Origin of the sequence: Niveispirillum sp. SYP-B3756, assembly GCF_009495745.1 — a bacterium.
Lineage (GTDB): Bacteria > Pseudomonadota > Alphaproteobacteria > Azospirillales > Azospirillaceae > Niveispirillum.
This window is the reverse complement of record NZ_WIDQ01000004.1, coordinates 1-114767: the sequence shown is the minus strand read 5'-3', so window position 1 is coordinate 114767 and position 114767 is coordinate 1. Positions and strand designations below refer to the sequence as shown.

Sequence of the window (114767 nt, the reverse complement as noted above, 5' to 3'; positions counted from 1 at the left end):
TCCTTTTCCGCTGTCATGGTGCCGATCTGCGTTTCCATCTCCGCCACTTCCTGCTCAGCCCGCAGGTTGACGGGGCCGATACGTTCCCGCTCATCCAGCAATTTCGACAGGCGCTGTTCCAGGGCCGCCGGGTCGGGCCGCTCGTCATCAGCGTCGAAATCAATGCCGGTGGCGGCGGCGATCCGGTCCGGTTCGCAATCCAGCTTCTCGGCGATACGTTCCGCCAAGGCCTGCATATGCTGCAGGGCCTGGGAAACGGCAGCTTCGGCATGAGCGCGGGCTTCCCGCGCATCGGCCAGGGCCGTTTCCGCCTTGGTGCGGGCCTGTTCGGCATCGGCCAGTTCCGCCTCGCCCGCCTGCAAGGCGGCCAGCGCCTCGGCCCGGTGGCGCTCGGCGGTCTGGATTTGGGCTGCCAGCAGGCGGCGTTCCTCCTGGATGGCCAGGGGGCGTTCGGCCAGGGTTTCCAACTCCTCCCGCCCCTCAGCGGCGCGCTGTTCCAACTCGGCCAGCCGGCTGGCCGCGCCTTCCACGCGCGCGGCCCAGCCCTGCTCTTCCTGTTGCAGCAGTGACAGGCGGCGGCGGCGCTGTTCAGCTTCGCGCAGCAACTGGTCGGCGCGGGCCTGCCGGTTGGCGAGTGCCGCGCGCAGTTCCGCTTGCCGGGCGCGGGATTGGGCAATGGCGTTGCGGGCAATGGCCGCATCGGGCAGTGCATCCAGTGCCGCCTGCGCCTCCGCCTCCGCCGTCGCGGCCTCTGCCCGGTCGGTTTGCAGCGCCGTCAGGCTGCCCAGCAGGGCGTCCAGCTTGGCCGCGGCGGCATCGGCTTCCGCCTTGCGGCGGGTCAAACCGTCGCGCGCCTGCTCCACCGCGCGGAAGCCGCCGCGCACGGCCTCGCGCGCCTGCCGGTCACGTTGGGTCGCCTGATCCTGGGCTTGCCGCGCCTCCCCTTCCCGACGGGCGGCCTGTTCGCGCGCATTGGCATGGGCCTCACGCGCCGTGGCCAGCACCTCTTCTGCCGCATCCAGCTCCATTTCCAGTTCAGCCAAGCGGTTACGCTGGGTCAGGCGGATGGCGGCGGCGGTGGGGGCGCCGGGCTTGCGGGTCAAGCCATCCCAGCGCCAGGCCCCGCCGTCGCGGGTGACGATCATCTGACCGGGCAGCAGAAGGGTCGACAAGCGGACAGCCTGGGCGGCATCCTTCGCCACGCCAATCTGTGGCAGGCAGCGGCCCAGCGCCGCCGGTGCCTTCACATAGTGGGTCAACGCCGCCAGCCCGTCCGGCAGTGCCGTCCCTTCCGGCAAGGGGGGCAGATCACGCCAATAGACATTGGCGGCGGCGTCCAGTGGGGCGGTCAGATCATCACCCAACGCTGCCGCCAGCGCCTGTTCATAGCCACCGATCACCGTCACCGCATCGATCAGCGGCGGGAACAGGTCGGCCTCGTCCAATCCCAGCAGGGCGCGCAGGCCATCGCATTCCGCCTTGATGCGGGTGAAGCGGGATTCCGCCTGGGTCAGCGCCTCCCGGCTGCTTGCCTGGGCCCCGGCGGCCTCTGCCCGCACCCGCTCCAGGGCGCGGTCGGCCTCACCCTTGGCGGATTCGGCATTTTCCGCCTCCTCCCGCGCCAGTTCCAGCCGCTCCTCGGCCAGGGCCAACGCTTCCTCGGCAGCGGCCAGTTCCAGCCCACCATCCAGCCCGTGGCGCAATTGCTCGGCCTGGGCCTGCTGGTCGGCCAGCCGGCGGTCCAGCGTGGCCAGCCGCGCCTGTTGGTCCCGCAGGCGACTCAGTTGGGTGTTACGGGCCGTTTCTTCGGCACCGGCCTGTTCCAGCAGGGCCGCCAGGGCCAGATCGGCCTGTTCCACCGCATCGCGGGCGGTCAACAGGGCCTCCTGCGCCTCCTCCTGATCCAGCAGCTCTTCCGCCTGGGCATCCAGCAATTGCTGGCGTTCTTCGCGCAGGCGCAGCAGGGCATTGTCGGCATCGGTGGCGAGTGCGCGTTCGCGCGACAGGTCAGACGCGATTTGCGCCAGCCGGCGCTGGGTGGCAGATCGGGCCTCCGCAACGCGCGCCTCTTCCGCCGCCAGTTGTTCGCGCGCCAGCACCAGCCGTTGCAGGGCCGCCGCCGCGTCGGCCTCCGCCTGGCGTTTGGGCGGCAGGGTGGCGGCGATGGCGGCCCGGCTTTCAGCCAGGGTCGTGCCCGCCAGCATGGCCTGTCGCACCGCCTCATCCGCGCGGGCATGGCCGCTGCGGGCGCGGGTCAGCGCCCCTTCGGCATCCTGCCAGCGTATATGCAGCAGGCGCGCCTCCGTCTGGCGGATATTTTCTTGCACATTGCGATAGCGGGCAGCCTGTTTGGCCTGTTTGCGCAGGGTTTGCAGTTGGGCATCCAGCGTGCCCAGCACATCATCCAGCCGGGTCAGGTTGGTTTCCGCCGCGCGCAGGCGCAATTCCGCCTCGTGCCGCCTTGCGTGCAGGCCGCTGATGCCGGCGGCTTCTTCCAGCAATTGCCGACGGTCCGCCGGCTTGGCATTGATCAGCGCGCCCACCCGGCCCTGGCTGACCAGGGCCGGGCTGTTGGCACCCGAGGCATTGTCGGCAAACAGGATCTGCACATCGCGGGCGCGCACCAGCTTGCCATTGATGCGGTAATCCGACCCCGACCCGCGTTCCAGCCGACGGGTGATTTCCAGCTCGTCAAACTCGTTGAAGGGCGGTGGCGCGGTGCGGCCATCATTGCCCAGCACCATGGTCACTTCGGCGATATTGCGCGCCGGCCGCATGGTCGTGCCGCCGAAAATGACGTCATCCATATCCTCCCCGCGCATCCGCTTGGCCGAGGTCTCCCCCATGGCCCAGCGCAGCGCTTCCAGCAGGTTGGATTTGCCGCAGCCATTGGGGCCGACCACGCCGGTCATGCCCGGCTCGATCAGCAGTTCGGTCTGGTCAACGAAGGATTTGAAGCCGGTAAGGCGAAGCTTGGTGAACTGCACGGGTGTCGGATTCGCAAAAACGGGAAGGGATGGAACGCAAACGGGGGTGGTGCCAGCGGGCACCACCCCCGTCAATCTATCTCATACCAAGAGCCATGATTCATGGCTCTTGGTATTTGCCAATTCCCTCAAGTGCCGGGCGGCGGCATCCGTCGCCTTGGCTCACGCGGGCACGAGCCCGCGGGCCAGCAGTCGCTGGCCTCCAAGGGGCATGAAACATGCCCCTTGGTATCAAAGCCGTACTGAAGGCGTTTGAGGAACTGTTAAGAAGCCTTGCGCTTGGCACCGGCCTTCTGCACCGCCTCCGTCAACTCATCCAGCTTGGCGCCCATGACGACGTAATTGTCATCGACAATGAAGGTGGGGGTGGAGTTGATCTGCTTTTCCTGGCTGGCGGTGTACTGGCTCTTGATCAGGAAATCTTCCAGTTGCTTGTTGCTGGTGCAGGCATCGAACTGTTCCTGGCTCATCCCCGACAGCCGGGCGATCTGGGACAGGTGCTTCAGATAATCCTGGTTCAGCCAGCTATGCTGCGACTTCATGATCGCCGTCTTCAGCGCCAGCCCTTTGGCCCCGCCGGCGCAGCGCATCAGCATATGGGCGCGCAGGCCCGGCGCATTCATCGGGAAATCACGGAACACCAGCTTCACCTCGCCGGGATCGATGAATTCCTTCTTGAAGGTGGGCAGCATGTTGATTTCAAAATCGGCGCAGTGGGAACAGGCCAGCGAGGCATATTCCACCACCGTCACCTTGGCCTTGGGATCGCCATAGACGATTTCCGCAGTCGCGGCCTTGATATCAATCGCGGCGGCAGGGGCAGCGGGTGCCGTCTGCGCCCAGGCCGGCAGGGCCGACAGCACGGCGGCACCGGCACCAAGGCCCAGCAGGGAACGGCGGGAGAGCGGGGAAAGGTCAAGGCCGCGCACGTCGGGGTGTCTCCTGATCCGAAAAGTCGGCACGACTATAGAACCAGCTTTGCGGCGGCGGCAAGGCGATGTGTGCCGGAAGCACTCCCCAGAATAGTGACTGCGGCGAAACGGGTCAGTGCAGTTGCCGCAGGTACTCCACCATCATTTGCTTGGTATCCGCATCGCTCTGCGCGGCAACGGCAGCAACCAGGGCCTTGCGCTTGGCCTTGCCCAGATCGCTGTTATAGAAATCCTCCAAGGCCTTGAGTGACGGTTCCGGCAGGCGCAGCAGGATGATCGTCAGCCGCTGTATGGCCAGGAACCGGGCAATCTCGTAACGCGGGGGCGAGTGATTTGCATCCCCTTCCGCACGCGTCCGACGGGTGAACTGGTCTACGTAGCGGTCCCGCCCCTGATCGTCCAGCCCCTGCCAAAGGGCGGGCTTTTCCAGATGGCGCAAGGCGGCGGCACCCTGCAGGCGCAGCCCCAACAGGGTGCCTTCCACCTGAATATCCGCCGCTGCCATGGCGCCGGCCAATGCATCAATCCGGCCTTTATCCGCACGAATCTCGTAGGCATCGGTGGCGGACTGTATCACCTTGCCGGGATCAACCCTGCTTTCCGTTTCAACAGCTGATTGAGCCCGGATGAAGTCATTTGCGGCAGCCAGAAATGCGGGAACCTCAGCCCCCCCACCAGCATCCACAGCCTTCAACTCCCGCCGCACCCGCGCCAGCAAATCTGCCGGATCAAAAGCATTCACGACGGACTGACGCAACAAGGGCAGATCGGCATCAACACCGGCTCCGAATTCCTTCCGGACCTCCCCGCCAACAATATCCACAAGGCCCGGCATGGATTGGTAAAGCGATGCAACCTGCTCCATTTGCATCATCGCTTCATCGGCCTTGTCCGCTTCCCCTGAACGGGAGCAACCGGCCAGCAGCAGGGCCGTCAGCACCAGCAGCAGGCCGGACCATTTCAATAGTGACAGCTCCTGCCCCCGCATATTCATACCCGGGCCGCATCAAGTTGCAGCGGACGCGACGCCTCCGCCAGCCGGTTCAGCGTGGTTTCCGCCCGCACAAGCGCAGGCATCGGACCATTCTGCCCGCCTTGCCAACTGCTGGCAGAGAAGAATTTCTCATTGAAGATGCGGCCGTTCAGTTCATCGATCTTGGCCTGCACAATTGGTCCGGGGCGCTCCGCCCGAACAAGCTGCTGAGCATGAACCACCCCCAGGGAAGTACGAAACGGTGTCCCTCGCGGATAATCCGACGCGGAGGGTAATTGTGGTATCGGCCGCTCCTTCGCGCCGAATACAGAGCCAAGTCCCCCTGCCGGGCTCATTTCATGCATCGGAATATCGACCAGGAAATCGGAATCCAGCATGGCCGACATATGCAGCGACAGCTCGATATGGTCGGTCAGCCGTTCCCGCCGGATCTCATTGACGGGCGGCTTGAACAAGGGCGCCTTCTTCAGGCTGCCCACCAGGATGGCGCGTTCCGCCTCCGACAGGGATTTGTCGTCACGGATGGCAAAGGCCACCTCCATGGCATAGAGCTGGTTGCTCTCCACATAATTGATCAGGTCGTTCTGCAGGACGGCTGGGTTGGTGACGGCGGGGGTCGGTGCCGAACGGGTCAGCGTGCCGGCCTTTTCCTCGATATATTTCTTGGCCTTGGCATCGGCCGCATCCATCACCGCCCCCAGGGCGAACATGGCCGCCTTGTTGTTGCTGACCAGATGCAGCGCATTGAAGGTACGGTTCAGATTATTATTGCAAATGACGTTAAGGGCGGCCCGGCTGGCCAGCACGCGCAGGGAATTGGTGGCAAAGGCCGCCATCAACACCGTGCTGGACGCGACCGACAAGGCCAGCACGATCATTTCGGCCTTTTCCTTGTCGCTTTTTTCCTGCGCTGCCCAGGTTGCCTTATACTGGTCATGGGCCAGATGATAGGCGCTGGCGTAGTCGCGGCAGAAAATCCGCCAGCGTATGGCCTTGGCCTCCAGCTCATCCAAATAATTGCGGATAATATCGCTCATGGCGGTTCCCCGTCCTGAGAAGGCGCCGGGCTGGCGCAAGTGAAGGGCTCGCCCTTTATTCCCGCACCAGCGACGGGGGAGCAAGAAAGCGGGGGCGGTACAGCCATTTGGGGCTTCCCTACCCCTTCCGGCGCAGCCCCCGCTCAATAATCCCATTCAAACTGCACGCCCACCTTGCTTTCCGTGCCCAGTTCGCCGCGCGCCTTGATATGCTGGGTGATGCCATATTCAACCGTGGCCTTGCTTTCGCCCGTGCCCAGCTGCTGCTCCACCCCGACATAGAGATTGTCGCCGATATAGCGGCCGGCGGCCACCGTGCCCGCCCCGGTGCCATCCTCCGATCCACGGAATTCCAGCCGGTCCACACCGAGCGAGCGTTTGACATTATCCACCAGCCCCGGCCCGCCGCCGAACAGGCCGGTCAGCTGCGCCGCACTCTGGGCCAGCTGCAGCGCCTCCAGCGCCGAGAGCTGGCCGGCCCCCCGGTTGAACAGCAGCCGGGCCAATACCTCATCCTCCGGATAAGGCGGCTGGGAGCTGAGCTTGACGCTGGGTTTGGATGGGCGGCCGCCGATGGCGACAATGGCCGTCAAGTCGCCGCGCTGGGTGCGCGCCTCCACATCCAGGGTCGGGTCCAGGCTGCCATCAAAGGTGATGTTGGAGCGGGCGATGGTGAAGGTCTGGCCCAGCAGGGCCAGATCGCCCTTCACCAGGGAGATGGGGCCAGCCACGCTGGGGTTGGCCACTGTTCCGCGCACCTTCAGGGATGCTTTCAGTTCCGCATCCAGCCCCCGGCCTGAAACATAGATGCGGTTGGGCGCCTCCACATCCACTTCCAGTTTTACAACCAACGCTTTGGGTGGGGCATTGGCTGGTTCCGCCTCCGCCGAGCTGGCCCCGGCGGGCGGGGCGATGCGGCGGGGATGGTTGATCTCCACCACCGGCAGATCGGCCACCGATGTCGGCAGCTTATCGGGGATACGGATATAGGCCTTATCCACATCCACCCGCCCGGCCACCAGGATATCGGTCAGCGTGCCGGTGACAGCGATTTCCGCCCCGGCTGTCGCCTCCACCATGTCGATCTGGGCCAGCCTTGCCTTGCGGGCGGTCAGTTTCAGATCAATCTGCCGGTCGCCCCGCTCCGGCCGGAAACCGATGGAGCCGGCCACGCTGACCTGCCCACCGCCCGGCGTCTTGCCATCGAAGCTGCGGATCACCAACCCTTCCGGATCGCCCTGCATCAGCGCGGTGATATCAGTGATCCGCGTGCCCCATTCCTGGTTCTCGTAGGAGGCCCCCTGCAGCTCCACCGTGCCGGAAAGCTGGCGCTGGGCCAGCGTGCCGGCCAGCGCCAAATCCACCGTCATCTGCCCGCCCAGCCGGTCCCCGCTGCCGGCCAGAAAATCATTGAAGCGGCGCAGGGCCATATTGCCTTGCAGCCGGCCGCTGATCGGCTGATCGGTGGGGATAGTTATGGCCGTGGCGCTGCCCTCCATCACCAGCGGCAATTCCCCGCGCGCCGTCAGCCCCACGCCACTGCCCTGGCTGTCCAGCTTGGCCGTCAGGGCCACGCGGCCGTTACGCCAGTTAGCCGCCAGTTCGGCCCCCAGCGGCGTCGGCCCCTTTTCCACCGGCGGGGTGATGGCGAAGCGATCCAGCTTCAGCGACAGGGTGCCCTCCGGTGCGGCCACCGTGCCGCCGATGCTGGCCGTGCCGTTCAGTTCACCATACAGCGTCAGGGTGGGGTCGATGATGCGGGCCCAGGTCAGCGGCACCTTCACCAGCTCCGCCCGCGCCGACAGAGCGTGGCGGTTCAGGTCGGCATTCATCACCACCCGGCTGTCGCCGGAGACGATGGCCAGATCCTTCACCCGCACCACACCGGGGCCATAGGCCAGTTCCGCCGGCTGCGCCGTCTGAAAGCCGGTATCCCCATAAGAACCGGTAAAGCGCGACAGCAGCAGACGCAGCATCACCCCGCCCCCTTCCTTATTCTCCGGGGTGGAGAAGGTGCCGGCCAGCGAGACCTTCACCGGTGCCGGGGCCTTGCCCGCCAGATCCAGCGTCACCGCCGTACCGGTCAGCGGCCCCTTGGCCGTGGCGGTCAGCGTGTCCACCTTCGAATCGCCCGGATCAATCCCCTTGGCCTGCAGGCTGACATCCAGCACCGGCTTGACCAGCGCATCTTCCACCTTGCTGTCCACCGCCACGGCGGCAATGCGCTGACCGTGCCAGCGCCGCCAGATTTCCTTGAAATCGGCGTTGAACGAAACCTGCTGCTGCCCACGCTCAACCGCCAGCTCCAGGCTGAACCGGCCATTGCCCCAGACCTCATCCCCGGCGATGAAGCCGATAATGCCCAGATCTGGCACCGTGCCGGTCAGCCTGCCTTCTGCCGTGCCGGTGGCGAGGTTGGCTTGGATGCCGCCATCGATGTGGTTGATGCCGATCACGGCCGACAGGTTGTCAAGCGCCAACTGGTCGCCCTGCAGGGCGATATCGCCATTGGCGGCCACGCGCTGACCGATGACGCTGGTTTCCGCCGTCAGGGTGCCGCGTGCTGATTTCGGCCCCCCCTGGCCGGTGAATTCCATCTGTGCTGCCCCCAGCTGCAAGCCGTCCAGCACCAGATTGCTGCCATCCAGCCGCAGGACCAAACGGGTTGCCCCCTCCGGCCCCTCCGCCTTGATGCTGGCGGTGACACCGCCCGCCATGGCCACGCCCAAGGCCGGCCCCAGTGGCGAAAGATCATCGATCTTGGCTGACAGATCGCTGGTCAGGCGCTGGCCCGCCAGGGCCACGCCGCCGCGCACTTCCAGATGCGGGCTGATCAAGACCAGATCGCGCAACTGGATTTCCTTGCCGGTCGACAGGTTGACCGACAGGTCCGTCGTCGCCCCCAGCAGCGCATCAGCGGCCGGGGTGGCGGTCTTCAAGTTGCGGCCACGCGCCTTGATGCTGGCCGTCAATTCGCCGCCCGCCCGTTTCAGGGTGACATCCGCCGCCAGTGCCCCCGACAGGTCGCGCCCGGCCAGGGGTGACAGGGTGGCAAGATTGGGGCTCTCCAACACCAGATCGGCTTGGCCCCCCGCGCCCCATTGGGAGAAGGCGCCCTTGCCGCTGGCCTTCAGCAGCGGGCCATCCAGAGAGAGGCTGGTAATATTGATGCTTTGCTGCGGCACCCGGATATCGCCCGTCAGGGCCAGGGTACCGCGCTGGTTGGTGATGCCGCCGCCGCGCATCCCTTCCAGGGCGCTGGTCAGGTCCAGCGCGATGCGGTCCAGCGACCCTTGCGCTGCCGCCGTGCCTTTCAGGGTCACGCTGTCGGCGCCGAACTCATCAAAGCGCGGGGCCTGCACGGTGAAATCCGCCACGACCTTGGGCACCTGCGGTGTGCCGGTGATGGTAATGGTGCCGCGCGCCGTATCGAAGAAGCGGGTCTCCCCCAGGAAAGCGTGCAGGGCCGATTCCGCCGGCACCTGGATCAAGGTGCCCAGATTGACCGCCTTGGTTGTCAGATCATAAGCACCCCCACCGGCCAGCGTACCGGCGGCCATCTGGATGGAGACGCCATCCAGCACAATCTCCTTGCCGGGATGGATCAGCCCGCCGGCCCCCAGCTTCAGTTCCGGCCCCACCAGGGCGCGCCAACGGGCCGGCAGCAGGGCCTGGATATTGCCATCCGCCTCCAGCCCGAAGGTCAGCTTGTCGGCCGCCGGGCGAATGCGGGCCTGGGCCCGGCCATTCACCACATCGCCCGCCTTGGCAGACAGGTTGCCGGTCCAGTCATTCAGCGGGCCATCGCCCTCCAGCGTCACCGTGAAGGCGGGACGGCCGGGAATATCCAGCAATTCCGCCACCAGACCATTTTCCGGTTCCGCCGCCACAGCGGCCAGTTTCAGCCGGCTGCCCGGCTGGTAGAAGGCATCCAGCGTCAAGGTGCCGGGCCGGTCATCAATGCGGGCCACGTCCAGATGCACCGTGCCACCCGGTGCCCCCGCCGGGATATCGGCGCGGCCATCCAGTTTCAGCACCGCCGCCGTTCCGCCCAGCAGATCGGGGCCCAGTTCTGCCCGTCCCACGGCCAACTGCCGCAGATCGATCGCCACCGGCAGGCGGAACGGGGGGGCCTTGGGGTCGTCCGGCTCCGACGAGGCCGGCACGGGCTGGCGGGCCACTGCCACCCTGTCGGCCGTCAACACCTCCACCGACAACCGGCGGGAGAACAGCGCCCAGGGCGACCAGGACAGCCGCGCACCCTCCACATTCAGCCAGACACCCTGGGCATCCGCCATGGTCAGCCGGGTCAGGCGCAGGTCGAACAGGTTGCCGCTGCCCCCTTCCAGCCCCAGCCCGGGCACGGACTGGCGCGCCTGCGCCAGCACGAAATCCCGGCCCGATCCGGTGCCAAGCCAGATGAAGGCAACGGTGAAAACCAGCACGGCCAGCCCGATCAGGCTGGCGAAACCGGCGGCGATCCAGGCCAGCGGTGAGCGCATGTTCATTCCCTCCCCGCCTTTGCTTAGAATGCCTGACCGATGCTGACATAAAGCTGGAAGGCATTATCGCCCTTCCGGCGGTTCAGCGGCACGGCGGCATCCACCCGGATCGGGCCGATGGGCGTGTAATAGCGCCCGCCGATACCGGCGGCATAGCGCAGCCCCTCCCCGAAATCGGGATATTCAGTCGTATAGACATTGCCGGCTTCGATAAAGGGCACGATGCCGATATTTTCCGTCACCTTGACGCGCATCTCCGCCCCCAGTTCCAGCAGCGAGACGCCGCCGGTGGGATTGCGCTCCGCGTCCAGCGGGCCGACCTTCTGATAGCCATAGCCGCGGATGGACCCGCCGCCGCCGGCATAGAAGCGCTTATCGGCCGGCACATCCAGCAGCCCGCCGCCCAGCACCGCGCCATAGACCCCGCGCAGCGCGCCGACATAGCGGCCATTGCCAGAAAAATCATGATAGGCCGAACCGTTCAGCCGACCGATGACAAAGCTGTTGCTGTCCCCCAGGGCTGCCCAATAGGGGGTGACGGTGCCGGAGAGGCGGAAGCCCGCCGTCGGGTCCAGCAGGTTGTTGCTGCGATCCCAGGTCAGCACCAGGGGAAAGCCGATCAGGGTATTGGTCGTGGTCTGCACATTCTCTTTGATCTTCGATTGCTCGGCGGTGACGCCCAGGCTGCCGGTCAATTGTTTGGAAAAACGGCGATTGACGGCGGCGGTAAAGACCAGCGCGTCGCGGCGATAGGCATCGGGCCGTTCCGACACCGCCTCTGCCGTCAGGTTGAGCGACTGGCGGCGGGAGAGGAAATCCGGCTCCTTGTAGGTGGTGATCAGGCGGTAATCCAATTCCTTGACGTCGGTGGTGGTGCCGCGCCGGCCGACACCGGCAATCTCCGCCCCCACCCTGAACTGTTCCGCCCCGCCCAGCAGATTGCGGTGGCCCCAATAGGCATTGGCACCAAAACCATCCTCGGTGGAATAGGCTGAGCCGAAGCCGACATAGCGCATCTCCCGTTCCTGCACATCCACCAGCACGGGGGCCTGGTTCTGCGCGTCGGGCTGATCCTCCAGCCGTATCCGAACGGAGGAAAAGACGCCCAATTCCGCCAGGGCCTGGCGCCCCTCCTCCATCGTGGCGGGGTTGTACTGATCCCCCTGTCGCCAGGGCAGGCGGCGCATCACGGCGCGGTTTTCCACATCCTGCAGCCCGGTAATGCTGACCGGGCCGAAGGCGACACGGGGGCCGGGATCGACCGTGAAATTCACCGCCATGGTCTGGCTGGCATGGTCGACCACCAGCTTGCGATCCAGGGTGCGGGCATAGGCATAGCCCTTTTCGGCGAAGCGGGGGACGATGTGCCCCTCCGCCTCCAGGATCTGCGGCCCGTCCGCCGGCGCCCCCTCCGCCAGCCCAAGCTCGGCGGCCGTCACCGTCTGTTCCGGCAGCGGCACATCGCTGGGACCGGACATGGTGACCTTGCCGATCTTGTAGCGCTCCCCCCGTTCCACATGGATCACCACCTTGGCGGGGCTGTTCTCCACATCAATTTCCAGATCCAGAATGGCATCGTAATAGCCAGTGGAGCGCAGGGCGGCGACCAGGCGATCCAGATCGGCATCGGCCCGCCGGCGCAGGCCGATGGGCGATGGCGGCGGCTGATCCTTCAAAGAGACAAGGCGGGAGACATCGTTCAGCAGGTCGCGCAGCGCCGGACGGTCATCAACCCCCTTGATCTCCACCTCATAGGGCGTCTGCTGGGCCATAACAGGCGCGACCGCCAGCAGCGATACACCGGCCAGGGCCGACAGCAGGAACCGTTTACGCATCTTCCACATTTCCCAATGGCTTCGGGCTCGGGCCCCATGGTGGCAGGTGACGACCGCTGGCACCAGACGGAACCCGTAACGCCTTGGGGCTACATCTTGTTGCATAAGGGAATGGCAGGATGCGACTTAAGGTTAGGGGCGACGGGCGTCGCTAAAACGTGTCCACCAGGGATGAGCCCCATACGGGGCAGCTGTTTTACAGGCTTGGCGGGACGCAACATCCGAAGCGCCAACTCGCTCCGTCACAGAAATTTCACCCACGCAACGCGCAAGGCAGCCCGGCAGGATGCGCCCTTTGCGGCAGCGGGGTGCTTCATTATATTGCGCCGCGACAGACACGCCCGACCCCTGACCTGTGGCCTTAGATGCCGCTGGCCCGGTGGCGGGCATTTTTCATGCGCGAACCTCTTTCCGGCGGATCAGGAATGGGCGGCGCGCTCAGGACAGATTCAGGGCCCCACATGGAATTGCGCAATATCGCCATCATCGCCCACGTTGACCATGGCAAGACCACCCTGGTGGACATGCTGTTGAAGCAGTCGGGCACGTTCCGCGAAAACCAGCAGGTCGCCGAACGCGCCATGGACAGCAACGATCTGGAGCGTGAGCGCGGCATCACCATCCTGGCCAAGTGCACCTCGGTCGTCTGGAACGACGTGCGCATCAACATCGTCGATACCCCGGGCCACGCCGATTTCGGCGGCGAGGTGGAGCGTATCCTGAACATGGTGGACGGCGTCTGCCTGCTGGTGGATAGCGCCGAAGGCCCGCTGCCGCAGACCAAGTTCGTGCTGGGCAAGGCGCTGAAGCTGGGGATGCGCCCGATGGTGATCGTCAACAAGATCGACCGTCAGGACGCCCGCCCCGACGAAGTGCATAATGAGATTTTCGATCTGTTCGCCAGCCTGGACGCCAGCGACGAACAGCTCGACTTCCCCACCCTGTTCGCTTCCGGCCGCAATGGCTGGGCCGTGAACAGCCTGGATGACGAGCGCAAGGATCTGACCCCGCTGTTCGAGCTGGTGGTCAACCATGTGCCGGCGCCGAAGGTGGACAGCGCCGATGCGCCGTTCAAGATGCTGGCGACCACCCTGGAAGCCAACCCCTATCTGGGCCGCATCCTGACCGGTCGTATCCAGTCCGGTCGCGTCAAGACCAACATGGCCATCAAGGCCCTGACCCGTGATGGCAAGCTGATCGAGCAGGGTCGCGCCTCCAAGGTGCTGGCTTTCCGCGGTCTGGAGCGCGTGCCGGTGGACGAGGCGCAGGCGGGTGACATCGTCGCCATCGCCGGTCTGGTGAAGAGCACGGTCGCCGACAGCATCGTGGAAATGAGCGTGGATGAGCCGTTGTCGGCCCAGCCGATCGATCCGCCGACGCTGGCCATGACCTTCTCGGTCAATGACAGCCCGCTGGCCGGCCGCGAAGGCGACAAGGTCACCAGCCGCATGATCCGCGACCGCCTGTTCCGCGAAGCGGAAGGTAATGTCGCCCTGCAGATCCGCGAAACCGCCAATGCCGACGCTTACGAAGTGGCCGGCCGTGGTGAATTGCAGCTGGGCATCCTGATCGAAACCATGCGCCGTGAAGGCTTCGAGCTGTCGATCAGCCGTCCGCGCGTGGTGATGCAGACCGACGAGAACGGCCAGAAGCTGGAGCCGATCGAAGAAGTCGTCATCGACGTGGATGAGGAATTCTCCGGCGTCGTCGTTCAGAAGCTGAACGAGCGCAAGGGCGAAATGCTGGAAATGAAGCCCTCGGGCGCCGGCAAGCTGCGTCTGGTGTTCCATGTGCCGTCACGCGGCCTGATCGGTTACCAGGGTGAATTCCTGACCGATACCCGTGGCACCGGCGTCATCAACCGCCTGTTCGCCGACTATATGCCGTACAAGGGTGCCATCCCGGGCCGCCGCAACGGCGTGCTGATCTCCAACTCCGATGGCGAGGCCGTGGCCTACGCCCTGTGGAACCTGGAAGATCGCGGCCCGATGATGATCGAGCCCGGCTGGAAGGTTTACGAAGGCATGATCGTGGGTGAGCATACCCGCGAGAATGATCTGGAAGTGAACGTCCTGAAGGGCAAGAAGCTGACCAACATCCGCACCACCAGCAAGGATGAAGCCGTCGTTCTGACGCCGCCGATCCGTATGTCGCTGGAAAAGGCCCTGTCCTACATCCAGGACGACGAGCTGGTGGAAGTGACGCCGAAGTCGATCCGTCTGCGCAAGAAGCTGCTGGACCCGAACGCGCGCAAGCGCGCCGAGCGTGCGGCCGAAGCCGAGTAAGCTTGGGGTCGATGGCCTTGTTTCCGGTTGCCCGGAAACAAGGCTTCAGACAGAGCCGTCAAGGGCCAGCCGGATAACCCGGCTGGCCCTTTTCTGTTCCACCAGCCAAGACCCGGCGATCAATTCTGCATTCCTGCAAAGGGGTGGTGCGATGCCACCCCTTTGCGGCCCCCCCCCCTTGGATCGGGCTGATCACCCCACCAGCCGCTGAAGGATCTGCACCGCGTTCAGGGCTGCCCCCTTCAGCAACTGGTCACCGGCCAGCAGCAGCGCCACGGAACGACCGGACGGGTCGCCAATATCGCGGCGGATGCGGCCCACCAGCACGTCGCCCTGGCCCGATGCCTCGTTGGGCATGGGGAAATGGTTGGCGGCCCAATCATCCACCAGCCGCACGCCGGGCGCATCGGCCAGCAGGGCCTTCACCTGCTCTGGCGACACGACGTCCTCAAACTCCACACTGATGGCCATGGTGTGGGCGCGCAGCACCGGCACGCGCATACAGGTGATGGAAATGGCCAGATCGGGGCGCGACAGGATCTTGCGCGTCTCCTCCACCACCTTTTCCTCCTCACCATTATAGCCGGTATCGGGGTTGATGCCGGCATCATGGCTGAACAGGTTGAAGGCATAGGGGTGCTTCATCACCCGCGGCGGATAGGCCTCACCGGCCAGACAGGCCGCCGTTGACGCACGCAATTCCTCCATCGCCGCAGCGCCGGCCCCGCTGGAGGCTTGATAGGTGGCGATGTTCAGCCGGCGGATGCGGTGGCGGCGTTCCAGGGCGGCCAGCGGCACGGTGGCGATGATGGCCACGCAATTGGGGTTGGCGATGACGCCGGGCTTGGCCGGGATCGCCTGCGGGTTCACCTCCGGCACCACCAGGGGGATGGCCTCTTCCATGCGAAACGCGGATGAATTGTCGATCACCACCGCACCGGCCGCCACGGCTGCCGGTGCATATTGCTTGGAAATGCCGCTGCCGGCGGAAAACAGGGCGTAATCGATGCCGTGGAAGCTGTTTTCATCCAGCGCCTGCACCACCCGTTCCCCACCGGCGAATGGCACCTTCTGCCCGGCAGAACGGGGGGAGGCCAGCAGGCGGACTTCGCCCAGGTTCAGGCCGCTTTCTTCCAGGCATTTGCGGATTTCAACGCCCACGGCACCGGTGGCGCCGACAACGGCGACGTTCAGGGGGCGGGTGGGCAGGGGGCGAGCGGATTGAGCTTGGCTGTTCATGATCAGGAACCCTTCTGTTTGGCTTGGGGCGCCGTCTGGTCGGGGTTCCGTATCGCCTGGAAAGCGGCCCCGACCTTACCCGGCGGGACCGTTTGGCGTTATGTCACTGGCCCTATCCGGCCACGCGCACACCAACAGCACCGCCCCGAAGGGTGGTGGTTTTGGTGGTAGTGGTGGTGGGGCGCTGTGTGAACATGGGGCCACGATGCCGCGAAGCCCGCCCCCTTGTAAAGCAGGGATTTACGCCATCCCTGCCATGCCCCGGATGCGCGTCACAGAGTCCGTTGCGTATTTCGCCACACAATGGGACTATATGCTGTGCCCTTAGGCCCAACCATTGTGATGAAGCGATGTCTGTGGAGTTAACCGATCCCAAGACCCTGGAGGCGATTGGGATTCTGGCTGGCGTGCTGGATGATGTGACAGGCCCTGACCGGCTGGAATGCCTGATGGCGGCCAATGCGCTGCGCCAGGTGGTGGAAAGCCGCTCAGAAAACGCCCTGCTGTTCGCCCGTCAGGCTTTCGAATCGCTGGATGGCGATGTGCGCCGCCGGGTGGAGAATGATGCCACCGCCACGGCGGTGAAGGTAATGGAACAGGCTCAGCGCCGCCCCAACCCGCGTATGGTGCGTAACGCCCCGAAAAGCACGGGAAATGCCTTTCTGGATGCGCTGAATTCCGGCGGGCTGAAAACCGAACGCAAGTGGTAATGACCGTTGGTGCGGCCTGTGCCGCACCCGTGGCATCCCTGTTTCTGAGCCTTGGACCTTTTCTCTCCTACATTCCCCTGCATGGCTGCGCTTCGCCCCGGCGGGGCTGGAAAGCGCTTGCCCGCTTACCCACTTGTGCGCATTGAGGAACCAAGCCTCCCGCCGCGACCAACGATGAGCGCCCCGCCATGGCCAGCTATGATTTCGACCTTTTCACCATCGGTGCCGGTTCCGGCGGGGTGCGCGCTGCGCGCATCGCCGCCCAGCATGGCGCCCGCGTGGCAGTGGCGGAGGAGCGCTATTATGGCGGTACCTGCGTGAATGTCGGCTGTGTGCCCAAGAAGCTGCTGGTCTATGCCGCCGAATATGCCTACGCGTTCGAGGATGCGGCTGGTTTTGGCTGGAGCGTGGAAAAGCCGGTGCATGACTGGTCCGCCCTGATCGCCGCCAAGGATAAGGAGATCGGCCGGCTGAACGGCATTTATCGCGGCCTGCTGGAAGGGGCCGGCGTCACCCTGTTCGACGGCCGGGCCACCATTGTGGATGAGCATACGGTGGCGGTGAATGGCCAGCATATCACCGCCGAACGTATCCTGATTGCCACCGGTGGCTGGCCGGAACTGCCGGGCCAGCCGGGGGCCAGGGAATATGGCATCACGTCGAACGAGGTGTTCCATCTGCCCCGCTTTCCCCGCCGGGTGGTGGTGGCCGGCGGCGGCTATATCGCCCTGGAATTTGCCAGCCTGTTCAAGGGGCTGGGGGCAGAGGTGACGCTGCTCTATCGCGGGCACCAGATTCTGCGCGGCTTTGATGGCGATGTCCGTACCTTTGTCACGGATGAGCTGGTGAAGACCGGCATCGACCTGCGCCTGAACACGGTGGTGGAGCGGATCGAGAAGACCGATGAATGTCTGGTCGCCACCTTGAGCGATGGCACCCCGCTGCCCTGCGACGCGGTGATCTATGCCATCGGGCGCAAGCCGATGACGGCCAAGCTGGGCTTGGAAAATGTCGACATTGAGCTGGATGGCAATGGCGCCATCAAGGTGAATGATCAGTATCAGACCAGTGTGCCCAGCATCTATGCCCTGGGGGATGTCACCAACCGCATCAACCTGACGCCGGTGGCCCTGGCGGAAGGCCATGTGCTGGCCGACCGGCTCTATGGCAACCGCCCGCGCGATGTGAATTACGACAATATCCCCACCGCCGTTTTCTCCATCCCGCCGGTGGCCACCCTGGGGCTGACGGAAGAACAGGCCCGCGCCAAGCTGGGGTGGGCGGTGGATATCTACCGCAGCAGCTTCAAGCCGATGCGCCACCAGCTTTCCGGCCGCGACCAGCGCACCTTGATGAAGCTGGTGGTGGACCGGGCCACGCAGAAGGTGATCGGCTGCCACATGGTGGGATCGGACACGCCGGAGATGATCCAGGCCATCGCCGTGGCGATGAATATGGGCGCCACCAAGCAGGATTTCGATCGCACCATCGGCCTGCACCCGACGGCGGCGGAGGAATTCGTCACCATGCGCAGCAAGGCACCCGACCCGGAGTAATCCAAGAGCCATGGTCCATGGCTCTTGGAGGCCAGCGACCGCTGGCCCGCAGGCACGTGCCTGCGCAAGCCCGAGCTGCCGGAGGCAGCGCCCGGCGTCTAATACCAACGGTCATAATTCATGACCGTTGGTACGGCGGCGACTGCCGCCGCGCGGCACGTGCCGCTTGAAGCCAAGCCAACGGATGTTGGCGCCGGCGTCTGAGGTGCTGAAAATATTGACCGACGGTCAATATTTTCAGCCGCTGGTATAAGGGAAAATGCACAGACCGAGAGCCATATTTCATGGCTCTCGGCATAAATTTTTCTGCAACACAGGTGATCCAGCCGGAATCTCCCCCCGTATCAATCGCATCTGACGGCGGCCAACCCGCCGCGACACGGATACGAGCGGAGGTTCCCTGTGGCCCATATCGACGATCCCGAAACCCAGCGTGCCAATGTCGCCTTCATCCGCCAGGCGATGAAACAACCGCTGCTGGAACGCGATCATGAGCTGGATCTGGCCCGGCGCTGGCGGGAGAAGGGGGACCAGCGGGCCCTGCATGAACTGGTGCGCTCCTACACCCGTCTGGTGATTGCCACCGCCACCCGCTTCCGCAATTACGGGCTGCCGATGGGCGATCTGGTGCAGGAAGGCAATGTCGGGCTGATGCAGGCGGCCAGCCGGTTTGAGCCGGAACGCGATGTGCGCTTTTCCACCTATGCCGCCTGGTGGATTCGCTCCGCCATCCAGGATTACGTGCTGCGCAACTGGTCCATCGTGCGCACCGGCACCACGGCGGCGCAGAAATCCCTGTTCTTCAACCTGCGCCGCCTGCGCGCCCGTATCGCCGGCAACCCCTCTGCCACGGGGTTGAGCGATGAGGATCGGGCCCAGATCGCCCAGACCCTGAATGTCGATGCCCGCGAGGTGGAGACGATGGAACAGCGGCTGGCCGCCGCCGACCAGTCGCTGAACAACCCGCTGAGCGAGGCCGGCGAGGGGGAGTGGCAGGATCTGCTGGCCGATAACCGCCCCTCCCCGGAAGATGTGGTGATCGGGATGCGCGACGGCCGGATGCGCTCCCACTGGCTGGCCGAAGCGTTGGGCGAACTCAGCCCGCGCGAACGCCAGATCATCGCCGAACGCCGCCTGCGTGATGAAGGTGCCACGCTGGAAGAGCTGGGCCGTGTGCTGGGTGTGAGCAAGGAACGCGTGCGCCAGTTGGAAACCCGCGCGCTCAACAAGCTGAAAGCCAGCATGATGAAGCGCGTGCGTGACCATGGGGAATTGCTGCTGGAGGCGTGATACCAACGGTCATAATTCATGGCCGTTGGTACGGCGGCGACTGCCGCCGCGCGGCACGTGCCGCGTGAAGCCAAGCCAAGCCAACGGATGTTGGCGCCGGCGCCTGAGGTGCTGAAAATATTGACTGACGGTCAATATTTTCAGCCGCTGGCATGAGACGAGCGCCCGCAGGCTCTGCCCTGCCCGCGCAAGGTCAGCTCTTCGGCCAGCACTAGAGGGGACAACAGGAAATCGGGGCGACAGCCCGTGTCGTCAAAGCCCCAGCAAGGAATGATGTGTGGCCAGCGCCGCCATCACCCCTGCGGCCGATGCCAACGTGCCATTATGCAGGGGGGAGGCCACGTCGCCAGCAGCACAGACGCCCGCCACACTGGTCTGCTGCTTACCGTCAGTACGCACATGGGGGCCCGTCATACCCTCCACCAGCTCGCATCCCAGTTGCGCGGCCAGCGGACTGACGGGGGATGTTCTGGTTGTGACGAACAATGCGGTCAGAGCCTGCACCCGGCCATCGGCCAGCCGCACCGCCTGCAACGCAGGCGACGGCCCCAGCAGCTCAATGATAGGGCTGCGTTCCACTCCCACCCCGCGCGCGGCCAGCCGTTCCCCCATGGCCGGTTCGGGTTCCGGGGCACCTTGCAAAAACAAGGTGGTCGGCCCCCAATCCGGCAGCATCAAGGCCCGGTGATCCACCCCCGCCGGCCCGGCCAGCACCCCCAGCGGCTGGCCCGCCACCTCATAACCATGGCAATAGGGGCAGTGCAGAGTGCCCGTGCCCCAGCGCTCCGCCACGCCTGGCAAATCAGGTAGTTCATCGCGCACCCCGAAGGCCAACACCAGCCGCCGGCCCTGGAAGGCCCGCCCGTCGGCAAGGGTGACCTTGAAGTCATCCAATCTGCCGGCGGCCATCTCCACCAGCCCATCAACCATGGTCAGGGTCGGATAGGCGGCCAATTGTGCCCGCGCACCGGCCGTAATATCCCCCGGCGGCACCCCATCCTGCCCCAGAAACCCATGGGAAGCGGCTGCGAAGCGGTTGCGCGGCCGGCCGGCATCCAGCAGCAGCACCCGCCGCCGGGCGCGGACCAACTGTATCGCAGCAGAAAGCCCGGCAAAGCTGCCGCCAATGATGATGGCGTCGTAAAGCATGATCCATCCTTTCATGTATCTTTATAAGCTACATGATGGCGCAGCTCACAAGCATTTGCAACTCAGCTTGTTACGATTTGTGATTTCCGTTAAGGAGGATGGATGCGAAGCGATAGCCGCCTTTCCAGGATGCTTCATGCGCTGATCCACATGGATCGGCTGCAGGGGGCTGCCACGTCCGAACTGCTGGCCGGCATGTTGAACACCAACCCCGTGGTGGTGCGCCGGACCATGGCGGGTTTGCGCGATCAAGGTTTGGTGCGATCGGAAAAGGGGCATGGCGGTGGCTGGGTGCTGGCCCGACCGCTGGACGCGATGACATTGCTGGATATTTATCAGGCCTTAGGCGCGCCGCAGCTGTTCGCCATCGGCCCGTCATCCGACAATCCCGATTGTTTGGTGGAGCAGGCGGTCAATCACTGTCTGGGCGAAGCGCTGGAGCAGGCGCGATCCACCCTTCTGATGCGCCTGGGCCAGGTGACGCTCGGAGATCTGGCCCGTCAGTTCGAGGCAAGGCTGCACACCTGCCAGGGGCAGCTACCCCCATATCTGGGCGACGGCTGATCTGCGGCGACCGCCATTGCCATCGGGCAGATGGCACCCATCTTCCGCAACGCAGTATGAAACATTGCTCCGCCGGGTTGCCGATGATACCAGCAGCGGCAGCCCCCCATTGCGCTTGCCGGAAAACCACTTTGCCCTGTCCGTTTCCCCCTATGCCCATCCAAGGCAAGCACCCGCGCGGTGCCGGGATGCCCCATGGCTGAGCGGCGGGGCAAAAAGCCGAGTGCGGCGGAGTTGGATCTGTGGCGCACGGTGATGCGCGATGCCGTGCCGCTCCGCGGGCCCAAGCGCCGGCCCAAGGCGGGGGACGAAACGGCATCGCCCGTGGCACCGCCACCCGCGCCGGCCACCGCACCGCCCCCCAGCAAGCACCCCACCCTCGCCCCGCCGCCGGCCGCCGCTTTGAATGCTGAACGGCTGGCCGATCTGTTGCGGGGGGTGCCCTTGAAACAAAAGGCCGCCGTGACGGTGCAACTGGCCCCCACCACCCTGGGGGCACGCAGCGGTATCGACAAGCGGACGAATGAAAAGGTGCGGCGCGGCCGTCTGGCCATTGATGGCCGGATCGACCTGCATGGGCTGACGCAAAGCGAGGCGCATGACGCGCTGATCGGCTTTGTCCGCCGCAGTCATGTGCAGGGCCGCCGGCTTTTGCTGGTGATTACCGGCAAGGGCGGGATGCCACGCGGTGAAGGGGTGCTGCGCAGTGCCGTACCGCGCTGGCTGCACGAAACACCAACGCGCGATCTGGTGCTGGCCGTGCATCAGGCCCAGCCGCAGCATGGCGGCGGCGGTGCCTATTACGTCTATCTGCGCCGCCGACGCGGGGAATAGGGGCTTGGCCTCACCCCACCGCTGCCGGCAGGGGTGCTGCGGGCAGAGCCGCATCATTTCCGGCCACCAACGGTTCATCCCTGCCCTTCACGGCACGTTCCACGCCGGCCGCCACGGTGCGCCAGCAATGCTCGGCCAGCGCCTTACGGCTGCTGAAATCGGCCAGGGAGACCGGGGGATGGAATTCCACCAGCACCCTGATGCGCCCGCCCAGCCGGGCCAGCTGCCACAGATGCGGCGGCAGTTCCATATCGCCGTACCAGGCATAAAGCGCCCGCCAGGCATGGCCCAGCGGCAAGCCATCCAGATGCGTGGCGGTGACGCTGACCGGCTGCAGGGTCAGCGGCTTGCCATCCACCTGGGTGGCGGCCACGGCGAACAGGGCCGTCTTGAAGGGAAGGGTACGGTTGCCGTCGCTGCTGGTGCCTTCGGGGAACAGTACCAGCTTGTCGCCCGCCTGCAGGCGCCCGGCAATGCTGTCGCGCTGTTCATCGGCGCGGTGGCGGGCGTTGCGATCCACAAACACGGTGCGCTGCAGGCGCGCCAGCAGGCCGAAAAGCGGCCAGCCCCCGACTTCGTTCTTGGCAACAAAGCTGGCGGGCAGCAGCGACCCCAGCACCGGAATATCGAGATAGGAGGAATGGTTGGAGATGAACAGGGCCGCCCGGTCGGTCACCGGACGCCCCTGCATCACCACATTCAGGCCCAGAATCCGGCAGCAGAGCCGGTGATAGGCGGCGGGAAAGCGGGCATAGGGCCCGCCAAAGCGCAGGAACAGTACCTGCAGCGGGATGCCCAGCGCCGTGACGATGGCATAGAGGCTGAGCCGCATGATGCCGCGGCCTGTTGATCCGATATCCATCCTACCCGCCGCCTTTGACCATCACCTTACAGCAGCGATGAACCGCGCCGTTCGTAATGCCGCAGATATTTATCGGTGATCAGATCGGTCTTCACCACGATGGAAACATCGGTGGTGTTGAACTGGTGATCCACCACGGCCCCTTCGCCGACGAAGCCGCCCAGGCGCAGATAGCCCTTGATCAGCGGCGGCACCTCATTGATGCCGCGGCGCGGATCAATCTCATGCTCTTCCATCATCGCCATTTCGACATAGCGATGCGGCAGGGCCACCGGGCGCAGGGCCGGCGGGGCCAGATGATGGTAATAGAGATAGGAGAGCGGCAGGGCCAAAGCCTTCGGATCGGTCCCCGGCAGGCTGGCGCAGCCGAACATCAGCTTGATATCATAATGCGCGGCATAGGCGGCGATGCCGCGCCACAGCAGCTGCATGGTGCCCCGGCTGCGATAGGCGGGGTCAACGCAGGACCGGCCCAGCTCCAGCACCTCACCCGGATATTCCTCAATCCGGGAGATATCGTATTCGTCTGACGAATAGAAGGAACCGGCCCGTGCCGCCGCCGCGCGGCGGATCAGCCGATAGGTGCCGACCACGCCGCTGGCCCCGGCGCCGACATTATGGTCGATCACCAGCAGATGGTCGCACAACGTGTCGAACATGTCGTAATCGCGCCGCTGCGCCGCCATTTCCGGCGTCGGCCGGGCCTGCATCTCCTCATAGAAGACACGGAAGCGCAGCATCTGGGCTGCGTGAACCTCGGCGGCGCTTTCCGCCAGGCGGACCTCCAGATTGCCAGAGCGAAGCTCGCCGGAAATCAGGGCATCGGTGGTGATGTCAGCCATGTTCTCACATCGTCTGGGTCGCCGGCACGCGGTGCCGCACATCGAACCGCCCGTCCGGGCACCGCCCTTGTCAGAAGCGGCGGGCCAGGATGGATTATTCGGCCTTGTCACATTGCCATATCACAAAGCGCGGGCGCATGGTCAACCAACTCCTGCGCGGTATCACCCCTGATCATCAAAGTTTCATGGCGGTGACCCAAAACAATCAAACAAAATGTACTGTTTCGCTGGGTTTTCCGGCAACAAACAGTATGGGTCTGTGACCGGCAGGACACGGGCACCCTGCAAAAGAATGGGGCTGTCACTCAGCAGTTCGGCAGTTGACAGGCTTTCTTTTCCCCGCTCCAGCCATGCTATAAGGGGCAATCCGCCCTTTGTCCGACGGAAGCGACATGGAAGCCTGGTCCGAATATTCGCGTTTTCTCATTGCCTTGTTTGCCATCCTCACGCCCTTTGCCGCCATCCCGATCTTTCTGGGCATGACGGAGGGGCGCACGCGTGAACAGCGCAATGCCATCGCCCAGTCGGCCGTGCTGACCGTGGCAACCGTGCTGATCAGCTCCGTTTTCCTGGGCGATGCGGTGCTGACGGTGCTGGGCACCAGCTTGGCCAGTTTCCGCGTCGGCGGCGGCATCGTGCTGCTGCTGATCGCCCTGTCGCTGCTGAATGCCAGCGTGTCGGCCATGAAACATACGGAGCAGGAAGCCGACGAGGCCGGGCAGCGCACTGCCATCGGCGTGGTACCGCTGGGTCTGCCGCTGCTGGCCGGCCCCGGTTCCATCTCCGCCGTCATCATCGAGGCACAGCGCGGCCAGGGCTGGGAGCATTTTGCCATCCTGGTCGGCTGTATCCTGGCCGTCTGCGCCGGCCTGCTGGCCACGCTGCGGCTGGCCGTGCCGATTGGCAACAAGCTGGGCCAGACCGGCCTGAATATCATGAACCGTTTGACCGGGCTGCTGCTGGCCGCCGTGGCGGTGGAAATCATCGCCGCCGGCCTACGCGCGCTGTTCCCCGGCTGGATGACCTGATCTTCGGTCGGCCGGATAGAACGCATCAGAAGGCGCGGCGATCGCCGCTCCGCTTGGGCCTTCAGCGGAAGGCCCTTGCCGCCCATGATCAAGAACCTGTGATGGCAAGCGGTGGGGGGTACAAACACCCCCCACACACATTTCAGGTGCCCGCCCCCTCTCAGTGGTGGTCGTCGGGCACCGGCCGGTTGGACAAATAGACCTGACTGCCCTTCTCCTTGAAGGCCACCGACATTTCCGCCATGCCGGCTTCCGCCTGTGCTTCAGCCTCCTGCGCCGCCGCATAATCGCGCACTTCCTGCGTGATCTTCATGGAGCAGAATTTCGGCCCGCACATGGAGCAGAAATGCGCCAGCTTGGCCCCTTCCGCCGGCAGGGTCTGGTCGTGGTACTTCTCCGCCGTTTCCGGGTCCAGCGACAGGTTGAACTGGTCGCGCCAGCGAAATTCGAACCGGGCGCGTGACAAGGCATCGTCACGTTCCTGCGCACCCGGATGGCCCTTGGCCAGATCGGCGGCATGGGCGGCCAGCTTATAGGTGATCACGCCGACCTTCACGTCATCGCGGTCGGGCAGGCCCAGATGTTCCTTGGGCGTGACATAGCAAAGCATGGCCGTGCCGAACCAGCCGATCATCGCCGCCCCGATACCGCTGGTGATATGATCGTATCCCGGCGCGATATCCGTGGTCAGCGGCCCCAGCGTGTAGAAGGGGGCCTCACCGCAATGGGCCAATTGCTTGTCCATATTGGCCTTGATCTTGTGCATGGGCACATGGCCCGGCCCTTCGATCATCACCTGCACATCATGCTTCCAGGCGATCTGGGTCAGTTCGCCCAGCGTTTCCAGCTCCGCGAACTGGGCGCGGTCATTGGCGTCGGCGATGGAGCCGGGGCGCAACCCGTCACCCAGGGAGAAGGCGATATCATACGCCTTCATGATCTCGCAGATCTCATTGAAATGCGTGTAGAGGAAGTTTTCCTTGTGATGGGCGAGGCACCATTTCGCCATGATGGAGCCGCCCCGGCTGACAATGCCGGTCACGCGCTTGGCCGTCAGCGGGATATAGGGCAGGCGCACCCCGGCATGGATGGTGAAATAATCCACACCCTGCTCGGCCTGTTCGATCAGCGTGTCGCGGAAGATTTCCCAGGTCAGGTCTTCGGCCTTGCCATTGACCTTCTCCAACGCCTGATAGATCGGAACGGTACCGATGGGCACCGGTGAATTGCGGATGATCCATTCGCGGATCGTGTGGATATTGCGGCCGGTGGACAGGTCCATCACCGTATCAGCCCCCCAGCGGGTGGCCCAGACCAGCTTATCCACCTCGTCCGCCACGGAGGAGGTGACAGCGGAATTGCCGATATTGGCATTGATCTTCACCAGGAAATTCCGCCCGATGATCATCGGTTCGGTTTCCGGGTGATTGATATTGTTGGGGATGATGGCGCGGCCACGGGCAATTTCATCCCGCACAAATTCCGGCGTCACATAATCGGGGATGGAGGCCCCGAAATCCTCCCCATCGCGGGCGGCCTGCTGCGCCAGCTTGGCCCGGCCCAGATTCTCGCGGATGGCGACATATTCCATCTCAGGCGTGATGATGCCGGCCTTGGCATAGTGCATCTGGCTGACATTGCGGCCCGGCTTGGCGCGCAGCGGCTGGCGGGCAGCGCGGTCGAACAGGGGCACGGGGCTTTCCTGGCCCACGCGAAGACCATTATCCTCCGGCTTCACCTCACGGCCGGCATAGGCTTCCACATCGCCGCGCCCTTCAATCCAGGCGCGGCGCAGTTCCGCCAAGCCCTTGCGGATATCGGTCTTCACGGTCGGATCGCTATAGGGGCCGGACGGATCATAGGCCCGCACCGGCGCCTCGTTGGCGCTGGGCGACAGGTCGATTTCCCGCATGGCGACGCGGATATCGGGAAACAGCGTGCCCGGCACATGCACCTTGCGGCTGGCCGGCAACGGCCCGGTGGTGACGCTGAAATCCTGCGGAATGGAAAGACTATCTGGCATTTCTGGACCTCCCTCGAATGATGGAGATCCGGGCAGCGCGCGTGGCGGCTCTCATAGGCGGGGCAGATATGTGGCCCCTATATGAATCCCATCCCTACGCCGGTACGACCCGGATCAGGTTCTAAGGGTTCCCGCGCCAATGCCGGTTGAACGGCACCATAGCGGTATCTCAGCCCCTTGCCGGGGTTCCCCTTGGACGGTTCGGAAAGTGAAGAATTGCCTTGGCTATGTCAAGGTCGGGCTGGCTGCACGGGGGTCAGCGCACTTCGGCGATATTTAGGCTGTCGCGCCAGCGGGCACGCAGCAGAGCGGGCCGTTCTGGATAAGGGGCGCCGGGAAAGTCGGCCTTAATGATCCGGTCGGCGCGAAAATGCCGGAATTCACCGCGCAATTCGCACCAGGCGGCGATGGTGCGGGCGGTATCGAAATAAGCAATCAGCACCGGCCAGATGGTGCGCGCGGTTTCCTGCCCAGCATTGTCGCGATAAAGCAGCACGACCTTGTGCCCCGCGCGGATGGCCCCGCGCAGGGCGGTCATATCAATCGTGTCGCTGGATTGGCTGAGCCTGGGGGGTGCCACACCGGCGGGCCGCTGCAGCACCGGGCGCATATCCGCCGGCACTGCCGCCGTGATCTTGGCCAGCAGATCGGCGGCCGCCCGCGCCAGGGTGGTATCCCCCTGGCGCGCCACCCATTGGGCCCCAAGGGCCACCACTTCAATCTCATCCGGGGTCAGCATCAGCGGGGGCATGTCGAACCCGCCCTCCAGCATATAGCCAACCCCAGCCTCGCCCCGGATCGGCACACGCTGCCCGATCAGTGTGGCGATATCGCGGTAAACTGACCGTTTGGAGGTCTCCAACTCTGCCGCCATTACCTCAGCCGTGATCGGGCCACGGGCGCGGCGAAGAATCTGGATGATCTGAAACAAGCGGTCCGCGCGACGCAATCACCCCTCCCCATAGGCCCGTTTGGCAGGATGCTGACAGTAGGGTGGCAACAGGGGGACTGTAAACCAACACCCATCACGAACATGATCTTGATGGAGACCAGGATGATCAAGCTGCACGCTTTCGGGCCAATGTTCGGGCTGCCCGACCCCAGCCCCTATGTCACGAAAACCGAAATTCACCTGCGTATGGCGGACCTTGCCTATGAGAAGGTTGCCGGTGACCTGGACAAGACGCCGAAACATAAATTGCCGATCATCGAGGATGATGGGCAGATCATCGATGACAGCACCTTCATCCGCAGCCATATCGAGCGCACGCGTGGCATTGATCTGGATGCGGGCCTGTCTGTGCGGGAGAGGGCGGAAGCCTGGGCGATTGAGCGGATGCTGGAAGATCACCTGTGCTGGGCCGTGATCTATGATCGCTGGATGGACGAGGCGAATTTCATGCGTGGCCCCGCCCAGTTCTTCCAAGGTGCGCCGGCGCATCTCCGGGATGGCATCATCAAGGATGTCAGAACCCGCATTACCACCAAGATGAGTGACCATGGCATTGGTCGCCACAGCCCGGCGGAGCGGCTGGAACTGGCCCACCGTTCCCTTTCCGCCCTGGCCACCCTGATGGGGGATCGGCCCTATGTCATGGGGCAACAGGCAACGGCCGTGGATGCCTTCACCTTCGCCGTGCTGACCGCCGCATTGGCACCCCTGTTCGACACGCCCCTGCGCCAGGCGGTGGAGGGCTATGGCTCCCTCATCCCCTATGTGCGGCGCATGGCGGTACGCTTTTATCCCGACCATGCCTGGTGGTGGGATCACCCGCAGAGCGCAGCGTGACGGGCTGTTTCATCCCCTTGCCGGGAAATGGGTATTAGGGTGCTGCTGGTGTGAACTGGTGGGCGCGGGCCGCCACCTCCGTCACCATACCATCCATGGGGCGGTGACGGGCCAGCAGGTCGGCATAGAACGGGCTGCCCAACAGGGCTGTATAGGCCGCCTCATATGCCCTTCGAACCGGGGTACTGGCAAAGCCGTAGCCATAGCCCATATAGGAACGCTGTTCTGAAAGCGTGGGGCCATAGGGCTCAAAACGCAGGGATGGGTGAGACTGCTGAAACCGCGCCACCGCGCGCGCATGGGCAACCACCCCGTCGAGCCGGCCATTTGTCAGCAGGTTGAAGCCGATATCGACATTGCGCACCGGTTCCACCTGTGCCCCGGTGAGGCTGGACACCCCCTCCAACACCGCCCACCCCAAGGGAACGCCGATTCTGCCGGAGGGTGGGGGTGCTCCGCCATCCGCCCTTTGCAGCCGGAACAGGCTGATCTGATCGGCATAGAAATAATCGCTGGAAAACACCATCCAGCGTGCGCGATCCGGCGTGAAATAGGGGCCGATCAGGATATCGGCCTGCCCGGTCTCAACTTCCTTTTGCGCGCGGGGCCAGGGGAATTGTTCGAATTGGCAGGAAAGGCCGGCATCCTGGCAGGCGCGGCGCGCCAGCTCCGCGCCGATGCCGCTGTCACATTGCTCCCCATCGGACACATAGGGCAGCGGACCGCAGACCAGGCGGACGGTATCCCCCCGCCCGCTCCCCTGGAGCGGGGTGGACGAGGCCGTGGAGGGGCGAGCGTGCGCGCCGAGCAGCACGGCCGCACAGATCAGCACCACCGCCATGCAAACCCGGCCCCGCCGGACAGGAAGGCGCATCTTCCCCCCGTCATCCAGACGCCTATCGCCAGACATGCGTCTTACAGTTGCAGCGTAGGCATGTGTAAGTCGCTGGTCAACAAGGGTGACCGGAATTTTGCACAGGCGAACACCTGCTCCCCCCGCCGACGTTCCGTCACTGCAAACCCGTTCTTCCATGGCGGCGCTTGAGCCGGCGATCCATCCGCCCTAAACATCGCCAGCCCGCCCACCAATGATGCAGCCACCACCATGACCGATCAGCCCCAGCGTATCACCCTGCGCCGCCCCGATGACTGGCACCTGCATCTGCGCACCGGGGCCATGCTGAAGGCGGTGCTGCCACACAGTGCTGCCCAGTTGGGCCGTGCCATCGTGATGCCCAATCTGGCCCCGCCGGTGGTGGATACGGCACGCGCGGAGATTTATCGGGATGAAATACTGGCGGCCCTGCCCGCCGGCAGCAGCTTCCGTCCGTTGATGACCGCTTACCTGACCGATGGCACCGACGCCGATGATATCGAGGCCGGCCATGCCAAGGGCGTGTTCACGGCGGTGAAACTCTATCCCGCCCACGCCACCACCAATTCCGCCCATGGCGTCACCGATTTCGACAAGGTGGCCCCGGTGCTGGACCGTATGGCGAAGATCGGGATGCCGCTGCTGGTGCATGGCGAGGTGACGGACCAGAGCGTCGATATTTTCGACCGCGAGGCCGTGTTCATCGACACGGTGCTGCCCAAACTGATGGGCCGGCACCCGGACCTGAAAATCGTTCTGGAACATATCACCACGGAAGAGGGTGTGGCCGTGGTGCGCAAACATGGGCCGGGCGGCAAACTGGCCGCCACCATCACAGCACACCATTTGATGATCAACCGGTCCAGCATTTTTGTCGGCGGCATCCGCCCGCATCTCTATTGCCTGCCCATCGCCAAGCGGGAAAAGCATCGCTTGGCCCTGCGCGCCGCCGCCACCTCGGGGGAGCCCTGGTTCTTCTTCGGCACCGACAGCGCACCGCACCCGATCGGGGCCAAGGAAAGTGCCTGTGGCTGTGCCGGCATCTATACCGCCGCCACGGCGGTGGAACTGTACGCCCAGGTGTTTGACGAGGAAGGGGCACTGGACAAGCTGGAAGCCTTTGCCAGCCTGAACGGCCCCGCCTTCTATGGCCTGCCGGTGAATGAGAGCTTCATCACCCTGGAGAAATCCGGTCTGATCGTACCCGATGTGCTGGATGTCGGCGGCAATATCGCCGTGCTGCCCTTCCGGTCGGGGGAGCGGCTGGATTGGCGGGTGGTGTAAAACCGCCGCCACAGCGCCCCCGCTTTTCTGCTATTTTCAACCCAAACCCGCCCATCCTTGGAGCCATTTGACATGATCGACGCACAGACCGCCGCCACCCAGGCGGCCCGTATCCTGATTGAGACCAAGTCGGTCCTGTTCAATGCCGAAAAGCCCTTCATCTTCACCTCCGGCCGGGCCAGCCCGGTCTATATTGATTGCCGCCGCCTGATCAGCTTCCCGCGCGCCCGCCGCTTCCTGATGCAGGCGGCCAAGGATCAACTCTGCCGCGAGGTGGGGTTTGAGGCGTTTGACGTGGTGGCCGGCGGGGAGACGGCGGGCATTCCCTATGCCGCCTTTGTCTCCGACGTGCTGGACCTGCCGATGGTCTATGTCCGCAAGAAGCCAAAGGGCTTTGGCCGCAACGCCCAGATCGAGGGCAATCTGCCCGAAGGCCAGCGCGTGCTGCTGGTGGAGGATCTGGCCAGCGAAGGCACCTCCAAGGTCAATTTCGTCAATGCGCTGCGCCAGGCCGGCAGCATTGTCGACCATATCTGGGTGGTCTTCCATTACGGCATCTTCCCGCAATCGGAAGCGACCATGGCCGATATGGGCGTGAAGCTGCACTCCCTGGCCAATTGGTGGGACGTGCTGCGCGTGGCCCGCGAAGGTAACTATTTCGACAGCTTCACCCTGAATGAGGTGGAAAAGTTTCTGCACAGCCCCGAATCCTGGGTGGCACCCAAGGTTTAAGGGTCTGTCCGAAAAGTTATCGCGTATTTCGAACCCTTGACCTTTCTCCACCGTCATTCCCGCGAAGGCGGGAATCCAAAATCCGCGCTGTCGTATGGATTCCCGCCTTCGCGGGAATGACGGTTAAGAGATTGGAAAAGAAGTGAAAGTTCTTGGACGGACTCTAAGGGATGTACGGGGGCCGGTGCGAAAAGCCGGCCCTCGCTTTCTGGAAATAGACCGCCATGCTGGTGATCGACCATATCGATCATTTCGTCCGGTGCCACCGGCCCCATCACATCCTTCTATCTGCGCGACCCGGACGATAATCTGGTGGGAATCGCGGTTTATTGAGCCGCCGCCTCCCGCTTCTCCGCTTCCGTTGCCTTGGGCAGATAGCGGTGGGCCAGCGCGTGATAGACGGCGGGCGCCCCCGTCATCCGCGAAACGGAAAAGCCGATCAGGCTGGCCATCATCACCGGGGCCGCCATGGCATGATTGCCGGTCATTTCCAGCACAATGACAAAGGCGGTGATCGGTGCCTGCACCACCCCGGCGAAATAGCCCGCCATGCCCAGCAGGGCCGCCGCGCCCAGGGCGTGGCTGTCCAGCAGGCCGGCAATGCTGCTGCCCATGCCGGCCCCGATGGCCAGCGAGGGGCTGAAGAAGCCCCCCGGCACCCCGGTGATGCAGGAAAGCAGCGTGGCCCCGAACTTGGTCAGCATGAAGAGCGGGGAGACATCGCCCCGTCCATCCAGCATCGCCTTGGCCTGTTCATAGCCGGTGCCATAGCTGGCCCCACCCGACGCCAGCCCCAACAGGGCCACCAGCAAACCACAGCCGGCGGCGAACAGCACCGGATAGCGCTTGAACCAGCGCCCCACCTGTCCGGGCAGCCCATAGGCGAAGGCGACAATCAGCCGGCTGAACAGCCCACCCAGCGCGCCCCCCAGCAGCCCGCAGACCAGCACCAGCGACCAATCCTGCCAGCCATGCAGCACATCCCGCGTGGTGCCGAAATAGGTGTAATCGCCCTGCATGGCCAGCGACGCGATACCAGCCAGCAGCACGGCAGAGAGGATCAGATGGGCTGAACGGACCTGAAAGGCGCGGCCCATCTCCTCAATGGCGAAGACCAGCCCGGCCAGCGGCGTGTTGAAAGCGGCGGCCACACCGGCGGCCGCCCCCGCCACCAGCAGGCCGGGCATCCGGTCACCCAGCCGGCGGCCGATACTGTTCATGATCGCAGCCCCTACCTGCACCGTCGGCCCTTCCCGCCCGATGGAGGCACCGACGCCCAGCGCCAGCAATGTCAGCCCCATCTTGCCGGCGGCAATGGGCAGCGCCACCAGCCGGTCGCGCAGTTCCTGCACCTTGGTGGCACGGGCAGCCACCGCCTGGGGAATGCCGCTGCCACCGGCCATGGGGAAGAAACGGCTGGTCAGCCAGGCCGACAAAGCCAGCCCGGCAGGGGTGAGCAGCAGCGGGGCCAGGGGCCAGCGCTGCACAATCTGCTGGAACAGGTGCGAGGCCGCATCCGCCCCCCAAGCGAACAGCACCGCCACCACGCCGATACACAGGCCCCCACCCCAGAAGACCAGCCGCCGCCGCCAGATATGCGGCGCCACCCATAATTGCCGTCCCCGGCGCGCCACGGCATTCGGCATCACCCCAATCCTTACATTGTGCCAACCATTGCCCAGGCTTAACGCCGTGGCAGGGCGAAGGGGATCGTTGATCGGGCATGGCAAGCCTGTGCCGGGCGGGAGGCGGCGGGTTGGCGCGGCAGCGGCCCCCTTTCCCAACAGGCCTATTCTGTATATGTTCTCTCTATCATGAGCGATCTCTTCTCCCCTCCCCCGCCGCCGCCCACCCCGGCCCCGCAGCGCCGCCCCTATCTGGACGGGTTGAACCCGGTGCAGCGGGAAGCGGTGGAGGCGCTGGACGGGCCGGTGCTGGTGCTGGCCGGTGCCGGTACGGGCAAGACCCGCGTGCTGACGACACGGCTGGCGCATCTGCTGTTGTCGCGCCGCGTCAGCCCGTGGAATGTGCTGACCGTGACCTTCACCAACAAGGCCGCGCGGGAGATGCGGGAGCGCGTGGATAATCTGCTGGGCAGCCAGTCGGAAGGCTGGTGGATGGGCACCTTCCATTCGCTGGCTGCCCGCATCCTGCGCCGCCATGCCGAACTGATCGGCCTGAAACCCAGCTTCACCATTCTGGACACCGACGACCAGATCCGCCTGCTGAAACAATTGATGGAGGCGGAAAATATCGATGCCAAGAAATGGCCGGCGCGGATGCTGCTGTCCATTATTGAGCGCTGGAAAGACCGGGCGCTGACGCCCGACAAGCTGAAGCCGGAGGAGGCGGGCGACGCCGCCAATGGCCGCATCCTGACGCTCTACCGGCAATATCAGGACCGGTTGAAGGCGCTGAACGCGTGTGATTTCGGCGACTTGCTGCTGCACAATATCACGCTGTTCCAGCAACATAATGATGTATTGATTGAATATCAAAATCGGTTCCGCTATATTCTCGTAGATGAATATCAAGATACGAATGTCGCTCAATACCTTTGGCTAAGACTTCTTGCCCAATCGCACAGAAATATCTGCTGTGTTGGCGATGATGACCAGTCGATATACGGTTGGCGTGGCGCTGAAGTTGGAAATATACTTAGATTTGAGCATGATTTCCCCGGCGCCACCATCATCCGCCTGGAACAGAACTACCGCTCCACCGCCCATATCCTGGGTGCTGCCCACGGCATCATCGAACACAACCATGGCCGCCTGGGCAAACAGCTCTGGACCGAGACGGATGGCGGGGAGAAGGTGAAGGTCCGCGGCCTGTGGGACGCGGAGGAAGAAGCCCGCTGGGTGGGCGAAGAGGTGGAGGCCTTGCAGCGCAAGGGCGCCAGCCTGGGCCAGATGGCCGTGCTGGTGCGCGCCGGCTTTCAGACACGCGAGTTTGAAGAACGCTTCATCACTCTGGGCCTGCCCTATCGCGTGGTCGGCGGCCCGCGCTTCTATGAACGCCAGGAAATCCGCGATGCGCTGGCCTATCTGCGCGTGCTGATCAGCCCAGAGGATGATCTGGCGTTCGAGCGCATCGTTAATGTGCCAAAGCGCGGTATTGGGGCCGCCACCATCCAGCAGCTTTATGTGGCGGCCCGCACGCTGAATGTGCCGGTGACGGAGGCCGCCTGGCAGCTATCCCAGACGGATGAGTTGAAGCCCAAGATGCGCTCCACCCTGTCCGGGCTGATGCAGGATTTCTTCCGCTGGCGCGGGCTGATCGACCGCATTCCCCATACCGAACTGGCCCAGATGGTGCTGGACGAATCGGGCTATACCCGCATGTGGCAGGAGGATAAGACGCCCGAAGCGCCGGGCCGGCTGGAAAACCTGAAGGAACTCATCAACGCGATGGGGGAATTCGAGAATCTGACCGGCTTCCTGGAACATGTCTCCCTGGTGATGGAAAATGCCGCCGGGGCCGATGTGGAACAAATATCCTTGATGACCTTGCATGGTGCCAAGGGGCTGGAATTCGACGTCGTCTTTCTGCCCGGATGGGAGGAAGGCGTCTTCCCAAGCCAGCGCACCCTGGATGAGAACGGCATTGCCGGGCTGGAGGAGGAGCGGCGGCTGGCCTATGTCGGCATCACCCGTGGCCGCCAGCGCGTCTATATCAGTCACGCCGCCAACCGCCGCATCCATGGCACCTGGGCGACCTCCATCCCGTCCCGCTTTGTCGAGGAACTGCCCGAAGAGCATATCGAGACGGAGAATAATCCCGGCATCGGCGGGGCCGGCTTTGGCGGCGGGCGCGGCGAAGGCGGTTATGGTGGTGGATATGGCGGCGGCTGGGGGGCTGGCGGCGGATTCGGCGACCGCTTCAACCGCATGGGCCAGAAGGCGGCCCAGGCCCCGGCGCGCGGGGTCGGCCGGCTGATCGAGGGCACGGCGCTGGACATCACCCCACGGTCACGGCCCACCCGGGCCTATAATCCGGGCGACCGGGTTTTCCACACCAAGTTCGGCTATGGCACCGTCAAGGCGGTGGAGAATGACAAGCTGGAGATCAGTTTTGACGCCACCGGCATCAAGAAGGTGATGGACAGCTTCGTCGTGCCCGCCGACAAGGCGGGTTGACGCTACGCCTATACAGAAAACCCCGCGCCAAGGGGGGCGCGGGGTTTTCCGTTCTGCCGGGCCAATTCTCCTGGGAGCACCGGCCCGGTATCCTCAGCAGATCAGGCAGCGGCCTTGATCTTGGACAGCTTTTCCACCGTGGCGTTCACGCGGGCGGTGATCGGCTCGGCCGCCTGATTGGCGACCTTCAGGCTGGCTTCCGACACCTTGGTGGCTTCGGCCAGGGCAGCGTCAAAGCTGGACTTGGCGAATTCGGTCTGCAGATCGACCAGTTCCTTCACCGACTTCACGCCCATCAGGGCCTTGGCGGTGCTGACCGACTGTTCATATTGGCCCTGGGTGAAGGCCAGCAGCTCCTTGGACAGGGCCTCAAAGCCCTTGGCCAGAATGGTGGAGGAGGCCACGAAGGCATCCACATTTTCCTTGTGGAAGCCGGCGACGTCGTCGAATGCGGTGAAGACTTGCTTGCTCATTTTTTCCACCTGCTCCTTGGTATAGGCAACAGCCTGTTCAACAGATTTGGGTTCGAAAGCAGCGGCCAAAGGCTTGACCACCTTGGTGATGATGGGCGCGGGCACGGCCTCAACCGCGACCTGCTTCGTCTCTTCCACAGCGTCGGCAACGATCTCGGCCGTGGCTTCCACCACAGGTGCGGAGTCGGCCACGGGTGCTGTTTCGGCAGACGTGATTTCGGGTACCGGATCGTCCGGCGGGGTAACGGCGGTCGCCGTCTCCTCAACCACCTTCTGTTCCGGCGTCTTGGACGCGGGGGCTGCCGGTGTCCGGCTGGTCCGTCCCGCTGCACTTCTGGGCGTGCGCGTCACCATCATCTTCTCCTTATGCGCGCTGGTGGAGCCGGCCCGCATCAAGCAGCCCCGGCCCCGGTAGCCGCCATTGATCCAGGCCGCACCAGCGGGAAACTTCCCGCCACGGCATGGGTCTGCTGCACCGCAGCATTGGTAATGTATATCGGAACGATGGGCGGGGCGTCAAGCCCCTTTTGTGCAGTGCAACAAGATTATCACGTGTGTCGGCGTCCTAACTCATACAAGTTCAGGAGGTGGCCGCCTTGAAGCGGTCGCACTTTGACCGGCGCGAAAGATCATGACAGGATGCGCCGCCCAGAAGCAAAAAATGGAACGGTAACGGCTTCATCATGACTTATTGTCTCGGCATCAAGATCAAGGAAGGGCTGATCGCCCTGTCCGACGGACGCATCACCGCCGGCACCCAGGTGACGGCGGCGCGCAAGGTGACGTTGTTGCCCAATGGCAGCGACAAGTTCTTCGTCATGACCTCGGGCCTGCGCAGCGTGCGCGACAAGACGCTGGCCTATCTGCGCCGCGATATGCAGGCAGCCGGGCCGAAGCCGTTCGACAGCATGTTGGAAGCGGTGAACAGCTTCACCCGCTGCCTGCGCGTAGTGGCCAAGGAAGATAAGGAAGCGCTGGAGGCCTCCAAGCTGACCTTCAACCTGCACGCCATCATTGGCGGCCAGTTGGGCAGTGACCGGGAACCAACCATGTATCTGGTCTATCCGGAGGGCAACTGGATTGAGGTGGATGAGCGCACGCCCTATCTCTCCATCGGGGCCACCGCCTATGGCAAGCCGATCCTGGACCGGGCACTGAAATTCGACACCAGTATGCCCGCCGCCCTGAAGCTGGCCTATCTTTCGTTTGACAGCAGCCGCTACAGCTCCGCCGATGTCGGCTACCCCATTGATCTGGTGACATATCATCAGGCTGACCGGCAATGGCGGGAAGACCAGTTCGATTATGATGATCTGGTGGAACAGCGCCATTGGTGGAACCGGCACATCACCGGTTTGGCCGCCCAGCTGCCCGATGGTCCATGGGTGGAGACACTGCTGCCGAAGTAATACCAATCCGCCTGAAGCATAAGCTTCAGGCGGGTCAGAGGCCGGCGACCGCCGGCCCGCCGCACGTGCGGCGCAAGCCAAGGCGGCGGACGCCGCCGCCCGGCGCTGAGGGAACATGAAATGCTAAAAGGCCCGGTCATTGCTGACCGGGCCTTTGAATTTGGTGGAGCCAAGCGGGATCGAACCGCTGACCTCTACAATGCCATTGTAGCGCTCTCCCAGCTGAGCTATGGCCCCGAAACCTGTGGACGCTGTCTGGGTCGTCAGCGCCGTGGGCGGCTTTATGGAGAAACCCCACCACAGATGCAAGGGGAAAATCATGTACCCCCGACAAACAGGCTATGCCCTGCCCCGCAGCCACCGCATAGGTACGGCCGCAAGCCCCGTCATTCCCAATCCGGCTGCTTCTCCGGTGCCGCCTGCTGAAAGGCTGGCAGGGTGCGGCAGCGGGCATCGATTTCCACCAGACGCGGGAAATGCGTCAGGTCCAGGTTGAAACGGCGGGCATTATACATCTGCGGCACCAGATAGAGATCGGCCAGGGTCACACTGTCGCCATGGCAAAATGCCCCCTGCGGGCTCACCAGCCGTTCCAGGGCGGTGAAGCCCCGACCCATCCAATGGTGCATCCAGCGCGTCACCGCCGCATCATCCAGCCCCTGTTCCCGGCGCAGGCGACTGATGACACCGGAATTATTCAGCGGGTGGATATCGCAGGCCACCACCTGCGCCATGGCCCGCACCTGCGCCCGGCCCAGCGCATCGGCCGGCAGCAGCGGCGGGGTCGGATGGGTTTCATCCAGATACTCGATGATGGCCAGCGACTGGGTCAGCAGCGCGCCATCATCGGTTTCCAGCGCCGGCACCAGCCCCTGCGGGTTGATGGCCAGATAGGCGGGCTGGTGCTGCTGGCCGCCATCCTTCACCAGATGCACCGGGACCGAATCGTAATCCAGCCCCTTCAGCGCCAGGGCGATCCGCACCCGATAGGCGGCAGAGGAACGGAAATAGGTGTAAAGGCGCATGATCTGTTATCACCCTTCCTGTGAATCAGTAGAGGGACTTTCGGCATGGATCGGCCGCTTCTGGGCAAGATCGCCCTTGTCACCGGCGCCTCGCGCGGGATCGGCCGTGCCATTGCCGAACGGCTGGCCCGCGATGGCGCGGATATCGCCATCCATTATGGTTCCAGCCGGCTGGATGCCGAGGCGTTGGCCCAGCTTTGCCAGGGGCTGGGCGTGCGCACGGCGGTGATCCAGGCCGATCTGACCGACCTGTCCGACCAGGGCGGGGCCGTGCGGCTGTTTGCGGAGACGGTGCGGGCGCTGGGCGTGCCGGATATCGTGGTGAACAATGCCGGCACCGGCCGTTTCGGCCCGGTCAGCGACATCACGGCGGACGATCTGGCCAATGTGCTGGCCGTCAATGCCGCCGCCCCGCTGCTGATGGCGCGCGAAGCGGCGCGCCAGATGCGCCCCGGCGGCCGCATCATCAATATTGGCAGCGTCATCACCGACATGCCGGCAGCCAAGCGCGCCGTCTATGCCGCCTCCAAGGGGGCCGTCCACGCCATGACCGGCGTACTGGCGCAGGAGCTGGGGCCGTTGGGCATTACCATCAATACGGTTGCCCCCGGCGTGACCAATACCGACCGCTTCAAGGTCGGCGACGCGTCCCGTGTGCCAGAAATCACCAGCCGCACCGCCCTGGGCCGCATCGGGGAGCCGGCGGACATTGCCGCCGTCGTCGCCTGGCTGGCCGGCCCGGACGCCGCCTGGATCACCGGGGAGGTGATCCGCGCCAGCGGGGGGCTGCGGGGGCTTTGATTTAAGGCCCCTCATATTTCTGAACCACCTGATCAATCGCGCCGAAAATACTGCCCCCCTGACGGTCCTGCATTTCGATTCGTACCCGGTCGCCAAAGCGCAGGAAGGGGGTGCGGGGCATGCCGTCGCGGATGGTCTCAATGGTACGAATCTCGGCGATACAGCTATAGCCCAGACCGCCTTCCGCCACCGGCCGCCCCGGCCCGCCATCGGCATCCTTGTTGGACACCGTACCCGACCCGATGATGGTGCCGGCGCACAGCGGCCGGGTGCGGGCGGCATGGGCGATCAGGGTGGGGAAATCGAAGGTCATGTCCACCCCGGCATTGGGGCAGCCGAAGGGCTGGCCATTGATCTGCGACAGCAGCGGCAGATGCAGTCGCCCGCCATCCCAGGCATCGCCCAGCGCATCCGGCGTCACCGCCACCGGGCTGAAGGCGGTGCTGGGTTTGGACTGGAAGAAGCCGAAACCCTTGGCCAGTTCCGCCGGGATCAGCCCGCGCAGTGAGACATCATTGACCAGCATCACCAGCCGGATCAGCCCGCGCGCCTGTTCCGGTGTGGCCCCCATGGGCACATCGCCGGTGACCACCGCCACCTCCCCTTCCAGGTCGATGCCGAAGGCTTCATCCGCCATCAGGATCGGATCATGCGGGGCCAGGAAACTGTCAGACCCGCCCTGATAGATCAGCGGATCGGTCCAGAAGCTGGGCGGCATCTCCGCATTGCGGGCCTTTCGCACCAGTTCGACATGGTTCACATAGGCCGAGCCATCGGCCCATTGATAGGCGCGCGGCAGCGGGCTGGCGCAATGCGCCTGCTCAAACGGCAGGGCATCGGCCAGATCGCCCCGGTTGAGGGAAGCCGCCAGCTCGGCCAGCGCCGGGGCCACGGTTTCCCAATGGTCCAGCGCCTGTTGCAGGGTCAGCGCCAGATCGGGTACGGGCAGGCAGCGGGTAAGGTCATCCGACACAATAACCAGACGGCCATCACGGCCCTGCTGCAAGGAGGCGAGTTTCATCGGGGGATCTCTGCGGGGTGGGGGAAACAACGACTCCGATACCTCTCAACCGTCATTCCCGCGAAGGCGGGAATCCATAGGACGCTGCCATTCGATCAACATCACCCGAATGACCCGTTGTTTGGATTCCCGCCTTCGCGGGAATGACGGTGAAAAGCAGAAGGCGGCGTGAAGACGGGGATAGGGCGCTCAGTTGTCGGCCAAACGGCCACCTCCTCACGGCTTCACCCGCCAGCTATCGGCATAGGCGTGGTTTTCCACGCCGTCCGGCAGGGGGGCCACCTCCAGCGCATCGCGGGTGTCGATCATCACGGCATATTCATCGGTGGCCGGCTTGCTCTGCACAAAGGCCTTTTGCAGCGCCTTGGGGTGGGGACCGTGGGTGAAACCGCTCGGGTGGAAGGTCATCATGCCGGCGTCGATATTGTCCCGGCTGAAGAAATCCCCCGCATGGTAGAACAGCACCTCGTCATAATCGTCGTTATTATGGAAGAAGGGGATCTTCAGCGCGTCGGCATCCGTCTCAAACGGGCGCGGCGCGAAGGTACAGACGACGAAGCGGTTGGCAACGAAGGTGGTATGGGCGCTGGGCGGCAGGTGATAGCGATGGCTCATCACCGGGCGCACATCCTTCACATTCAGCCGCACCGGCGCCAGATCGCCCTTCCAGCCCATGGCATCCAGCGGGTTGAACGGATATGTGACGGTGCTGATCGCCCCGCGCCGCTTCACCAGCACCCGCCAGACCCCGCCGGGTCCATTGTCGCCCTGTTGGTCGCGGAAAGCCGCATCAATGGCCGGCGTGTCCAGCATGGCCGGATCGAAAAAGGCGTGTGGCCCCAGCAGGCCACGGTCGGGCAACTGATAGCTGGACCCCGTGGCCTCCACCAGCAGGGCCGTCACCGGCTGGCTGGGCGACAGGCGCCACATGGTGCCGCGCGGCAGCACTACATAATCCCCCGCTGTCACCGCCAGATGGCCATAGTCACAGTAAAGCGACCCGGCCCCGGCATGGATGAAGATCAGCTCGTCCCCATCACCATTGCGGGCCAGATGGTCCATGGGCGTAGGGCAATGCCACAGGCGCACGCGGCAATGCGGGTTGAACAGAACCTCCCGCGCCGCCCAGGGGCCGCCGCTGGCCACCTCATTCAGCCGGTTCAGGTCAAAGGCGCGCGGCCGCAGCGGCCCCTCCCAGCTGATCCAGCCGGTGGGCGGGTGGCGGTGATACATATGCGTCGCCGGCCCGAAGAAGCCTTCCCGGCCCATTTCCCGCTCATAGCTGCCCGGTGGCAGGTTGGCATGGGCCTGGCGCGAGGCCTCGCCTTCGATGCGGGGAAAGGAAATGGGGTGACGCATGTTTGGCCTCCCTGGCCAACTCGTTTCAACTGAAACAGATATGGAGGATCACGCCACCTCTTGCAAGTCCCGCGTTGTCGGGCGACTTTATGTCCCATGAACGATCTCGACCTTGACGGCTTTCTGCCCTATCGCCTGAACGTGCTGGCCAAACGTGTCAGCAAGGAATTGTCACGCCGCTATCAGCAGGCGTTCGGTATCGCCATTCCGGAATGGCGGGTGATGGCCATCCTGGGCCGGGAACAGCCCCTGTCGTCCAACGACATTGTTGAACGTTCCCATATGGATAAGGCCAAGGTCAGTCGGGCGGTGAACACGCTGGTGGGGCTGGGCCATCTGTCCCGCGATGTGCATCCGGGCGACCAGCGGCTGCTGCGCCTGTCCTTCACCCCATCCGGCCGAGACCTGTATCAGCGAATCGCCCCCCTGGCTTTGGAGTGGGAGGCGCAATGGCTGACCTGCCTGCTGCCAGACGAGCTGGCGCATTACAAGGCGCTGTGTGATCGATTGGAGCAGCAGCTGGACGATATGGGGGCGGAGGAGGCGTGAAACGTCGCCCTTTGGTCACGTGTCCCGAAATTTCCATGCGCTCTGCGTGTAACAGGGTTGTTTCAGCGTCGGGTCCGATGGTTAATTGGCGGTTATAAGGGGGCGGCGTCTGACGGATAGGGCGCCCCAAACCGTCAACAGGGGACCATAAACGATGAAATCACGCCTTTGGGGTGCCGCACTGGCCGTGACCTGCCTGACGATGTTCACAGGGATCGCGCAGGCCGGGCCGACATTGGATGCCGTCAAAGGCCGTGGGCAGCTTTTCTGCGGCGTGAATGCCGGCCTGCCGGGCTTCAGCAACCCGGACAGCCAGGGTAAGTGGACCGGGCTGGATGCCGATACCTGCCGTGCCGTGGCCGCCGCCGTGCTGGGCGATGCCAACAAAATCCGCTTCACGCCCCTGTCCGCGCAACAGCGCCTGACCGCGGTGCAGACAGGTGAGATTGATGTGCTGGCCCGCAACACCACCTGGACCCTGACCCGCGATGCCCAGGGGCTGAATTTTGCCCCCACCACCTATTATGACGGCCAGGGCCTGATGGTGCCGAAATCGCTGGGCGTGACCAGCGCCAAGCAGCTGGATGGTGCGACCATCTGCGTGCAGATGGGTACCACCACGGAACTGAACCTGTCGGACTGGTTCCGAACCCGCAATATCAGCTTCAAGCCCGTGGTGATCGAGGCGCTGGATGAGGTGAACGCCGCCTATTTCGCCGGCCGCTGCGATGTGATGACGGCGGATGTCTCCGCCCTGGCCGGCACCCGTGCCACCGTGGCGCCCAAGCCGGATGATCACCTGATCCTGCCGGAAGTGCTGTCGAAGGAACCGCTGGGCCCAGTGGTGCGCCATGGCGATGACCAATGGCGCGACATCGTCACCTGGACCATCTATGCCCTGATCGAGGCAGAGGAAAAGGGCGTCACCGCCGCCAATGTCGATGCCAAGCTGAAGGATCCCGATCCCGGCATCCAGCGCCTGCTGGGCGTGCAGGGTGATATGGGGCCACTGCTGGGGCTGGATAAGCAATGGGCCTATCGCGCCATCAAGGCGGTGGGCAATTACGGTGAAATCTTTGACCGCAATGTCGGCAAAGGCTCGCCGCTGAAACTGGACCGGGGGCTGAACGCGCTCTGGACCAATGGCGGCCTGATGTACGCCCCGCCGATCCGCTGAGCGGCGGCCCCTTGCAGCAACGGGGTGCCCGATGACGGATGATCCGCGTATGCAATCGTTTGATGGACGCGCGAAGGCGGATGCCGCGCCGCGCGCGCATCACCTGACGCTTTCCATCAACAACCCGACCGTCCGCGCCATCCTGTGGCAGATCGGGCTGGGCTTGCTGGTGGCCCTGGCCGGCTGGTATCTGGCCAGCAACACCATGGCCAATCTGGCCCGGCTGTCCATCGCGTCGGGCTTCGGCTTCCTGGACCGGGAAGCCGGGGTGCAGATCGGCGAGTCGCTGATCGCCACCGGCCCACGGGACAGCTATGGCGATATCTTCGTCGTCGGGCTGCTGAACACCCTGAAAGTATCCGGTGTGGGCATTGTGCTGGCCACGTTGCTGGGCATCCTGCTGGGCATTGCCCGGCTGTCCAGCAACTGGCTGGTGGCCCGCCTTGCCGCCTTTTATGTGGAAACCATCCGCAATATCCCGCTGCTGCTGCAGCTTTTCATCTGGTATGCCCTGCTGACGGAAGGCTTACCGGGACCGCGACAGGCGCTGGAGCCGATGCCGGGCATTTTCCTGTCCAATCGCGGGCTGAAATTGCCAGCCCCGGCCGATGATCCCGTCTGGGCCTGGGTGGCGGTGCTGTTTGCCCTGGGCGTGCTGGTCACCCTGGCCCTGTCGGCCTGGAACCGCAAACGCCAGCTGGCCACCGGCCAGCGCCTGCCGATGGCGCCCATTGGGGCGGCGCTGACCCTGCTGCCGCCCCTGCTGGCCGTTCTGCTGGCCGGCGGCGGGGCCCTGGATGTGCCTGTGCTGCAGGGCTTCAACTTCAAGGGCGGCATGACGCTCAGCCCGGAATTTGCCGCCCTGCTGTTCGGTTTGACGCTTTATACCGCCGCCTTCATCGCAGAGATCGTGCGGTCTGGCATCCTGGCCGTGCCCAAGGGGCAGACGGAGGCGGCGACCGCGCTGGGCCTGTCGCGCGGCACTGCCATGCGGCTGGTGATCCTGCCGCAGGCGCTGCGCGTCATCATCCCGCCCACCACCAGCCAGTTCCTGAACCTGACCAAGAACAGCAGTCTGGCCGTGGCCATCGGCTATCCGGATTTCGTGGCGGTTGCCAATACCGCCATCAACCAGACCGGTCAGGCCGTGGAAGGCGTGCTGTCCATCATGATCGTCTATCTGGTCATTTCGCTGGCCCTGTCCGGCTTCATGAACTGGTACAATCGCCGCGTGGCGCTGGTGGAGCGGTAAGCCATGACAGAGATCGTCAACAAAGCCGCCAGCCTGCCCCCCAACCGCCCCCGGCTGGGCCTGTGGGCCTGGGCCAGGGCCAATCTGTTTTCCAGCTGGTATAACGGGGCACTGACGCTCACCTTCGCTTACATCGCCTGGCTGGTGATCCCCGGTCTGGTCAAGTGGGGGTTCGTCAATGCCAGCCTGAACGGAGATGCGGCGGCCTGCCGGGCCGCCGGTGGGGCCTGCTGGTCCTTCATTGCCGAAAAATGGCGTTTCATCCTGTTCGGCACCTTCCCGGATGATCAGCAATGGCGGCCAACACTGGCCATATTGGCCACCATCGCCACCCTGGTGATCAGTGCGGACCGCCGCACCTGGGGCCGACCACTGCTGTTCATCTGGGGCGGCGGGCTGGGCTTCGCCGCGCTGATGATGTTCGGCGGCGTGCTGGAGATGGATTTTGTCCCCACCGGCCTGTGGGGCGGCTTGCCGCTGACCCTGGCCTTGTCAGTGGTGGGGCTGGGTGCCTCCTTCCCGCTGGGGGTGCTGCTGGCGCTGGGTCGCACGTCGGAGCTGCCAGTGATGCGCGGCTTATCCGTGGTCTATATTGAACTGGTGCGCGGCGTACCGCTGATTTCCATCCTGTTCATGGCCTCGGTGATGCTGCCGCTGTTCCTGCCGCAGGATGTGCCGATCGACAAGCTGCTGCGCGCCCTGATCGGCATCACCCTGTTTTCCGCCGCCTATGTGGCGGAGGTGGTGCGCGGCGGCCTGCAGGCCATTCCGCGCGGTCAGGTCGAAGCCTCCAAGGCTTTGGGCCTGGGCTACTGGCAGCGCCAGCGCCTGATCATCCTGCCCCAGGCCCTGGCGCTGGTGATCCCGCCGCTGGTCAACAGCTTCATCGCCATTTTCAAAGATACCAGTCTGGTCATCATCATCGGCCTGCTGGACCTGCTCTCCACCGCCAAATCGGCCCTGACAGACCCGGCTTGGCGTGGGTTCTACAAGGAAGCCTATCTGTTTGTCGGCGTGATCTACTTCCTGTTCTGCTACGCACTTTCCCGTTACAGCCGGCATCTGGAAACGGTGCTGGGCCGGGGACGCAAGCGGTGATGTCAAGCTGTCCCCTGCCCCCAAACCCGATTGCAGGAGCCACCGCGATGAACGTGTCCCTGACCCCGCGGCTGGAAGCCCTGCGCCGCGACATCCAGGAAGGGCTGGACAGCGGCAGCGCCGGCCCGTTCGACGTAGAGGAGATGCTGGCAAAGCTCAGGAGGCGCAAGAATGGGGAAGTTTGAGTTCTCAGCGCCGGCCCGGAAAGATATTGGCCCCCTCTGGCCCGATAGTGCTGAGGCACAGCCGGACGGCATCCTGGTTATTCGCATCCTGCACGCAGCCCGAGATATAGACGCGGAGTTCCCCCATGACTGACGCCCCCGTCATTGAATTGAACGCCGTCAACAAGTGGTACGGCGAATTCCATGTGCTGCGCGACGTGAACCTCACGGTGGCCAAGGGGGAGCGGATCGTCGTCTGCGGCCCGTCCGGCTCCGGCAAATCCACCATGATCCGCTGCATCAACCGGCTGGAAGAACATCAGGCCGGCGAGATCAAGGTAAAGGGCGTGCCGCTGGATGATGATGTGCGGCATGTGGAGGCCATTCGCCGCGATGTCGGCATGGTGTTCCAGCAATTCAACCTGTTCCCGCACCTGACGGTGCTGGAAAATTGCGTGCTGGCACCGATCTGGGTGAAGAAGCTGCCCCGTAAAGAGGCCGAAGAGCGCGCCCGCCATTTCCTGAAGCGGGTGCGCATCCCCGAACAGGCGGACAAGTTCCCCGGCCAGCTTTCCGGCGGCCAGCAGCAGCGCGTGGCCATTGCCCGCGCGCTGTGTATGGAACCCTCCATCATGCTGTTCGATGAACCGACCAGCGCGCTGGACCCGGAAATGGTCAAGGAAGTGCTGGACGTGATGACCGATCTGGCCGAAGGCGGCATGACCATGCTGGTGGTGACCCATGAAATGGGCTTTGCCCGCCGCATGGCCTCGCGCGTCATCTTCATGGATCGGGGGGAGATTGTCGAACAGGGCCCGCCGGCCGATTTCTTCGACAATCCCAAAAGCGACCGCACCCGCGCCTTCCTGGGCCAGGTGCTGAGCCACTGAACCGACAACCGGCCCCTACCTTTCCCCACCATCCGCCGAAGGGCAGCATCCCTTCGGCGGACTAGGCCATTGTGCTGCACTTTGCCATCATGGCGTCACAGGTTGCCTGTCTTATCCCGATCGTGGGAACAGACAGCACCCGAGAGACAGCCGAGGCCAAGGACAAAAATGCACATGCGCCGCCCCAGCCTTCTCCCCCTTCTGCGTCGAACGGCCCCGCTGGCCGTGGCGGCCTTTCTGCTGCCGGCCTGCACCACAAACCCGGTGACCGGCGACAGCCAGTTCACCGCCCTGATGCCGCCGGAAAAGGAAGCCGCCATCGGTGCCCAGCAGCATCCGGAAATGCTGCGGGAATTTGGCGGCCGCTATGAGAATGCCAAGCTGCAATCCTATATGGATGGGCTGGGCCAGCGGCTGGCGCAGAAGACGGAAAACCCCAATACCCGTTATACTTTCACGGTGCTGGACAGCCCCATCGTCAACGCCTTCGCCCTGCCCGGCGGCTATGTCTATGTCAGCCGGGGCCTGATGGCGTTGGCCAACAGCGAAGCGGAACTGGCCGGCGTGGTCGGGCATGAGATCGGCCATGTCACCGCCCGCCATTCCGCCGACCGCTATGGGCGCGGCGTGCTGGCCCAGGGCGGCGCCCTGCTGGCCGGCCTGCTGCTGGGTCAGCAGGCGGGGCAACTGGCCCAATCCGGTTCGCAGCTGGCGCTGGCCGGGTTCAGCCGGTCACAGGAAACCCAGGCCGACGGCTTGGGCATCCGCTACATGACGGCCGCCGGCTATGATCCGCAGGAAATGGCCGGATTCCTGTCCAGCATGGGCCGTCAGGCCCAGTTGGAAGCCTTGCTGGCCGGCAAGCCGGGACAGGCTGACCAGTTCAGTTACCTGCAGACCCATCCGCCCACGGGGGAACGCGCCCAGCAGGCGGCCGTTGCCGCGCATCAGGCCGGCGGCGGCGCCAACCTGATGGTCAAGCGCAATGAATATCTGAAAGCCATTGACGGGATGATCTATGGCGACAGCCCCGCCCATGGCTATGTGCGCGGCCGGGTCTTTGTGCATCCCGGCATGAATCTGCGGTTTGAGGTGCCCGACGGCTTCCGGCTGGTGAACAGTGAGGATGCCGTGGTCGGCGTCGGGCCGCAGGGATCGCAGATCGTCTTCGATCAGGTGCCGGGCCAAGGGGCGGCCACACCGCAAGAATTCATCGCCCGCATCTGGGCCGCCAATGCACCGCTGGGGCCGCTTTCGTCGCTGACCATCGATGGGCAGCCGGCGGCCACGGCGGCCACACAGCTGAATACCAAGGCCGGTGCCATGGATGCGCGGCTGGTGGCCATCCGCGCCGGGGGGGACAGCTTCCGCCGCTTCCTGTTTGTCAGCCCGCCCACCCTGTCCGGCCCACTTTCCGGCGATTTCCAGGCAACGGCCATGAGCCTGCGCAAACTGACAGCGGAGGAGAAGGGCCGGCTGAAACCGTACCGGCTGCGGCTGGTGCAGGTGAAGGCCGGCGACAGCATGGCCGGATTCGCCAGCCGCATTCCCCTGCGCGACCATGCGGAGGAACGCTTACGTGTATTGAACAATATCCCGCCCGGCACGGAACCGCGTCCAGGTGAGTGGGTCAAGACCATCGTGGAGGGCTGATCGGGAAGCGGTTGTGCGGAGCCTCGGCTCTCCTGTACCGTCCCGGCCATCATGAGTGACTTTGCCAAGATCATCGACACGCAACGCGGCGCAGAGGACTGTCTCGACCGGCGGCGCTGGCGCCTGCCTATCGCCTGGGTGCTGACGCTCGGCTTCGGTGGGTTGATGCTGCTGGCCGTGGCCAGCGTCTTCTGGCTGGGCATCCAGACATCGGGGCGCAACACCTACGGCCTGCTGCTGGACAAGGCAGAACTGGCTGTGGGCATCGCAGAGGCGCGGGTACGCGCCCAGCTGGACCCCGCCCGCACCCAGGTGGACAAGCTGACCGATCTGCTGGGCCGGGGCGTGGTAGACCCGGATGACGAACCCCGCCTGGAAGATCTGATGCGCGGCATGGTGGTCACCACGCCACAGGTGGCCGGCATCGCCCTGATCCGGCCCGACCGTTACCCGCTGGTCGTCCCGCAGGAAAACGCCCCCCAGGCCGCCACCGCCATCAGTAATGGGGCCGAAGCCCTGCAGATCATGATGGAGACGATGGGCACCAAAAGTTCCCATTGGATCGATCCGGTCTGGGCCGGCGGTGTGGGGACGACGGTGATGGTGGTGAAGGGCCCGGCCCGGCGGGAGGGGCGCTTCCTGGGGGCCGTGCTGTCGGCTGTCAGCTTCACCGGCCTGTCGCGCTTCCTGGCCGACATGGCCAAGGAAAGCGATCTCAACAGCTTCATCCTGTTCGATGATCATTATGTGCTGGCCCATCCGGCCATGGCGGGTCGGAAATTCAACTTCGCCCATGTGACGGACCGTCCGCCCTTGCCCACGCTGGAGGAGCTGGGCGACCCCATCGCCACCGCCATCTGGTCAGAGGTGGACCCCAACGGCAACGCCACCGGCAAGGGGGAAGGCAAGGCCGGCGAGAAGATGGATACCGGCATCGACTGGTCGGGCCGACGCACTGATGTCACGTTCCGCCGGGCGCTGGTGAATGGCACCGAATATATCTATCTGCTGAAATCCATCCCCGATTACGGGGAACATCCTTTCACGCTCGTCGTCTCCATGCGCGGCGACGATGTGGACCAGGAAATCGGCCGCTTCATGCATCTGCTCTGGGTCGGGTGCGGCATTCTGATCGTCTCAGTGCTGCTGGCGCTCTGGCTGGGCAAGATGATGAGCCGACGCATCCGCCGGCTGTCCAAAGCGGCCGTGGCCCTGCGCAATCTGGACTTCCAGAATGTGCCGCGCCTGCCCGACAGCCGGTTCCGGGAACTGTCAGACGCGGCATCGGCGTTCAACACCATGATTACCGGCCTGCGCTGGTTTGAAACCTATGTACCCAAGGCCCTGGTGCTGCGCCTGATCCAGCGCGATGGCGGCCGCGATCTGGTCTCGGAAGAGCGCGATGTGACGGTGCTGTTCACCGACATCAAGGGCTTTTCCTCCCTGGCGCAAACCATGTCGCCGCAGAACACGGCGGAATGGCTGAACCGGCATTTCACCCGCATCGCCGCCTGTATCGAGGCGGAGGGCGGCACGGTGGACAAGTTCATCGGCGATGCTGTGATGGCCTTCTGGGGGGCACCCGATGACCAGCCGGACCATGCCGCCCGTGCACTCCGCGCGGCCCACGCCATCGCGCGGGTGGTGGAGGAAGAAGGGGAGGAAGCGCGCCGCCACGGTCTGCCGCCTGTCTGCCTGCGCGTCGGCCTGCATTCCGGCCCGGTGATCGTCGGCAATATCGGGGCCGCCAGCCGCATCAACTACACCATCGTCGGCGACACGGTGAACATGGCCGCCCGGCTGGAGGCGCTGGGCAGCGAGCTGATCGGCGATGAATGCTATGTCGTGCTGGTCAGCGATGACACGGTGCTGGCCGCCGGCAGCTGCACGGTGGACATGCCGCTGACCCCCATCGGCGCCTACAGCCTGCGCGGCCGAACCGGCCAGGTGGATGTCTGGCGGCTGGCGATGCCGGGTGACGCCAACCCGTCAGAAGCTTAACCTTTGGCGGGTTGTAGGGCCAGCAACTGCTGGCCCGCGGCCCCATGAGCGCGTAAGCCAAGCTGCCGGATAGCAGCCCGGCGCTGGAGGGAACACAAAATCTCCCTTGATCGGTCACGATCAAGGGAGATTGGTATTATTCACCCGCACCGGCAGCCGCAACCAGCACCTTGTCGATGCGGCGGCCATCCATATCCACCACCTCGAACCGGTAGCCATCGTGCTCCACCGATTCACCCGCCGTGGGGATATGGCCAAACTTGAACAGCAGGAATCCTGCCAGCGTGTGATAGCCGCTTTCTTCGTCCCGCAGGCTCTTCAGCCCCAGATGGGCCTCCACCTCTTCCACGGCCATCATGCCGTCGATCAGCAGGGAACCATCGGCGCGGCGGACGATGTCGGCATCTTCATCGCCAATGTCGGGCAACTCGCCGGCAATGCCTTCCAGCACGTCGGTCAGGGTGGCGATACCCTCCACCGAGCCATATTCATCCACCACCACCGCCATTTGCTCGCCCGACTGCTTGAACAGCTCCATCAGGCGCATCACTTCCGTGCCGTCATGCACCACCAGCGCGTCGCGCACAGCGGGGCGCAGATCCAGCGCTTCGCCTTCCAGCATCCGGTGCAGCAGATCCTTAGTATGGATGATGCCCAGCACGTCATCCAGGTCGCTGCGGCAGACCGGCAGGCGGGAATGGCCGCTTTCCCGGATATCGCGTTTTATATTGTCCAGCTGATCGTCAATATCCAGCCACATCACCTCCGGCCGGGGCGTCATGATGGACCGCACAGTGCGATCCGCCAGACGCATGACGCCTTCAATCATGCGCTTTTCATCCGGATCGAAGACGCCGCTGGCCGTGCCCTCGGCAATCAGACTCTTCACCTCTTCTTCGGTCACCGTCTGCTCGGGCTTTTCCGGCACGTGTAGCAGCCTCAGCATGGTTTCCGTGGAAGCACCCAGCAGCCAGACAAACGGCGCCGTGGCCTTGGACAGGCCACGCATGATCGGGGCCGCGAAAGTGGCAATGCCTTCTGCATTGTTGAGTGCCACGCGCTTGGGTACCAGTTCGCCGGCGATCAGCGACAGATAGGTGATGGCGATAACCACCAGGGCCAGTGCTGCTTCCTGGCCATAACCTGCCATACCCGGCAGTCCATCAATCCAGGGCCCCAGCCGTGCGGCCAGGGTGGCGCCACCAACGGCACCATTGATGACACCGATCAGCGTGATGCCGATCTGTACCGTCGAAAGAAAGCGGGAAGGGTCTTCCTGCAGGGCGAGGGCAACGGTGGCGCCGCGCCGCCCCTCCTCCGCCATCTGCTGCAAGCGGATCTTGCGGGCCGAGACGACCGCCAGTTCCGACATGGCAAAGAAACCGTTGAGGAGAATGAGGAACAGGACCGCGGCGAGTTCGAGCGAAACCATCTTCTGCGTTATGTGACGCGAGCCAGGAGGCAGCCCGCATCTGCCATCCTAACGCATTGCGGCGGAAATGCGAGTGCGGTTGCAGCCTGAAAGCAAAATTGCCCGCCGGTTGATACAGCATCGGGCGTAAATGGGCTCGCCAAGCAAAAACCCCGTCCCGGGCAGGCCAGGACGGGGTTTTTGCGGGTGGCGATTATTCTTGATCGAAACAGGAGCCGTGTCAGGCCACGGCCAGCCCATCGGGCTTGCCGCAATCATTGCAGGCCATGCGGCTGGCAACCGTGCGGACGATATCCAGCACCTCTTCGCGCTTCACGCCGTCGCGGGCCAGCAGCAGATGCATGATCGGATCGTCCAGCAATTCCCCCAGGCTGGCTTCGCGGCGGTCGGCCTTGGCCAGTTCGGGCAGGCTGATGCCCAGCATATGCTCGGCAACGGGTTTGGCATCGGCAAACTGGCCCTCTCGGCCAATGGCGGTGCGGGTCTGCGCGGGATCGTTAATCATGATCGTCATCGCGGCTTCTCCCTCTGGTGTCTTTCGGCGGCGTTCCATGTTGGCTGCAACAACGCCGCCATCATGCGCCGGTTCCATGACATTCCAATGTCCAAAATACCCTGTCAGAGCGGCATTTGGCCCACCCTATACTTCTGCGCTGGAACCATGCCGCTGGGCATAGACCGACCCTAGGCCGGATCAGACAGGGACGCCGTGATGCAAATCACGCCCCCGGTGACAAAAAGGAAAAAGCCGTTGCCGGGTGGAACCGGCAACGGCTTTTTCTTGTCACAGAACCAATGATTTTTACTGGTTCATGCTGTCGAAGAAATCGTTGTTGGTCTTGGACTGTTTCAGCTTGTCGACCAGGAATTCCACGGCATCCTGCGGGCCCATCGGGTTGAGGATGCGGCGCAGAATCCACATCTTGGCCAGGGCGCCACGATCGACCAGCAGATCTTCCTTGCGGGTGCCGGACTTCTGGATATCCAGCGACGGGAAGACGCGCTTGTCGGACAGTTTGCGGTCCAGCACGATTTCGCTGTTACCGGTGCCCTTGAACTCTTCGAAGATCACCTCGTCCATGCGGCTGCCGGTATCGATCAGCGCGGTGGCGATGATGGTCAGCGACCCACCCTCTTCGATATTGCGGGCGGCACCGAAGAAGCGCTTGGGGCGCTGCAGGGCGTTGGCGTCCACACCACCGGTCAGCACCTTGCCCGACGAGGGCACAACGGTGTTATAGGCGCGGCCCAGGCGGGTGATGCTGTCCAGCAGGATCACCACGTCACGCTTGTGCTCCACTAGGCGCTTGGCCTTTTCCAGCACCATTTCCGTCACCTGCACATGGCGGGTCGCCGGCTCGTCGAAGGTGGACGAGACCACCTCGCCGCGCACGGAACGGGCCATGTCGGTCACTTCTTCCGGACGTTCATCGATCAGGAGAACGATCAGATAGACTTCCGGGTGATTGGTGGCGATGGAATGGGCGATGTTCTGCAACATCACCGTCTTACCGGTGCGCGGCGGTGCCACGATCAGGGCGCGCTGGCCCTTGCCCAGCGGGGCCACCAGATCGATGACCCGCGTGGTCATGTCCTTGCGGCCCTTGCCGTTATTATCGACCTCAATCTCCAGCTTCAGCCGTTCATCGGGATAAAGCGGGGTCAGATTGTCGAAATTGATGCGGTGGCGAACCTTGTCCGGATGGTCGAAATTGATGGTGTTGACCTTCAGCAGCGCGAAATAGCGCTCCCCATCCTTGGGCGACCGGATCTGGCCTTCCACCGTGTCGCCAGTACGCAGGCCGAACCGCTTCACCTGGCTGGGCGAAATATAGATATCGTCTGGACCAGGCAGGTAATTGGCCTCCGGGCTGCGCAGGAAGCCGAACCCGTCGGGCAGCACCTCCAAGACGCCTTCGCCATAGATCGGCACGTCATTTTCCGCCAGCTGCTTGAGAATGGCGAACATCATGTCCTGCTTGCGCAGGGTGCCGGCATTCTCGATCTGCAGCTCTTCGGCGAAGGCGAGCAGTTCGGCGGGGGTCTTGGCCTTGAGTTCCTGGAGATTCATCGCGGGCTTATGGTGGCGGTCCCTGGGACCGGTTGCGGGAGGGCGGAAGATCGTCCTGATGGAAAGGGAGATAATCTGGAGCGCGCTGGCGAAACCCGTCCCACCATCAGCCGCCCTGGGGGCGGCGGCAAGGATCGGTCATGCCGAGTCAATGTTCCCGATAACGGATGGCAGACCGCCTTTGTTGCGGTCGGCCGGCAGCGGGCGACATATCTGGGTGGAGTCGGATCGTGCAGCGTGTCACAGGGGGCAAGATCGGCCGGGATATCTGCGGAGGGGAAAGCACCACCGGCACGTCCCAGCCGATGGTCAATCGGTCAAAGGGCAAACCGGTCGGATCAGAACAGGCGCCCACCACATTCCCTGGCGGGAATGTTTCCCCTTGCACGGCATGACAGCGATGAAACCATCGCCAGACATGACGGCAGGCGGGCACAAAGGTTAAAAACCCGCAGGGAACGGCTGCGCCAGCAGCTTTCTGAACAGATGGTTAGCCCAGCGTGCGGTTCAAGTCAAAGCAAAAGCGCCCGGTTGTGGCAAAAGGTGCCAATCCGTTGCTCTGCGGACTCACAATCAGGACGAAAGATGTATAAAAATGCGCAACTGGCAAATGCGGGCTATGCTTAAACGGTTGTTCCTGTAATATATGCACAAGGATAGGTCAGGGCTGGACGGTATGTCGATGCGTCTATTGATTGCCGATGATCATGAGCTGGTTCGAGATGCCTTGCGTTCACATTTTGAACGGGAGGCGCCGGGCACCATTGTCAGGGGTGTGGGGACCGTCAGTGAGGCGCTGAAGGCGCTGGATGATGGTATCGCTTTCGATATCCTGCTGCTGGATCTGCGTATGCCGGGGATGAACGGGCTGAATGGCTTGGTGCGCCTGCGGGAACGCTATCCCTCCCTGAAGATTGCCCTGATGTCGGGCGAAGCCAAGAATGAAGATGTGCGTCTGGCGCTGGCTCACGGTGCCGTCGGCTTCCTGCCCAAGACCCTGCCCGGCACAATGCTGCTTCAGGCATTGCAGCGGATGCTGGCCGGTGAAGTCTTCATGCCGGAGAATATGGCGGAGACGGCCACCCAGGCCGACGGCAACGCGCTGAACGGCACCTTCACCCGCCGGGAGCGGGAGGTGCTGGATTTCCTGCTGAAGGGTCAGTCCAACAAGGAGATCGCCCGCGCGCTGGAGCTGGAGGAGGTGACGGTGAAGCTGCATATCCGGGGGCTCTGCCGCAAGCTGGGTGCAAAGAACCGCACCCAGGCGGCCATGCGCGCGGTGGAGCTGGGCCTTGCCCGCTGAAACGGGGAAGGCCGCCGTACCGGCCGATCTGCCGCGCGACCCCAACGGGTTGCCGCGCGGCTTCCGCCACGATCTGATCAACGCGCTCAACGCCATCCAGGGCTTCGCCACCTTGCTGGAAGCGGATTTGCCGGAAGGCGACAGCCGCTCCTTTGCCAGCCGCATCCGGCAGGCCGGGGCGGAGGCGATGCGGCTGGCCGACATGATCCCGTCCAGCCCGAAAGAGACGGTGCGGGTGCTGATGGTTTCCAGCGCCAGCGATGCCGATATGCTGGTGCTGGCGCTGGATGGTTTTGGCTGTGACATCACCCTGGTGGACAGCGTCAGCCGGGCCAATCAGGCCCTGGCGCGGGCGCCCAAGGCCTGGGATCTGGTGCTGGTGGAGCCGGTTTTGGCCGTGCATGTGGAAGAAGCCGCCACAACGGCCGGGCTGCCGCTGCTGACCCGTGATCCTGCCATGCCGGCCGCATCGCTGGCCATCCTGCTGCGTCAGTCTGTCCAGCGGGGCTAAAGTGCTGGGTGGATGACAGCGTGTCGGGCTTCTGCCCGCCGTCATCCCCCGGACACGGCGCTGCAATGCGCCAACCTGTTCCCGCGCTGCAATAAGTCGCTGTCCCCCGCCCCTGGATCGTGCCACAGTTGCTCTTGCTACCTTCGGGTTGACAAGAGAGGTGTCGCATGAAGACACACACCAAGGCACTGGGCGCCGGGATTTTCACCGCCTTTATGGTTCTGCTGGGCAGCATGGCAGCTGCGGCCGCACCTTCCCCCTGCACCATGCCGCAACTGAATGGCGGCACCGGTACGGATGCAGTCGCCGCCATCGACCGCGACCGTCAGGCACTTTTGCGATATGAAGCCTGCCTGGAGGAGGAAGAGCTTTATCAATCCTTGAGCGCCGGCTCGACGGAGACCGCCGTCCGCCAGCGGCAGGCGGCCGCCAATCTCCGCCGCACGCTGGAGGCCTGGCAGCAGACCCGCCGTGCTGCGGAGGAGGCCCGTTTGCAACGCAATGGGTCTTAAAAGACCGAGATCGATAAGGGGAGGAGGCGGCATCAGCCGCCCCCTTCCCCGACATTAATACCATCGGTCAAAATTCTTGACCGATGGGAATGCTGCGACTGCCGCCGCGCGGCCCATGCCGAGGGCGCAGAGGCGCCCGCCGGCAATTGAGCGGTACGAAAAAGCGTGACCATCGGTCAGGATTTCGTACCGCTGGTATATGATCAATGCTCCCCGCCCTGCTGGCTGCTGTCAAAGGCACGCTGCTGTTCAGGCGTGGCCTCGCGCTGGTGCAGGCGCTTCCAATCTTCATAGGGCATCCCATAGATGATCTCGCGCGCCTCATCATAGCTGAAGCTCTGCCCGCCTTCCTCCGCAGCGGCGCGATACCATTTGGCCAGACAGTTGCGGCAGAATCCGGCGAGGTTCATCAGGTCGATATTCTGCACATCCGAGCGTTGCTGGAGATGCGCCACCAGCCGGCGAAAAGCGGCCGCCTCCAGTTCCATCTGCGTCTGCTTGTCCATATTGCCTCCTGCATTGTCAAACTGGTTAAGATTTCATCACCTTTTCAAGAAAAGGCGATGCGTCATCACAAGTTTTGGAATTTTCTTCTATTAACCACTTAATTCTGTTGTCGCCGGACCCATCATGGGAAAATATCGATATTATATATGATTTCGCCATGTCGAGTTCCCCCGCCAGCGGAGGCCCCATGATCATCGATATGCGTACCCGCCTGCCCCAGGGGCATCTGGCCAATCACTTGGCCAATATCAACTTCCATGCAGAACAGCTGCGCCGTTCCAGCAATGAATTTTCAAAGCTGGTGCAACAGCTCCAGGCGCTGGACTTTAATGGCCTGCTCCGGGCGTTTGAGGCGGCGCGCTGACGGTCGGGGCCGCCAGCAGCGGCCCCAGCAGCCGGGCCAGCCGCCCCCCCCAGGCCGCCGCCCCCACCGCATCGGCAATCAGATCCTGACGGATTTCCAGCATCACGCTGGGAATGCCGATCGGTTCCGGATGGTGGATGATCGTATAATCGGTGCCAGTGCGGGCGCTGTAGGGTTCGTTATCGCCCACGACAATATCCCCTTCCGCCCGCAGGGCCGCCAGCAGGGGCAGGGCGAGCCGGCCATCCTGGTTCCACAACACCCCGACATGCCAGGGGCGCGCCGCGCCGCGCATCGTCGGCGTGAAGCTGTGGATGGAAACCAGCACGGGCTGCCGTCCACCATGCCGGATGGCCGTCAGCCGGGCACTGATCGCCTGATGATAGGGATGGAACAGGGCGTCCAGTCGCGCCTGCCGGGCAGCGGGGGAGATATCCGCATTGGCCGGGATCGGCGTGCCGTCGCTCAGCGCGGGCATACTGGTCGGGTCATCCGGGCGGCGGTTGCAATCCACCACCAGACGGGAATAGACGGTGAGGATGGCGGCTGCATCCAGCCGCTGGCTCAATCCCGCCGTCACCGCCGCCGCACCAATATCCCAGCCGATATGCCGGTCCAGCTCCGCCGCCGGCACCCCGCCCAGGTCGCCCAGCGCCTGCGGCACCGCATTGCCGGCATGGTCGCAGACAAGCAGGATCGGGCTGGCCGATTGCGGGTTCAGCAGCCGAACGGGGGCCGGGTCGGCCGCGGTCAGCAGGGGGGTGTCGAGAGGGGCTTCCAGCATGGTTCCCCAGCTTTAACGCATCATCGCGCGCCCGCAAAGGGGCGGCAGTCGCCGCCGTGCCATTGGTCAAGAATTTTGACCAGTGGCCTCACACCTGCCTTGCGGAGCCGAACGCCCGTCACCGGTGTTTCATGAATGGTTCAGGGGAACCCGTCCCGCCATGGAGGAATAACGCCATGACCCAGACGCCACCCGATCTGCTGCGTCAGCTTTACCAGACAGCGCTTGCCGCCAGTGCCGACCGGCAGTCCCACCCAACCCGTGACCGGTCTGCCACCGCCCGGTCGGCAGCCATGGCGTTGACCAGCGATCTGGGCCTGGAAGCCATTCAGTTGGAAACGGTGCCGGATGCCGGCATCCCGGCCCTGGTGCGGCCCCATGCCGATCTGGCGCGGGCCACACCGCCGGGCACGGTGATTTTCTCCAGCGCCAGCCCGCAGCGGCTGCGCGGCCAGGATAATCTTGCCCGCAACCTGTCCTATCTGCTGGGCCTGGGGCTGGCGCTGGATGGCGCGCGCGACATCTGGGCGCTGGCGGCCGACACGGAGGGGCTGGACAGTGGGGGCGCGGCGGCCGGGGCCCTGCTGCATCCGGACAGCCTGTCGCGCGCCCTGGCGCTGGGGCTGGAGCCGGGCAGCCTGCTGGATCAGGGGGAAGCCCTGCATTTCTTCGCCAGCCTGAACGATCTGCTGCCCCCCGCCCCGGCAGAGGCGCGGATACGGGATTTCCGCGCCATCCTGGTGCTGTAATCACCCAACCCGCAGGTCGGCCAGCCGCAGGCCCTGCGCCAGTTGCCGCTGGCCGACCACATCATGGATGCCGATCTGCACGGCACCCGCCGCCCAATCCACCTCGATCAGGCCGAAATTCTGTGACCGGTAGGCCTCCCCCACCCGCCGCGCGTTGGGCGGCAGCACCGGCCACACCTCCGTCAGACCGGAGGAGGTGAAGTCCCACAGCGGATAGGGGACATTCAGGTCCAGGCGGGAGAATTCGGCATAATGCGTGTCGCCGGAAATGCAGAACAGGCCGTTGGCCCGTTTCTGGCGAATCGCCGCGATCAGGCGCTGGTGATCATGGGTGAAGTTGATCCAGGCTTCCCAGCCAGGGAAGTCGGAGACAACCTGGAGCGAGGAGGCCAGGATACGCAGGTCAGCCGGCTGAGCCAGCCGTTCTTCCAGCCAGCGCCACTGGGCCTCGCCCATCTGGCTGGCCCCCTCTTCCGGCTGGCGTTCATAGGGACCGGGCACGGATTTACCCGCCGCGTGGCGGGCCTTGGCCCAGGTTTCATAATCCTGGCCGCCCATATCGATGGTCTTCAGCGGCGCGCGGTTCCAGCGCAGATCGGGCAGGATGATCTGCAGGCGCTGGCCGGCCGGCCCGAACAGGTAATCGGTATAGATGCCATCGGCCCGGCTGCGGCGGATGCTGTCGGCCGGCTCCCCGAAGAAATCACAGAACAGGCGGCGGCTTTCCGCCTTCATCGGATAATCGGCGCCGGCATCATTCTCGCCGAAATCATGATCGTCCCAGGTGGCGACGATGGGCACGGCGTCGCGCAGCTTGCGAAAGCCCGGCTTGGCCGCCAGCAGGGCATATTTGGCCTTCATATCCTCGACATTGCGGGTGTCGAGATAAACATTGTCCCCCAGCAGAATCATCAGGTCCGGCTTGGCCGCCAGAATGGCATCCCAGATCGGCTGATCCTTGCTCTGATGCGCGCACGACCCAAAGGCGATGCGGGTTGGCGTGGCCGTCGGTGCCAGCCGTTTCACCATCTGCCCACTCGCCTGGGGAGCCACCGTGGCAGCGGCGGAAAGGGCGGCCATGCCGGTCAGCAGGGTGCGGCGATCAAGCGGGGAACGGGACATCGGGGGCATCCTGACATGGGAAAGGCGCCGGGGAACGCATCCCCCGGCGCCCATAAGATAGGCTGAACTTAAACCAAGCTGCGACGAGGTGAACGCGTCGCAGCTTGGTACAGCTGCTTGAGGCACAGAATATTAGAACTGCTTCTTCAGGGAGATGAAGAACTGACGCGGCGCGCCGGCCAGCATCGTCTGCGCCTGCCCCTTCGGGTCGGTGTTTACGAAACCGTTCGACCCGATGGTGGAGACATATTCCTTGTCGAACAGGTTGGTGACATTGGCCTGGATTTCCATGCCTTCCAGCCACGCCCCGCCTTCGAAACGATAGCCGACGGTGGCATCGACCAGCGCGTAGCTGTCCACCGAGCCATCATTCAGATAGGTGTAATAGCGCTTGGAGGTGTAGGACGCCCCCAGCTTGCCGAACAGGTTGCCATCTTCATAGGAGACCTCGCCCTTCAGCAGATGCTTGGGCGAATTGACGACGGTCTTGTCCTTGGTGTGGATGGTGGTCGTCCCATCCATCACATCATCATCATAGCTGCTGTCATTGTAGGTGTAGGAGGCGAACAGCGACACTTCATCGGTCAGGTTATAGGTACCAGCCGCTTCCAGGCCGCGCGTCGTCACACTGCCGACATTCTGCAAGGAGGGCGGCAGGCCCTGGATGCCGGACCCGACGGTGACCGTCAGCAGACGATCATCGAACTTCACATCATAGGCGGCGAGCACGCCCTGGAACCGCTCGACCCGGAAGCGCCAGCCCAGTTCAAAGGTCCGGCTGGATTCGGGATTGAGGTTGCCACGGATCTTGTTGAAGGCTTCCGCCGTGGTGCTGAACGGCCCACCGGTGCCCGACGATTCGAAGGCACGCATATTTTCGGCATAGGAACCGAAAATCTGATGCTCGTTGGTGATGTCGAACAGGAAGCCGGCCTGGGGCAGGAAATTATCCTCGGCCTTGATGGAACCGGTCTTCACCGGGCCCGTCAGCGTATTGGCCTTGTTTTCCACATTGACCGACTTGAAACCGGCATTGACGGTCAATGCATCGGTGACCTTCCAGGCGTCGGACAGGTGGAACTGCGTGGTCTTGGTGTTGAAGCTGTATTCCCACTGGGTGAAGAAGGGCCCGGTCTGGAACTGAGTGGCGGAACGGCCCGGCGAGGCGCGGTTCAACCCATAGAAACGGCGGGCATGGTTGAAGTCATTATCTTCATACCAGACGCCACCATTGATCTTGTGATCGCCCAGTTCCACCGTCAGGCCGCCGATGCCACCGAACCGCTCAATATCATATTCGGTGGTGCGGATAGAGATCGGGCCACCGCCCGGCGTCTGCAGATAGGGGGTGAACCAGACGCCCTGGCCTTCATTCTTGTGGCCATAACCGGTCAGGTCCAGTGTCACCACATCATTGATCGGGTAGTTCAGGGTCAGCGCGCCGACCGTATCCTTGCGCAGGCCGGCGGCATCGTAATAGGCATCGTCCACCGTCTGCACCGGAGCCGGATAGGCGCCCTTGACATTGCCGTTATAGATATCGGCCACCTGAACGGCCAGACCCCAGTTCTTGGCGAAATTGTCCCAGTCATAGCCCAGGCGGTTGATCATCGACAGGGACAGATCCTGGTAATCATTCTCGCGCCGGTCGGACCAGTTGACCCAGCCCGTCAGCGTGCCCTCACCCACCGGCTGCACCGCCTTGAAATTCAGCTGGTCCTGGCGCTGGATGCCATCGCCTTTCCACTTTTCCGCATTCTGGCGGGTATAGCTGAGATAGGCGCGGGTACCGGTGGACAGCTCACCGGTTTCCAGCCGCACAAAGCCACGGCCGGTATTTTCCGACCCGAACATGCCAGCGACGGTGGCGCCGGCATCCTTGGACGGATCGCGGGAGGTGAACTGCACCGTGCCGCCCAGATTGCTGGTCGAGGCCGTGGCCAGCGAACCCGCCCCCTGCGCCACCGTCACCGCCCCGACATTTTCAGAGCTGATGGCGCGGGAGATGTGCAGGCCGTTATGGTTGCCATAGGACATGTCGCCCAGCGGCACCCCATCCAGGGTGAAGCCCAACTGGGTCTGGTTGAAGCCACGGATGCTGATGCGGGCCGACCATTCATAGGCACCGAACGGATCGGCGGACTGGAAGCTGACGCCCGGCAGCTTGTCGATCGCCTTCAGTGGGCTGGTGCCCGGCGCTTCCAGCGCGATGGCGGCGGCGGTCACACCCTGGACCTGCCGGGCCTCGCCACGGCCGAAAACGATAATCTCGTCGATCATTTCGGCCGCATCGGCCACCTGGGTCGCATCGGTGGCCGTGGTGTTCTGGGCCAAAGCCGGCGTGGCGGCGAACAACAGGGCCAGCGCGGTGCCGGCCAGAAGGCGCTTGTCGGTCATGATGTGGCATCCCTTGCGACGCCGCTGTTTGGTTTATATTGCGGCGCAGCATGGCGATAGCAGGGAAGCGTTTCAGGATTTTGACAGTCAAGTTCCTGAATTATTAACCTTATTTTCCCAACCCATGACCTGATCCGCCATCAGGGCGCGGCACGCCTGCGGCAAAGCTGCATTGAAGGCACCGCGCGCGCAAGCTAGAACAGGCATCTTGCAACCATTCACCAGACAATCCCGGACCAGGGGCGGAGAGTTTCATGCAGCCGATGTGGCGTGTCGCGTTCGAAGTGCCGGAGGCGCTGGTCCCCGTTTTCGCCGATATGGTGGAACCGCATGTTGATGCCGTTTCCACCTTTGAGCTGCAGGAAGGCGGCCAGTGGCTGATCGAATGCACCTCCTATAACGAGCCTGACACCAGCCGCATCGGCATGAAGCTGGCCGTGCTGGCCGCTGCCCATGGCATCGCCGAGCCGGAGATGACCAAGGAGCCGCTGGCCTCCATCGATTGGGTGACACAGACCTATCTCAGCTTCCCGCCGATTACGGCCGGCCGCTTCTTCATCCATGGCAGCCACCATAAGAAGCCGGTGCCTAAGGGCAAGATGGGGCTGCAGATCGAAGCGGCCATGGCCTTTGGCTCGGGCGAGCACGCCACCACCCAGGGCTGCCTGCGCGCCATTTCCGAACTGGCCGCCAAGGGGCGCATCAAGGATGCGCTGGATATGGGCTGCGGTTCCGGCATCCTGGCCTTTGCCCTGGCCAAGCTGGCCCATGTGCCGGTGATCGGCGTGGATATTGACGAACTGTCGATTGAGATCGCGCAGGAAAATGCCAAGCTGAACCGGGTGCACAAGCTGGTGAAGCTCTATGCCGCCAATGGCTATGCGGCAGAGGCCGTGCGCCGGCATGGCAAGTTCGACCTGATCGTCGCCAATATCCTGGCCCGCCCGCTGGCCCGGATGTCGCCCAGCCTGCGCCGCCACCTTCAACCCGGCGGCACCGTCATCCTGTCCGGTCTGCTGCATCGGCAGGAACCGCTGGTCATCAACGCCCACCGCGCCCAGGGCCTGCGACTGGTGAAGCGCTTCCGCCTGGGTGACTGGTCCACCCTGGTGCTGAAGGGCTGATGAGAGGCTGGGCTTTCGGCCCCACACAAGCGTCGCTGACGCTACATCCACCATCACTTGTGCTGCGGCCAGGGTGATGGTGGATGAAAAATGGAGAACAAGTCTCCAGCCGCTTAGCGTCTGTCCGGGAAATTATCGGTTTTTCCGAAACTTTGCCTTTTCACTACCGTCATTCCCGCGAAGGCGGGAATCCAAAATCTGTGCTGTCGTATGGATTCCCGCCTTCGCGGGAATGACGGTTAAGGGACTGGAAAGGCAGAGGAAATTTTAGACGGACTTCAAATCAGCGCCCGCACCACACTGCCCAGCGTATACAGCCCCAATCCTGCCAGCAGGATGCCGGTGCCGATATTGATCCAGTGCACGGTGTTGCCCGTCACCCGGCGGCGCAGCAGGGTGACGCCGCCGCACAGGATGGCCCACCAGAGCAGCGATCCCAGAAAGATGCCCGCCACCAGCGTGGCATCCTGCGCCGGCCCCCGTGTGTGGCCGAAACCGACCACAATGGTGCCGATGCCCAGGATGGTCACCGGGTTGGTAACGGTGAACAACAGGCCCGTCGCCACCGAAGCCGGCAGGTTGCCAGCCACCGGCACCGCCGTCAGCGGTTTGGGATCGCGCAGGAAACTATGAATCGCCACACCCAGCAGGAACAAGCCGCCGACAATCTGCAGCGCCAGCATATTGCCGGTGATGATATCCAGCACGGCGGTGATGCCAAAGGCGGCGATGGCGCTGAAGCCGGCATCGGCGATGGCGGCCCCGATGCCGGTGGCAAATCCCGTGGCCAACCCGCGTTCCAGGCTGCGACGGATGCATAACAGGCCAGTGGGGCCGACAGGGGCGGCAATGATCAGGCCCAGCACCACCCCCCGCCACAGAATGCCCATTTCTTCCAGCAATCGACGCACTCCTGCAACAGGGTCACGGCACTGTCACATCACCTTCACGCTGACGCATGACAGGTGGTTTTGGTTAAGGCAGGATGACAATCATGCCTGACCGACATCCCCCCGCACACGACCCGCTGGACGAGATCAACCTGCACCTGCTGCGGGAGCTGCAGCGCGATGCAAGGCAATCTTTCGCCGATCTGGCCCGCCAGGTGGGGCTGACCGCCCCGGCCGTGGCGGAGCGGGTGCGCCGGATGGAAGCCTCGGGCCTGATACAGGGCTACCGGGCGGAGGTCAACCATGCCGCCCTGGGGCTGCGGCTGAACGGCTTTGTCCGGCTGCGCATCCTGCCGGGCCGGGATCAGGCGCTGGTACGATTCGCCGCCAACCGGCCGGAGGTGCTGGAATGCCATCAGGTGACGGGGGATGAAAGCTATCTGCTGCGCATCGGTGCGCGCGATGTGCATCATCTGGACCGGTTGCTGACCCAGTTGGCCGAATATGGTGCCACCCACTGCGTGATGCTGCTGTCCACCCAGGTGGAGCACCGGGTACTGGAGCCTTTGCCGGCATGAGCACGATTACTGCCGGGGCCAAGGGCCCCGCCCTGCGCCGCGCTACCTTGGTGGGGGCCAGCGCCATCCTGATCTGGTCCACCCTGGCGCTGTTGACAGCCCTGGCCGGGCCGGTGCCGCCCTTTCTGCTGGTGTCGCTGTCCTTCGGCGTCGGCGGTCTGGTCAGCCTCTGCCTGCTGCTGGTGCTGGGCCGGCCGCTGGCCCCGCTGCTGCGCCAGCCCTGGCCGGTCTGGGCGCTGGGGATCGGCGGGCTGTTCGGCTATCATTTTCTCTATTTCCTGGCCCTGCAATCCGCACCGGCGGCCGAGGCCAACCTGATCAACTATCTCTGGCCGCTGCTGATCGTGGTGTTTGCCGGATTGCTGCCCGGTGAGAGGCTGGGCCGGGCGCAGGTGCTGGGGGCCTGCTGTGGGCTGGCCGGCACCTTGCTGCTGGTCACCGGCGGGGCGGGGCTGGCGGTAAAGGCGGAATATCTGCCGGGATATCTCTCCGCCATTGCCTGCGCGGTCACCTGGGCCGGCTATTCGGTGCTATCCCGCCGGTTCGGCGCGGTGCCGACGGAGATTGTCAGTTTCTTCTGTCTGGCCACGGCTGCCCTGTCTGGCCTCTGCCACCTGCTGTTTGAGGTGACGGTCTGGCCGCAGGGCTGGGGCTGGGCCGTGGTGGCGGCCATGGGTATCGGCCCGGTGGGGCTGGCCTTTTTCGTCTGGGACCATGGGGTGAAGCGCGGCGATATCCAGACGCTGGGCGCGCTTTCCTATGCCACGCCGCTGCTGTCCACCGCCCTGCTGATCCTGGCCGGCCGCGCCACGCCAAGCTGGGTGGTGGGGGCTGCCTGCCTGCTGATCGTCGGCGGGGCCGTGGTGGCAGGCCGGCGGCTGCGGGGCTGAGCCAACCAGACAGGATGGCAAGGCTGTCAGCCCCGGCGCGCCCCCGGTAATAGATGCCCCACCAGGAACAGGCAGGCGGCGGTGACGACGATGGCGGGGCCGCTGGGCAGGTCGGCATAGAGCGAGGCGGCCAGCCCGCCCAGCACCGATACCGCCCCGGCCAGGGCGGCCAGCACGGCCATCATTTCCGGTGAGCGTGAAAAGCGTCGCGCCGTGGCGGCGGGGATGATCAGCAGCGAGGTCACCAGCAGGATGCCGACAATCTTCATCGCCAGCGCGATGGTGGCGGCGATCAACAAGGTGAAGGCCAGCCTGATCCAGCGCACCGGCACCCCTTCCACCCTTGCCAGATCCTCATCCACCGTCAGGGCCAGCAGGCGACGCCAGACCAAGGCCAACACTGCCAGCACCACGACCCCGCCGCCCCAAATGGCGATCAGGTCAGCGGGCGTGACGGCCAATATATCGCCGAACAGATAGGCCAGCAGGTCCACCCGCACCGTCTGCATGGCCGCCAGCGCGATCAGTCCCAGCGACAAGGTGGAATGGGAGACGATGCCCAGCAGCGTGTCGGATGCCAGCCGCCTTTGTTCCTGTAACAGGGTCAGCGCCACGGCGATGCAAAGGCAGACGGCAACGACGCCGATATTGAGATCAATCCCGGCCAGAAAGCCCAGCGCCACGCCCAGCAGGGCGGAATGGGCCAGGGTATCCCCGAAATAGGCCATGCGGCGCCAGACCACCAGACAGCCCAGCGGGCCGGCCAGCAGCGCCAGGCCAACGCCGGCGGCCCCGGCGCGGATCAGGAAATCATCCATGCCGGTGGTCCCCGTGGTGATGGTGGCCATGCCCATGGTCATGATCACAGGATGCGGCATGGTCGGCATGGGCCGTATGTTCCAGCCCCGCCGGCACCACACAGCCATCATCGGCATGGGCATGGTCATGGCTGTGCTGATAGATGGCCAGCGCCTCGGCATGGCGGCCGAACAGGGCGACATATTCGGGATGGCGCGACACATCCTCCGGCTTGCCATGGCAGCAGACATGCCGGTTCAGGCAGATCACCGTATCGGTGCGCGCCATCACCAGATGCAGATCATGGCTGACCAGCAGCACGCCGCAGCCGCGCCGGTTGCGGATATCGCCGATCAGCTCAAACAGTTCAATCTGGCCATGCACATCCACCGCCTGCACCGGTTCATCCAGCACCAGCAGGTCGGGCTGGCGCAGCAGGGCGCGGGCCAGCAGCACGCGCTGCGCCTCCCCGCCCGACAGGGTCTGGATGGCACGGTCGAAGGTGTGGGTGGCGCCCACCTCTGCCAGGGTGGCGCGCATGGTGTCGGCATCCGCCTTGGACCAGAGCGCCAGGAACCGCCGCACCGTCAAGGGCAGGGTCGGGTCCACCGCCAGCCGTTGTGGCATATAGCCGATGCTCAGGTTGGGGCGTTGGCGCACGCTCCCCTGGTCGGGCTTCACCAGCCTCAAGGCGGTTTTCACCAAAGTGGTCTTGCCGGCCCCGTTGGGGCCGATCAGGGTGACGATCTCACCCGCCCGCACCGTCAGGGACACATTGTCCAGCACGGCGCGTTCCCCCCGGCGCACGGTCAGCGCATCGCATTGCAGCAGGAAGGGCGGGGGGGACAAGGGCACTACTCCGGTTGAACAGGCGGCAGGAACCGACCAGATGGGCCGACGCGTGCCGCAGGGGAAAGGGTGCCGGCGGGTGGCCGCTTTGCACCGGACGCAGGGTTTACGCCAATCCCCATGGCTTGACAAATGTTATAATATAACAACTTATGTCTTCTCCTTGTTGATGTCCGGTTATTCCCATGCTTACCCGCCGCTTTCTTCGCCTGCTGCCCGTTGCTGCCCTGTTCTGGGCCGTGCCGGCCATGGCTGCCCCGCCGCCGGATGTGGTGGTCAGTGTGAAGCCGCTGCACGCGCTGGTGGCGGGTGTGATGGAAGGGGTGGGCACGCCCTATCTGCTGGTGCGGGGTGCCGCCAGCCCGCATGATTTCACCCTGCGCCCCTCTGACGCCAAGGCGCTGAACGGGGCGGAGCTGGTGGTCTGGGTCGGGCCGGCGCTGGAAACCTTCCTGGAAAAGCCGCTGACAGCGCTTGGGGGCCGGGCCGTGAAACTGTCGCTGGCCACAGCGGATGGCGTGCGCGTGCTGCCCAGCCGGGCTGGCGGGGTGTGGGAGACGCATGATCATTCCCACGCGCATGAGCACGACCATGACCATGATCACGCTGCCACCGGCACCGACGGCCATATCTGGCTGGACCCGCGCAATGCGATCGCCATCACCCAGGCGGTGGCCGACAATCTGGTGAAGCTGGACCCGGAGCGGGCGGCGACATACCGCACCAATGCGCAAAAGCAGGTGGCCGCCATCGAGGCGCTGGATAACGAACTGGCGGCCCAACTGGCCCCGGTGAAGGACCGGCCCTTCATCGTCTTCCACGATGCCTATCATTATCTGGAAGACCGTTATGCCCTTGCCGCCGCCGGTGCCGTCACGGTGACGCCGGACCAGCGGCCGGGGGCCGCCCGCCTGTCGCAGCTGCGCCATGCCATCGGCGATGCCAAGGCCGTCTGCGTCTTCGCTGAACCGCAGTTTGAACCCTCGCTGGTGAAGGTGCTGGTGGAAGGCTCTGCCGTGCGCACCGGCACGCTGGACCCGGAAGGGGCGAACATCCCCGAAGGCCCGGCCTTGTACCCGGCCTTGATGCGCTTCAACGCCAAGGCACTGGTGGATTGCCTTTCCGGGGGCTGATCCGGCCAGCCCCCTGTGCTATGCCCTGATCCGGTTTTGCCATCAGATATGGGAACAGGCAGATGCGTATCGGGATCGTTGGCGGCGCGGGCCGCATGGGCCAGATGCTGATCCGCGAGGTGCTGGGCAGCAAAGGCGCCATCCTGGCCGGCGCCACCGAACGGCCTGGCAACCCGGCCCTGGGCCGCGACCTGGGCACGCTGGTGGGGCTGGATGAAGCCGGCGTGGTGCTGACCGATGATGCCGCCGCCCTGTTCGCCGCCGCCGATGCGGTGATTGATTTTACTGCTCCCGCCGCCACACTGGCCCATGCCGATCTGGCGGTGGCCCATGGCACGGCGCTGATTGTCGGCACCACCGGCCTTTCCGCCGAGGATCATGCCCGGCTGGCGCAGGCCGCTGCCAAGGCCCCCCTGGTGGTCTCGGCCAATTTCAGCCTGGGCGTCACCCTGCTGGCAGGATTGGTGCGCAAGGTAGCGGCCACGCTGGGGCCGGATTGGGATATTGAGATTGTGGAGATGCACCACAAGCACAAGGTGGATGCCCCCAGCGGTACCGCCCTGGCCCTGGGCCGGGCAGCGGCAGAGGGGCGCGGCGTTGATCTGGCCACCGTGAAGGATGCCGTGCGCGACGGCCATACCGGGGCCCGCAAGCCGGGCGATATCGGTTTCGCCACCCTGCGCGGCGGCGATGTGGTGGGCGACCATACGGTGATGTTCGCCACGGAGGCCGAACGGCTGGAACTGTCCCACAAGGCCGGCAGCCGCGCCATATTCGCCCGCGGTGCCGTGCGCGCCGCCCTATGGGTGGCAGGCAAGCCGGCGGGGCTTTACAACATGGATGATGTGCTGGGGCTTTAATGCCAATCCGCCTTGATCGTGACCGATCAAGGCGGGTTTCGCATTCCCTCGGGTGCCGGGCGCTGCCTCTGGCAGGCGCGCGGGCGCTCGCAGCGCCTCAGCCTTCCAGCATCCGGCGCAGCAGTTCCACATCCTCCGCAAAGGCGGGGTCGGTGCCACACAATTCGTCCACCTTGCGCACAGCGTGCATCACCGTGGTGTGGTCGCGGTCGCCGAATTTGCGGCCAATTTCCGGCAGGGAGCGCTGGGTCAGCTGCTTGGCCAGATACATGGCCACCTGACGCGGGCGGGCCACGGCGCGGGCGCGGCGGGCACTGCTCATATCAGCGAGGCGGATATTGAAATGTTCCGCCACTTTCTTCTGGATTTCTTCAATCGTCACCCGGCGATTGCTGGCGCGCAGCAGATCGTGCAGCACGTCCTGCGCCGATTCCAGGGTGATGGCGCGGCCCACCAGTTCAGCATGGGCAACGATGCGGTTCAGGCTGCCTTCCAGCTCGCGCACATTACTGGTGATCTTGTGGGCCAGGAATTCCAGCACCTTGATGGGAATCTTGGCGCCGATCCGGTCGGCCTTCTGCTGCAGAATGCCCAGGCGGAGTTCATAAGTAGTGGGATGAATATCCGCCACCAGCCCCCAGCCCAGACGCGAACGCAGGCGTTCTTCCATGCCCTCCAGGTCCGACGGGCTCTTGTCGGCGCTGATGATGACCTGGCGGTTCTGGTCCACCAGGGCATTGAAGGTATGGAAGAATTCTTCCTGCGTGCTGTCCTTGCCGCTGATGAACTGCACATCATCAATCATCAGCACATCCACGGAGCGGAACTGCTCCTTGAAGGCCATCGTATCCTTGAAGCGCAGGGCGCGGATGAACTGGTACATGAATTTTTCGGCCGAGAGATAGATCACGCGGCGCGACGGGTCTTTCTTGCGAATCGCCCAGGCAATGGCATGCATCAGGTGGGTCTTACCCAGACCGACACCGCCATAAAGGAACAGCGGGTTGAAGGGTACCGCGTTCGATTCGGCCACCCGGCGGGCGGCGGCAAAGGCCAGCTCGTTCGGCTTGCCGACGACGAAATTCTCAAAGGTGAAACGGGGGTCCAGCGGGGCCGACATCTCGTCGGCCCGTTCATCACCACCGGTCACACTGGCCGGTACCGGTTCAATGACCAGTTCGGCCACCGGCTCTCCGGCGCTGTCGGCCAGCGGGGCAGCGGCGGCGTCACTGACGGCCGGCTCCGTCCGGGTCGGGGCAGCGACGACGATTTCAACCGATTGCACGCCGGGATTCTCACCCGACCAGAGCGCGCGGATACGGTCGGCATAGTGGGTGCGGATCCAGTCGCGCATGAAACGCGTCGGCACCAGGATACGGATCTGGCCACCATCGAAGGTCCCCACCGTCAGCGGCTTCAGCCAGCTGCGATAGGCGGTCTCACCGACCTCATCCTTCAGACGGCCCCGCACCCGTGCCCACTGTTGATCCAGCGAACTCTGCACCGACATCCGACCAATGCTCCCACCCAAGCCCATATGCCCATGCGGCACCGCCCCATCAGGCCCGATACCGTCATGTCCCCAACGCGATCCCAGCCATTGCCCCGGCTGCAATCCGACCGCCATTCCCATCACGCCGCCCTGCCCACCCTGCACCCGATATGAAGCGGGGGCAACGTGACAAAACCTCTTCCGCACAGGGGAGCACAGCCCCAATGCGCAAAAGAACAGCGACACCACGCCGGCAATTTATTGACGCCAACGGAATGTTTCAGACCGACAATCTGAAAATATCCCGCGCCAATGTTCAATGCCGCCCTGGCAAAAAACACGACCTTCCTATCAAGGAACCCATCAGGGTTACCTCTTTTGGACAGGTGGCATGTCAAGTATTTGGCAATGGTCCGGTTCGCCGGACTCTGAACGATATGCATCGTTCATTATCGCGTTGCCCCCGACATTTTGCGGCCGGAAGTTCTCCACCCCCATCCGCACCGCATCCATTATCGCGTTGATTAACGCGTTCACGATGCTAGAGGTGCGGCGGACAAGCCGCAACGGGACTGAAAAGAGAACGGGCAAAAAAGCAAAATTCGTGCGCGAAAGCCCGAGGCGATCAACCACGAATTCAGCTAAAGCCAAGCGTAACCCTGTCCGATAACGCGATATACAGACAGCACAAGCCGCGCGGTGAAACCACCGCGCGGGTTACGCTACGGCAACAGCCGATCAGCCCAGCGCCTTGATGCGGCTGGACAGACGGGACAGCTTCCGGGAAACGGTGTTCTTGTGCAGAACGCCCTTGCTCGCGCCGCGCATCAGCTCCGGCTGAGCGGACTTGAAAGCCTCAGCGGCGGCGGACTTGTCGCCGGTCGCGATAGCGGTCTCAACCTTCTTCAGGAAGGTACGGATGCGGCTGACGCGGGCGCGGTTGATTTCAGTCCGGCGGGCGGTCTGACGGATGCGCTTCTCAGCGGACTTATGATTGGCCATGGAAAACCTTCACGCGGAACTTGGATGTGCCGTAGGAAGCGGCGCTTATACAGGGGGTCCGGCAACCCGTCAAGCGGGTGAAGACAGGCCGCCCATGCCAAACTTGCTTGACTGGCGACTGCCCTACCGAATCCCCGGTAATGTTCGGGTGGCACCCTACTGCAACCGGCAAAGCAGATGCAAGTCATGCCTGTGCATAAGACAGATGTTGTAAGGCGCATGATTGAAAGCCGCTGAGTCCAGATTCAGCGAGGATTCAATCATGATTCCAGGCGCTTCCCCAGCCTAGCGCTGGCAGCGCGGGCAGAAGAAGGTAGAACGGCCGGATTGCACGATGCGGTGGATGCGGCCTTCCGGCGCGCCATCATGGCCGCAGGTGACGCACGGCTCATCCTCTCGGCCATAGACACGAAAATTATGCTGGAAATAGCCCAGTTCCCCGTCGGACTGCACGAAATCACGCAAGGTGGAGCCGCCGGCGGCGATCGCCTCCCCCAGCACATCGCGGATGACCGGCACCAGCCGTTCGGCATCAGCCCCGGCCACGCTGTTGGCCAGCCGGGTGGGGGCGATGCCGGCGCGGAACAAGGCCTCGCAGACATAGATATTGCCCAGCCCCGCCACCACACTCTGGTCCAGCAGGGCGGCCTTGATTGGGGTGCGGCGGCCCGCCAGCCGCTCCGACAAGGCGGCCCCATGAAAACCATTGCCCAATGGCTCCGGCCCCAGCGCGGCCAGCATCGGGTGGCTATCCAGCCCGGATTCGTCGAACAGGTCCATGAAGCCGAATCGGCGCACGTCATTATAGGTGACGACCCAACCATCATCGGTATGGAACACCAGATGGTCATGCGCGGCGGGGGCCCCGGCGGGGCCGGGCTTCACCACCATACTGCCGGACATGCCCAGATGGATCATCCAGACCAGCCCGCCATCCACCCGGATCAGGATATATTTGGCCCGCCGGTCCAGCGACAGCACCCGCCGCCCCGTCAGGCGGGCGGCGAAATCCGCTGGCAGGGGAAAGCGCAGGTTGGGCCTGTGCTGGTCCACCCGCACCAGCACCCTGCCTTCCAGCTTCAGGGCCAGGCCCCGGCGGACGGTTTCAACCTCGGGCAATTCAGGCATTGCGGTCCACCAACGTCACCCCCAGCGACGCCAGGGCACGCCAATAGCCCGGATAGGTTTTGCCGACGCAGGCCGGGTCCAGAATGGTGATGCCGTGCAGCTTCAACCCGGCCAGCGCAAAGCTCATGGCGATACGGTGGTCGGCATAGGTGTGGATTTCCGTGGCCAGCGTCTGCCCCGCCAGGGACGGGTCGGCGGCAACGATCAGGTCATCGCCTTCTTCCCAGGCCAGACCGGGGCGGATTCGCGCCAGTTCAGTGGATAATGCCCGCACCCGGTCGCATTCCTTGACCCGCAGATTGGCGATGCCGACGAAACGAACGGGCTTGTTGTTGAAGGCGGCCAGCACGGCCAGGGTGGGGATGGCATCCTGCATCTGCGAGCCATCGATCACCGCCGGCATGTCGGGAAACTGCGCGATGATCGCCTGGGCCTTGGCATCGGGCTGGGTGAAGGCATCGGCCGGCACCCCCAGATCGATTCGCCCGCCGGTCAGCGCTTCCGCCGCCCAGAGATATGTGGCAGCCGAGGCATCGGGCTCGATCCCATAATCGGCGGCACGATATCCGGTCGGCTGTACCCGCCAGGTGGCGGCATCGGGCTGTTCCACGCTGGCGCCAAAGGCCCGCATGGCCGCCACGGTCAGGTCAATGTAACCACGCGCCCCGATCTCGCTGCCCTTCAGCACAATCTCCACCGGGCCGCTGCTGCAGGCCGCCGCCATCAGGATGGCACTGACATATTGGCTGGACAGGCCGGCATCAATCTCCACCCGGCCCGGCGGCAGGGCCCCCTTGCCGCGCACGGTGACGGGCGGGCAACCGCTGGGTGCCTCCAGATCCACCGACAAAGCGCGCAGGGCCGTGACCAGCGGGCCGATGGGACGCTTGCGCATATGCTCATCCCCATCCACCACCACGCTGCCATCCACGGTGGCGACGGCGGCGGTCAGGAAGCGGGTAGCCGTGCCGGCATTGCCCAGGAACAGCGGCCCCTGCGGCGCTGTCAGATGGCCGGGGCTGGTGACGATGAAGGTGGTGTCATCCGGTTCTTCCACCCCGATACCCATCTGGCGCAGGGCGTTGGCCATATGCTTGGTATCATCGCTTTTCAGCGCCCCGGTCAGGCGGCTGGTGCCACGGGCCAGAGCTGCCAGCAGCAAAGCCCGGTTGGTGATGGATTTCGACCCCGGCGGCGCCACACGCCCCACCAGCGGCACCGTTGGCGGCACCATCGTTACTGCGGCCGTCTCTATATCCTTCGCCATCACCCGAACCCGTTCCTTAGCGGCAAAACAGGCGGCGACCCTATCGCGCGAATCGACAGGGGAAAAGGGCTTTGGCCAAAGGGGCGAGATGTGCGGCAAGCAGGGCAGTACGGCAGCCCGCCTGCTTGAGGTACGCAGAACCATCGAATCGGCCCAAAGCTCCATCAACACGTCCAGGTATCCGACCGCCAAACTGGGACAGGCTGAGTGACAGTCCCATCAAAACCCGGAGAGGCCGAATGAACATCACAAAATGGATTATCGCGGCAGGCCTGATGCTCTGCATCACCAGCGGCGCACAGGCCAAGGACTGCCGTATCACCGACAGCGTGACAGCCAGCGTGAAAAGTTTGGCGGACAATAAAAACATGGGAGGGCACGTTTCCATTCACATCGTCGGCCAGCCGACCGAGGTCGGCAAAAGTCGTTTTGCCACCTGGAAGCAATTCACCGACCTGTTCAGTAAATGGAAAACGGTGAATGACGGCAAGAAGCCGGCCCCCGCCGATTGCGGGGGAGCCGGGGGCAGCAAATCCGAATGCGTTCCCATAGACCGGCTGGGCGGCTGGCAGGGCACCAAAGCCTCCATCTGTACCGCCGTGGATGCCAACGGTGCCTGTACAGCTTCCCAGAACATCACGGTCCTGGCCGTGAATTTCGGCTATTACAACAGTTCCCAGAAAGTGAAGGATGGCGGCACCGCCGGCAAATGGATCATGAATACCGCCTATCCCTCCGCCAATGCCGATTGCAGTGGCTGAAACACAGCCGCCGCAGCAGCGCCAGCGTCACACATAAACCAAATGGTGATCCGGCGGGACGGCACCCAGCAGGGTGACGACCCCCGCCGTTTCAACCGACAGGTCCGGGCGGATGCTGACATCCCGCAGGCCCAGCGCCCGCCAGCCCATTTCACAGGCCAGGAAGCGCACGCCCAGTTCGGCGCAGGCGGTCAGCAATTCCTCCATCGTGGCCACGCCGCGATGGGCCAGCGTGGCGTCGCGCGCCTCCGGGCTGGTGCCATCGTCGGAGAAATCCAGCCGCCGCCAGCCCTGGCCAACCAGCAGCGCTGGCAGGGCGCGGCCGGTGAAGAACAGGGTCACCGGCCGCCCGGTAGCCGCCGCCGCACTGGCCAGCACCAGGGCATAATGCACGCGGTCATAGCCACCGGCCTGAACGATCAGCGCCAGGCCTTGCGAACCTTGGGGCATGGGAAAAGCCTCATTTCGGGGAGGGGTGGTGCGAGAGATCGCGGTAAAGCGGGGGGTCGCCACAGGTGGGACATTCCGGGTCGCGGCGAACCTTGATGGTACGGAAACTGGTTTCCAGCGCCGAATAAAGCAAGAGCCGACCGGACAGGCTGTCGCCAATGCCCAGCAGTTCCTTCAGCACCTCCACCGCCTGCAGGCTGCCCAGGCAGCCGGCCAGCGCGCCCAGCACGCCACCTTCCGCACAGGTGGGCACCGTGCCGGGCGGCGGCGGATCGCGGAAAATGCAGCGATAGCAGGGATGGGCGTGCCCCAGGTGGGACTTGAAGGTCGAGAGTTGCCCCTCGAATCGCAGCATGGCGGCGCTGACCAGCGTGCGCCCGGCCAGATGGCAGGCATCATTCAACAGGAACCGGGTGGCGAAATTATCCGTCCCATCGGCCACAAGATCATAGCGCCCGATCAAATCCAGCACATTGCCGGCATTCAGCCGCAGCCGGTGCGGCTCCACCACCACATCGGGGTTGATGGCGCGGATGCGGGCAGCAGCACTCTCCACCTTGGGCACGCCGATGCCGGCTGTGTCGTGGATCACCTGCCGCTGCAGGTTGGAGAGATCGACCGCATCATCATCGACGATACCGATTCGCCCCACGCCGGCAGCTGCCAGATAGAGCAGCAGCGGTGCGCCTAAGCCCCCTGCCCCCACCACCAGAACGGAGGAGGAAAGCAGGCGCGACTGCCCCACCCCGCCCACCTGGGGCAGCATGATGTGACGGGCATAGCGTTCGATCTGGCTGTCAGTCAAATCCAGCATGGGGCCTCACGAATTATCATCTCGGCACGAAATCATGACCGAAGGTCACGCTTTCGCGCCCCTCAATCGCCGGCGCCAGCATCCGCTGGCTTGGCTACGCCGCACGAGCGGCGCGGCGGCGGTCGCCGCCGTACCAACGGTCATGAATGATGACCGTTGGTATTACACCAGCGGCAAAGCCGGGTCAGAACAGCTGCCGGACCCAAGCATAAAGCGGGTGGTCCGGATTGGCCACCAGCCGCACCGTCATGCCCAGGCAGACAATCACCAGCAGCGGCCGCACCAGCCGGGCGCCGAAGCGCAGGGCGGCATGGGAGCCCAGAAAGGCCCCCGCCGCCTGACCACCCGCCATGGCAAGCCCGACCAGCCAGAGTATCTGCCCACCCAGCGCGAAGACGGCAAGGCTGACGATGTTGCTGGTGAAATTCAGCAATTTTGTATTGGCGGTGGCCCGGCGCATATTCATGCCCAGCAGGGCGACACAGCCCAGGGCGAAGAAGCTGCCGGTGCCGGGCCCGAAGAAACCATCATAGAAACCAACCGCCAGCCCCACGGTCAGGCTGAAGGCACGCAGGCTGACGCGGGCCTGCGCCTCCACATCCCCCACACGCGGGCTGAGCAGGAAATAAACTGCAATGGCCACCAGCAGCAACGGAATCAGGGCCATCAGGAAGCCGCCGCCCACATGCTGCACCAGCCCGGTGCCCGCCGCCGCCCCCACCAGCACACAGGCAACCGGGAAAGCCATGGCCCGCAGTTCGATCTGGCCGGCGCGCCAGAAGGTGAAGGTGGCCATGGCCGTGCCGAAACTGCCCTGCAATTTGTTGGTGGCCAACGCCGCCGCCGGGGAGATGCCGGCCGACAGCAGGGCGGGGATGGTGATCAAGCCGCCGCCGCCGGCAATGGCATCAATGAAACCGGCGGTAAAAGCGGCCGCAACCAGGAAGGCCAGAATGTCGGGGGTGATGAATTCAGGCACGGCACAAGCCATCCGGTCGGGGGAGGTGTGTTTTCTATACCGGAGACAAGCATTTTTACGCCAACGATTGTGGGAGCCTTCCCTGCCCTGGCCGCATCGCCCCGGGGCGGCTCCGTTTCCAAATACGCTCGCCCCGGGGCATCGGCTTTGATAAGAATATCATTCCATTGTACGGGGCGAACGCAACGATGGCGCATCAGCCGGTATGGCGATTGGATGATCGGGGCCAGGACAGCTTATTGTCTCAGGCATCCTTTATGACCATCTATTGCTGACCATGATCCAGATTCACGCAAGCTGTGTAGCGATCGACGGTGCCGGTCTGCTGCTGTGCGGACCGTCAGGCTGCGGTAAATCCGATCTGGCCTTGCGGCTGCTGGATGCCGGTGCGGTGCTGGTGGCCGATGACCGCGTTGATCTGACGCATGGGGCGGATGCGGCTTTGCTGGCAGCCGCCCCGACAGCACTGGCGGGCCTGCTGGAGGTGCGGGGGCTGGGGGTTCTGGCCGTGCCGCATATGCCCCTTGCGCCAATACGCCTGTTGGTTGATCTGGTCCCGGCGGATCAGGTTGAACGGCTGCCGCTGCCCCGCCATGCCATGCTGCATGGCGTCCGCCTGCCCTGCCTGTCGCTTGCCCCCTTCCATGCCTCTGCCCCCGCCGCCCTCCGGCTGGCCATGCGCACGCTGGCGGCCGATGCGCCGCTGGTACCGGGGGAGCCGGCCTGGGCCATGGCCTGCCATGCCACAGGGGTGCGACAATGACAGGCCAGGAACAAGGGCACAGTTTCAACGCCGACGCGCCACTGCCGGTGGTGGTGGCCACCGGCATGTCGGGCAGCGGCCTGTCCACCGCCATGAAATGCCTGGAGGATCTGGGATATGAGGCGGTGGATAATCTCCGCCTCTCCCTGCTGGAACCGCTGGTGAGCCAGAGCCATGACCGCCCCCTGGTCATCGGCATTGACAGCCGCACCCGTGATTTCAACGCCCATACCCTGCTGGACCAGATCGCCGCCTTGCGTCAGCGGCCAGACCTGCGGGTGCGGTTGCTGTTCATGGATGCCCATGCCGACGCGCTGCAGCGCCGCTATACGGAGACGCGCCGCCCGCACCCGATGGCGCTGGATCGCCCAGTGCTGGATGGCATCGCCCACGAACGGGTGGTGATGCAGCCGCTGCGCGACGCCGCGGATGAGGTGGTGGATACCACCTATTTCTCCATCCATGACACGCGCCGCCATCTGGCCGGCCTGTTTCATCTGGATGACGGGCCGGCGCTGAAGATTTTCGTCACCAGCTTCTCCTATCGCCACGGCGTGCCACGCGAATCCGATCTGGTCTTCGATGTGCGCTTCCTGGACAATCCGCATTGGGATCCGCGCCTGCGCCCGCTTTCCGGGCTGGACCAGCCGGTGGCCGACTATGTGGCCCATGACCCTGATTATGTGGATTTTTTCCAGAACCTGACCCGGCTGCTGGAACCGCTGTTGCCGCGCTATGTGCGCGAGGGCAAACATTACCTGACCATTGCCATCGGCTGCACCGGTGGCAAGCACCGGTCGGTCTTCATCGCCCATACGCTCGCCGAATGGCTGAAGGAGCGGGGCTACAAGGTTGGCGAGGCGCACCGCGACCTCGTCCGCAAGGAGGCGGCGTCAGCCGCTACCCTCACCCAGACGGCAGCCACCGACATCGGTATGGCTGCCGGCGAATCCCCAAGGGAAAGCAGATGATCGGCTTGGTCCTTGTCACCCACGGCCGTCTGGCCGAGGAATTCATCGCCGCCCTGGAACATGTCGTGGGCCCGCAGGCGCAGGTACGTGCCGTCTGCATCGGCCCGGAAGACGATATGGAACAGCGGCGCAACGACATCCTGGCCAGCGTTGCCGCCTGTGACACCGGTGACGGGGTGGTGGTGCTGACCGACATGTTCGGCGGCACCCCGTCAAACCTCGCCATCTCCATCATGGACCGCGCCAAGGTGGAAGTGATCGCCGGCATGAACCTGCCCATGCTGATCAAGCTGGCGTCGGTCCGCAAAGCCGGCGCAGACTTGAACAAGGCGGTCGCCGATGCCCAGGCGGCCGGCCGCAAATATATCAATGTGGCTTCGGCATTGCTGACCGAAAGCTGAGATGGGAAGAAAAGCTTGAGCCTGCTGCCCCCCGATGCGCTGAAACAGACCGTCACCATCCGCAACCGCCGTGGCCTGCACGCCCGGGCCGCCGCCAAATTCGTGCGCCTGGCCGGTGACTATGACGCACAGGTAGAGGTGGTGCGCGGCGATACGGAGGTCTCCGGCGTCTCCATTATGGGGCTGATGATGCTGGCCGCCAGCATCGACACCCAGATTGAGATTCTGGCCGCAGGTCCGCAGGCGCAGGAAGTGATGGATGCCCTGGTCCAACTGGTGGCGGACAAGTTCGGCGAGGACTGAGCCGGCCGGCAGCACACCCGCAGGATCAGACATCCCAACCCGGTCGCAGAACCGGGAAATACCCACCCGAAACGGAAGGTTATGGTCCGCCGCCTGGGCGTAAGGCCGGCGTTGGACTATAAGCGGGCGATACGCCCGCAGGAAACAGCCCATGACACCGCGCAACGACTATGCCCGCACCGGCGGGATGGGGACCGACATTTCATCCGCACTTCCCGGCCGCCAGCGCATCCTGCGCGGGCTGGGCGTGTCGCCGGGCATCGCCATCGGTCCCGCCCATGTGGTGGAAGCCGGCACCCCCCAGGTGCCGGAATATGAGATCGCCGCCGAGGCGGTGGCAGATGAGCTGAAGCGCTTCCACCAAGCGGTGGAAAAGGCCCGGCGCCAGTTGGCCAAGCTGAAGCTGAAGGCCCGCACCCTGCCGGAAGAGGCGGCCGCCGACGTCGCCACCCTGCTGGAGGCGCATCAGGCCATGCTGTCCGGTTCCCGCCTGATCCGCGGGGTGGAACGGCGCATCCGCGACGATCTGGCCAATGCCGAATCGGCGGTGCAGCAGGAAATCGCCACCCTGGCGCAAAGCTTCGCCGCCATGGATGATGCCTATCTGGCCGCCCGCGTGGATGATATCCGGGAGGCGGGCCGACGGCTGATCCGGAACCTGCAGGACACACCCTATCTCGCCTTCTCCCGCCTGCCCGCCGATTCGGTGATTCTGGCGGAGGAGCTGACGCCAGCCGATACGGCCCTGCTGGACCCGGCGCGCATCGCCGGCTTTGCCACGGTGCTGGGCGGGGCGGAGGGCCATACCGCCATCATGGCGCGGTCGCTGGGCCTGCCGGCCGTTCTGGGTTCGGCCGGGCTGCTGCAGGGCGTGCAACCCGGCGACATGGTGATTCTGGACGGGCAGCAGGGCCGGGTGCTGCTGAACCCTTCCCCGGAAATGCTGGCCGAGTATCGCCAGCGCCAGACCGCCTGGCGGACGGAGCGGGAGCAGCTGCGCGGCCTGGGCAGCCTGCCCGCCATCACGCTGAACGGTACCGGCATTGGTCTGCAGGCCAATCTGGAACTGCCACGGGAGCTGGACAATGCCCGCGATGCCGGGGCCGCCGGCATCGGCCTGCTGCGCACCGAATTCCTCTATATGAACCGCGACGATCTGCCGGGGGAGGAAGAGCAGTACGAGACGCTGCGCACCCTGGTAGAGCAGATGGAGGGACGCCCGGTCACCGCCCGCACCCTGGATGTGGGGGGCGAAAAGCTGGCAGGGCCGTTGCGCCAGCATTTTGCCAGCCCGGCCAACCCCGCCCTGGGCCTGCGCGCCATCCGGCTGGGGCTGAAAGAACCCAAGCTGCTGGAAACCCAGCTGGCGGCCATGCTGCGCGCCGCCGCCCATGGGCCGTTGCGCGTGCTGGTGCCGATGATCTGTTCCCCCGGCGAGGTACGGCATGTGCGCGACATGATGAATATCGTCGCCCGCCGCCTGCAGCGGCGCGGCGTGCCGATCCCGGCGGAAATGCCCAAGCTGGGCGCCATGATCGAGATACCGGCGGCAGCCCTGGCGGCCGACGCCCTGGCCGATGTCTGCGATTTCTTCGCCATCGGCACCAACGACCTGATCCAGTACACGCTTGCCATCGACCGGGGTGACGAGCAGGTGGCCCATCTTTACGATCCGCTGCACCCGGCGGTGCTGCGGCTGGTGCAATTCACCGTGCAGGCGGCCAACCATGCCCGCATCCCCGTTTCCATCTGCGGGGAAATGGCCGGCGATCCGCGCTTCACCGCGCTGCTGCTGGGGCTGGGCGTGCGCGAACTCTCCATGGCGCCAGCCAACCTGCCCCTGGTGAAGCGCCGCGTGCGGGCGCTGGACCTGAACCGCGCCACCGCCCTGGCGGAACAGGTGATGGTCAAGCTGGACAGCGGCCAGATCGCCAAGCTGCTGGACGGGTTCAACGAGACGCTGGCGTGACGGCCCCACCCGGAAAACGCAGCATGATCCGGGTGCCGCCGCCCTGTGTGTCGACCGACAGCTCACCCCCATGGCGGCGGACCAGCAGGGCCGCCAGATAGAGCCCCAGCCCCAGGCCGCCGACCCCCGCCGTCATCGGGTCGCCGGCGCGCAGAAATGGCTTGCCGATGGCGTCACGCAGGGCATCCGGCATCCCCGGCCCGTCATCGGCAATCACCAGCCGCACCCCGCCATCGGCCAGCACCCCGGCCGTGATCTCCACCCGCGTCTGCGGCGGGGTATGGGCGATGGCATTATCCAGCAGGGCAAACAGGATTTGCTGCAGGGCGATGGCGTCGGCCCGGACCAGCAGGTCATCGGGCACCGCCACCGTTACATCGGTGCGGCATTGCTGCGCCCGCACCCGCGCATTGCCGGCAGCCCGCAGCGCCTCCGCCCGCAGGTCCAGCCTTTCCAGCCGCAGGGGGCGCCCCACCTCCGCCTCGGCGCAGGCAACAATGGCTTCCACCAGTTCCAGCAGATTATGGCCGGCGCTGGCAATCTCCCCGGCATAGTCGCGCACCCGCTCCACCGAGCGGGCAATATCCGGCTGGCCCAGCATTTCCGAAAAACCGATGACAGCGTTCAGGGGCGTGCGCAGCTCATGGCTGACGCTGGAGAGGAACTGGGTCTTGGCCCGTTCCAGTGCCTGACTTTCCATCTGCGCCTGGTGTAATGCCTCTGCCCCGGCCTCTCGGGCGGCCAGGGCTGCGTGGGTGCGCTCGGCAAAGCTGGTCATCAGCCCCCGCACCACCAGATAAAGGATGATGGTGATGCTGCCGACATACAGCAGCCCTTTGGCCGTCTGGAACAGGGACAGCGTATCAGGATCGGAGAAAAGAACCTCCGCCACCCGGTCGGAAAAGACGATCCAGGCAATGGAGGGCAGCAGGAACACCAGCGCCACTCGCCGGGCCGTGCGCGCCGGTGCCGCATCCAGCCATTTTTCCCGACCCACCGACGCCCCCGCTTTCTGTGGAGAACAATGGACACCCCGCAACCAAGGGTAACATTAACCCGAACCGGCGGCGGGCGTCACCCGTTGCGTGAGGGGCCCCCACCCCGCTACTCTGCCGCCATCATGCCGACAGACATCCAGACCATCGACCGCCCCACCGACCCCAATGTCCTGCAGCGCCGGGCGTCCGACCCGGAAAGCTCCGTCTGGGTCGGGGCATCGGCGGGAACGGGCAAGACCAAGGTGCTGACCGACCGGGTGCTGCGGCTGATGCTGGCCGGCACGGAACCGTCGCGCATCCTTTGCCTGACCTTCACCAAGGCGGCAGCGGCGGAAATGGCCAACCGCATCGCCGACCGCCTGTCAGTCTGGGCGGTGGCAGAGGATGCCAAGCTCCAGGACTATCTGACGGCCCTGACCGGTCATGCGCCATCCGGCGCCGATGTCACCGCCGCCCGCCGCCTGTTTGCCCGCGTGCTGGATGCACCGGGTGGCATGAAAATCCAGACCATCCATGCCTTCTGTCAGTCGCTGCTGCGCCGCTTCCCCCTGGAAGCAGGATTGGCCCCGAATTTTGAGGTGATGGACGACCGCACGGCGGATGAGCTGCTGGAGGAGGCCAAGCAATCCGTGCTACTGGCCGGACGCTATGACCCCGACAGCCCCCTGTCCCAGGCCGTGGCCCTGCTGGCCGGCACCGTGTCGGAGGATGATTTCAACCAGTTGCTGGCTGACCTGACGGCCGAGCGCGGGCGGCTGCGGCGCATTCTGGATGCAAATGGCGGGCTGGAAGGCGCCATCACCGCCCTGCGCCAGCATCTGCGGCTGGCCGAAGGCGACAGCGAGGCGGCCTTGCTGACACGGGCCTGCGCGGATGGCGGCTTTGACATGATCGGCCTGCGCCGCTGCTGCGCCCATCTGGCCGGTGGCAGCAAGACGGATATTGAACGCGGCATCGGTTTGCAGATGTGGCTGGACAGCGACGCCGCCAGCCGCCTGCGCAACTGGCGCGGCTACCTTCCCCTGCTGCTGACGGCGGATGGGGAGGTGCGCAAGACCCTGATGACCAAGAAGCTGGTCGATAGCGACCCGATGGCGCTGGACATATTGCAGCGGGAGGCCGCCCGCCTGATCGCCGTGCTGGAGGAACAAAAACGCCTGCTGGTCGGCACCTATACCGCCGCCCTGCTGCGGCTGGGCGAGGCGATGCTGGGCACCTATCAGCGGCTGAAGGATGCCCGCGCCCTGCTGGATTTCGATGATCTGATCCTGGCCGCCTCCAACCTTCTGACCGGCCAGGGGGTGATGGCCGGGCGGCCCGATGCCTGCGCCTGGGTGCTGTACAAGCTGGATGGCGGGCTGGACCATGTGCTGATCGATGAGGCGCAGGACACCAACCCCGAACAATGGGCCGTGGTGAAAAGCATCGCCGAGGAGTTTTTCAGCGGGTTGAACGCAGCGGACGGCAAAATCCGCACCCTGTTCGTGGTGGGTGACGACAAGCAGTCGATCTTCAGTTTCCAGCGCGCCGACCCGGCGGAATTCGCCCGGATGCGCCAGCATTTCGGGCAGAAAGTGGCTGCCGCCGCCCAAAACTGGCAGGTGGTGGACCTGCAAACCTCCTTCCGCTCCGTCGCGGCCGTGCTGCGCGCGGTGGATCAGGTCTTTGCCGCCGGGCTGGCCCGTGACGGGGTGGCCAGCGATGGGGTGGATGTGCGCCACATCCCCTTCCGGCGCGGCATGGCCGGCAAGGTGGAAATCTGGCCGCTGGTGCGCCCGGCTGACGCCGCCGAACCCACGCCCTGGGCCCCGCCAACCGCCACCGAACAGGCTGACAAGCCGGTGGCCCGGCTGGCCGCCGTGATGGCCGACCAGATATCCGTCTGGCTGCGCCAGGGGGAGATGCTGGAACCCAAGGGCCGCCCGGTGCGGCCGGGCGATATCATGGTGCTGGTCCGCCGCCGCAACCAGTTTGTGCAGCATCTGGTCCGCGCCCTGAAGGACCGCGACGTGCCGGTGGCCGGCATCGACCGGATGGTGCTGACTGAACAATTGTCGGTGATGGACCTGCTGGCGCTGGGCCGGTTCCTGATTCTGCCGGAAGATGATCTGACGCTGGCCACCCTGCTGAAATCCCCCCTGATCGGGCTTTCGGAGGATCAGCTTTTCCAGGTGGCCTATGATCGCCCCGGCAGCCTGTGGATGGCACTGACCAACAAGGCCAAAACCGATGCGGCCCTGGCGCCCGCCCATGATTATCTGCGCGCCTTGCTGGCCGATACCGATTACCGCGCGCCCTATGAGCTGTTTGCCGGCCTGCTGACACGGCCCTGCCCCGCCGACCCCAAACCCGGCGAAGGGTCCGGCCGTCGCGCCATCCTGGCCCGGCTGGGGTCGGAGGCGATGGACCCGCTGGATGAATTTCTGACCGCCTGCCTGACCTTTGAGCGCGATCACGTCGCCTCCTTGCAAGGCTTCATCCATTGGCTGGAGGCGTCACAGGCGGAGGTGAAGCGCGAGCTGGATACCGGCGGGGGGGAGGGCGAAGGGCTGGTGCGGATCATGACCGTGCATGGTTCCAAGGGCTTGCAGGCCCCCATCGTTTTCCTGCCCGACACGATGGGCGAACCGGATATGAGCCCGCGCATCCTGTGGCCGGAGCCGGAGGCAGGCGGGCCAGATGTGCTGCTTTACGCCCCGCGCCGGGGCATGGAACATGATGGGGCCAAGGAGGTGCGCGCCGCCGCCGACCGAAGGCGCGACCAGGAATATCGCCGCCTGCTCTATGTGGCGCTGACGCGGGCGGAAGACCGGCTGATCGTCTGCGGCTGGGAACAGGCGGCCAAATCCGGCGGGCCCGGAAGCTGGTACCGGCTGGTGGAACAGGCGCTGGGCGGCATGGCCAAGGGCGTGCCGTTTGACTTCACCGCCATTTCACCGGCCGGCTGGGCCGGTGAAGGGCTGGCTTTGCATGATGTGCAGACCGAACCGGTGAAGGCCCCGCCCCCGCTGGCCCCCAGCACCGGACCCGCAAACAGTTTGCCCCTCTGGGCCCGCGTGCCGGCCCCGAAAGACCCCACCCCATCCAAACCGCTGATGCCCTCCCAGCCGGAAGGGCCGGAACCGGCCGTGCGCTCCCCCTTGGGGGCCGATGATGGCAAGCGCTACAAGCGCGGCACGCTGATGCATAAGCTGTTGCAGGTGCTGCCCGATACCGACCCCGCCCATTGGCGGGACAGTGCCACCGCGTGGCTGGCGCGGCCGGCGCATGAATTGGCGGCGGCAGAGCAGCGGGAAATCGCCGACGAAGCCATTGCCGTGCTGACCGATCCCCGCTTCGCGCCCCTGTTCGGGCCGGACAGCCGGGGCGAGGTGCCGGTGGTGGGGCTGGTGGGCGACTGGGCCATCTCCGGCCAGATCGACCGGCTGCTGGTCACGGATGCGGAGGTCTGGATCGTCGATTACAAGACCAACCGGCCCCCGCCCAAACAGGCCGAGGATGTGCCGGTGATCTATCTGCAGCAGATGTCGGCCTATCGGGATGCCATGCGGCAGCTCTATCCCGGCCGCAGGGTGCGTTCCCTGCTGCTCTGGACCGATGGGCCCTACACGATGGAACTGCCGGACGGGTTGCTGGATACGCACCGGCCGGGGTAAGCGGGTGGGGCGTTACCGCCCCAACTGTTCCAGCAGCGCCTTGTGGAAATCGTCCGGCGCTTCCACCTGCGGGGAATGGCCGAAGGCGGGGAATTCCACCAGGGTGCTGTTGGGAATCGCCTTGGCAGCACGGCGGCCCAGTTCCGCATAATTGCCCAGCCGCGCGCGGGTTTCCTCATCTGCGCGGTTGGCGCCGGGGGCGGTGCGGTCCTTGGCTCCGATGAACAGCACTGTGGGCGGGCGCAGCCGCACCAGTTCATGCACCACCGGCTGGGTGAAGATCATTTCCGACGTCTGCGCCTGGTTCCAGGCCACCTGCTGCCGGCCCGGCCCATTATAAAGCCCCGCCGCCATCTGTACCCAGCGGTCATAATCGGGCTTCCAGTTGCCATTATAATAGAAGCGCAGCTGATAGGCCTTGATGGTGTCGGCGCTGGTTTTCAGCTCATTTTCATTGAGGCTGTCGATACTGGCATAGGGCACCCCCTCGAACTGCCAGTCCTCCAGCCCGATCGGGTTGACCAGCAACAGCTTTTGTACGCCATCAGGAAAGGTCAGGGCATAGCGGATGGCCAGCATCCCGCCCATGGAATGGCCCATGATGATGGGCCTGGTCACCCCCAGGGAGCGCAGCAGGTCACGCGTGTTGGTCGCCAGTTGCGCCAGAGAGAACTGATAGCGCACCGGCTTGGAAGAGGTGCAGAACCCCACCTGATCGGGGGCAATGACACGATAACCCGCCCCGGCCAGCACGCCGATGGTGGCTTCCCAGGTGGCGGCACAGAAATTCTTGCCATGCAGCAGCACCACCACCTTGCCATTGGCCGGGCCGGTGGGGGCCACATCCATATAGCCCATGGACAGATCCTGCCCCTGGCTGGCGAAGGTATAATGCTTCAACGGGTAAGGATAATCGAACCCTTCCAACTGCACGCCATAGACCGGGGCGGCGGACGATTGGCCCAGCGCCGCCGGGGCGGCAAGGCCGGTCAGCAGGGCAGCGGTGAGGGCGGGAATGGTCAGGCGGCGCATCTCTTCTCCCCGATGGGATCAGGCCAGCAGGTCGTGATGGGTCGGGTGCCTGCGCATCCAGGCGAAGGCATAGCCGCAGATGGGGCGTATCTTCGCCCCTTCAAGCCGGGCCGCCTCCATGATCTCTTCCATCAACTTGCCGGCCGCCCCGGTACCGCGCAGGGCGGGCGGCGCCTCCACATGCAGAATCTCGATCAGATCGGGGCCGCGCCGGTAATTGGCAAAGGCCACCTGCCCGTCAACGGCCAGTTCGAACCGGGACGCATCGCGCTTGTCAGTGAAGCTCATGGGGTTTCTCCTTGTTGATGGGCGCTGGATTAACCGGCTTTCTCACCAGTTCCACTCACTCTACCGTCACCCCGGCGAAGGCCGGGGTCCAGTTTCGTAGGGCAAAGCGCCTGTGGCCCCTGGACCCCGGCCGCAGCATGGGTGACGGTAAAAGGGGCGGATAACCCTAATTCCAAACGCCTAAACCGCCCCCAACACACCCAGCGTCAGCACCATCACCACACTATAACGCGCCAGTTTCCCCAAAGTGACCAGCATCACAAACAGGGGAAAACGCACGCCCAGGCTGCCGGCCGCGACCGTCAGCGGATCGCCGATGATGGGCATCCAGGAAAACAGCAGCGTCCAGGCACCATAGCGTTGGAACAGCGCCTCCCCCCGCGCCAGTTGGACGGCCGTGACGGGGAACCAGCGCCGGCCGACCAGATGGCGCATCCCCCGGCCCAGCCAGAAATTCACCACCGAGCCCAGCACATTGCCCAGCGTCGCCAGCACCAGCAGCAGCCAGGGCGGGTGTGCCCCCTGCACCGCCAGGGCGACCAGCGCCGCCTCTGACCCGCCGGGCAGCAGGGTGGCGGCGGTAAAGCAGAGGCCGAACAGGCCGATCAGGGCAGGATCAACCAAGATTTCCAACATCAAAGCCGGTTTGCCCCCTTCACGGCGGGCGCGGGCAAGCTACACTGGCGGCCGGCCGGAAGCCCGTTCAATTCCATTCCCAAGGACCGATCCATGCGCAAAACCGCCCTTCATGCCTTCGCCCTGGCCGGCCTGCTGGCCCTGCCCGTGCTGGATGCCGGCACGGCCGCCGCCCAGGTGGCCGCCCCCAGCGTTTCCGTCACCGATATCAAGAACCTGCCGCAGCCGCTGCCGCTCCCCTATGACGAGGAAGCCAATGCCGATGCGGAGGTAGCCGCCGCCTTTGCCCGCGCCAAGGCCAATGGCAAGCGGGTGATGCTGAATTTCGGCGGGGACTGGTGCCCGGATTGCCGCGTGCTGGCCGGCATCATGGAACTGCCGGAGGTGAAGAGCTTCCTGGCCGATCATTATGAGCTGGTGAAGGTGGATGTGGGCCGCATGAACAAGAACCTGCAGATCCCGGCGAAATATGGGGTGGAAAAGCTGCGCGGCGTGCCCACGGTGATGATCATCACCGCCGATGACAAGGTGCTGAACGCCACCAACAGTGCCGAACTGTCCAGCGCCCGCTCCATGACGCCGCAATCCATCGCCGACTGGCTGGCCAAATATGCCGCCCCGGTGAAAAAGGGCTGAGGCGATGGCCGTGGAACCGATGCTGTTTGCTGGCGGGCTGGTCTTTGACGGGCTGGCCCCGCCACGGCCCGGTCTGGGCGTGCTGGTGGGCGATGGGCGCATCGCCGCCATCGCCCCGCTGGCGGAGTTTGGCGGCTTTGCCGGCCCACGGGTGGATACGACCGGTGCCACCCTGATGCCGGGGCTGGTGGATGCCCATGTGCATCTGGGGCTGGAGGCGACGGGCGATGTCGTCACCACCCTGCGCCAGCGCAGCGTCGGTGACATGGCCCTGCGGCTGCTGGAAAATGCCCAGGCCACACTGGCCGGCGGCATCACCGCCATCCGCGATCTGGGCGGGGTGGAATGGCTGGAAGTCTCTGTCCGCGATGCCATCCGCCAGGGTCGCCACCAGGGGCCGACCATCCGCTGCGCCGGCAAGGTGCTGACCATTACCGGCGGCCATGGTTCCTGGATCGGGCTGGAATGCGACGGGCCGACCGATTATGTGCGCGGCGTGCGGCTGAATGTGAAGCACGGGGCCGACTGCATCAAGCTGATGGCCACGGGCGGGGTGCTGACCGGCGGGGTGGACCCGCTGGCCCCGCATCCCAGCACCGAAGAGTTGGCCGCCGCCACCCGCACCGCCCATGATTTCGGCCTGAAGGTGACGGCCCATGCCCAGGGTGCCCGCGGCATCGCCCGCGCGCTGGAAGCCGGGGTGGACAGTATCGAACATGGGTTTGAACTGACCGATGCCATCATCGCCACCATGCTGGAAAACGGCACCTATCTGGTGCCGACCCTGGCGGCGATGATGGCCCTGCTGGCATTGAAGGACCGGCTGCCCGCCTTTGCGCGGGACAAGGCGGAACGGTTCAGCGGGATGCATTTCGCCAGCTTCAAGCGCTTCGTGGCGGCCGGCGGCAAGGTGGCGCTGGGGACAGATGCCGGCACCCCCGGCAACCAGCATGGGGAGAATGCGCAGGAACTGGCCCATATGGTGGCCCTGGGCATGGACCCGCTGGCGGCCCTGGTGGCCGGTACCAGCAACGCCGCCGACCTGCTGAACCTGCCCGACCATGGCCGCCTGATCAGCGGGGCGGTGGCCGACCTGCTGCTGGTGCCGGGCGACCCGGTGGCGGATATCAGTGCGGCCGCCAACCCGGCCCGGCATCTGGGCATCTGGAAAGGCGGGGTGCCGGTGGCACGGCGGGGCACGGCGGTGGCCGCCTTCGATCCGGCACCGGCATCGGCGGCGGGGTTCTGACAGCCAAGGCGTTAGGAGTTAATCTTGACGCCTTTTCCAGCCCTTTAACCGTCATTCCCGCGAAGGCGGGAATCCATACGACAGCGCGGATTTTGGATTCCCGCCTTCGCGGGAATGACGGTTATGAAGTGGCACCGACACAGCAATTTATCACAGCACCCGCCCCAGCGCCTGATTCGCCAGTTCACCCGCCGCACTGACGGGCTGATCAGCTTCGCGGCGTTCAGAATAGCGATCCACCAGCGTGGCCGCATGGGGGCGCAGCAACACGGTGAAGCGCACCAGCTCTTCCATCACATCGACGATGCGGTCGTAATAGGCGGATGGCTTCATCCGGCCATCGGCATCAAATTCCTGAAACGCCTTGGCGACGCTGGATTGGTTGGGGATGGTGAACATCCGCATCCAGCGGCCCAGAAGGCGCAGGCTGTTCACTGCATTGAAGCTCTGCGAGCCGCCGGAAACCTGCATCACTGCCAGCGTGCGGCCCTGCGTCGGCCGGATGGACCCCATGGCAAGCGGCAGATGGTCGATCTGCGCCTTCATGATGCCGGTAATCTGGCCATGGCGTTCAGGGCTGCACCAGACCTGTCCGTCCGACCAGATGGCATGGTCGCGCAGCTCATGCACGGCCGGGTGGTCATCGCCCTTCACCTGATCAGGCAAGGGCAGATCAGACGGATCGAAAATGCGCGTCTCCGCCCCGAAATATTCCAGCAGCCGCGCCGCCTCCTCCACCGCCAGACGGGAGAAGGAGCGGTCACGTAAGGAACCGTACAGCAACAGGATGCGCGGCTTGGGGTCCAGCGGCCCCAACCCCAGGCCCGGCAGACGATGGGCATAGGCGGGATCAAGGGCCGGCAGGTGATCAGGATCGCTTAAATAACGCAGACGGGACATTACACCTGCTCCTTAACCGGGGCTGTCAGCGGAAACCAGCGGCGGCCCAGCCACAGGGCCAGTTGCACCATCAAGATCAGGACCGGCACCTCCACCAGCGGGCCGATGACGGCGGCGAAGGCCACAGGCGAAGCCAGACCGAAGGCGGCAATGGCCACGGCGATGGCCAGTTCAAAATTATTGCCCGCCGCCGTGAAGGCCACGGCGGTGGCGCGCGGGTAATCCGCCTCGATCAGCTTGCCGGTGAAGAAGCTGACCAGGAACATGATGAAGAAATAGAGCGTCAGCGGCACGGCAATGGCCAGCGCGTCCAGCGGCAGCCGCACGATATCGGCCCCCTTCAGGCTGAACATGGCGACGATGGTGAATAACAGCGCCGCCAGCGTCAGCGGGGAGATGCGGGGCAGGAAGCGGTTTTCATACCAATCCTCCCCCTTGGCACGGATCAGCACCCGCCGGGTCAGGAACCCGGCCAGGAAGGGAATGCCCAGATAGATCAGCACTGCTTCTGCAATGGTCTGGAACGACACGTCAATGACGCTGCCCTCCAGCCCCAGCAAGGGCGGCAGGAAGCCCAGGAAGAACCAGGCATAGGCGCTGAAAAACAGGATCTGGAAGATGGAATTGAAGGCCACCAGCCCCGCCACATACTGGTTGGAGCCACAGGCCAACTGGTTCCAGACCAGCACCATGGCGATACAGCGGGCCAGACCGATCAGGATCAGGCCCGTCATGTAATCCGGCCGGTCATGCAGGAAAATCACCGCCAGCGCGAACATCAGGCAGGGGCCGATGATCCAGTTCTGGATCAAGGACAGGGCCAGGATACGCTTGTCGGCGAAGACCTGCGGCAATTCCTCGTACCGCACCTTGGCCAGCGGCGGATACATCATCAGCACCAGCCCGATGGCGATGGGGATGTTGGTGGTACCGATGGACAGCCGGTCGAGGGCGGCCGGCACCCCGTCGAACAGGCTGCCCAGCGCCAGCCCCAGGGCCATGGCGGCAAAAATCCACAGGGTGAGGAAACGGTCCAGAAAGGACAGACGGCGGGCGGGCATCGCCATGATCAGGGCAGCCTTCGATGGGGGAAACAGGGGAAAGCGGATCAGCGCAGACGGTTACCGGCCGCATCCACCACGGCCTCCCCATCCTCCTTGGTGAAGGCGGCCTTCTGTGCGGCGGGCAGGATGTCCAGCACCTGTTCCGACGGGCGGCAGAGGCGCACGCCCAGCGGCGTCACCACGATGGGGCGATTGATCAGGATGGGATGGGCCTGCATGGCATCCAACAGGGCGTCATCCGACAGGCTGGGATCATCCAGCCCCAGTTCAGCATAGGGGGTGCCCTTTTCCCGCAGCACCGCCCGCACAGGCACGCCCATGCGGGCGATCAAGTCGGCCAGCACCGCGCGGGTGGGCGGGGTCTTCAGATATTCAATCACCACCGGTTCCACGCCGCTGTTGCGGATCATGGCCAGCGTGTTGCGCGACGTGCCGCAGGCAGGGTTGTGATAGATGGTGATGTCGGTCATGACAGGGCTTCCTGCTGTGCCATTTCCACCAGATGCCGCTTCATCGCCAGCCGGTCCAGCGAGGCGTGTGGCAGGTTGACGAAAAGCTGCAGGCGCCGTTCAATCTGGCGGTAAATCTCCGCCGTGAAGGCCGCCTTTTCCGCATCGCTGCCGCCGGCCGATGACGGATCGGCGAAGCCCCAATGGGCGGTCATCGGATGGCCGGGCCAAATGGGGCAGACTTCGCCGGCGGCGCTGTCGCAGACGGTGAAGATGAAATCCATCTGCGGCGCATCGGCGCCGGCAAACTCGTCCCAGCTTTTCGACCGCAATGCCGAGACATCGTGCCCCAGATGGGCCAGCAGATCATGCACGAAGGGGTTGATGCGGCCCGATGGCTGGCTGCCGGCACTGAATGCCCGAAAGCGGCCCTTGCCAAGCCGGTTCAGAATGCATTCCGCCATCATGCTGCGGGCAGAGTTATGGGTACAGAGGAAGAGGACATTATAGGGCTGATCACTCATCTCACGCTCCGACAGGGATGGGGTGGGGTGCGTCCGGACTGCAGGCGGGTGTGCAGACGCCAACCGCCGCCAGCAGCCCTTCCCCGCACAGTTCTGGCCGGCCGCCGCAGCAATCCTGCACCAGGAAGGCCAGCAGGCGACGCGTGCCGTCGAAATCCGGCGCGTAATGGATATGACGCTGCACCCGCCAGGAACGCAGCAAGCCCGCCCGTTCCAGCATCGCCAGATGATGCGACAGGGTGGAGGGGGCGACGCCCAGGCGTTGCGCCACCTCCCCCGCCGTCAACCCATCCGGCCCCACCTGCACCAGCAGACGGAAGATGCCCAGGCGGGTTTCCTGGGACAGGGCGGCGAAGGCGTCGGTGGCAGCTTTGATTTCCATATTTCAACAATCATCGAAATAATGAAAACGGTCAAGCCCCAAATCAAAAAACCCCGGCACCAGCGGTACCGGGGTTTTTCAACGTCGATCATATACCAACAATCAACCAGCCAGCGCGTCCTCGGCATCCAGGACGGAGGCGACAGCATGGATGACAGAGGCAATGCGCACCACGTCCTGCACATTTTCCTTGGAAGCGCCCTTCTGGATCACTTCGTGCTCGTGGGCGTCGATGCACATGCCGCAGCCATTGACGGCGCTGGCGGCCAGCGACCACAGCTCGAAATCCACCTTGGGTGCGCCGGGATTGGCGATGATGTTCATGCGCAGGCGGGCGGGCATCTTGGAATATTCCTTGTTGCCGGCCAGATGCACGAATCGATAGTAGATATTGTTCATGCCCATGATGGCGCCGGCGGCCTTGGCGGCGGTCAGCGTGGCATCATCCAGGTGCTGCTTGGCATCGGCGACGATGGCCTTGGTCACTTCCGCGTTGCGGCTGGCAAAGGCGGCGGCCACGGCCGTGCCCCAGGCCTGCGACGGCGACAGGGAAGAGGTGTTCAGCACCGAACCCAGGTTCAGCTTCAGATCCTTGGCGTATTCGGGCAGGCGCGACTTCAGCGCATCGATGGACATGATTGTCATCTCCTTGGGAAATGGTCACAACAATCCTGGTGCGGGCGCAATCGCGCGGCCGGGACACGGGGATCAGGCGATGTGATGGAAACCGATGATAAAAGTGCCGCCGCCAGACCCGGAAGGAAATCGACAGGTCGGTACGCGGCAGGAAATCGGTCAAAGAGGGTGGATGGGCGCCCTGGGCATGAGGGATGCCGGCGCCCATCCGTCGTCAGAAAATGGCCCTTAAATGGGGGATCAGGCCACCTTCAGAACGTCCTCGCCCTTCTGCCAGTTGCAGGGGCACAGCTCGTCGGTCTGCAGGGCGTCCAGGGTGCGCAGCACTTCCTGAACGTTGCGGCCGACGGACAGGTCATGCACGGAGGCAAAGCGGATGATGCCTTCCGGATCGACGATGAAGGTGGCGCGCAGCGCAACGCCTTCGTTCTTGTCCAGCACGCCCAGATCGGCAGACAGCTCGCGCTTCACGTCGGCCAGCATCGGGAACGGCAGATCCTTCAGATCGGCATGGTTCTGGCGCCAGGCCAGGTGCACGAACTCGGTGTCGATGGAAGCGCCCAGCACCTGGGCGTCGCGGTCAGCGAACTCACCGTTCAGCTTGCCGAAAGCGGCGATCTCGGTCGGGCACACGAAGGTGAAGTCCTTCGGCCAGAAGAACACGACCAGCCACTTGCCCTTGTAGGTGTCGTTGTTGATGGTGGTGAAGGCGGACTTGATGTCGGTGGAAACAGTGGCCTTCAGGTCGAAAGCGGGAAACTTATCGCCAACGGTCAACATAATGAACAACTCCACTTTTGTGATTGAGCGGCCGGTGCGCCTGGGCGTCACCGGCAGCCCTTATATGGCTATCGGTGACGGGACGTATATGGGGGCAGCGCAGCAAAAAAAGCTAATCGCAAGTTCCGACTGCGGCCATAGGATGGGCCAATGAACCCGGTGAACATTACCCTGCGCCAATTGCGCTATCTGGTGGCCCTGGCCGACACGCTGCATTTCGGCCGTGCCGCCACCGCCTGCCATATCAGCCAGCCCTCGCTCTCCGCCCAGATCCAGCAACTGGAGGATATGCTGGGCACGCCCCTGGTGGAACGCACCAAGCACCGTGTGCTGCTGACCCCGGCAGGGGAAGATGCGGTGGAACGGGCGCGGGTGATTCTGGGGCAGGTGGATGATCTGTCGCAGGCCATGCGCGCGTCGGGCCGGCCCTTGTCGGGCGCGCTGCGGCTGGGGGTCATCCCCACCAGCGGGCCCTATCTGCTGCCGCGCGTGCTGCCGCCGCTGCGCGGGGCCTATCCGGAGCTGAAGCTCTACCTGCGCGAAGACCTGACGGAACGGCTGCTGGACCGGCTGCGCGCCGGTGACCTGGATATGGCCCTGCTGGCCCTGCCGGTGCTGGAACCGGGGGTGGAGGTGCTGCCGCTTTATGAGGAACCGTTCCTGGTGGCCCTGCCCCGTGGCCATCGGTTGGACAATGCCGATGCGGTGACGGAGGGCGAGTTGCAGGATGAAAGCCTGCTGCTGCTGGAAGATGGGCATTGTTTCCGCGATCAGGCTCTGGATGTCTGCGCCCTGTCCGGGGCCCAGGCGGGGGCCGGATTCGCCGCCACCTCCCTGCCCACCCTGGTGGAAATGGTGGCGGGCGGGCTGGGCCTGACCCTGCTGCCGGCCCTGGCCGCCCCGCTGCTGGCCGGCAATGGCCAGGTCTCCCTGCGCCCCTTTGCCAGCCCGGCCCCGCACCGCACCATGGCGCTGGTCTGGCGCAAGGGCAGCCCGCGTGCCACCGATATCCGCCGTCTGGCCGATGTCATCGCCCGCCACCTGCCGGAAGGTGCAGAAGCACTGCGGTAATCACGATCGGGGGGCGGAAAAGCCCACCCCCCTTTGCGCAATGCGCCGGGCCGGGCGCATTGTTTCCCCGACAAATATTATTGAAAATCGGGCAAGTAGCGAAAATTTTCCGTTGGAACGACGCCCAAATGGAAACATACGGGCGGCCGTTTCCCACCCCCTTCCACACTGGATTTATCCCGACCTTGCTGTGTATAGTTGCCTCGCATTACAATAAAATTGAATCATTTCTCGCTGACAGCACGGGGTGGGAGAATGGCAACGGTAACAGGCACGGCCGGTGCCGACACGTTGACGGGTACCGATGGCTATGACGATATCAAGGGTGGCGACGGTGATGATATCATCAACCTGACCACCGGTAATGATAATATCGACGGTGGCAACGGGTACGATATCTACCGCACCAACATCAGCAGCAGTGCTGTTCAGGAAAATTACCGTAATCTGGCGGAAGGCACCATTCTGGGTTTCCTGTTGTCCTGGCTGGAAAATGGTGACCTCAACAGCTCCAACATTCAAAGTATCATCAATGTTGAGCGTATAGATTTCACCGACCAGTCATTATTATTTACCGCCGGTACTGCCGGCAATGACCGGTTGATCGGCAATAATGACACCTTGAATGCGATCAATGCGGGTGCCGGGGCCGATACGGTCACCGGCGGGCGCTTTCGGGATTTCATCGGCGGCGGGGCCGGGGCCGACAGCCTGTCAGGCGGGGACGGCGACGATGTTTTCTTCCCCGGCCGGATGGAAGGCGACACGGTTGATGGTGGGGCCGGTATCGACCGGGTGGCGCTGGCCTATTACGTGAATTCCGATCTGCGGTTCAGCGTGACCGACGGGGTCTGGTCCGACTGGATGGGCGGATCGCTGACCCTGATCAATGTCGAACAGTTTGAACTGACCACCGGCGATGGCAATGACACCATCACCGGTGGCGTCCTTGCCGAACGGTTTTCCGGCGGGGCTGGCAATGACAGCCTGACTGGCAATGGCGGCAATGATACGCTGATCGGCGGCACCGGGCGCGACACGCTGGCGGGCGGCGATGGCGACGATCTGCTTTATGTCTCCATCCCCAGCAACAGCAGTGCAGCGGTCATTCTGGGCACCCTGATGCAGGGTGGTGCCGGTAATGACAGCCTGACCAGCGGCACCGGGCGCGATACGCTGCTGGGTGGGGATGGCAATGACCTGCTCTCCCTGCGCACGGCCACCCTGCCCGCTGATCTGCCGCTGGCCGGCAATCTGCTGGATGGCGGGGATGGCGATGACAGCCTGATCGGGGATATCGGGTCCGGCGATACGCTGCTGGGCGGCACCGGTAACGACGCGATCTCTGTCTCCGCCCCCAACGGCTTGACCGGCGGCCTGCTGGATGGCGGCGAAGGTAACGACCTGATCAGCAGCGCCGGCGGTACCAGCACCCTGAAGGGCGGCGCTGGCAATGACACGCTGTACAGCAGCCTGCCGCGCGACGGGGTGGCGATCGGCGGCAATCTGCTGGATGGCGGGGCCGGCAATGACAGCCTGCGCGGCGGCGGCGGGCAGGACACCCTGCAAGGCGGCGAGGGGGATGATGACCTGGATATCATCACCTTCCCCAGCACCGATACGCGCGGCAGCCGCAGCCTGCTGATGGAAGGTGGGGCCGGCAACGATAAAATCTTGGGCGGGCTGGGCACGGACACGCTGAATGGCGGCGATGGAAATGACCAGTTGGGCATCTCCCGCCTCAGCGGCCTCAGCGATATCGGCAGCAAGGGCCTGCGGCTGGATGGTGGGGCCGGCAATGACACGCTGACCGGCGGGCGCGGCAATGATACGCTGATCGGCGGTGATGGCCAGGATCAGGCCGTCTATGCGCTGGCCAAATCCGCCGTCACCATCACCCGGAACGAGGAAGATGGCAGCTTCACCCTGGTCAGCGGCGCCGGCGGTACAGACAGGCTGTCAGGCGTGGAAACCCTGGTGTTCAATGATGGCCGCATCGACCTGACCAATTGGGGCCGGTTCCGCGACGCCTATTGGATCGACGCCTTCCGCAACCCCACGGATGCCAGCTGGGCGACGGCCACCCAGGCGCCCGTCACCGTCAGCTATGCCTTCTACAGCGCCCTGCCGACGGGGTACACCGCCGCGAACTATCCTGATTTCAGCCCCCTGACAGAGGCGGAGAAGACCCAGGCCCGCGCGGCGCTGGCCAATTATGCCAACGTCACCGGCCTCAGCTTTGTGGAGGTGAATGATCCGGCAGCGGCCAATATCCGCTTCGGCACCATCTCCATGACCACGGCCTATGGTTTTGCCGGCTATCCTGCCGGGGGCCAGGCCGATGTCTGGCTGGCCAACAATGTTTACGACACGCGGGCGGGCCTGGCCGAGAACTGGTACATCTTCCATCATGAGCTGCTGCACGCGCTGGGGCTGAAACATGCCACCACGCTCTATGGCAACGAACCACCGCAGCTTTCATCGACGGAGGTGGGGGCCGGCAGCCTGTTCTCCCTCTGGAACAGCTCGACGGAGCGGTTGCGGGATTTCGATGTCGCGGCGCTGCAATATTACTATGGTCCCGATCCCACCGTGCGCAGCGGCGATGATGTCTACAGCATCACCGGGGCCAGCACGGCCACGCATTTCTTCTGGGATGGCGGCGGCAGCGACCGGATGGACCTGTCCGGCGCCAGCGCTGGTGTCCAGGTCAGCCTGGTGCCCGGCAGCCTGAACTGGATCGGGACGGCCGCCACGTCGGTGGTGGCCGCCAATGCCTTCACCATCAATCACGGCACCTGGATCGAACGGCTGACCGGCAGCGCCTTTGCCGACCAGTTGGAAGGGAACTATCTGGCCAACCAGATTGATGGCGGGGCCGGAAACGACACGATCCTGGCCACCGATGGGGATGACACCATCATTGGCGGCACAGGGGAGGATGTGCTGGTCTTCAACAGCGCCGCCAGCACCTACGCCATCACCACGCGCAGCAGCGATCAGGCGGTGATCCTGACCGGGGCCGGGCGCACCATCACCAGCTTCGGGGTGGAAAGCTTCCGCTTCACCGATACGGAGATTGATACAACCGGCCGCATGATCGACAAGCAGATGCTGCTGAACGGCAAGCTGGTGTCGCCCACCCCTGCCGTTACCGCATTCGGCCAGGAATGGGCCCTGGCCGGCACCAGCAACGGCGATATCGTCATCGGCACCAACAAGGGCGATCTGATCAACGCGCTGGAAGGCGACGACGCCGTCAACAGCGGTGCCGGCGATGATATCATTGATGGCGGCCTCGGCTCCAACTTCCTCACCGGCAGTGCAGGCAGCGACCGTTTCTTCATCGATGGCCGCAATGCCAGCGGGGCCGCCAACCGCACGAGTTGGAGCACTGTGACGGATTTCCAACGGGATGCGAAGGAGACCATAACCATCTGGGGTTGGGATCCGACCCACAGCAAGATCGTGCTGGACGAACAATCGGGTGGGGCAGACGGCTATAAGGGCGCCACCTGGCATCTGGACATGGATGGCGACGGCAAGATCGATGTCAGCCTGACACTTTCCGGCCTGGGGCTGGACGCGGTCACCCATTCCACCGGGGTGGTTGACAATGTCGGATATCTGCTGCTGGGCTGATCCCGTCCGCACCACGGTCCCCCGCATACGTCCGGTATGCGGGGGTTTTTTGCTTTCCTGCAACCGATAAGCAGCATGTCCGATCAGCAGCCCATCCCGTCCGGTGATCCCACGCTCACCGTGGCCCGGCAGCTGGATGCCTATAATGCCAAGGATATTGAGCGGTTCATGGAGCCCTGGGCGGCGGATTGCCTCTACTACGCCTTCCCCGACACGCCGCTGGCCCGTGGTGCGGCGGAAATCCGCGCCCGGCATGTGGAACGGTTCAGGGAACCGGACCTGTATGGCCGGCTGATCAGCCGGACATTGGTCGGCAATCTGGTGGCCGACCATGAAACCGTCACCCGCAACTTCCCCGAAGGCAAGGGGGAGGTCGATGTGCTGTGCCTTTACGAAGTGGCGGAGGGCGAGATCGTGAAGGCGTGGTTCAAGATGGGGGAAAAGCGGCTGCTCCCCGCCTGATACACCCACCCTGAAAATGAAAAGGTGGAAAGCCGGGGAACCCGCTTTCCGCCCTGGGCAGACGCGGCCGCCATGATGCCTCATGGCGGCCGGTTAAAGGTTACTCTGCCGCGACCGCCTTCTCGTCCTTGCGGGTGCGATAGAGCGAGTAGAGCACGCCGCCGCTCAACAGCACCATGGTGACAGAGAGCGAGATCGCCGGGTCCAGCTTGCCATAGATCTGGTTCCAGAAAATCTTGGCACCGATGAACACCAGCACCAGGGCCAGCGCGTATTTCAGGTAATGGAAGCGGTGGACCATGGCGGCGAGCGCAAAATACAGCGCGCGCAGGCCCAGGATGGCGAAGATGTTGCTGGTATAGACGATGAACGGGTCGGTGGTGATGGCGAAGATGGCGGGCACGCTATCCACCGCGAACACCACGTCGGCAAATTCAACCGTGATCAGCGCCAGGAACAAGGGCGTGGACCAGCGCACCAGCTTGCCGGTCTGCGGGTCCGGCTTCTTCACGAAGAAGGCATGGCCGTGCAGCTCATCCGTCACCCGCATGTGACGGCGCAGGAAGGCGATCATGCGATTGCCTTCCATCGACTGTTCCTCATCCTTGGCCAACAGCATCTTCACGCCGGTGAACAGCAGAAAGGCACCGAAGATATAGAGCATCCACGACCATTCATTCACGATGGCCGCGCCCAGCGCGATCATGATGCCGCGCAGGATGATGACGCCCAGGATACCCCAGAACAGAACCCGGTGCTGATACAGGCGCGGGATGGCGAAATAGCTGAAAATCAGCGAGATAACGAAGACGTTATCCAGCGCCAGCGCCTTTTCCAGGGCAAAGCCGGTGAAATATTGGATGCCGGGTGTCGCCCCCAGATACCACCAGACCCAGCCACCATAGAGCGCAGCGATACCGATATAGAAGGCGGAAAGCACCAGGCTTTCCTTCACGCCGATCTCGTGATCCTTCTTATTGAGGACGCCCAGGTCGAAGACCAGCAGGGCAATGACGATGCTAATGAAAAACAACCAGATCCACAGCGGTTTACCCAGGAAGGGATCTGATACGAGTGAGAGCAGGAACTCCATAGGAGCGCTTCCGTCCAACGATGCTTGCGTCAAGCGGGAGGAATGTGCGTTCCGACATCACAGCCGACGCCTCGGCTGCCAGAGGGGCCCGGATCAAGCCACGAGATAAGGTGCGGCCGGGACCGTTCAAGAGGGCTTAGGTAGAAAGTTCTGCGACCTATCCTTTGCGCAATTGTTCCCGCACCTTGGCGATGCGGGCAAAGCGGAAAAAGGCGATGATGGCGGCGATTTCCAGCCCTTGCAGCCCGAACACCCAATAGCCCTTCAGACAGAAATACCGGAACAGGTTGATGGGAAATTCCGCCATCAGCCGCAGGGCGGAGAAGCGCTTACCCTTGCCCTTGGCCATGATTTCCGCCGCCTGGGCGCTGCTATAGCGGTTCAGTTTGCCGATCAGATCGGCATGGGACCGAATCGAACGGTGGACGATGATCGAGCGAAGCTGCCCCACCGCACCGCTTTGCATGATGACGGCATCATGGGTTTCGCTGTCGGCAAAGCGGCCATGGCGTCGGTCGTAGAGCCGGATGTAATGATGCCGGGGGGCAAAGCGGTGGGGCCGGGGCTGGCCGTCCAGTGTCATTACCGTCTGGATGCGATAGCCCTGCAGCGGCGGCGTGCCGGCGGCGAACAGGGCACGCACCTCCGCTTCCAGTTCCGGCACCGCCTCCTCATCGGCATCGATGTTCAGCAGCCAGTCATGCCGGCATTCCATTTCGCCAAACCGTTTCTGCGGGCCGTAACCCGGCCAGTCATGATGGATGACGCGGGCGCCCAGGGACGCTGCCAGGGCCTGGGTACCATCGGTGCTGCCGCTATCGATCACCAGCACCTCATCCACCCAATCACGCACGGCGCGGATCACCGGGCCAATCCGGTCAGCCTCGTTCAGCGCGATGATGAAGGCGGAAAGGGGCAGCTTGTCGGCCATGGTCTGTCCTTGGCGGCAAAGGCAGGGGGGCGGGCAGAGCAATAGCATGGGCGCAGCAAAAAGGGGGAGGCCCATCGCCATCCCGCTTTCGCAGGTGCGCACACAGAAAAATGACAAATCGGGGGCGCGTCGTACAGTCATACGCGTGCAATGCTTGATTATCGGCCGATAATAGGCTTGTCTTGCAGGATGTGGGTTCCGGGCTTTTGCGCCCGCTTCGTTCTTGCCAGGGGTTTGCCGTACCGATGTCTGAGGATTTGCTCCGCTATGACCGCATGGTCGAGGCCGCCAAGCGCAGCGTGGTGCGACAGGCCCTGCGTGAGGTGCTGGGCCTGGGTGGCCAGCTGCCGGGTGAACATCATTTCTATATCACCTTCCGCACTGACGCGCCCGATGTTGATATCCCGGATTATCTGCGGGCCAAATACCCGTCGGAAATGACCATTGTTCTGCAGTACCAGTTCTATGATCTGACGGTGGATGCCGATACGTTCGGCGTGACGCTGAGCTTTGGCGGCGTGCTGCGCCGCCTGGTCGTGCCCTATGTTGCCATCGTCACCTTCGCCGACCCGTCGGTGAATTTCGTTTTGCAGTTCCAGCCGGACGATATGGCCGCCATCCTGCCCGATGAGGATGAGGAAGGCGGCCTTGACATCATGGTGGTGGAAGAGGAAGAGGCCGGGCCCGCCAAGGCCGATGATGATACGCCCCGCCCCACCGGCACTGTGGTGGCGCTGGACGCTTTCCGGAAAAAGTAACATGGCCGGCGGCCGGAAAACCCCGCCGCCCCGGGCCCTGCCGCCCTTTGTCAGCCATGTGCTTGATCTGCTGGCCCCGCTAGGGCCGGTGCTGGCGCGTGCCATGTTCGGCGGCTGGGGCTTGTCGCTGGATGGCAAAACCTTCGCCCTGATCGCCGGGGACGAGCTTTACTTCAAGGTCGATGATGGCAACCGTCCCGCCTATCTGGCGCGGGGCCGGTTGCCCTTTGCCCCTTATCCCGATCAGCCCCATCGCACCATGGGATATTATCCCCCACCGGCCGAAGCGTTGGAGGAAGCGGACAGCCTGTTGCCCTGGGCCCGCGACGCGCTGGCCGTGGCCGGGCGGGCCGCCCTGACCAAAGGCAAACCACGGCGTGGATAAGCCGCAAATTTCCGCACGACCGTGCGCATTTACCTTGACGCCCCGCCCGGCTTGCGGCGTCCTTGACGGCAATCAAACCTGAACAGGGGGAATTGTCCGATGAGCGATCATATTCTGCTGCGTGACGAAGAGGGCGTGCGTCACATCACCCTGAACCGGCCGGACAAGCGCAACGCGCTGACCGCTGCCATGTATGCCACCATGGCCGATGCCCTGACAGAGGCGGCCAACGGCGGGCAGGTGCGCGCGGTGCTGTTCAGCGGGGCCGGCGGCTTTTTTACCGGCGGCAATGATATTGGCGATTTCCTGGCCAACCCGCCGCAGGGGCCGGATGCCCCCGTGTTCCGCTTCCTGATGGCGCTGGCCACCAGCCCGCTGGCCCTGGTGGCCGCCGTGGAAGGCCAGGCGGTGGGCATCGGCACCACCATGCTGTTCCATTGCGACCTGACCTATGCGGCCCCCAATGCCCGGCTGCATGTGCCCTTCGTTGATCTGGGACTGGTGCCGGAGGCGGCCAGCAGCCTGCTGATGCCGCGCACCATGGGCCACGCCACCGCCGCCCGCATGTTGATGCTGGGCGAGCCGCTGGAGGCGGAGGAAGCCAAGCAGGCCGGCATCCTGTCCGGCATCGTTCCGGTGGAAGCGCTGGCGGCCACCGCCACGGCCAAGGCCCGCGCCCTGGCCGCCAAGCCGGCCGAAGCGCTGCGCCAGACCAAGGCGCTGATGAAGCCCAACCCGCAGGAAGTGCTGGCCGTGATGGCGAAGGAGGCGGAGATTTTCAGCCGCAGCCTGCGCTCCCCCGAAGCCATCGCCGCCTTCCAGGCTTTCATGGGCCGGTCCAAGAAGTAAGGAGCACCTCCTTCGCCGGCCCGGCACTTTTGCGGGAGCAGGTGAATACCAAGGGGTACGTCCCGTGCCCCTTGGTGGAAAGGGGACGCGGACCTGCCCCCCTTTCGCATCGCTGGCGACAAGGCGCTGTTTCGGTTAGGACTAGCCGCGACCGCGATGCCGCCACGAGGCCCCGTCCACCATGCGCCTTTCCTTCGTCAGCGCCCTTTCTGCCGCCCTGTTGCTGGGGGCACCCGCTGCCTTTGCCCAATCGGCCCTGATCGGCACCGAAACCACCACGGACACCGCCCCACTCTGGGAAGCGGGCGTGTTGGCCGCCGGTGGCTATGTCAGCCACTATCCAGCGGCATCGGAGGGGCAGTTCCGTGCCCTGCCACTCCCCTACATCATCTATCGCGGCAACACGCTGCGCATTGGCGATGACGGCTTCGTGCGCGCCCGCAAGGAATTTGCCGACGAGCGACTGGAAATCGATATCGGGCTTGATGGCGCTTTTGATGTGGACAGCAAGGATAACAAGGCCCGCGCCGGAATGCCGGACCTGGATCTGCTGATCGAGGCCGGGCCGAAGGCAACCTGGCACTTCAATCCCAAGAAAGACCCGGTGCAGGTAGACCTGTCCCTGGAAGTTCGTGCCGTCATCGCCACCCGTTTTGTCGCCTTCGATTATGAAGGTTTCACGGTCAATCCGCAGCTCAGCGTGTTTGACCGCGCATTCATGGGCACGCCGCTGCGTGCCTATGGCTCGGTCGGGCCGATCTTCGGCTATGACGGGGTGAATGAGTATTTCTATCAGGTGGACCGGGCCTACGCCACGCCGGACCGCCCGGCCTATCGCGCCAAAAGCGGTTATATCGGTACCAAGACGACGCTGGGCGTCGCCTATCCGGTCACCGAAAACCTGCTGATCTTCACCGCCGCCCAGGTGGGCTATTATGGTGGTGCTGCCAACACGGACAGCCCGCTGCACCGGGATGATCTGAACGTCAATGTCGGTGCCGGGATACGCTGGTCCTTCTGGCATTCCGACGCGCGGGTGCCGATCGTCCGTTAAGAATAGAAATGTCTCCAGGGACGGGTACTGCGCCCGTCCCTGGTGGAGAACATGGCCCCTCAGGCGGGAACGGCCAGATGGCCTAATTCCTGTACAACCGCCTCGTAGATCGCCCGCTTGAACGGGACAATCATGGTGGGCAAGTCAACCAAAGATACCCATTGCCAGGCATCGAATTCCGGGTGATCGGTATCCAGGTTGATATCGGCGTCCGCGCCGGTGAACCGGCAGGCCACCCATTTCTGCGTCTGGCCGCGATATTTGCCGCCCCAGACCTTGCCCAGCAGATTGGGCGGCAGATCATAGCTGAGCCATTGGCCGCTTTCCGCCAGAACGGTGGCCTTACCGGTACCGATCTCCTCCTCCAGTTCCCGCAAGGCAGCAACCCTGGGGCTCTCCCCCGCATCAATGCCGCCTTGCGGCATCTGCCAGGCGCCCGGCGTATCCACCCGGCGGGCCACAAAGATGTGCCCATCCTTGTTGATGAGCATGATACCCACGCACGGCCGATAGGGCAGCGTGGAGGGGTCGGTTTTAGCCATGATCGTTGTGTCCGTTTTGGAAATTTAAGAAATATTAACGCAATAAGCGACCGCCGTCACCTGCGCTTGACAATCCCGAGAAACGACAAAATGTAGGGTCTTGAATCACAACGTATTTTATTGAACCACCTTACGTACAAACGTCGTCATTCTATGGTTCGTTAAAAAGAGTATTTTTATCATATCAGACGGTTAAGTTGATCATCGCCGCGTCGCGTACCCCTTATTTTAATAAAAGATGCGGCCGGTCACGCACTTCATCCAAAGGCCACGGCATCAAGGACCATAAGGGCAGAAAAATCCTGCTGCGACTCGGAAATGCCCCACTTCACTCTGCTGCGCCGCGTCACCGCAGCGCAGCAGTAATGAACGATCCCGGCCCACCCTTTTCCTGCACGATCCCACGCCGAACAGACCCCGGTTTGGACCGAAAATAAGTCAGTAGAATTGACCTATTTTTTAGCGTTACGGTTGGAACGAACAGGTTCAGGCTATCGGTGCGTCATAGGGCATCGATACAATAAGGGGACGCTTCATGAGCAACGCCGCCCGTAGACTCGCCACCGTTTCGCTGGATGACAAATACGCCCTGGAACAGGGCACAGCCTTCATGAACGGCACCCAGGCGCTGGTGCGGCTGCCGATGCTGCAGCGGCAGCGTGATCTGGCGGCCGGGCTGAATACGGGCGGCTTCATCTCCGGGTATCGTGGGTCGCCGCTGGGCGCCTATGATCAGGCGCTGTGGCAGGCGCGGAAGTTTCTGGCCAAGGGCAATATCCATTTCCAGCCCGGCGTGAATGAGGAGTTGGGGGCCACCGCCGTCTGGGGCAGCCAGCAGGTGAACCTGTGGAAGGGCTCCAATGTCGATGGCGTGTTCGGCATCTGGTATGGCAAGGGGCCGGGGGTGGACCGCTCTCTTGACGCCCTCAAGCACGCCAATTTCGCCGGTACCAGCCGTTATGGTGGCGTGCTGGCCTTTGCCGGCGATGATCATAGCTGCAAATCCTCCACCCTGCCGCACCAGTCCGACCAGGCCTTCATCCATGCCTTCATGCCGGTGATCAACCCGGCGGGCGTGCAGGAATTCCTGGATATGGGGCTGGTCGGCTTCGCCATGTCCCGCTATGCCGGCGCCTGGGTTGGCTTCACCACCATTGCCGACACCATCGACACCACCGCCATCGTCTCGCTTGATCCGCAGCGGGTCAGCATCGTGGAGCCGACGGATTTCGCTCTGCCGCCCGGCGGGCTGAACATCCGGCTGCACGACACCCCGCTGATCCAGGAAGCGCGGATGATCGACTGGAAGCTGAATGCCGCCAAGGCCTTCGCCCGCGCCAACAATCTCGACAAGGTCGTCTTCGGCCACCCCGCCCCCCGCCTGGGGCTGGTCACCATCGGCAAATCCTATCTGGATGTGCGCCAGGCCCTGGATGAGTTGGAGATCGGGGAGGAACTGGCCATTGAGCTGGGGCTGGGCATCTATAAGGTTGCCATGTCCTGGCCGCTGGAACCGGAGGGGATGCGCGCCTTTGCCCAGACCACCGAGGAACTGCTGGTGGTGGAGGAAAAGCGTTCCCTGCTGGAAAGCCAGATCAAGGAACAGCTTTTCCACTGGGACCGCCGCCCCCGCGTGCTGGGCAAGACCGATCATGAGGGCAAGCCGCTTTTCACCGAAAAGGCGGAGCTGAACCCGATCGACATTGCCCGCGTGCTGGGGGCCCGGTTGCTCTCCTTCGGGCCTAATGATTATGTCAGTGAGCGGCTGGCAAGGGTCGAGGCGCGGATGGCCCGCGCCGCATCCTCCTCCACCGTCGTTCGTACGCCGTTTTTCTGCTCCGGCTGCCCGCACAATACCTCCACCAAGCTGCCCGACGGCAGCCGGGGGCTGGCCGGCATCGGCTGCCATTACATGGTCACCTGGATGGGCCGGAACACTGATGTGTTCAGCCAGATGGGCGGCGAGGGCGTGCACTGGATCGGCCAGAACCATTTCACCGAGGAAAACCATGTCTTCGCCAATCTGGGCGACGGCACCTATTTCCATTCCGGTATCCTGGCGGTGCGCGCCGCCGTTTCGGCGAAGGTGAACATCACCTACAAGATCCTCTATAATGACGCCGTGGCCATGACCGGCGGGCAGCCGGTGGATGGCAACCTCTCCGTCTTCGACATTGCCCAGCAACTGGATGCGGAGGGGGTGCAGCGCATCGTCGTCGTCTCTGACGATCCGGAGAAATATGGCTTGGGGCGCGGCCTGCCGCACGGCACCAAAATCTTCCACCGCGACGAGCTGGATGGGGTGCAGCGCGACCTGCGGCAGGAAAAGGGCGTCACCATCCTGATCTATGAACAGACCTGCGCCGCCGAAAAGCGCCGCCGCCGCAAGCGCGGCAAGTTCCCCGATCCGGCCAAGCGGGTGGTGGTGAATGAACTGGTCTGTGAAGGCTGCGGCGATTGTTCGACCAAATCTTCCTGCCTCTCCGTCGTGCCGGTGGAAACCGAATTTGGCCGCAAGCGCCAGATCGACCAGTCGAGCTGCAACAAGGATTTCTCCTGCCTGAAGGGCTTCTGCCCCAGCTTCGTGACGGTGGAAGGTGGCAGCCTTAAAAAGCCCAAGCCGGCAGCGAAGAAGGATGGGGATGAGTGGGGCCCCCTGCCCCAGCCGGAAATCCCCACGCTGGACCGTCCCTGGAACATCCTGGTCACCGGCATTGGCGGTACCGGCGTTGTCACCATCGGGGCCATCCTGGGCATGGCCACGCATCTGGAAGGGCGCGGCTTTACCGCCATGGATATGGCCGGGCTGGCGCAGAAGGGTGGTTCCGTCACCTCGCATCTGCGCATCGCCGAACGGCCGGACCTGATCCATGCCAACCGCATCGTGGCCGGCGGGGCCGATCTGGTGCTGGCCTGCGATATCGTGGTGGCGGCCAATGCCGATGCCATCTCCAAAATGGCACCCGGCCGCACCAAGGCGGTGGTGAACACGGCGGAAAATGTCACCGCCGCCTTCATCACCAACCCCGATGCCACCGTGCCATCGGGCAGCCTGACCCGCACCATCGCCAATGCCGTCGGCGGGGCGGATGCGGTTCATGCCCTGGATGCCGCCAAGATCGCCACCGCCCTGTGTGGTGACAGCATCGCCACCAACCTTTTCATGCTGGGCTATGCCTGGCAGAAAGGCTTGATCCCCACCAGCGCCGACGCCATCGAAAAGGCCATTGAGATGAATGGTGCTGCGGTGAAGATGAATATGGAGGCCTTCCGCTGGGGCCGCCGCGCTGCGGTGGACCCGGCCCGCGTTATCGACGCCGCCACGCCCAAGGCCGACACAACCGGTGCCTTCGGCCACCGCAAACTGTCGGAAACGCTGGAGGAAATGGTGGAACGCCGCGTCGCCTTCCTGACCGATTATCAGGATGAAGCCTATGCCGGGCGTTATAAGGCATTGGTGGACCGGGTGCAGTCGATGGAGGCCCAGCGCACCCCTGGCCGTGACCAGCTTTCCCGCAGCGTGGCCCGCTATCTGTTCAAGCTGATGGCCTATAAGGACGAATATGAGGTGGCGCGGCTTTACACGGACGGGCGTTTCCTGGCACAGGTGAAAAGCCAGTTTGAAGGCGATTATAAGCTGAAATTCCATCTGGCCCCGCCCGCCACCGCCCCGGTGGACCCGACGACGGGGCAGTTGAAAAAGCAGGAGTTCGGGCCCGCCATGCTGCTGGGCTTCCGCCTGCTGACCAGGCTGAAGGGGCTGCGCGGCACACGCTGGGACATTTTCGGCCGCCACCCGGAACGCAAGCTGGAGCGTCAGTTGATCAGCGACTACATCGCCGTGGTGGAAGAATTGCTGGCCGGCCTGTCACCGGCCAATCATGGGCTGGCGGTGGAAATCGCCGCCGTGCCGGAACATATTCGCGGCTATGGCCATGTTAAGATGGCGCATCTGAAAAAGGCCAAGGAGAGCGAGGCGGAATTGCTCTCCCGCTGGCGTCACCCGCCACCCACCATCAGTGCGGCGGCGGAGTAAGGGAAAGGTCCGGGCCGCCTGAAACAGGGCGGCCCGGCTGTCACTTGCGCAGGTAATCCAGATAATCCAACAGCATCAGGCGGCTGTCGGCGTCGATCTGGCGTTTGAAGGCTGACACCAGGGTCTGGGATTTCTTGCGCCCTTCCGCGCTTAGATAGAACTTTTTGAGAGTTTCAAGCTCATGTGGAGCCAGCCGCGTTAAGGTCGCTGTAGAAAACCGTCGCAAGCCCTCTATCGCAAGAGGAGACTGGAATGGGGGTATCTGCTCATCCTCCGGCTGCTGCCGGGTGGTTTCCATAATCTGATCAACAAGCTGCACCCGCTCGGCTTCGCGCATAGCCCGCAGTTGCTCCTTTTCTTTAACTACACCAAGCCTGATAATTTCCACCATCCGGCGCGCCACCAAGGCCTGCTCGCCACCAATTTCAGGCAAAGCCATCGCCTGGGCCAGATGTTCCAGCACCGGGCGATCTGTCCGGCTTTCAAGGCTGGTCTTCAGGCTCCGTTGCGTCTGTTCAAGATTCTCCACATTCTCCTGATTAATCTTGTCCATCGCCTTGATGAAAGCTTCGATTGCGGCAAGATAATCTGAAGCGGCAACGGGTGGGGATGGCAGGGCCGCCAGATCGGTGAGCAAAGCTGCTTCCATTCTCTGCACGTCAAACCGCCGAGCAATGATCTCACGCAAAGCCTGCGCTTCAGCGGCCAAGGAATCCATTTTAGAGGGACTATAAGCATTCACCGCCGACTCGGGATATTGCGGCATCAACGTATAGACCCCAGCAACCCGCTCGCCCTTCAAAAGCGCCGCATCCAATGCCTCCCCTTCCTCCCGCCCACAGGCAGTCAGGAGGAATAGGATCGGCAGCAGCAGCCATATGCCGGCATTGCGCTGAAACACGCCTGTCGCTTTCATGACGTCAAACCCGAACAGTATCGATGCGCAACGGGCGTGTCTTATCAGCGAGGCTGTACAATGTCTGCTCGGCCTTGATCAGTTGAGGATTAGGCCCGCCGTCGGAGGACCAGTAAGTTGGGAAACCATCGTAGAAGGGCTTCTTTCCGAATATATCCTTATGCAAACTATCAATGTGCTTCTTGACAGTATCACCCTGTTCTTCATAGCGGACGCGCTGATGCGCACCAATACCCACTGGATACCTCTCCCCAGGCTTGGGGCGTGGATAGTCCTTAGCGCTGGGCAATTGCTGGATGGGACTTTCAGGGCTACGGCGAAAACCCACGAAACCAATCGCTGGACTGCTTCCAGTAATATTCGCCTGAAAAGGCACATCAACCAGATAGTCGGATTCCAGTATCCTGTTCATGAACATGGCGAGCTCAATCCGTTTCGCCAGCAGCGTATAATCAATGCTTCCGGCAGGGGGATTGAAGATTGGTGCCCTCTCCAAATGATCCATGATGGCGTTTCGCTCATCACCGGACATCCGCGTATCGTCCTGTACGATTGCCGCAATTTCTTGGGCGCAGGCCGAACTGAGATAGATGAACTGGTCGATCTGGATTTTCTTGATCAGTGGAGAGGATGAGATGATATTGCTCGAATTCATCATCAGCTTTTGCGCCACTTCGGTGATTTTCTTTGAAGCGGCGGACTTCGCCCCATCCAGCAAGGCGCCGATGGCAAACATCGCCGCCTTATTGTTGCTGACGGCATAGAGGGCGTTGAAGGTACGGTTGAGATTATTGGCACAGATCACCTGCAGGGCCGCCCTGCCAGCGAGCGTTCGCAGTGACGCGCTGGCGAAAGCGGCGATCATGATGGTGCTGGTCGCCACCGATGCAGCCAGAAGGAACAGTTCAGCCTGGCGCTTCTGATACTCCTCTTCCGCCTTCAGCGTACTGACAAACGAGTCATAGGCATTGGCGTAGGCGATGGCATAGTTGGCACAGGGCCCACCAAACCATTCATCCTTCTTGCGGGTAAGTTCACGCAGATAAAGGTCGATTCTGCCGGCCATGGTGCCCCCCGATTGAATAAGGGGGCAACGGCATCCTATCCGCCAGCTACCCCATTTCTATCGGGGAAAAAGAAATCCGATTAGGTTCTCGGTTTCAAACCGGCAGTGGCATTACCCCAACTGCACCACCCGTCACACCACCTTCTTGTTCCAGAAATCCCGCCGCTTCCAGGCATCGAACGGGTAGGCCAACTGGCCCAGGAAACTGGACGGCACGGGATCTTTGCAGCCGACATTGCTGGGCGGCTTGCGGTCGGCTGGCAACAGCCTTGTGCCGAACACGATATCCCAAATGATCAGATTTTCCCCGTAATTGCAGTTCCCCTCAATCGGGTCGCGGTTATGGTGCCAGCGATGCAGCTCTGGCGTGGAAAAAATCCAGTTCAGCGGGCCGCACACCATCTGCACATTGCAATGGGTCAGAAAGCCGATATAGGCGGTGATGGCCAGCACCCAGAGAATGACATCGCGCGGCGCCCCCGCCAGATAGGCAATCGTCAGGGCAAAGCCAGTCTTCCAGAGCGAATCCAGGAAATGGAAACGCCCGGTATTGACAATCCACAGTTTGGTGACGCTGTGATGGATGGCGTGCCAATGCCAAATGGCGCGGAATTCATGCGCCGTGCGGTGCGCCCAATAAAGACCGAATTCACCCGCCACCAAGGCCAAAGCCACTTGTGCCGCCAGCGGCCAGCTTTCCGGCCACCAGCCGCCCACCGTGGGCGGGGCCTGGGAAACGCCAACAATGGCCAGGCTGGCGGCGATCGCCTGCCCCAGCCCCTTGTTCAGCACCGTATGGGCGATATCGTTGAACAATTGACCGTCGCTGGGCACCCAGGCCGGTTCATAGGGCATCAACCGTTCCAGCAACAATAGCGCCGCCGCCAATCCGAAATATGTCAGATTGAAGGCAAGAACCGCCTGACCGGACTGCCACCCCAGCCAATAACCAGCGATGCACAGTGCCAGCAACCCAGGCCAGAGCAAACGGGAAAGCAACGCACGCATTGATCATCCTTCAAACAGCACACCGGAAGTTACTACCAAAAAACACGATTTCACACATTTCTTACAACCGACTTTGGTGTGTTATTATAGCACATTGGTTTAGCGCATGGGTGTGCGCGGTTCCACAGGGGGTGCCATGAAGATCGGGTTGGCGTTGGGCAGCGGGGCGGCGCGCGGCTGGGCCCATGTGGGCGTGTTACGGGCCTTGGAGGAGATCGGCATCAAGCCCGCCATGATCTGTGGCACCTCGGTGGGCGCCCTGGTGGGGGCGGCCCATCTGACCAACCAGTTGGACGCGTTGCAGCGCTATGCCCAGGGTTTCGGGATGCTGGGCGTGTTCAAACTGCTGGACATCACCCTGTCACGCGGCGGGCTGGTCAGCGTTGAAAAGGCCTATGAGGCGTTCCGCAACCCCCACACCGATATCCCCATTGAACAGCTGCCCATCCCCTTTGCCGCCGTCGCCACCGATCTGGCGACGGGCAAGGAGGTCTGGCTGCGGGAAGGCCATCTGCTGGATGTGGTGCGGGCATCGGCCGCCATTCCAGGATTGTTTCCGGCTGTGCCCTTCCAGGGCATGTGGCTGGCCGACGGGGCGCTGGTGAACCCGGTGCCTGTCTCTCTCACCCGCGCGCTGGGGGCGGAGATTGTCATCGCCGTCAACCTGAATGGCGACCTGTCGCAATTGCCGCGCCTGTCCAAGGCGCAGTTGGGGCCGGTTAATGTCTCCCTGCCCGATCATCTGCTGGAAAGCGATGAGGGGACGGCCGAGCACCCCCCGGCACCGCGCGGCAGCGGGGGAGCGTCGGGCGGCGGCGGCGCACCGAAGCCACTGGCACAGCTGGCGGCCAAGCTGAACGCCATGGGCGAACGGACCCGCAGCATGGCCGCCCAGTTCATGGCCCCCAAACAACCCACCCCCAATGTGCTGGAGGTGATGGCCAGTTCCATCGACATCATGCAGGACCGCATCACCCGGTCCCGTCTGGCTGGTGAGCCGCCCGACGTATTGCTGACCCCGCGCATCGGCCATATCGGCATTCTGGAATTCGAAAAGGCCGATGAGCTGATCGAGCTGGGCTATACCGCCACCATGGCCATGCGCCCGGCCATTGAGCTGGCGCTGGAACGGTAATACCAATCTCCCGGGCCTGTTGAAAAAGCCCTAACATTTTGATTCGATGGCGATGTCACGGGAGGCATCGCCATGTTGGGTCAGAAGGATCGTCGTCAGCCTGAGCTGTTTGTGGCGTGCTCGCTGCGGGAGCTGCTGCCAGCAGACCATGTGCTTGTTCGGGTTGATAAGGTTCTGGATCTGGGTTGGCTTGAGGCGGAGGTTGCCGATCTTTACAGCGTTCAGACGGGCCGCCCTGGGATTGCGCCTGAGGTTGCAGTTCGGTTGATGCTGGCTGGGATGCTGCTCGGCATTGTTCATGACCGGCGGCTGATGCGGGAGGCACAGGTCAATCTGGCGATCCGCTGGTTCATCGGCTATGGGCTGCATGAGCCATTGCCGGACCATTCGAGCCTGACCCGCATCCGCCAGCGCTGGGGGGTGGATCGGTTCCGCCAGATTTTCGTGCGTACCGTCCAGTCTTGTATCGCCGCCCGGATCGCCAAAGGCGAGATTGTCCATATCGACAGTTCGTTGATCCGGGCCAATGTCAGTTGGGATGCCATCGCGCGGCGCCATGTCGACGCCGTTGAGACCGCCAATCCGCAGGAGAGCGGGGAAGATCGGGGCGATGGCCCGCCGCCGCCGGCGAAGGGTGAGAAGAAGAACAAGAAGCAGACCGCCATCTGCACCAGCGATCCCGATGCCACGCTGACCACCAACAAGACCGGCCGCCGGAGCGAGCCCGCCTACAAGCATCACACGGCGGTAGACGCCGAGCGGGGTGTGGTGCTCGACGTGGCGGTGACCACCGGTGCCGTCCATGACACGAAGATGACCGAAGCCCAACTTGATGCTATTACAGCAACCACCGGCGTCGCCATCCAGGTGGCGACCATGGATGCCAGCTACGCCATCACGCGGATCTTTGCCGACCTGGAAGCGCGCGGCATCGAAGCCATCATTCCCACCAAGGTCGAACGAGCCCCCAAGAAGGGCATCATCCCCGTGCGCCGTTTCAAACTCGACGCCAGGCACCGCGTCGTCCGCTGTCCCGGCGGAAAGCGGCTGCGGCCC

The 114767-nt window shown here is 64.0% G+C and carries 103 protein-coding genes, 1 tRNA gene and 1 riboswitch (1 of these 105 running past the window's edge); of the genes, 51 read left to right on the top strand and 53 right to left on the bottom strand.

Translation table 11 applies throughout. The features are described from left to right. From smc to GE253_RS10320, 6 genes are all read right to left on the bottom strand, one after another. Positions 1-2987: the 5' portion of a chromosome segregation protein SMC gene (smc, locus tag GE253_RS10345; RefSeq protein WP_348770821.1), read on the bottom strand. The gene continues 544 nt to the left of window position 1, outside the view; only the first 2987 of its 3531 coding nucleotides appear in the window; it begins with the start codon at positions 2985-2987; its stop codon lies off the left edge, out of view. Positions 2988-3250: 263 nt separating this feature from the next. Further along, entirely contained in the window at positions 3251-3916 is a 666-nt protein-coding gene (locus tag GE253_RS10340; protein WP_153204066.1) for a thioredoxin domain-containing protein, read from the bottom strand. Positions 3917-4031: 115 nt separating this feature from the next. Further along, on the bottom strand, positions 4032-4907 hold the full coding sequence (locus GE253_RS10335) for a hypothetical protein (RefSeq protein WP_153204065.1): 876 nt from the start codon (positions 4905-4907) through the stop codon (positions 4032-4034). Between the two features lie 2 nt (positions 4908-4909). After that, positions 4910-5950, bottom strand: a complete 1041-nt coding sequence (locus tag GE253_RS10330; RefSeq protein ID WP_153204064.1) for a hypothetical protein — start codon at positions 5948-5950, stop codon at positions 4910-4912. A 143-nt stretch (positions 5951-6093) separates the two neighbouring features. After that, on the bottom strand, positions 6094-10458 hold the full coding sequence (locus tag GE253_RS10325; RefSeq protein ID WP_153204063.1) for a translocation/assembly module TamB domain-containing protein: 4365 nt from the start codon (positions 10456-10458) through the stop codon (positions 6094-6096). A gap of 17 nt (positions 10459-10475) precedes the next feature. Then, entirely contained in the window at positions 10476-12287 is a 1812-nt protein-coding gene (locus tag GE253_RS10320; protein ID WP_173012580.1) for an autotransporter assembly complex family protein, read from the bottom strand. Between the two features lie 461 nt (positions 12288-12748). Here GE253_RS10320 and typA point away from each other — a divergent pair, with 461 nt between their 5' ends. Beyond that, positions 12749-14572, top strand: a complete 1824-nt coding sequence (gene typA, locus GE253_RS10315) for a translational GTPase TypA (RefSeq protein WP_153204061.1) — start codon at positions 12749-12751, stop codon at positions 14570-14572. 192 nt (positions 14573-14764) lie between these two features. On the opposite strand, the gene GE253_RS10310 is transcribed toward typA, so the two are convergent. Then, entirely contained in the window at positions 14765-15811 is a 1047-nt protein-coding gene (locus GE253_RS10310) for an aspartate-semialdehyde dehydrogenase (protein ID WP_153204060.1), read from the bottom strand. Positions 15812-16161: 350 nt separating this feature from the next. Here GE253_RS10310 and GE253_RS10305 point away from each other — a divergent pair, with 350 nt between their 5' ends. The 3 genes from GE253_RS10305 to GE253_RS10295 all read left to right on the top strand — a co-directional run bounded on the left by GE253_RS10305 (position 16162) and on the right by GE253_RS10295 (position 19367). Further along, on the top strand, positions 16162-16521 hold the full coding sequence (locus tag GE253_RS10305; protein WP_153204059.1) for a hypothetical protein: 360 nt from the start codon (positions 16162-16164) through the stop codon (positions 16519-16521). 188 nt (positions 16522-16709) lie between these two features. Beyond that, a complete protein-coding gene (gor, locus tag GE253_RS10300; protein ID WP_153204058.1) occupies positions 16710-18077 on the top strand; it encodes a glutathione-disulfide reductase in 1368 nt (455 codons plus the stop codon). 402 nt (positions 18078-18479) lie between these two features. Continuing rightward, positions 18480-19367 carry an RNA polymerase factor sigma-32 gene (locus tag GE253_RS10295; protein ID WP_348770820.1) on the top strand — a complete coding sequence of 296 codons (888 nt, stop codon included), beginning with the start codon at positions 18480-18482 and terminating at the stop codon, positions 19365-19367. A gap of 252 nt (positions 19368-19619) precedes the next feature. Here the strand turns inward: GE253_RS10295 and GE253_RS10290 are convergent, their stop codons facing one another. Continuing rightward, positions 19620-20516, bottom strand: coding sequence for an NAD(P)/FAD-dependent oxidoreductase (locus tag GE253_RS10290; protein WP_153204057.1), 897 nt, complete (start codon positions 20514-20516; stop codon positions 19620-19622). Positions 20517-20618: 102 nt separating this feature from the next. Between GE253_RS10290 and GE253_RS10285 the strand changes: the two genes are divergently transcribed. Beyond that, positions 20619-21080, top strand: coding sequence for an Rrf2 family transcriptional regulator (locus GE253_RS10285; protein ID WP_153204056.1), 462 nt, complete (start codon positions 20619-20621; stop codon positions 21078-21080). Between the two features lie 195 nt (positions 21081-21275). After that, entirely contained in the window at positions 21276-21914 is a 639-nt protein-coding gene (locus GE253_RS10280) for a Smr/MutS family protein (RefSeq protein ID WP_153204055.1), read from the top strand. Positions 21915-21924: 10 nt separating this feature from the next. Here GE253_RS10280 and GE253_RS10275 read toward each other — a convergent pair whose 3' ends face one another. After that, entirely contained in the window at positions 21925-22776 is an 852-nt protein-coding gene (locus tag GE253_RS10275; RefSeq protein WP_153204054.1) for a lysophospholipid acyltransferase family protein, read from the bottom strand. 26 nt (positions 22777-22802) lie between these two features. Further along, positions 22803-23618 (bottom strand): GNAT family N-acyltransferase, encoded by an 816-nt coding sequence (locus tag GE253_RS10270; RefSeq protein ID WP_153204053.1) that lies wholly within the window; start codon positions 23616-23618, stop codon positions 22803-22805. An 89-nt stretch (positions 23619-23707) separates the two neighbouring features. Between GE253_RS10270 and GE253_RS10265 the strand changes: the two genes are divergently transcribed. Both GE253_RS10265 and GE253_RS10260 read left to right on the top strand, forming a co-directional pair. Continuing rightward, positions 23708-23881 (top strand): hypothetical protein, encoded by a 174-nt coding sequence (locus GE253_RS10265; protein WP_153204052.1) that lies wholly within the window; start codon positions 23708-23710, stop codon positions 23879-23881. A gap of 129 nt (positions 23882-24010) precedes the next feature. Continuing rightward, positions 24011-24646, top strand: a complete 636-nt coding sequence (locus GE253_RS10260; protein ID WP_153204051.1) for a MarC family protein — start codon at positions 24011-24013, stop codon at positions 24644-24646. A 160-nt stretch (positions 24647-24806) separates the two neighbouring features. Here the strand turns inward: GE253_RS10260 and thiC are convergent, their stop codons facing one another. Next, entirely contained in the window at positions 24807-26669 is a 1863-nt protein-coding gene (thiC, locus tag GE253_RS10255) for a phosphomethylpyrimidine synthase ThiC (protein WP_153204050.1), read from the bottom strand. A gap of 74 nt (positions 26670-26743) precedes the next feature. Further along, positions 26744-26872, bottom strand: a riboswitch (TPP riboswitch). A 53-nt stretch (positions 26873-26925) separates the two neighbouring features. Next, on the bottom strand, positions 26926-27618 hold the full coding sequence (locus tag GE253_RS10250) for a YafY family protein (RefSeq protein WP_153204049.1): 693 nt from the start codon (positions 27616-27618) through the stop codon (positions 26926-26928). Positions 27619-27723: 105 nt separating this feature from the next. Here GE253_RS10250 and GE253_RS10245 point away from each other — a divergent pair, with 105 nt between their 5' ends. Then, on the top strand, positions 27724-28458 hold the full coding sequence (locus GE253_RS10245) for a glutathione S-transferase family protein (RefSeq protein WP_153204048.1): 735 nt from the start codon (positions 27724-27726) through the stop codon (positions 28456-28458). Positions 28459-28492: 34 nt separating this feature from the next. On the opposite strand, the gene GE253_RS10240 is transcribed toward GE253_RS10245, so the two are convergent. Further along, positions 28493-29332, bottom strand: a complete 840-nt coding sequence (locus GE253_RS10240; protein WP_173012579.1) for a transporter substrate-binding domain-containing protein — start codon at positions 29330-29332, stop codon at positions 28493-28495. 231 nt (positions 29333-29563) lie between these two features. Here GE253_RS10240 and pyrC point away from each other — a divergent pair, with 231 nt between their 5' ends. Then, positions 29564-30616 (top strand): dihydroorotase, encoded by a 1053-nt coding sequence (gene pyrC / locus GE253_RS10235; RefSeq protein WP_153204046.1) that lies wholly within the window; start codon positions 29564-29566, stop codon positions 30614-30616. Between the two features lie 72 nt (positions 30617-30688). Then, positions 30689-31348 (top strand): orotate phosphoribosyltransferase, encoded by a 660-nt coding sequence (locus tag GE253_RS10230; protein WP_153204045.1) that lies wholly within the window; start codon positions 30689-30691, stop codon positions 31346-31348. A gap of 326 nt (positions 31349-31674) precedes the next feature. Here GE253_RS10230 and GE253_RS10225 read toward each other — a convergent pair whose 3' ends face one another. Then, positions 31675-32994 (bottom strand): chloride channel protein, encoded by a 1320-nt coding sequence (locus tag GE253_RS10225; RefSeq protein ID WP_153204044.1) that lies wholly within the window; start codon positions 32992-32994, stop codon positions 31675-31677. A gap of 168 nt (positions 32995-33162) precedes the next feature. Between GE253_RS10225 and GE253_RS10220 the strand changes: the two genes are divergently transcribed. After that, positions 33163-35487 (top strand): UvrD-helicase domain-containing protein, encoded by a 2325-nt coding sequence (locus GE253_RS10220; RefSeq protein ID WP_153204043.1) that lies wholly within the window; start codon positions 33163-33165, stop codon positions 35485-35487. 101 nt (positions 35488-35588) lie between these two features. Here GE253_RS10220 and phaP read toward each other — a convergent pair whose 3' ends face one another. Beyond that, positions 35589-36353 carry a phasin family protein gene (phaP, locus tag GE253_RS10215; protein WP_153204042.1) on the bottom strand — a complete coding sequence of 255 codons (765 nt, stop codon included), beginning with the start codon at positions 36351-36353 and terminating at the stop codon, positions 35589-35591. 290 nt (positions 36354-36643) lie between these two features. On the opposite strand from phaP, the gene GE253_RS10210 reads away from it, so the two are divergent. Beyond that, positions 36644-37369, top strand: coding sequence for a peptidase (locus GE253_RS10210; protein ID WP_089286085.1), 726 nt, complete (start codon positions 36644-36646; stop codon positions 37367-37369). Between the two features lie 161 nt (positions 37370-37530). On the opposite strand, the gene GE253_RS10205 is transcribed toward GE253_RS10210, so the two are convergent. After that, positions 37531-37606: transfer RNA gene (locus tag GE253_RS10205), tRNA-Ala, on the bottom strand. Positions 37607-37755: 149 nt separating this feature from the next. Further along, positions 37756-38394 carry a maleylacetoacetate isomerase gene (gene maiA, locus GE253_RS10200; protein WP_153204041.1) on the bottom strand — a complete coding sequence of 213 codons (639 nt, stop codon included), beginning with the start codon at positions 38392-38394 and terminating at the stop codon, positions 37756-37758. Positions 38395-38439: 45 nt separating this feature from the next. Between maiA and GE253_RS10195 the strand changes: the two genes are divergently transcribed. Beyond that, positions 38440-39195 carry an SDR family oxidoreductase gene (locus tag GE253_RS10195; protein ID WP_153204040.1) on the top strand — a complete coding sequence of 252 codons (756 nt, stop codon included), beginning with the start codon at positions 38440-38442 and terminating at the stop codon, positions 39193-39195. Between the two features lies 1 nt (position 39196). Here the strand turns inward: GE253_RS10195 and GE253_RS10190 are convergent, their stop codons facing one another. Continuing rightward, complete coding sequence (locus GE253_RS10190; protein ID WP_153204039.1) at positions 39197-40216, bottom strand: fumarylacetoacetate hydrolase family protein; 1020 nt, start codon at positions 40214-40216, stop codon at positions 39197-39199. Between the two features lie 216 nt (positions 40217-40432). After that, positions 40433-41575, bottom strand: a complete 1143-nt coding sequence (locus GE253_RS10185) for a homogentisate 1,2-dioxygenase (RefSeq protein ID WP_153204038.1) — start codon at positions 41573-41575, stop codon at positions 40433-40435. A 96-nt stretch (positions 41576-41671) separates the two neighbouring features. Between GE253_RS10185 and GE253_RS10180 the strand changes: the two genes are divergently transcribed. From GE253_RS10180 to GE253_RS10145, 8 genes are all read left to right on the top strand, one after another. Next, the gene (locus GE253_RS10180) at positions 41672-42124 is read left to right on the top strand and encodes a MarR family transcriptional regulator (protein ID WP_153204037.1); all 453 of its coding nucleotides are present in this window, start codon (positions 41672-41674) and stop codon (positions 42122-42124) included. Positions 42125-42278: 154 nt separating this feature from the next. Beyond that, positions 42279-43301 (top strand): amino acid ABC transporter substrate-binding protein, encoded by a 1023-nt coding sequence (locus GE253_RS10175; RefSeq protein WP_153204036.1) that lies wholly within the window; start codon positions 42279-42281, stop codon positions 43299-43301. A 31-nt stretch (positions 43302-43332) separates the two neighbouring features. Next, a complete protein-coding gene (locus tag GE253_RS10170) occupies positions 43333-44553 on the top strand; it encodes an amino acid ABC transporter permease (RefSeq protein ID WP_247878594.1) in 1221 nt (406 codons plus the stop codon). A 3-nt stretch (positions 44554-44556) separates the two neighbouring features. Further along, positions 44557-45651 carry an amino acid ABC transporter permease gene (locus GE253_RS10165; RefSeq protein ID WP_153204035.1) on the top strand — a complete coding sequence of 365 codons (1095 nt, stop codon included), beginning with the start codon at positions 44557-44559 and terminating at the stop codon, positions 45649-45651. Positions 45652-45698: 47 nt separating this feature from the next. Next, the gene (locus GE253_RS10160) at positions 45699-45836 is read left to right on the top strand and encodes a hypothetical protein (RefSeq protein WP_153204034.1); all 138 of its coding nucleotides are present in this window, start codon (positions 45699-45701) and stop codon (positions 45834-45836) included. A 125-nt stretch (positions 45837-45961) separates the two neighbouring features. Next, entirely contained in the window at positions 45962-46705 is a 744-nt protein-coding gene (locus tag GE253_RS10155; protein WP_089286077.1) for an amino acid ABC transporter ATP-binding protein, read from the top strand. 174 nt (positions 46706-46879) lie between these two features. After that, positions 46880-48358: a M48 family metalloprotease gene (locus tag GE253_RS10150; RefSeq protein ID WP_173012578.1), complete on the top strand. Its 1479-nt coding sequence runs from the start codon at positions 46880-46882 to the stop codon at positions 48356-48358. Between the two features lie 51 nt (positions 48359-48409). Then, positions 48410-50359, top strand: a complete 1950-nt coding sequence (locus tag GE253_RS10145; protein WP_153204032.1) for an adenylate/guanylate cyclase domain-containing protein — start codon at positions 48410-48412, stop codon at positions 50357-50359. Between the two features lie 136 nt (positions 50360-50495). Here the strand turns inward: GE253_RS10145 and GE253_RS10140 are convergent, their stop codons facing one another. The 3 genes from GE253_RS10140 to rho form a co-directional block, all read right to left on the bottom strand. Beyond that, a complete protein-coding gene (locus GE253_RS10140) occupies positions 50496-51791 on the bottom strand; it encodes a hemolysin family protein (protein ID WP_153204031.1) in 1296 nt (431 codons plus the stop codon). A 220-nt stretch (positions 51792-52011) separates the two neighbouring features. After that, the gene (locus GE253_RS10135; protein ID WP_153204030.1) at positions 52012-52305 is read right to left on the bottom strand and encodes a hypothetical protein; all 294 of its coding nucleotides are present in this window, start codon (positions 52303-52305) and stop codon (positions 52012-52014) included. A 288-nt stretch (positions 52306-52593) separates the two neighbouring features. Further along, a complete protein-coding gene (rho, locus tag GE253_RS10130; protein ID WP_153204029.1) occupies positions 52594-53862 on the bottom strand; it encodes a transcription termination factor Rho in 1269 nt (422 codons plus the stop codon). A gap of 682 nt (positions 53863-54544) precedes the next feature. On the opposite strand from rho, the gene GE253_RS10125 reads away from it, so the two are divergent. From GE253_RS10125 to GE253_RS10115, 3 genes are all read left to right on the top strand, one after another. After that, entirely contained in the window at positions 54545-55165 is a 621-nt protein-coding gene (locus tag GE253_RS10125; protein ID WP_173012577.1) for a response regulator transcription factor, read from the top strand. Beyond that, the gene (locus GE253_RS10120; protein ID WP_153204027.1) at positions 55155-55676 is read left to right on the top strand and encodes a hypothetical protein; all 522 of its coding nucleotides are present in this window, start codon (positions 55155-55157) and stop codon (positions 55674-55676) included. Before GE253_RS10125 ends, GE253_RS10120 begins: the two co-directional genes overlap by 11 nt. A gap of 167 nt (positions 55677-55843) precedes the next feature. Continuing rightward, positions 55844-56188 carry a hypothetical protein gene (locus GE253_RS10115; RefSeq protein WP_153204026.1) on the top strand — a complete coding sequence of 115 codons (345 nt, stop codon included), beginning with the start codon at positions 55844-55846 and terminating at the stop codon, positions 56186-56188. A gap of 203 nt (positions 56189-56391) precedes the next feature. On the opposite strand, the gene GE253_RS10110 is transcribed toward GE253_RS10115, so the two are convergent. Beyond that, positions 56392-56694: a DUF1244 domain-containing protein gene (locus GE253_RS10110; RefSeq protein ID WP_153204025.1), complete on the bottom strand. Its 303-nt coding sequence runs from the start codon at positions 56692-56694 to the stop codon at positions 56392-56394. A gap of 188 nt (positions 56695-56882) precedes the next feature. Between GE253_RS10110 and GE253_RS10105 the strand changes: the two genes are divergently transcribed. Then, positions 56883-57059: a hypothetical protein gene (locus tag GE253_RS10105; RefSeq protein WP_153204024.1), complete on the top strand. Its 177-nt coding sequence runs from the start codon at positions 56883-56885 to the stop codon at positions 57057-57059. Here the strand turns inward: GE253_RS10105 and GE253_RS10100 are convergent. Next, positions 57022-57843 carry an N-formylglutamate amidohydrolase gene (locus GE253_RS10100; protein WP_153204023.1) on the bottom strand — a complete coding sequence of 274 codons (822 nt, stop codon included), beginning with the start codon at positions 57841-57843 and terminating at the stop codon, positions 57022-57024. The genes GE253_RS10105 and GE253_RS10100 overlap by 38 nt on opposite strands. A 176-nt stretch (positions 57844-58019) precedes the next feature. On the opposite strand from GE253_RS10100, the gene GE253_RS10095 reads away from it, so the two are divergent. Next, the gene (locus GE253_RS10095; protein ID WP_173012576.1) at positions 58020-58592 is read left to right on the top strand and encodes an MOFRL family protein; all 573 of its coding nucleotides are present in this window, start codon (positions 58020-58022) and stop codon (positions 58590-58592) included. Here the strand turns inward: GE253_RS10095 and GE253_RS10090 are convergent, their stop codons facing one another. Both GE253_RS10090 and GE253_RS10085 read right to left on the bottom strand, forming a co-directional pair. Next, positions 58593-59714 (bottom strand): alkaline phosphatase D family protein, encoded by a 1122-nt coding sequence (locus tag GE253_RS10090; protein WP_153204021.1) that lies wholly within the window; start codon positions 59712-59714, stop codon positions 58593-58595. Between the two features lie 132 nt (positions 59715-59846). Next, complete coding sequence (locus tag GE253_RS10085) at positions 59847-62111, bottom strand: TonB-dependent receptor (RefSeq protein ID WP_153204020.1); 2265 nt, start codon at positions 62109-62111, stop codon at positions 59847-59849. Between the two features lie 254 nt (positions 62112-62365). On the opposite strand from GE253_RS10085, the gene GE253_RS10080 reads away from it, so the two are divergent. After that, the gene (locus tag GE253_RS10080; protein WP_153204019.1) at positions 62366-63235 is read left to right on the top strand and encodes a 50S ribosomal protein L11 methyltransferase; all 870 of its coding nucleotides are present in this window, start codon (positions 62366-62368) and stop codon (positions 63233-63235) included. Positions 63236-63513: 278 nt separating this feature from the next. Here the strand turns inward: GE253_RS10080 and GE253_RS10075 are convergent, their stop codons facing one another. Beyond that, on the bottom strand, positions 63514-64137 hold the full coding sequence (locus GE253_RS10075; RefSeq protein WP_153204018.1) for a LysE family transporter: 624 nt from the start codon (positions 64135-64137) through the stop codon (positions 63514-63516). A 92-nt stretch (positions 64138-64229) separates the two neighbouring features. On the opposite strand from GE253_RS10075, the gene GE253_RS10070 reads away from it, so the two are divergent. Then, positions 64230-64703 carry an Lrp/AsnC family transcriptional regulator gene (locus GE253_RS10070; RefSeq protein WP_153204017.1) on the top strand — a complete coding sequence of 158 codons (474 nt, stop codon included), beginning with the start codon at positions 64230-64232 and terminating at the stop codon, positions 64701-64703. Beyond that, positions 64700-65593, top strand: a complete 894-nt coding sequence (locus tag GE253_RS10065) for an EamA family transporter (RefSeq protein WP_153204016.1) — start codon at positions 64700-64702, stop codon at positions 65591-65593. Before GE253_RS10070 ends, GE253_RS10065 begins: the two co-directional genes overlap by 4 nt. A 26-nt stretch (positions 65594-65619) precedes the next feature. Here the strand turns inward: GE253_RS10065 and znuB are convergent, their stop codons facing one another. Then, entirely contained in the window at positions 65620-66411 is a 792-nt protein-coding gene (znuB, locus tag GE253_RS10060; RefSeq protein ID WP_153204403.1) for a zinc ABC transporter permease subunit ZnuB, read from the bottom strand. Further along, positions 66404-67222 (bottom strand): zinc ABC transporter ATP-binding protein ZnuC, encoded by an 819-nt coding sequence (gene znuC, locus GE253_RS10055; RefSeq protein WP_348770837.1) that lies wholly within the window; start codon positions 67220-67222, stop codon positions 66404-66406. Before znuC ends, znuB begins: the two co-directional genes overlap by 8 nt. A 203-nt stretch (positions 67223-67425) precedes the next feature. Here znuC and GE253_RS10050 point away from each other — a divergent pair, with 203 nt between their 5' ends. Together GE253_RS10050 and dapB are read left to right on the top strand one after the other, a co-directional pair. Beyond that, positions 67426-68373, top strand: coding sequence for a zinc ABC transporter substrate-binding protein (locus GE253_RS10050; RefSeq protein ID WP_153204014.1), 948 nt, complete (start codon positions 67426-67428; stop codon positions 68371-68373). 62 nt (positions 68374-68435) lie between these two features. Next, positions 68436-69233, top strand: a complete 798-nt coding sequence (dapB, locus tag GE253_RS10045; RefSeq protein ID WP_153204013.1) for a 4-hydroxy-tetrahydrodipicolinate reductase — start codon at positions 68436-68438, stop codon at positions 69231-69233. A gap of 97 nt (positions 69234-69330) precedes the next feature. Here dapB and dnaA read toward each other — a convergent pair whose 3' ends face one another. The 4 genes from dnaA to aroA all read right to left on the bottom strand — a co-directional run bounded on the left by dnaA (position 69331) and on the right by aroA (position 74122). After that, positions 69331-70743, bottom strand: coding sequence for a chromosomal replication initiator protein DnaA (dnaA, locus tag GE253_RS10040; protein WP_153204012.1), 1413 nt, complete (start codon positions 70741-70743; stop codon positions 69331-69333). A gap of 720 nt (positions 70744-71463) precedes the next feature. Then, entirely contained in the window at positions 71464-71727 is a 264-nt protein-coding gene (gene rpsT / locus GE253_RS10035; protein ID WP_153204011.1) for a 30S ribosomal protein S20, read from the bottom strand. Positions 71728-72012: 285 nt separating this feature from the next. Then, the gene (gene mutM, locus GE253_RS10030) at positions 72013-72855 is read right to left on the bottom strand and encodes a bifunctional DNA-formamidopyrimidine glycosylase/DNA-(apurinic or apyrimidinic site) lyase (protein ID WP_153204010.1); all 843 of its coding nucleotides are present in this window, start codon (positions 72853-72855) and stop codon (positions 72013-72015) included. After that, on the bottom strand, positions 72848-74122 hold the full coding sequence (gene aroA / locus GE253_RS10025; protein ID WP_153204009.1) for a 3-phosphoshikimate 1-carboxyvinyltransferase: 1275 nt from the start codon (positions 74120-74122) through the stop codon (positions 72848-72850). The genes mutM and aroA overlap by 8 nt, the downstream gene beginning before the upstream one ends. A gap of 239 nt (positions 74123-74361) precedes the next feature. Between aroA and GE253_RS10020 the strand changes: the two genes are divergently transcribed. Next, on the top strand, positions 74362-74883 hold the full coding sequence (locus GE253_RS10020) for a hypothetical protein (RefSeq protein WP_153204008.1): 522 nt from the start codon (positions 74362-74364) through the stop codon (positions 74881-74883). Between the two features lie 27 nt (positions 74884-74910). On the opposite strand, the gene GE253_RS10015 is transcribed toward GE253_RS10020, so the two are convergent. The 3 genes from GE253_RS10015 to GE253_RS10005 form a co-directional block, all read right to left on the bottom strand. Continuing rightward, positions 74911-75333, bottom strand: a complete 423-nt coding sequence (locus GE253_RS10015) for a DsrE family protein (RefSeq protein ID WP_153204007.1) — start codon at positions 75331-75333, stop codon at positions 74911-74913. A gap of 10 nt (positions 75334-75343) precedes the next feature. Next, entirely contained in the window at positions 75344-76147 is an 804-nt protein-coding gene (gene moeB, locus GE253_RS10010) for a molybdopterin-synthase adenylyltransferase MoeB (RefSeq protein ID WP_153204006.1), read from the bottom strand. 184 nt (positions 76148-76331) lie between these two features. Further along, positions 76332-77126: a TSUP family transporter gene (locus GE253_RS10005; RefSeq protein WP_348770819.1), complete on the bottom strand. Its 795-nt coding sequence runs from the start codon at positions 77124-77126 to the stop codon at positions 76332-76334. 277 nt (positions 77127-77403) lie between these two features. Here GE253_RS10005 and GE253_RS10000 point away from each other — a divergent pair, with 277 nt between their 5' ends. From GE253_RS10000 to ptsP, 5 genes are all read left to right on the top strand, one after another. Beyond that, positions 77404-77889, top strand: coding sequence for a hypothetical protein (locus GE253_RS10000; protein ID WP_153204004.1), 486 nt, complete (start codon positions 77404-77406; stop codon positions 77887-77889). Then, on the top strand, positions 77886-78860 hold the full coding sequence (gene rapZ / locus GE253_RS09995) for an RNase adapter RapZ (protein ID WP_153204003.1): 975 nt from the start codon (positions 77886-77888) through the stop codon (positions 78858-78860). Before GE253_RS10000 ends, rapZ begins: the two co-directional genes overlap by 4 nt. Continuing rightward, positions 78857-79261, top strand: a complete 405-nt coding sequence (locus tag GE253_RS09990; protein WP_153204002.1) for a PTS sugar transporter subunit IIA — start codon at positions 78857-78859, stop codon at positions 79259-79261. Before rapZ ends, GE253_RS09990 begins: the two co-directional genes overlap by 4 nt. A 21-nt stretch (positions 79262-79282) precedes the next feature. After that, on the top strand, positions 79283-79564 hold the full coding sequence (locus tag GE253_RS09985; RefSeq protein WP_153204402.1) for an HPr family phosphocarrier protein: 282 nt from the start codon (positions 79283-79285) through the stop codon (positions 79562-79564). Positions 79565-79715: 151 nt separating this feature from the next. Next, positions 79716-81533, top strand: a complete 1818-nt coding sequence (ptsP, locus tag GE253_RS09980; RefSeq protein WP_348770818.1) for a phosphoenolpyruvate--protein phosphotransferase — start codon at positions 79716-79718, stop codon at positions 81531-81533. Here ptsP and GE253_RS09975 read toward each other — a convergent pair. Then, on the bottom strand, positions 81514-82530 hold the full coding sequence (locus GE253_RS09975) for a HAMP domain-containing sensor histidine kinase (protein WP_153204001.1): 1017 nt from the start codon (positions 82528-82530) through the stop codon (positions 81514-81516). The genes ptsP and GE253_RS09975 overlap by 20 nt on opposite strands. An 84-nt stretch (positions 82531-82614) precedes the next feature. Here GE253_RS09975 and addA point away from each other — a divergent pair, with 84 nt between their 5' ends. Next, the gene (addA, locus tag GE253_RS09970; protein ID WP_348770817.1) at positions 82615-86187 is read left to right on the top strand and encodes a double-strand break repair helicase AddA; all 3573 of its coding nucleotides are present in this window, start codon (positions 82615-82617) and stop codon (positions 86185-86187) included. Between the two features lie 12 nt (positions 86188-86199). Here addA and GE253_RS09965 read toward each other — a convergent pair whose 3' ends face one another. The 3 genes from GE253_RS09965 to GE253_RS09955 form a co-directional block, all read right to left on the bottom strand. Further along, positions 86200-87219 (bottom strand): alpha/beta hydrolase, encoded by a 1020-nt coding sequence (locus tag GE253_RS09965; protein ID WP_153204000.1) that lies wholly within the window; start codon positions 87217-87219, stop codon positions 86200-86202. Between the two features lie 18 nt (positions 87220-87237). Beyond that, entirely contained in the window at positions 87238-87507 is a 270-nt protein-coding gene (locus tag GE253_RS09960) for a GNAT family N-acetyltransferase (protein ID WP_089286202.1), read from the bottom strand. 180 nt (positions 87508-87687) lie between these two features. Beyond that, positions 87688-88131, bottom strand: a complete 444-nt coding sequence (locus GE253_RS09955) for a YqaA family protein (RefSeq protein ID WP_247878593.1) — start codon at positions 88129-88131, stop codon at positions 87688-87690. A 105-nt stretch (positions 88132-88236) separates the two neighbouring features. Between GE253_RS09955 and GE253_RS09950 the strand changes: the two genes are divergently transcribed. Together GE253_RS09950 and GE253_RS09945 are read left to right on the top strand one after the other, a co-directional pair. Beyond that, complete coding sequence (locus GE253_RS09950; RefSeq protein ID WP_153203998.1) at positions 88237-88779, top strand: thioredoxin family protein; 543 nt, start codon at positions 88237-88239, stop codon at positions 88777-88779. Between the two features lie 4 nt (positions 88780-88783). After that, the gene (locus tag GE253_RS09945) at positions 88784-90028 is read left to right on the top strand and encodes an amidohydrolase family protein (RefSeq protein WP_153203997.1); all 1245 of its coding nucleotides are present in this window, start codon (positions 88784-88786) and stop codon (positions 90026-90028) included. Positions 90029-90178: 150 nt separating this feature from the next. Here the strand turns inward: GE253_RS09945 and arsH are convergent, their stop codons facing one another. The 7 genes from arsH to GE253_RS09910 form a co-directional block, all read right to left on the bottom strand. Then, a complete protein-coding gene (gene arsH, locus GE253_RS09940; protein WP_153203996.1) occupies positions 90179-90928 on the bottom strand; it encodes an arsenical resistance protein ArsH in 750 nt (249 codons plus the stop codon). Then, on the bottom strand, positions 90928-91989 hold the full coding sequence (arsB, locus tag GE253_RS09935; protein WP_211101430.1) for an ACR3 family arsenite efflux transporter: 1062 nt from the start codon (positions 91987-91989) through the stop codon (positions 90928-90930). Before arsB ends, arsH begins: the two co-directional genes overlap by 1 nt. 47 nt (positions 91990-92036) lie before the next feature. Further along, a complete protein-coding gene (gene arsC, locus GE253_RS09930; protein ID WP_153203994.1) occupies positions 92037-92462 on the bottom strand; it encodes an arsenate reductase (glutaredoxin) in 426 nt (141 codons plus the stop codon). After that, the gene (locus GE253_RS09925) at positions 92459-92965 is read right to left on the bottom strand and encodes an arsenate reductase ArsC (protein WP_153203993.1); all 507 of its coding nucleotides are present in this window, start codon (positions 92963-92965) and stop codon (positions 92459-92461) included. The genes arsC and GE253_RS09925 overlap by 4 nt, the downstream gene beginning before the upstream one ends. A gap of 1 nt (position 92966) precedes the next feature. Continuing rightward, positions 92967-93347 carry a winged helix-turn-helix domain-containing protein gene (locus GE253_RS09920; protein ID WP_089286194.1) on the bottom strand — a complete coding sequence of 127 codons (381 nt, stop codon included), beginning with the start codon at positions 93345-93347 and terminating at the stop codon, positions 92967-92969. Between the two features lie 102 nt (positions 93348-93449). After that, positions 93450-93983, bottom strand: coding sequence for a carboxymuconolactone decarboxylase family protein (locus GE253_RS09915; protein ID WP_153203992.1), 534 nt, complete (start codon positions 93981-93983; stop codon positions 93450-93452). A 240-nt stretch (positions 93984-94223) separates the two neighbouring features. Then, entirely contained in the window at positions 94224-94763 is a 540-nt protein-coding gene (locus GE253_RS09910) for a peroxiredoxin (RefSeq protein WP_089286192.1), read from the bottom strand. A gap of 150 nt (positions 94764-94913) precedes the next feature. Between GE253_RS09910 and GE253_RS09905 the strand changes: the two genes are divergently transcribed. The 3 genes from GE253_RS09905 (at position 94914) to GE253_RS09895 (ending at position 99938) form a co-directional block, all read left to right on the top strand. Continuing rightward, positions 94914-95834: a LysR substrate-binding domain-containing protein gene (locus tag GE253_RS09905; RefSeq protein ID WP_153203991.1), complete on the top strand. Its 921-nt coding sequence runs from the start codon at positions 94914-94916 to the stop codon at positions 95832-95834. 255 nt (positions 95835-96089) lie between these two features. Beyond that, complete coding sequence (locus GE253_RS09900; protein WP_153203990.1) at positions 96090-99476, top strand: hypothetical protein; 3387 nt, start codon at positions 96090-96092, stop codon at positions 99474-99476. 75 nt (positions 99477-99551) lie between these two features. Then, complete coding sequence (locus GE253_RS09895) at positions 99552-99938, top strand: nuclear transport factor 2 family protein (RefSeq protein ID WP_153203989.1); 387 nt, start codon at positions 99552-99554, stop codon at positions 99936-99938. A gap of 100 nt (positions 99939-100038) precedes the next feature. Here GE253_RS09895 and GE253_RS09890 read toward each other — a convergent pair whose 3' ends face one another. Together GE253_RS09890 and GE253_RS09885 are read right to left on the bottom strand one after the other, a co-directional pair. Then, a complete protein-coding gene (locus GE253_RS09890; RefSeq protein ID WP_153203988.1) occupies positions 100039-101031 on the bottom strand; it encodes a TerC family protein in 993 nt (330 codons plus the stop codon). A 157-nt stretch (positions 101032-101188) separates the two neighbouring features. Continuing rightward, positions 101189-101962, bottom strand: a complete 774-nt coding sequence (locus tag GE253_RS09885; RefSeq protein ID WP_153203987.1) for a glycosyltransferase family 2 protein — start codon at positions 101960-101962, stop codon at positions 101189-101191. A gap of 245 nt (positions 101963-102207) precedes the next feature. Here GE253_RS09885 and GE253_RS09880 point away from each other — a divergent pair, with 245 nt between their 5' ends. From GE253_RS09880 to GE253_RS09865, 4 genes are all read left to right on the top strand, one after another. Beyond that, complete coding sequence (locus GE253_RS09880; RefSeq protein WP_153203986.1) at positions 102208-102720, top strand: ClpXP protease specificity-enhancing factor SspB; 513 nt, start codon at positions 102208-102210, stop codon at positions 102718-102720. A 1-nt stretch (position 102721) separates the two neighbouring features. Beyond that, on the top strand, positions 102722-103105 hold the full coding sequence (locus tag GE253_RS09875) for a TfoX/Sxy family protein (protein ID WP_153203985.1): 384 nt from the start codon (positions 102722-102724) through the stop codon (positions 103103-103105). Between the two features lie 99 nt (positions 103106-103204). Continuing rightward, entirely contained in the window at positions 103205-103954 is a 750-nt protein-coding gene (locus tag GE253_RS09870; RefSeq protein ID WP_089286128.1) for an enoyl-CoA hydratase-related protein, read from the top strand. 181 nt (positions 103955-104135) lie between these two features. After that, positions 104136-105008: a MipA/OmpV family protein gene (locus GE253_RS09865; protein ID WP_153203984.1), complete on the top strand. Its 873-nt coding sequence runs from the start codon at positions 104136-104138 to the stop codon at positions 105006-105008. 59 nt (positions 105009-105067) lie between these two features. Here the strand turns inward: GE253_RS09865 and GE253_RS09860 are convergent, their stop codons facing one another. Continuing rightward, a complete protein-coding gene (locus GE253_RS09860; RefSeq protein ID WP_153203983.1) occupies positions 105068-105550 on the bottom strand; it encodes an RNA pyrophosphohydrolase in 483 nt (160 codons plus the stop codon). A gap of 535 nt (positions 105551-106085) precedes the next feature. Here GE253_RS09860 and GE253_RS09855 point away from each other — a divergent pair. Next, positions 106086-109586 carry an indolepyruvate ferredoxin oxidoreductase family protein gene (locus GE253_RS09855; protein ID WP_153203982.1) on the top strand — a complete coding sequence of 1167 codons (3501 nt, stop codon included), beginning with the start codon at positions 106086-106088 and terminating at the stop codon, positions 109584-109586. A 40-nt stretch (positions 109587-109626) separates the two neighbouring features. On the opposite strand, the gene GE253_RS09850 is transcribed toward GE253_RS09855, so the two are convergent. The 3 genes from GE253_RS09850 to GE253_RS09840 all read right to left on the bottom strand — a co-directional run bounded on the left by GE253_RS09850 (position 109627) and on the right by GE253_RS09840 (position 112576). After that, positions 109627-110502, bottom strand: coding sequence for a hypothetical protein (locus GE253_RS09850; protein WP_153203981.1), 876 nt, complete (start codon positions 110500-110502; stop codon positions 109627-109629). A gap of 4 nt (positions 110503-110506) precedes the next feature. Beyond that, positions 110507-111568, bottom strand: a complete 1062-nt coding sequence (locus tag GE253_RS09845) for a hypothetical protein (protein ID WP_153203980.1) — start codon at positions 111566-111568, stop codon at positions 110507-110509. Positions 111569-111700: 132 nt separating this feature from the next. Next, a complete protein-coding gene (locus GE253_RS09840; protein ID WP_153203979.1) occupies positions 111701-112576 on the bottom strand; it encodes a sterol desaturase family protein in 876 nt (291 codons plus the stop codon). A gap of 136 nt (positions 112577-112712) precedes the next feature. Here GE253_RS09840 and GE253_RS09835 point away from each other — a divergent pair, with 136 nt between their 5' ends. Beyond that, positions 112713-113711 carry a patatin-like phospholipase family protein gene (locus tag GE253_RS09835; protein ID WP_153203978.1) on the top strand — a complete coding sequence of 333 codons (999 nt, stop codon included), beginning with the start codon at positions 112713-112715 and terminating at the stop codon, positions 113709-113711. 72 nt (positions 113712-113783) lie between these two features. Beyond that, on the top strand, positions 113784-114767 hold a 984-nt coding region (locus GE253_RS09830; RefSeq protein ID WP_153203977.1), incomplete at its 3' end, for a transposase.

What these genes read in the sequence shown, in the direction of transcription:
- GE253_RS10335 (WP_153204065.1), bottom strand. Translation starts at nt 4,907, where the DNA reads ATGCGGGGGCAGGAGCTGTCACTATTGAAATGGTCCGGCCTGCTGCTG.
- GE253_RS10330 (WP_153204064.1), bottom strand. Translation starts at nt 5,950, where the DNA reads ATGAGCGATATTATCCGCAATTATTTGGATGAGCTGGAGGCCAAGGCC.
- GE253_RS10325 (WP_153204063.1), bottom strand. Translation starts at nt 10,458, where the DNA reads ATGAACATGCGCTCACCGCTGGCCTGGATCGCCGCCGGTTTCGCCAGC.
- GE253_RS10320 (WP_173012580.1), bottom strand. Translation starts at nt 12,287, where the DNA reads ATGCGTAAACGGTTCCTGCTGTCGGCCCTGGCCGGTGTATCGCTGCTG.
- typA (WP_153204061.1), top strand. Translation starts at nt 12,749, where the DNA reads ATGGAATTGCGCAATATCGCCATCATCGCCCACGTTGACCATGGCAAG.
- GE253_RS10310 (WP_153204060.1), bottom strand. Translation starts at nt 15,811, where the DNA reads ATGAACAGCCAAGCTCAATCCGCTCGCCCCCTGCCCACCCGCCCCCTG.
- GE253_RS10305 (WP_153204059.1), top strand. Translation starts at nt 16,162, where the DNA reads ATGTCTGTGGAGTTAACCGATCCCAAGACCCTGGAGGCGATTGGGATT.
- gor (WP_153204058.1), top strand. Translation starts at nt 16,710, where the DNA reads ATGGCCAGCTATGATTTCGACCTTTTCACCATCGGTGCCGGTTCCGGC.
- GE253_RS10290 (WP_153204057.1), bottom strand. Translation starts at nt 20,516, where the DNA reads ATGCTTTACGACGCCATCATCATTGGCGGCAGCTTTGCCGGGCTTTCT.
- GE253_RS10285 (WP_153204056.1), top strand. Translation starts at nt 20,619, where the DNA reads ATGCGAAGCGATAGCCGCCTTTCCAGGATGCTTCATGCGCTGATCCAC.
- GE253_RS10280 (WP_153204055.1), top strand. Translation starts at nt 21,276, where the DNA reads ATGGCTGAGCGGCGGGGCAAAAAGCCGAGTGCGGCGGAGTTGGATCTG.
- GE253_RS10275 (WP_153204054.1), bottom strand. Translation starts at nt 22,776, where the DNA reads ATGGATATCGGATCAACAGGCCGCGGCATCATGCGGCTCAGCCTCTAT.
- GE253_RS10270 (WP_153204053.1), bottom strand. Translation starts at nt 23,618, where the DNA reads ATGGCTGACATCACCACCGATGCCCTGATTTCCGGCGAGCTTCGCTCT.
- GE253_RS10265 (WP_153204052.1), top strand. Translation starts at nt 23,708, where the DNA reads ATGGATTATTCGGCCTTGTCACATTGCCATATCACAAAGCGCGGGCGC.
- GE253_RS10260 (WP_153204051.1), top strand. Translation starts at nt 24,011, where the DNA reads ATGGAAGCCTGGTCCGAATATTCGCGTTTTCTCATTGCCTTGTTTGCC.
- thiC (WP_153204050.1), bottom strand. Translation starts at nt 26,669, where the DNA reads ATGCCAGATAGTCTTTCCATTCCGCAGGATTTCAGCGTCACCACCGGG.
- GE253_RS10245 (WP_153204048.1), top strand. Translation starts at nt 27,724, where the DNA reads ATGATCAAGCTGCACGCTTTCGGGCCAATGTTCGGGCTGCCCGACCCC.
- GE253_RS10240 (WP_173012579.1), bottom strand. Translation starts at nt 29,332, where the DNA reads ATGCGCCTTCCTGTCCGGCGGGGCCGGGTTTGCATGGCGGTGGTGCTG.
- pyrC (WP_153204046.1), top strand. Translation starts at nt 29,564, where the DNA reads ATGACCGATCAGCCCCAGCGTATCACCCTGCGCCGCCCCGATGACTGG.
- GE253_RS10230 (WP_153204045.1), top strand. Translation starts at nt 30,689, where the DNA reads ATGATCGACGCACAGACCGCCGCCACCCAGGCGGCCCGTATCCTGATT.
- GE253_RS10225 (WP_153204044.1), bottom strand. Translation starts at nt 32,994, where the DNA reads ATGCCGAATGCCGTGGCGCGCCGGGGACGGCAATTATGGGTGGCGCCG.
- GE253_RS10220 (WP_153204043.1), top strand. Translation starts at nt 33,163, where the DNA reads ATGAGCGATCTCTTCTCCCCTCCCCCGCCGCCGCCCACCCCGGCCCCG.
- phaP (WP_153204042.1), bottom strand. Translation starts at nt 36,353, where the DNA reads ATGCGGGCCGGCTCCACCAGCGCGCATAAGGAGAAGATGATGGTGACG.
- GE253_RS10210 (WP_089286085.1), top strand. Translation starts at nt 36,644, where the DNA reads ATGACTTATTGTCTCGGCATCAAGATCAAGGAAGGGCTGATCGCCCTG.
- maiA (WP_153204041.1), bottom strand. Translation starts at nt 38,394, where the DNA reads ATGCGCCTTTACACCTATTTCCGTTCCTCTGCCGCCTATCGGGTGCGG.
- GE253_RS10195 (WP_153204040.1), top strand. Translation starts at nt 38,440, where the DNA reads ATGGATCGGCCGCTTCTGGGCAAGATCGCCCTTGTCACCGGCGCCTCG.
- GE253_RS10190 (WP_153204039.1), bottom strand. Translation starts at nt 40,216, where the DNA reads ATGAAACTCGCCTCCTTGCAGCAGGGCCGTGATGGCCGTCTGGTTATT.
- GE253_RS10185 (WP_153204038.1), bottom strand. Translation starts at nt 41,575, where the DNA reads ATGCGTCACCCCATTTCCTTTCCCCGCATCGAAGGCGAGGCCTCGCGC.
- GE253_RS10180 (WP_153204037.1), top strand. Translation starts at nt 41,672, where the DNA reads ATGAACGATCTCGACCTTGACGGCTTTCTGCCCTATCGCCTGAACGTG.
- GE253_RS10175 (WP_153204036.1), top strand. Translation starts at nt 42,279, where the DNA reads ATGAAATCACGCCTTTGGGGTGCCGCACTGGCCGTGACCTGCCTGACG.
- GE253_RS10170 (WP_247878594.1), top strand. Translation starts at nt 43,333, where the DNA reads ATGACGGATGATCCGCGTATGCAATCGTTTGATGGACGCGCGAAGGCG.
- GE253_RS10165 (WP_153204035.1), top strand. Translation starts at nt 44,557, where the DNA reads ATGACAGAGATCGTCAACAAAGCCGCCAGCCTGCCCCCCAACCGCCCC.
- GE253_RS10160 (WP_153204034.1), top strand. Translation starts at nt 45,699, where the DNA reads ATGAACGTGTCCCTGACCCCGCGGCTGGAAGCCCTGCGCCGCGACATC.
- GE253_RS10155 (WP_089286077.1), top strand. Translation starts at nt 45,962, where the DNA reads ATGACTGACGCCCCCGTCATTGAATTGAACGCCGTCAACAAGTGGTAC.
- GE253_RS10150 (WP_173012578.1), top strand. Translation starts at nt 46,880, where the DNA reads ATGCGCCGCCCCAGCCTTCTCCCCCTTCTGCGTCGAACGGCCCCGCTG.
- GE253_RS10145 (WP_153204032.1), top strand. Translation starts at nt 48,410, where the DNA reads ATGAGTGACTTTGCCAAGATCATCGACACGCAACGCGGCGCAGAGGAC.
- GE253_RS10140 (WP_153204031.1), bottom strand. Translation starts at nt 51,791, where the DNA reads ATGGTTTCGCTCGAACTCGCCGCGGTCCTGTTCCTCATTCTCCTCAAC.
- GE253_RS10135 (WP_153204030.1), bottom strand. Translation starts at nt 52,305, where the DNA reads ATGACGATCATGATTAACGATCCCGCGCAGACCCGCACCGCCATTGGC.
- rho (WP_153204029.1), bottom strand. Translation starts at nt 53,862, where the DNA reads ATGAATCTCCAGGAACTCAAGGCCAAGACCCCCGCCGAACTGCTCGCC.
- GE253_RS10125 (WP_173012577.1), top strand. Translation starts at nt 54,545, where the DNA reads ATGCGTCTATTGATTGCCGATGATCATGAGCTGGTTCGAGATGCCTTG.
- GE253_RS10115 (WP_153204026.1), top strand. Translation starts at nt 55,844, where the DNA reads ATGAAGACACACACCAAGGCACTGGGCGCCGGGATTTTCACCGCCTTT.
- GE253_RS10110 (WP_153204025.1), bottom strand. Translation starts at nt 56,694, where the DNA reads ATGGACAAGCAGACGCAGATGGAACTGGAGGCGGCCGCTTTTCGCCGG.
- GE253_RS10105 (WP_153204024.1), top strand. Translation starts at nt 56,883, where the DNA reads ATGATCATCGATATGCGTACCCGCCTGCCCCAGGGGCATCTGGCCAAT.
- GE253_RS10100 (WP_153204023.1), bottom strand. Translation starts at nt 57,843, where the DNA reads ATGCTGGAAGCCCCTCTCGACACCCCCCTGCTGACCGCGGCCGACCCG.
- GE253_RS10095 (WP_173012576.1), top strand. Translation starts at nt 58,020, where the DNA reads ATGACCCAGACGCCACCCGATCTGCTGCGTCAGCTTTACCAGACAGCG.
- GE253_RS10090 (WP_153204021.1), bottom strand. Translation starts at nt 59,714, where the DNA reads ATGTCCCGTTCCCCGCTTGATCGCCGCACCCTGCTGACCGGCATGGCC.
- GE253_RS10085 (WP_153204020.1), bottom strand. Translation starts at nt 62,111, where the DNA reads ATGACCGACAAGCGCCTTCTGGCCGGCACCGCGCTGGCCCTGTTGTTC.
- GE253_RS10080 (WP_153204019.1), top strand. Translation starts at nt 62,366, where the DNA reads ATGCAGCCGATGTGGCGTGTCGCGTTCGAAGTGCCGGAGGCGCTGGTC.
- GE253_RS10070 (WP_153204017.1), top strand. Translation starts at nt 64,230, where the DNA reads ATGCCTGACCGACATCCCCCCGCACACGACCCGCTGGACGAGATCAAC.
- GE253_RS10065 (WP_153204016.1), top strand. Translation starts at nt 64,700, where the DNA reads ATGAGCACGATTACTGCCGGGGCCAAGGGCCCCGCCCTGCGCCGCGCT.
- znuB (WP_153204403.1), bottom strand. Translation starts at nt 66,411, where the DNA reads ATGGATGATTTCCTGATCCGCGCCGGGGCCGCCGGCGTTGGCCTGGCG.
- GE253_RS10050 (WP_153204014.1), top strand. Translation starts at nt 67,426, where the DNA reads ATGCTTACCCGCCGCTTTCTTCGCCTGCTGCCCGTTGCTGCCCTGTTC.
- dapB (WP_153204013.1), top strand. Translation starts at nt 68,436, where the DNA reads ATGCGTATCGGGATCGTTGGCGGCGCGGGCCGCATGGGCCAGATGCTG.
- dnaA (WP_153204012.1), bottom strand. Translation starts at nt 70,743, where the DNA reads ATGTCGGTGCAGAGTTCGCTGGATCAACAGTGGGCACGGGTGCGGGGC.
- rpsT (WP_153204011.1), bottom strand. Translation starts at nt 71,727, where the DNA reads ATGGCCAATCATAAGTCCGCTGAGAAGCGCATCCGTCAGACCGCCCGC.
- mutM (WP_153204010.1), bottom strand. Translation starts at nt 72,855, where the DNA reads ATGCCTGAATTGCCCGAGGTTGAAACCGTCCGCCGGGGCCTGGCCCTG.
- aroA (WP_153204009.1), bottom strand. Translation starts at nt 74,122, where the DNA reads ATGGCGAAGGATATAGAGACGGCCGCAGTAACGATGGTGCCGCCAACG.
- GE253_RS10020 (WP_153204008.1), top strand. Translation starts at nt 74,362, where the DNA reads ATGAACATCACAAAATGGATTATCGCGGCAGGCCTGATGCTCTGCATC.
- GE253_RS10015 (WP_153204007.1), bottom strand. Translation starts at nt 75,333, where the DNA reads ATGCCCCAAGGTTCGCAAGGCCTGGCGCTGATCGTTCAGGCCGGTGGC.
- moeB (WP_153204006.1), bottom strand. Translation starts at nt 76,147, where the DNA reads ATGCTGGATTTGACTGACAGCCAGATCGAACGCTATGCCCGTCACATC.
- GE253_RS10000 (WP_153204004.1), top strand. Translation starts at nt 77,404, where the DNA reads ATGATCCAGATTCACGCAAGCTGTGTAGCGATCGACGGTGCCGGTCTG.
- rapZ (WP_153204003.1), top strand. Translation starts at nt 77,886, where the DNA reads ATGACAGGCCAGGAACAAGGGCACAGTTTCAACGCCGACGCGCCACTG.
- GE253_RS09990 (WP_153204002.1), top strand. Translation starts at nt 78,857, where the DNA reads ATGATCGGCTTGGTCCTTGTCACCCACGGCCGTCTGGCCGAGGAATTC.
- ptsP (WP_348770818.1), top strand. Translation starts at nt 79,716, where the DNA reads ATGACACCGCGCAACGACTATGCCCGCACCGGCGGGATGGGGACCGAC.
- GE253_RS09965 (WP_153204000.1), bottom strand. Translation starts at nt 87,219, where the DNA reads ATGCGCCGCCTGACCATTCCCGCCCTCACCGCTGCCCTGCTGACCGGC.
- GE253_RS09960 (WP_089286202.1), bottom strand. Translation starts at nt 87,507, where the DNA reads ATGAGCTTCACTGACAAGCGCGATGCGTCCCGGTTCGAACTGGCCGTT.
- GE253_RS09950 (WP_153203998.1), top strand. Translation starts at nt 88,237, where the DNA reads ATGCGCAAAACCGCCCTTCATGCCTTCGCCCTGGCCGGCCTGCTGGCC.
- GE253_RS09945 (WP_153203997.1), top strand. Translation starts at nt 88,784, where the DNA reads ATGGCCGTGGAACCGATGCTGTTTGCTGGCGGGCTGGTCTTTGACGGG.
- arsH (WP_153203996.1), bottom strand. Translation starts at nt 90,928, where the DNA reads ATGTCCCGTCTGCGTTATTTAAGCGATCCTGATCACCTGCCGGCCCTT.
- arsB (WP_211101430.1), bottom strand. Translation starts at nt 91,989, where the DNA reads ATGCCCGCCCGCCGTCTGTCCTTTCTGGACCGTTTCCTCACCCTGTGG.
- arsC (WP_153203994.1), bottom strand. Translation starts at nt 92,462, where the DNA reads ATGACCGACATCACCATCTATCACAACCCTGCCTGCGGCACGTCGCGC.
- GE253_RS09925 (WP_153203993.1), bottom strand. Translation starts at nt 92,965, where the DNA reads ATGAGTGATCAGCCCTATAATGTCCTCTTCCTCTGTACCCATAACTCT.
- GE253_RS09920 (WP_089286194.1), bottom strand. Translation starts at nt 93,347, where the DNA reads ATGGAAATCAAAGCTGCCACCGACGCCTTCGCCGCCCTGTCCCAGGAA.
- GE253_RS09915 (WP_153203992.1), bottom strand. Translation starts at nt 93,983, where the DNA reads ATGTCCATCGATGCGCTGAAGTCGCGCCTGCCCGAATACGCCAAGGAT.
- GE253_RS09910 (WP_089286192.1), bottom strand. Translation starts at nt 94,763, where the DNA reads ATGTTGACCGTTGGCGATAAGTTTCCCGCTTTCGACCTGAAGGCCACT.
- GE253_RS09905 (WP_153203991.1), top strand. Translation starts at nt 94,914, where the DNA reads ATGAACCCGGTGAACATTACCCTGCGCCAATTGCGCTATCTGGTGGCC.
- GE253_RS09900 (WP_153203990.1), top strand. Translation starts at nt 96,090, where the DNA reads ATGGCAACGGTAACAGGCACGGCCGGTGCCGACACGTTGACGGGTACC.
- GE253_RS09895 (WP_153203989.1), top strand. Translation starts at nt 99,552, where the DNA reads ATGTCCGATCAGCAGCCCATCCCGTCCGGTGATCCCACGCTCACCGTG.
- GE253_RS09890 (WP_153203988.1), bottom strand. Translation starts at nt 101,031, where the DNA reads ATGGAGTTCCTGCTCTCACTCGTATCAGATCCCTTCCTGGGTAAACCG.
- GE253_RS09885 (WP_153203987.1), bottom strand. Translation starts at nt 101,962, where the DNA reads ATGGCCGACAAGCTGCCCCTTTCCGCCTTCATCATCGCGCTGAACGAG.
- GE253_RS09880 (WP_153203986.1), top strand. Translation starts at nt 102,208, where the DNA reads ATGTCTGAGGATTTGCTCCGCTATGACCGCATGGTCGAGGCCGCCAAG.
- GE253_RS09875 (WP_153203985.1), top strand. Translation starts at nt 102,722, where the DNA reads ATGGCCGGCGGCCGGAAAACCCCGCCGCCCCGGGCCCTGCCGCCCTTT.
- GE253_RS09870 (WP_089286128.1), top strand. Translation starts at nt 103,205, where the DNA reads ATGAGCGATCATATTCTGCTGCGTGACGAAGAGGGCGTGCGTCACATC.
- GE253_RS09865 (WP_153203984.1), top strand. Translation starts at nt 104,136, where the DNA reads ATGCGCCTTTCCTTCGTCAGCGCCCTTTCTGCCGCCCTGTTGCTGGGG.
- GE253_RS09860 (WP_153203983.1), bottom strand. Translation starts at nt 105,550, where the DNA reads ATGGCTAAAACCGACCCCTCCACGCTGCCCTATCGGCCGTGCGTGGGT.
- GE253_RS09855 (WP_153203982.1), top strand. Translation starts at nt 106,086, where the DNA reads ATGAGCAACGCCGCCCGTAGACTCGCCACCGTTTCGCTGGATGACAAA.
- GE253_RS09850 (WP_153203981.1), bottom strand. Translation starts at nt 110,502, where the DNA reads ATGAAAGCGACAGGCGTGTTTCAGCGCAATGCCGGCATATGGCTGCTG.
- GE253_RS09845 (WP_153203980.1), bottom strand. Translation starts at nt 111,568, where the DNA reads ATGGCCGGCAGAATCGACCTTTATCTGCGTGAACTTACCCGCAAGAAG.
- GE253_RS09840 (WP_153203979.1), bottom strand. Translation starts at nt 112,576, where the DNA reads ATGCGTGCGTTGCTTTCCCGTTTGCTCTGGCCTGGGTTGCTGGCACTG.
- GE253_RS09835 (WP_153203978.1), top strand. Translation starts at nt 112,713, where the DNA reads ATGAAGATCGGGTTGGCGTTGGGCAGCGGGGCGGCGCGCGGCTGGGCC.